Source organism: Kibdelosporangium persicum, assembly GCF_013280595.1.
GTDB lineage: Bacteria > Actinomycetota > Actinomycetes > Mycobacteriales > Pseudonocardiaceae > Kibdelosporangium > Kibdelosporangium persicum.
Genome location: NZ_JAAATY010000004.1, coordinates 111,872 through 225,257 on the forward strand (window position 1 = coordinate 111,872; position 113,386 = coordinate 225,257).

At 68.7% G+C, this 113,386-nt stretch carries 110 protein-coding genes and 1 pseudogene (2 of these 111 cut by a window edge); 64 read left to right on the top strand and 47 right to left on the bottom strand.

Annotation, left to right across the window (positions count from 1 at the left end; translation table 11 throughout):
• The 8 genes from sucC to GC106_RS47615 all read left to right on the top strand — a co-directional run.
• Window positions 1-927 carry the 3' portion of an ADP-forming succinate--CoA ligase subunit beta gene (gene sucC, locus GC106_RS09485; RefSeq protein WP_173127796.1) on the top strand. Its footprint begins 252 nt before the window's first position, so the window shows 927 of its 1,179 coding nt (coding positions 253-1,179); its start codon lies off the left edge, out of view; it ends in the stop codon at window positions 925-927.
• 5 nt (window positions 928-932) lie between these two features.
• Window positions 933-1,820: a succinate--CoA ligase subunit alpha gene (gene sucD, locus GC106_RS09490; RefSeq protein WP_173127027.1), complete on the top strand. Its 888-nt coding sequence runs from the start codon at window positions 933-935 to the stop codon at window positions 1,818-1,820.
• 520 nt (window positions 1,821-2,340) lie between these two features.
• Window positions 2,341-3,042 (top strand): DUF5336 domain-containing protein, encoded by a 702-nt coding sequence (locus tag GC106_RS09495; protein WP_173127030.1) that lies wholly within the window; start codon window positions 2,341-2,343, stop codon window positions 3,040-3,042.
• Window positions 3,043-3,195: 153 nt separating this feature from the next.
• On the top strand, window positions 3,196-4,455 hold the full coding sequence (locus GC106_RS09500) for a cell division protein PerM (protein ID WP_173127033.1): 1,260 nt from the start codon (window positions 3,196-3,198) through the stop codon (window positions 4,453-4,455).
• Between the two features lie 41 nt (window positions 4,456-4,496).
• Window positions 4,497-5,138: a phosphoribosylglycinamide formyltransferase gene (purN, locus tag GC106_RS09505; protein ID WP_173127799.1), complete on the top strand. Its 642-nt coding sequence runs from the start codon at window positions 4,497-4,499 to the stop codon at window positions 5,136-5,138.
• Window positions 5,135-6,700: a bifunctional phosphoribosylaminoimidazolecarboxamide formyltransferase/IMP cyclohydrolase gene (purH, locus tag GC106_RS09510; RefSeq protein WP_173127036.1), complete on the top strand. Its 1,566-nt coding sequence runs from the start codon at window positions 5,135-5,137 to the stop codon at window positions 6,698-6,700. Before purN ends, purH begins: the two co-directional genes overlap by 4 nt.
• Window positions 6,701-6,741: 41 nt before the next feature.
• Complete coding sequence (locus GC106_RS47610; RefSeq protein WP_246365306.1) at window positions 6,742-7,500, top strand: phytase; 759 nt, start codon at window positions 6,742-6,744, stop codon at window positions 7,498-7,500.
• A complete protein-coding gene (locus GC106_RS47615) occupies window positions 7,485-7,919 on the top strand; it encodes a phytase (protein WP_246365307.1) in 435 nt (144 codons plus the stop codon). Before GC106_RS47610 ends, GC106_RS47615 begins: the two co-directional genes overlap by 16 nt.
• Here GC106_RS47615 and GC106_RS09520 read toward each other — a convergent pair.
• Both GC106_RS09520 and GC106_RS09525 read right to left on the bottom strand, forming a co-directional pair.
• Window positions 7,904-8,671: a putative hydro-lyase gene (locus GC106_RS09520; RefSeq protein WP_173127039.1), complete on the bottom strand. Its 768-nt coding sequence runs from the start codon at window positions 8,669-8,671 to the stop codon at window positions 7,904-7,906. The two genes, GC106_RS47615 and GC106_RS09520, sit on opposite strands and share 16 nt — an antisense overlap.
• Complete coding sequence (locus GC106_RS09525; protein ID WP_173127042.1) at window positions 8,668-9,921, bottom strand: MFS transporter; 1,254 nt, start codon at window positions 9,919-9,921, stop codon at window positions 8,668-8,670. Before GC106_RS09525 ends, GC106_RS09520 begins: the two co-directional genes overlap by 4 nt.
• Before the next feature lie 76 nt (window positions 9,922-9,997).
• Here GC106_RS09525 and GC106_RS09530 point away from each other — a divergent pair, with 76 nt between their 5' ends.
• The 7 genes from GC106_RS09530 (at window position 9,998) to GC106_RS49690 (ending at window position 15,808) form a co-directional block, all read left to right on the top strand.
• Window positions 9,998-10,690, top strand: a complete 693-nt coding sequence (locus GC106_RS09530; protein WP_173127044.1) for a GntR family transcriptional regulator — start codon at window positions 9,998-10,000, stop codon at window positions 10,688-10,690.
• Window positions 10,691-10,802: 112 nt separating this feature from the next.
• Window positions 10,803-11,561, top strand: a complete 759-nt coding sequence (gene imuA' / locus GC106_RS09535; RefSeq protein WP_173127047.1) for a DnaE2-dependent mutagenesis accessory factor ImuA' — start codon at window positions 10,803-10,805, stop codon at window positions 11,559-11,561.
• Window positions 11,562-11,857: 296 nt separating this feature from the next.
• On the top strand, window positions 11,858-12,607 hold the full coding sequence (locus GC106_RS09540; protein WP_173127050.1) for a peptidase inhibitor family I36 protein: 750 nt from the start codon (window positions 11,858-11,860) through the stop codon (window positions 12,605-12,607).
• 210 nt (window positions 12,608-12,817) lie between these two features.
• On the top strand, window positions 12,818-13,207 hold the full coding sequence (locus tag GC106_RS09545; RefSeq protein ID WP_173127053.1) for an SH3 domain-containing protein: 390 nt from the start codon (window positions 12,818-12,820) through the stop codon (window positions 13,205-13,207).
• Between the two features lie 179 nt (window positions 13,208-13,386).
• A complete protein-coding gene (locus GC106_RS09550; protein ID WP_173127803.1) occupies window positions 13,387-14,931 on the top strand; it encodes a DNA polymerase Y family protein in 1,545 nt (514 codons plus the stop codon).
• A gap of 211 nt (window positions 14,932-15,142) precedes the next feature.
• Window positions 15,143-15,436, top strand: a complete 294-nt coding sequence (locus GC106_RS49685) for a tyrosine-type recombinase/integrase (RefSeq protein WP_217280284.1) — start codon at window positions 15,143-15,145, stop codon at window positions 15,434-15,436.
• Window positions 15,437-15,577: 141 nt separating this feature from the next.
• Entirely contained in the window at window positions 15,578-15,808 is a 231-nt protein-coding gene (locus GC106_RS49690; protein WP_376777721.1) for a tyrosine-type recombinase/integrase, read from the top strand.
• Between the two features lie 105 nt (window positions 15,809-15,913).
• On the opposite strand, the gene GC106_RS09560 is transcribed toward GC106_RS49690, so the two are convergent.
• The 5 genes from GC106_RS09560 to GC106_RS09580 form a co-directional block, all read right to left on the bottom strand.
• Window positions 15,914-16,537, bottom strand: a complete 624-nt coding sequence (locus tag GC106_RS09560) for a DedA family protein (protein ID WP_173127056.1) — start codon at window positions 16,535-16,537, stop codon at window positions 15,914-15,916.
• Between the two features lie 28 nt (window positions 16,538-16,565).
• Window positions 16,566-17,834: an alpha/beta hydrolase family protein gene (locus GC106_RS09565; protein WP_246365310.1), complete on the bottom strand. Its 1,269-nt coding sequence runs from the start codon at window positions 17,832-17,834 to the stop codon at window positions 16,566-16,568.
• A gap of 44 nt (window positions 17,835-17,878) precedes the next feature.
• Window positions 17,879-18,535, bottom strand: a complete 657-nt coding sequence (locus tag GC106_RS09570) for a response regulator (protein ID WP_173127059.1) — start codon at window positions 18,533-18,535, stop codon at window positions 17,879-17,881.
• A gap of 9 nt (window positions 18,536-18,544) precedes the next feature.
• A complete protein-coding gene (locus GC106_RS09575) occupies window positions 18,545-20,182 on the bottom strand; it encodes a sensor histidine kinase (RefSeq protein ID WP_173127062.1) in 1,638 nt (545 codons plus the stop codon).
• Window positions 20,183-20,512: 330 nt separating this feature from the next.
• Window positions 20,513-20,974, bottom strand: coding sequence for a MerR family transcriptional regulator (locus tag GC106_RS09580; protein WP_173127064.1), 462 nt, complete (start codon window positions 20,972-20,974; stop codon window positions 20,513-20,515).
• A gap of 68 nt (window positions 20,975-21,042) precedes the next feature.
• On the opposite strand from GC106_RS09580, the gene GC106_RS09585 reads away from it, so the two are divergent.
• On the top strand, window positions 21,043-23,001 hold the full coding sequence (locus tag GC106_RS09585) for a S9 family peptidase (RefSeq protein WP_173127067.1): 1,959 nt from the start codon (window positions 21,043-21,045) through the stop codon (window positions 22,999-23,001).
• 195 nt (window positions 23,002-23,196) lie between these two features.
• Here the strand turns inward: GC106_RS09585 and GC106_RS09590 are convergent, their stop codons facing one another.
• Window positions 23,197-23,871 carry a hypothetical protein gene (locus GC106_RS09590; protein WP_173127070.1) on the bottom strand — a complete coding sequence of 225 codons (675 nt, stop codon included), beginning with the start codon at window positions 23,869-23,871 and terminating at the stop codon, window positions 23,197-23,199.
• Between the two features lie 106 nt (window positions 23,872-23,977).
• On the opposite strand from GC106_RS09590, the gene GC106_RS09595 reads away from it, so the two are divergent.
• On the top strand, window positions 23,978-27,286 hold the full coding sequence (locus tag GC106_RS09595) for an error-prone DNA polymerase (protein ID WP_173127073.1): 3,309 nt from the start codon (window positions 23,978-23,980) through the stop codon (window positions 27,284-27,286).
• A 6-nt stretch (window positions 27,287-27,292) separates the two neighbouring features.
• Here GC106_RS09595 and GC106_RS09600 read toward each other — a convergent pair whose 3' ends face one another.
• A complete protein-coding gene (locus GC106_RS09600; protein ID WP_173127076.1) occupies window positions 27,293-27,886 on the bottom strand; it encodes a DinB family protein in 594 nt (197 codons plus the stop codon).
• A gap of 180 nt (window positions 27,887-28,066) precedes the next feature.
• Here GC106_RS09600 and GC106_RS09605 point away from each other — a divergent pair, with 180 nt between their 5' ends.
• On the top strand, window positions 28,067-29,296 hold the full coding sequence (locus GC106_RS09605; protein WP_312872566.1) for a reverse transcriptase family protein: 1,230 nt from the start codon (window positions 28,067-28,069) through the stop codon (window positions 29,294-29,296).
• Between the two features lie 17 nt (window positions 29,297-29,313).
• Window positions 29,314-29,766, top strand: coding sequence for a universal stress protein (locus tag GC106_RS09610; RefSeq protein WP_312872567.1), 453 nt, complete (start codon window positions 29,314-29,316; stop codon window positions 29,764-29,766).
• A 4-nt stretch (window positions 29,767-29,770) separates the two neighbouring features.
• Here GC106_RS09610 and GC106_RS09615 read toward each other — a convergent pair whose 3' ends face one another.
• Window positions 29,771-32,062, bottom strand: coding sequence for an NHL repeat-containing protein (locus GC106_RS09615; protein ID WP_173127082.1), 2,292 nt, complete (start codon window positions 32,060-32,062; stop codon window positions 29,771-29,773).
• A 213-nt stretch (window positions 32,063-32,275) separates the two neighbouring features.
• Window positions 32,276-34,192 carry a TNT domain-containing protein gene (locus GC106_RS09620; protein ID WP_312872568.1) on the bottom strand — a complete coding sequence of 639 codons (1,917 nt, stop codon included), beginning with the start codon at window positions 34,190-34,192 and terminating at the stop codon, window positions 32,276-32,278.
• A 125-nt stretch (window positions 34,193-34,317) separates the two neighbouring features.
• On the opposite strand from GC106_RS09620, the gene GC106_RS49245 reads away from it, so the two are divergent.
• The 6 genes from GC106_RS49245 (at window position 34,318) to GC106_RS09650 (ending at window position 39,428) form a co-directional block, all read left to right on the top strand.
• A complete protein-coding gene (locus GC106_RS49245; RefSeq protein WP_173127087.1) occupies window positions 34,318-35,541 on the top strand; it encodes an MFS transporter in 1,224 nt (407 codons plus the stop codon).
• Window positions 35,538-36,476: a DMT family transporter gene (locus GC106_RS09630; RefSeq protein WP_173127090.1), complete on the top strand. Its 939-nt coding sequence runs from the start codon at window positions 35,538-35,540 to the stop codon at window positions 36,474-36,476. Before GC106_RS49245 ends, GC106_RS09630 begins: the two co-directional genes overlap by 4 nt.
• Window positions 36,477-36,480: 4 nt before the next feature.
• Window positions 36,481-37,329 (top strand): bifunctional methylenetetrahydrofolate dehydrogenase/methenyltetrahydrofolate cyclohydrolase, encoded by an 849-nt coding sequence (locus GC106_RS09635; RefSeq protein ID WP_173127093.1) that lies wholly within the window; start codon window positions 36,481-36,483, stop codon window positions 37,327-37,329.
• Window positions 37,326-37,616 carry a DUF3017 domain-containing protein gene (locus tag GC106_RS09640; protein ID WP_173127096.1) on the top strand — a complete coding sequence of 97 codons (291 nt, stop codon included), beginning with the start codon at window positions 37,326-37,328 and terminating at the stop codon, window positions 37,614-37,616. The genes GC106_RS09635 and GC106_RS09640 overlap by 4 nt, the downstream gene beginning before the upstream one ends.
• Before the next feature lie 132 nt (window positions 37,617-37,748).
• Entirely contained in the window at window positions 37,749-38,303 is a 555-nt protein-coding gene (locus GC106_RS09645) for a VanZ family protein (protein WP_173127099.1), read from the top strand.
• A gap of 135 nt (window positions 38,304-38,438) precedes the next feature.
• Complete coding sequence (locus GC106_RS09650; protein ID WP_173127102.1) at window positions 38,439-39,428, top strand: malate dehydrogenase; 990 nt, start codon at window positions 38,439-38,441, stop codon at window positions 39,426-39,428.
• A 64-nt stretch (window positions 39,429-39,492) separates the two neighbouring features.
• Here GC106_RS09650 and GC106_RS09655 read toward each other — a convergent pair whose 3' ends face one another.
• From GC106_RS09655 to GC106_RS09665, 3 genes are read right to left on the bottom strand one after another with little or no spacing between them, the layout of a single operon-like run.
• Window positions 39,493-40,674 (bottom strand): cytochrome P450, encoded by a 1,182-nt coding sequence (locus tag GC106_RS09655; protein WP_173127105.1) that lies wholly within the window; start codon window positions 40,672-40,674, stop codon window positions 39,493-39,495.
• Window positions 40,675-40,733: 59 nt separating this feature from the next.
• Window positions 40,734-42,017 (bottom strand): sensor histidine kinase, encoded by a 1,284-nt coding sequence (locus tag GC106_RS09660; protein ID WP_173127108.1) that lies wholly within the window; start codon window positions 42,015-42,017, stop codon window positions 40,734-40,736.
• On the bottom strand, window positions 42,017-42,703 hold the full coding sequence (locus tag GC106_RS09665; protein WP_173127111.1) for a response regulator transcription factor: 687 nt from the start codon (window positions 42,701-42,703) through the stop codon (window positions 42,017-42,019). Before GC106_RS09665 ends, GC106_RS09660 begins: the two co-directional genes overlap by 1 nt.
• Window positions 42,704-42,769: 66 nt before the next feature.
• On the opposite strand from GC106_RS09665, the gene GC106_RS09670 reads away from it, so the two are divergent.
• Window positions 42,770-43,582 carry an inositol monophosphatase family protein gene (locus GC106_RS09670; RefSeq protein WP_173127114.1) on the top strand — a complete coding sequence of 271 codons (813 nt, stop codon included), beginning with the start codon at window positions 42,770-42,772 and terminating at the stop codon, window positions 43,580-43,582.
• A gap of 161 nt (window positions 43,583-43,743) precedes the next feature.
• Here GC106_RS09670 and GC106_RS09675 read toward each other — a convergent pair whose 3' ends face one another.
• Window positions 43,744-43,935, bottom strand: a complete 192-nt coding sequence (locus GC106_RS09675) for a DUF1918 domain-containing protein (protein WP_173127117.1) — start codon at window positions 43,933-43,935, stop codon at window positions 43,744-43,746.
• Between the two features lie 236 nt (window positions 43,936-44,171).
• Between GC106_RS09675 and GC106_RS09680 the strand changes: the two genes are divergently transcribed.
• Window positions 44,172-44,363 carry a hypothetical protein gene (locus GC106_RS09680; protein WP_173127120.1) on the top strand — a complete coding sequence of 64 codons (192 nt, stop codon included), beginning with the start codon at window positions 44,172-44,174 and terminating at the stop codon, window positions 44,361-44,363.
• A gap of 44 nt (window positions 44,364-44,407) precedes the next feature.
• Here the strand turns inward: GC106_RS09680 and GC106_RS09685 are convergent, their stop codons facing one another.
• The 3 genes from GC106_RS09685 to GC106_RS09695 all read right to left on the bottom strand — a co-directional run bounded on the left by GC106_RS09685 (window position 44,408) and on the right by GC106_RS09695 (window position 46,450).
• Window positions 44,408-44,977: an HhH-GPD-type base excision DNA repair protein gene (locus GC106_RS09685; RefSeq protein WP_173127123.1), complete on the bottom strand. Its 570-nt coding sequence runs from the start codon at window positions 44,975-44,977 to the stop codon at window positions 44,408-44,410.
• Window positions 44,978-45,040: 63 nt separating this feature from the next.
• Complete coding sequence (locus GC106_RS09690; protein ID WP_173127126.1) at window positions 45,041-45,634, bottom strand: class I SAM-dependent methyltransferase; 594 nt, start codon at window positions 45,632-45,634, stop codon at window positions 45,041-45,043.
• A 9-nt stretch (window positions 45,635-45,643) separates the two neighbouring features.
• Window positions 45,644-46,450, bottom strand: coding sequence for a metal-dependent hydrolase (locus GC106_RS09695; RefSeq protein WP_173127129.1), 807 nt, complete (start codon window positions 46,448-46,450; stop codon window positions 45,644-45,646).
• Between the two features lie 201 nt (window positions 46,451-46,651).
• Between GC106_RS09695 and GC106_RS09700 the strand changes: the two genes are divergently transcribed.
• From GC106_RS09700 to GC106_RS09720, 5 genes are all read left to right on the top strand, one after another.
• Complete coding sequence (locus GC106_RS09700) at window positions 46,652-47,317, top strand: hypothetical protein (protein WP_173127132.1); 666 nt, start codon at window positions 46,652-46,654, stop codon at window positions 47,315-47,317.
• A gap of 157 nt (window positions 47,318-47,474) precedes the next feature.
• Window positions 47,475-48,689 carry an NADP-dependent isocitrate dehydrogenase gene (locus GC106_RS09705; protein WP_173127136.1) on the top strand — a complete coding sequence of 405 codons (1,215 nt, stop codon included), beginning with the start codon at window positions 47,475-47,477 and terminating at the stop codon, window positions 48,687-48,689.
• Between the two features lie 142 nt (window positions 48,690-48,831).
• Entirely contained in the window at window positions 48,832-49,197 is a 366-nt protein-coding gene (locus GC106_RS09710) for an SH3 domain-containing protein (RefSeq protein ID WP_217280286.1), read from the top strand.
• A gap of 73 nt (window positions 49,198-49,270) precedes the next feature.
• Window positions 49,271-50,065 carry an exodeoxyribonuclease III gene (locus GC106_RS09715; RefSeq protein ID WP_173127139.1) on the top strand — a complete coding sequence of 265 codons (795 nt, stop codon included), beginning with the start codon at window positions 49,271-49,273 and terminating at the stop codon, window positions 50,063-50,065.
• 71 nt (window positions 50,066-50,136) lie between these two features.
• Window positions 50,137-51,171 carry a hypothetical protein gene (locus GC106_RS09720; RefSeq protein ID WP_173127142.1) on the top strand — a complete coding sequence of 345 codons (1,035 nt, stop codon included), beginning with the start codon at window positions 50,137-50,139 and terminating at the stop codon, window positions 51,169-51,171.
• A gap of 1 nt (window position 51,172) precedes the next feature.
• Here the strand turns inward: GC106_RS09720 and GC106_RS09725 are convergent, their stop codons facing one another.
• A complete protein-coding gene (locus GC106_RS09725) occupies window positions 51,173-51,610 on the bottom strand; it encodes an RDD family protein (RefSeq protein WP_173127145.1) in 438 nt (145 codons plus the stop codon).
• Window positions 51,607-52,998, bottom strand: coding sequence for a methionine--tRNA ligase (locus GC106_RS09730; protein ID WP_173127148.1), 1,392 nt, complete (start codon window positions 52,996-52,998; stop codon window positions 51,607-51,609). The genes GC106_RS09725 and GC106_RS09730 overlap by 4 nt, the downstream gene beginning before the upstream one ends.
• Before the next feature lie 189 nt (window positions 52,999-53,187).
• Here GC106_RS09730 and GC106_RS09735 point away from each other — a divergent pair, with 189 nt between their 5' ends.
• From GC106_RS09735 to yhjD, 4 genes are all read left to right on the top strand, one after another.
• On the top strand, window positions 53,188-55,704 hold the full coding sequence (locus tag GC106_RS09735) for a bifunctional FO biosynthesis protein CofGH (RefSeq protein ID WP_173127815.1): 2,517 nt from the start codon (window positions 53,188-53,190) through the stop codon (window positions 55,702-55,704).
• Between the two features lie 230 nt (window positions 55,705-55,934).
• On the top strand, window positions 55,935-56,246 hold the full coding sequence (locus GC106_RS09740; protein WP_173127150.1) for a hypothetical protein: 312 nt from the start codon (window positions 55,935-55,937) through the stop codon (window positions 56,244-56,246).
• 94 nt (window positions 56,247-56,340) lie between these two features.
• Window positions 56,341-57,348, top strand: coding sequence for a tryptophan--tRNA ligase (trpS, locus tag GC106_RS09745; protein WP_312872569.1), 1,008 nt, complete (start codon window positions 56,341-56,343; stop codon window positions 57,346-57,348).
• Between the two features lie 44 nt (window positions 57,349-57,392).
• Complete coding sequence (gene yhjD, locus GC106_RS47625) at window positions 57,393-58,370, top strand: inner membrane protein YhjD (protein ID WP_312872570.1); 978 nt, start codon at window positions 57,393-57,395, stop codon at window positions 58,368-58,370.
• A 256-nt stretch (window positions 58,371-58,626) separates the two neighbouring features.
• Here yhjD and GC106_RS47630 read toward each other — a convergent pair.
• Window positions 58,627-59,325, bottom strand: a pseudogene (locus tag GC106_RS47630) (D-alanyl-D-alanine carboxypeptidase family protein); the annotation flags it as partial.
• A 246-nt stretch (window positions 59,326-59,571) separates the two neighbouring features.
• Window positions 59,572-60,927: a D-alanyl-D-alanine carboxypeptidase family protein gene (locus tag GC106_RS09755; RefSeq protein ID WP_173127156.1), complete on the bottom strand. Its 1,356-nt coding sequence runs from the start codon at window positions 60,925-60,927 to the stop codon at window positions 59,572-59,574.
• A 148-nt stretch (window positions 60,928-61,075) separates the two neighbouring features.
• Here GC106_RS09755 and GC106_RS09760 point away from each other — a divergent pair, with 148 nt between their 5' ends.
• The 3 genes from GC106_RS09760 to GC106_RS09770 all read left to right on the top strand — a co-directional run bounded on the left by GC106_RS09760 (window position 61,076) and on the right by GC106_RS09770 (window position 65,172).
• Window positions 61,076-61,423 (top strand): hypothetical protein, encoded by a 348-nt coding sequence (locus GC106_RS09760; RefSeq protein ID WP_173127159.1) that lies wholly within the window; start codon window positions 61,076-61,078, stop codon window positions 61,421-61,423.
• 144 nt (window positions 61,424-61,567) lie between these two features.
• Complete coding sequence (locus tag GC106_RS09765; RefSeq protein WP_173127162.1) at window positions 61,568-63,952, top strand: immune inhibitor A domain-containing protein; 2,385 nt, start codon at window positions 61,568-61,570, stop codon at window positions 63,950-63,952.
• Between the two features lie 218 nt (window positions 63,953-64,170).
• Entirely contained in the window at window positions 64,171-65,172 is a 1,002-nt protein-coding gene (locus GC106_RS09770) for a serine hydrolase domain-containing protein (RefSeq protein ID WP_173127164.1), read from the top strand.
• Between the two features lie 73 nt (window positions 65,173-65,245).
• Here GC106_RS09770 and GC106_RS09775 read toward each other — a convergent pair whose 3' ends face one another.
• The 4 genes from GC106_RS09775 to sdhC are packed head-to-tail and all read right to left on the bottom strand — an operon-like array spanning window position 65,246 to window position 68,627.
• Window positions 65,246-66,019: a succinate dehydrogenase iron-sulfur subunit gene (locus tag GC106_RS09775; RefSeq protein WP_173127167.1), complete on the bottom strand. Its 774-nt coding sequence runs from the start codon at window positions 66,017-66,019 to the stop codon at window positions 65,246-65,248.
• Complete coding sequence (sdhA, locus tag GC106_RS09780; protein WP_173127170.1) at window positions 66,019-67,773, bottom strand: succinate dehydrogenase flavoprotein subunit; 1,755 nt, start codon at window positions 67,771-67,773, stop codon at window positions 66,019-66,021. Before sdhA ends, GC106_RS09775 begins: the two co-directional genes overlap by 1 nt.
• 30 nt (window positions 67,774-67,803) lie before the next feature.
• The gene (locus tag GC106_RS09785) at window positions 67,804-68,211 is read right to left on the bottom strand and encodes a succinate dehydrogenase hydrophobic membrane anchor subunit (protein WP_173127173.1); all 408 of its coding nucleotides are present in this window, start codon (window positions 68,209-68,211) and stop codon (window positions 67,804-67,806) included.
• Window positions 68,208-68,627, bottom strand: a complete 420-nt coding sequence (sdhC, locus tag GC106_RS09790) for a succinate dehydrogenase, cytochrome b556 subunit (RefSeq protein ID WP_173127176.1) — start codon at window positions 68,625-68,627, stop codon at window positions 68,208-68,210. The genes GC106_RS09785 and sdhC overlap by 4 nt, the downstream gene beginning before the upstream one ends.
• 208 nt (window positions 68,628-68,835) lie before the next feature.
• Between sdhC and GC106_RS09795 the strand changes: the two genes are divergently transcribed.
• The 8 genes from GC106_RS09795 (at window position 68,836) to GC106_RS09830 (ending at window position 76,948) form a co-directional block, all read left to right on the top strand.
• Entirely contained in the window at window positions 68,836-70,014 is a 1,179-nt protein-coding gene (locus GC106_RS09795; protein WP_173127179.1) for a hypothetical protein, read from the top strand.
• Complete coding sequence (locus GC106_RS09800; RefSeq protein WP_173127182.1) at window positions 70,011-70,922, top strand: hypothetical protein; 912 nt, start codon at window positions 70,011-70,013, stop codon at window positions 70,920-70,922. Before GC106_RS09795 ends, GC106_RS09800 begins: the two co-directional genes overlap by 4 nt.
• Window positions 70,919-71,236 carry a hypothetical protein gene (locus GC106_RS09805; protein WP_173127185.1) on the top strand — a complete coding sequence of 106 codons (318 nt, stop codon included), beginning with the start codon at window positions 70,919-70,921 and terminating at the stop codon, window positions 71,234-71,236. Before GC106_RS09800 ends, GC106_RS09805 begins: the two co-directional genes overlap by 4 nt.
• A 178-nt stretch (window positions 71,237-71,414) precedes the next feature.
• Window positions 71,415-72,560, top strand: a complete 1,146-nt coding sequence (locus GC106_RS09810; RefSeq protein ID WP_173127188.1) for a BMP family lipoprotein — start codon at window positions 71,415-71,417, stop codon at window positions 72,558-72,560.
• A 110-nt stretch (window positions 72,561-72,670) separates the two neighbouring features.
• Entirely contained in the window at window positions 72,671-74,194 is a 1,524-nt protein-coding gene (locus GC106_RS09815) for an ABC transporter ATP-binding protein (RefSeq protein WP_173127192.1), read from the top strand.
• On the top strand, window positions 74,191-75,285 hold the full coding sequence (locus GC106_RS09820; RefSeq protein WP_173127195.1) for an ABC transporter permease: 1,095 nt from the start codon (window positions 74,191-74,193) through the stop codon (window positions 75,283-75,285). Before GC106_RS09815 ends, GC106_RS09820 begins: the two co-directional genes overlap by 4 nt.
• Complete coding sequence (locus tag GC106_RS09825; RefSeq protein WP_173127198.1) at window positions 75,285-76,562, top strand: ABC transporter permease; 1,278 nt, start codon at window positions 75,285-75,287, stop codon at window positions 76,560-76,562. Before GC106_RS09820 ends, GC106_RS09825 begins: the two co-directional genes overlap by 1 nt.
• Window positions 76,559-76,948: a cytidine deaminase gene (locus tag GC106_RS09830; protein WP_173127201.1), complete on the top strand. Its 390-nt coding sequence runs from the start codon at window positions 76,559-76,561 to the stop codon at window positions 76,946-76,948. The genes GC106_RS09825 and GC106_RS09830 overlap by 4 nt, the downstream gene beginning before the upstream one ends.
• Here the strand turns inward: GC106_RS09830 and GC106_RS09835 are convergent.
• Window positions 76,937-77,524, bottom strand: coding sequence for a TetR/AcrR family transcriptional regulator C-terminal domain-containing protein (locus tag GC106_RS09835; RefSeq protein ID WP_312872571.1), 588 nt, complete (start codon window positions 77,522-77,524; stop codon window positions 76,937-76,939). The two genes, GC106_RS09830 and GC106_RS09835, sit on opposite strands and share 12 nt — an antisense overlap.
• 74 nt (window positions 77,525-77,598) lie before the next feature.
• On the opposite strand from GC106_RS09835, the gene GC106_RS09840 reads away from it, so the two are divergent.
• The 5 genes from GC106_RS09840 (at window position 77,599) to GC106_RS09860 (ending at window position 83,063) form a co-directional block, all read left to right on the top strand.
• Window positions 77,599-78,948, top strand: a complete 1,350-nt coding sequence (locus GC106_RS09840) for an FAD-dependent monooxygenase (protein WP_173127204.1) — start codon at window positions 77,599-77,601, stop codon at window positions 78,946-78,948.
• A gap of 94 nt (window positions 78,949-79,042) precedes the next feature.
• The gene (locus GC106_RS09845) at window positions 79,043-79,594 is read left to right on the top strand and encodes a phosphatase PAP2 family protein (protein ID WP_173127207.1); all 552 of its coding nucleotides are present in this window, start codon (window positions 79,043-79,045) and stop codon (window positions 79,592-79,594) included.
• 8 nt (window positions 79,595-79,602) lie between these two features.
• The gene (locus tag GC106_RS47635) at window positions 79,603-81,096 is read left to right on the top strand and encodes a sensor histidine kinase (RefSeq protein ID WP_173127210.1); all 1,494 of its coding nucleotides are present in this window, start codon (window positions 79,603-79,605) and stop codon (window positions 81,094-81,096) included.
• Between the two features lie 20 nt (window positions 81,097-81,116).
• Entirely contained in the window at window positions 81,117-81,770 is a 654-nt protein-coding gene (locus GC106_RS09855; protein WP_173127213.1) for a response regulator transcription factor, read from the top strand.
• A gap of 9 nt (window positions 81,771-81,779) precedes the next feature.
• Window positions 81,780-83,063, top strand: coding sequence for a thymidine phosphorylase (locus GC106_RS09860; protein WP_173127216.1), 1,284 nt, complete (start codon window positions 81,780-81,782; stop codon window positions 83,061-83,063).
• Between the two features lie 58 nt (window positions 83,064-83,121).
• Here the strand turns inward: GC106_RS09860 and GC106_RS09865 are convergent, their stop codons facing one another.
• A complete protein-coding gene (locus GC106_RS09865; protein ID WP_173127219.1) occupies window positions 83,122-84,393 on the bottom strand; it encodes an apolipoprotein A1/A4/E domain-containing protein in 1,272 nt (423 codons plus the stop codon).
• A 215-nt stretch (window positions 84,394-84,608) separates the two neighbouring features.
• Between GC106_RS09865 and GC106_RS09870 the strand changes: the two genes are divergently transcribed.
• On the top strand, window positions 84,609-85,721 hold the full coding sequence (locus tag GC106_RS09870) for an adenosine deaminase (protein WP_173127222.1): 1,113 nt from the start codon (window positions 84,609-84,611) through the stop codon (window positions 85,719-85,721).
• A 295-nt stretch (window positions 85,722-86,016) separates the two neighbouring features.
• On the opposite strand, the gene GC106_RS09875 is transcribed toward GC106_RS09870, so the two are convergent.
• The 5 genes from GC106_RS09875 to GC106_RS09895 all read right to left on the bottom strand — a co-directional run bounded on the left by GC106_RS09875 (window position 86,017) and on the right by GC106_RS09895 (window position 90,036).
• A complete protein-coding gene (locus GC106_RS09875; RefSeq protein ID WP_173127225.1) occupies window positions 86,017-87,279 on the bottom strand; it encodes a SatS C-terminal domain-containing protein in 1,263 nt (420 codons plus the stop codon).
• A gap of 103 nt (window positions 87,280-87,382) precedes the next feature.
• Window positions 87,383-87,853 carry a YbaB/EbfC family nucleoid-associated protein gene (locus GC106_RS09880; protein ID WP_173127227.1) on the bottom strand — a complete coding sequence of 157 codons (471 nt, stop codon included), beginning with the start codon at window positions 87,851-87,853 and terminating at the stop codon, window positions 87,383-87,385.
• Window positions 87,850-88,251: a YbaB/EbfC family nucleoid-associated protein gene (locus GC106_RS09885; RefSeq protein WP_173127230.1), complete on the bottom strand. Its 402-nt coding sequence runs from the start codon at window positions 88,249-88,251 to the stop codon at window positions 87,850-87,852. The genes GC106_RS09880 and GC106_RS09885 overlap by 4 nt, the downstream gene beginning before the upstream one ends.
• Before the next feature lie 9 nt (window positions 88,252-88,260).
• Window positions 88,261-88,782, bottom strand: a complete 522-nt coding sequence (locus GC106_RS09890; RefSeq protein WP_312872572.1) for an AAA family ATPase — start codon at window positions 88,780-88,782, stop codon at window positions 88,261-88,263.
• Window positions 88,783-89,115: 333 nt separating this feature from the next.
• Window positions 89,116-90,036, bottom strand: a complete 921-nt coding sequence (locus tag GC106_RS09895; protein ID WP_173127236.1) for a threonine ammonia-lyase — start codon at window positions 90,034-90,036, stop codon at window positions 89,116-89,118.
• Window positions 90,037-90,106: 70 nt separating this feature from the next.
• Between GC106_RS09895 and GC106_RS09900 the strand changes: the two genes are divergently transcribed.
• The gene (locus GC106_RS09900) at window positions 90,107-90,562 is read left to right on the top strand and encodes an Lrp/AsnC family transcriptional regulator (protein WP_312872573.1); all 456 of its coding nucleotides are present in this window, start codon (window positions 90,107-90,109) and stop codon (window positions 90,560-90,562) included.
• Here the strand turns inward: GC106_RS09900 and GC106_RS09905 are convergent.
• Window positions 90,534-90,947: a winged helix-turn-helix transcriptional regulator gene (locus tag GC106_RS09905; protein ID WP_173127239.1), complete on the bottom strand. Its 414-nt coding sequence runs from the start codon at window positions 90,945-90,947 to the stop codon at window positions 90,534-90,536. The two genes, GC106_RS09900 and GC106_RS09905, sit on opposite strands and share 29 nt — an antisense overlap.
• On the opposite strand from GC106_RS09905, the gene GC106_RS09910 reads away from it, so the two are divergent.
• Complete coding sequence (locus tag GC106_RS09910) at window positions 90,948-91,304, top strand: YybH family protein (RefSeq protein WP_173127242.1); 357 nt, start codon at window positions 90,948-90,950, stop codon at window positions 91,302-91,304.
• Here GC106_RS09910 and GC106_RS09915 read toward each other — a convergent pair.
• The 8 genes from GC106_RS09915 to GC106_RS09950 all read right to left on the bottom strand — a co-directional run bounded on the left by GC106_RS09915 (window position 91,286) and on the right by GC106_RS09950 (window position 98,298).
• A complete protein-coding gene (locus tag GC106_RS09915; RefSeq protein ID WP_173127245.1) occupies window positions 91,286-92,467 on the bottom strand; it encodes a C40 family peptidase in 1,182 nt (393 codons plus the stop codon). The two genes, GC106_RS09910 and GC106_RS09915, sit on opposite strands and share 19 nt — an antisense overlap.
• A complete protein-coding gene (locus tag GC106_RS09920; protein ID WP_173127248.1) occupies window positions 92,467-92,793 on the bottom strand; it encodes a type VII secretion target in 327 nt (108 codons plus the stop codon). Before GC106_RS09920 ends, GC106_RS09915 begins: the two co-directional genes overlap by 1 nt.
• Window positions 92,794-92,867: 74 nt before the next feature.
• Complete coding sequence (locus tag GC106_RS09925; RefSeq protein ID WP_173127251.1) at window positions 92,868-93,536, bottom strand: hypothetical protein; 669 nt, start codon at window positions 93,534-93,536, stop codon at window positions 92,868-92,870.
• Window positions 93,529-94,209 (bottom strand): hypothetical protein, encoded by a 681-nt coding sequence (locus tag GC106_RS09930; RefSeq protein ID WP_173127254.1) that lies wholly within the window; start codon window positions 94,207-94,209, stop codon window positions 93,529-93,531. Before GC106_RS09930 ends, GC106_RS09925 begins: the two co-directional genes overlap by 8 nt.
• Entirely contained in the window at window positions 94,206-95,075 is an 870-nt protein-coding gene (locus GC106_RS09935) for an aldehyde dehydrogenase family protein (RefSeq protein ID WP_173127257.1), read from the bottom strand. The genes GC106_RS09930 and GC106_RS09935 overlap by 4 nt, the downstream gene beginning before the upstream one ends.
• Complete coding sequence (locus GC106_RS09940) at window positions 95,068-96,501, bottom strand: aldehyde dehydrogenase family protein (RefSeq protein ID WP_173127260.1); 1,434 nt, start codon at window positions 96,499-96,501, stop codon at window positions 95,068-95,070. Before GC106_RS09940 ends, GC106_RS09935 begins: the two co-directional genes overlap by 8 nt.
• A 3-nt stretch (window positions 96,502-96,504) precedes the next feature.
• Window positions 96,505-97,479: a deoxyribose-phosphate aldolase gene (deoC, locus tag GC106_RS09945; RefSeq protein WP_173127263.1), complete on the bottom strand. Its 975-nt coding sequence runs from the start codon at window positions 97,477-97,479 to the stop codon at window positions 96,505-96,507.
• A gap of 147 nt (window positions 97,480-97,626) precedes the next feature.
• The gene (locus GC106_RS09950; protein WP_312872574.1) at window positions 97,627-98,298 is read right to left on the bottom strand and encodes a DUF1707 SHOCT-like domain-containing protein; all 672 of its coding nucleotides are present in this window, start codon (window positions 98,296-98,298) and stop codon (window positions 97,627-97,629) included.
• Between the two features lie 55 nt (window positions 98,299-98,353).
• Here GC106_RS09950 and upp point away from each other — a divergent pair, with 55 nt between their 5' ends.
• Window positions 98,354-98,977, top strand: coding sequence for a uracil phosphoribosyltransferase (upp, locus tag GC106_RS09955; protein WP_173127269.1), 624 nt, complete (start codon window positions 98,354-98,356; stop codon window positions 98,975-98,977).
• 93 nt (window positions 98,978-99,070) lie between these two features.
• On the opposite strand, the gene GC106_RS09960 is transcribed toward upp, so the two are convergent.
• Complete coding sequence (locus tag GC106_RS09960) at window positions 99,071-99,661, bottom strand: TetR/AcrR family transcriptional regulator (RefSeq protein ID WP_173127272.1); 591 nt, start codon at window positions 99,659-99,661, stop codon at window positions 99,071-99,073.
• A gap of 116 nt (window positions 99,662-99,777) precedes the next feature.
• Here GC106_RS09960 and GC106_RS09965 point away from each other — a divergent pair, with 116 nt between their 5' ends.
• From GC106_RS09965 to GC106_RS09980, 4 genes are read left to right on the top strand one after another with little or no spacing between them, the layout of a single operon-like run.
• Window positions 99,778-99,984: a ribbon-helix-helix protein, CopG family gene (locus tag GC106_RS09965; RefSeq protein ID WP_173127276.1), complete on the top strand. Its 207-nt coding sequence runs from the start codon at window positions 99,778-99,780 to the stop codon at window positions 99,982-99,984.
• Between the two features lie 15 nt (window positions 99,985-99,999).
• Window positions 100,000-100,380, top strand: a complete 381-nt coding sequence (locus GC106_RS09970; RefSeq protein ID WP_173127279.1) for a type II toxin-antitoxin system death-on-curing family toxin — start codon at window positions 100,000-100,002, stop codon at window positions 100,378-100,380.
• Window positions 100,381-100,429: 49 nt separating this feature from the next.
• Complete coding sequence (locus GC106_RS09975; protein WP_173127282.1) at window positions 100,430-100,801, top strand: MerR family transcriptional regulator; 372 nt, start codon at window positions 100,430-100,432, stop codon at window positions 100,799-100,801.
• Window positions 100,798-101,772 carry an aldo/keto reductase gene (locus GC106_RS09980; protein ID WP_173127285.1) on the top strand — a complete coding sequence of 325 codons (975 nt, stop codon included), beginning with the start codon at window positions 100,798-100,800 and terminating at the stop codon, window positions 101,770-101,772. Before GC106_RS09975 ends, GC106_RS09980 begins: the two co-directional genes overlap by 4 nt.
• On the opposite strand, the gene GC106_RS09985 is transcribed toward GC106_RS09980, so the two are convergent.
• Together GC106_RS09985 and GC106_RS09990 are read right to left on the bottom strand one after the other, a co-directional pair.
• Window positions 101,740-102,699: a sigma-70 family RNA polymerase sigma factor gene (locus GC106_RS09985; protein WP_173127288.1), complete on the bottom strand. Its 960-nt coding sequence runs from the start codon at window positions 102,697-102,699 to the stop codon at window positions 101,740-101,742. The two genes, GC106_RS09980 and GC106_RS09985, sit on opposite strands and share 33 nt — an antisense overlap.
• 7 nt (window positions 102,700-102,706) lie before the next feature.
• Window positions 102,707-103,273: a dihydrofolate reductase family protein gene (locus tag GC106_RS09990; RefSeq protein ID WP_173127290.1), complete on the bottom strand. Its 567-nt coding sequence runs from the start codon at window positions 103,271-103,273 to the stop codon at window positions 102,707-102,709.
• A 148-nt stretch (window positions 103,274-103,421) separates the two neighbouring features.
• Here GC106_RS09990 and GC106_RS09995 point away from each other — a divergent pair, with 148 nt between their 5' ends.
• Complete coding sequence (locus GC106_RS09995; RefSeq protein ID WP_173127293.1) at window positions 103,422-107,009, top strand: S8 family serine peptidase; 3,588 nt, start codon at window positions 103,422-103,424, stop codon at window positions 107,007-107,009.
• A 208-nt stretch (window positions 107,010-107,217) separates the two neighbouring features.
• Here GC106_RS09995 and GC106_RS10000 read toward each other — a convergent pair whose 3' ends face one another.
• Both GC106_RS10000 and GC106_RS10005 read right to left on the bottom strand, forming a co-directional pair.
• Window positions 107,218-108,183, bottom strand: a complete 966-nt coding sequence (locus GC106_RS10000) for a ParB/RepB/Spo0J family partition protein (protein WP_173127296.1) — start codon at window positions 108,181-108,183, stop codon at window positions 107,218-107,220.
• 460 nt (window positions 108,184-108,643) lie between these two features.
• A complete protein-coding gene (locus tag GC106_RS10005; protein ID WP_173127299.1) occupies window positions 108,644-109,789 on the bottom strand; it encodes a class I SAM-dependent methyltransferase in 1,146 nt (381 codons plus the stop codon).
• A gap of 316 nt (window positions 109,790-110,105) precedes the next feature.
• On the opposite strand from GC106_RS10005, the gene GC106_RS10010 reads away from it, so the two are divergent.
• The 3 genes in view from GC106_RS10010 to GC106_RS10020 are tightly spaced (at most 25 nt apart) and all read left to right on the top strand, a layout consistent with a single transcriptional unit that may run on beyond the window.
• On the top strand, window positions 110,106-111,122 hold the full coding sequence (locus GC106_RS10010) for a phytanoyl-CoA dioxygenase family protein (protein ID WP_173127302.1): 1,017 nt from the start codon (window positions 110,106-110,108) through the stop codon (window positions 111,120-111,122).
• Between the two features lie 25 nt (window positions 111,123-111,147).
• Window positions 111,148-112,455 (top strand): DUF6271 family protein, encoded by a 1,308-nt coding sequence (locus tag GC106_RS10015; protein ID WP_173127305.1) that lies wholly within the window; start codon window positions 111,148-111,150, stop codon window positions 112,453-112,455.
• A gap of 3 nt (window positions 112,456-112,458) precedes the next feature.
• Window positions 112,459-113,386, top strand: the 5' portion of a protein-coding gene (locus tag GC106_RS10020) for a type III PLP-dependent enzyme (RefSeq protein WP_173127308.1). 257 nt of this gene lie beyond the right edge of the window; 928 of the gene's 1,185 nt are visible here — the first part of the coding sequence; the start codon lies at window positions 112,459-112,461; the stop codon falls past the right edge of the window.

Genomic DNA, 113,386 nt, shown 5'->3' on the forward strand with positions numbered 1-113,386 from the left:
GTCCGCCGCGTGCTGGTGACCCCGGCGTCCGACATCGCCGAGGAGTACTACTTCTCGTTCCTGCTCGACCGTGCCAACCGCAAGTTCCTCGCGATGGCGTCCGTCGAGGGCGGCATGGACATCGAAGAGGTCGCCGCCACCAAGCCGGAGGCGCTGGCGAAGGTCCTGATCGACCCGATCGAGGGCGTGGACCTGGCCAAGGCCAACGAGATCGTGGCCCAGGCGAAGTTCCCCGAGGCGATCGCCGGTCAGGCCGCCGAGGTCGTCGTCAAGCTGTGGGAGACCTTCGTCTCCGAGGACGCCACGCTCGTCGAGGTGAACCCGCTGGTCCGCGACCCGCAGGACCAGATCATCGCGCTGGACGGCAAGGTCACGCTGGACGACAACGCCTCGTTCCGGCACCCGGCGCACGCGGACCTCGTCGACGTCGCCGCCGAGGACCCGCTCGAGGCGGCCGCGAAGGCCAAGGACCTCAACTACGTCAAGCTCGACGGCCAGGTCGGCATCATCGGCAACGGCGCGGGCCTCGTCATGTCCACTTTGGACGTCGTCGCCTACGCGGGCGAGCGGCACGGCGGCGTGAAGCCCGCCAACTTCCTGGACATCGGTGGTGGCGCGTCGGCCGAGGTGATGGCCAACGGGCTGGAGATCATCCTGTCCGACCCGGACGTGCGCAGCGTCTTCGTGAACGTCTTCGGCGGCATCACCGCGTGCGACGCGGTCGCCAACGGCATCGTGCAGGCCTTCAAGCTGCTGGAGTCCCGCGGCGAGGCGGTCACCCGCCCGATCGTGGTCCGGCTGGACGGCAACAACGCCGAGGAGGGCCGCCGCATCCTCACCGAGGCCGCGCTGCCCGGCCTCGAGCAGGTGGACACAATGGACAACGCGGCCGACAAGGCCGCCGCACTTGCTGCCGCGGGGGCGTGAACGAGATGGCCATTTTCCTCAACGAGAACTCCAAGGTCATCGTCCAGGGCATGACCGGCTCCGAGGGCACCAAGCACACCAAGCGGATGCTCAAGTCGGGCACGAACATCGTCGGTGGCGTGAACCCGCGCAAGGCGGGCACCGAGGCCGACATCGACGGCACGCTGGTCCCCGTGTTCGGGTCGGTGGCCGAGGCGATGGAGAAGACCGGCGCGGACGTGTCGGTGATCTTCGTGCCGCCGAAGTTCGCCAAGGACGCCGTGATCGAGGCGATCGACGCCGGGATCGGCCTGGCCGTCGTGATCACCGAGGGCATCCCGGTGCACGACTCGGCCTACTTCTGGGCGCACGCGGTCGCCAAGGGCAACAAGACCCGGATCATCGGCCCGAACTGCCCCGGCGTGATCTCGCCTGGCAAGTCGAACGCGGGCATCATCCCGGCGGACATCACCGGCCCCGGCAAGATCGGCCTGGTGTCGAAGTCCGGCACGCTGACCTACCAGCTCATGTACGAGCTGCGGGACATCGGCTTCTCCTCCGCGGTGGGCATCGGCGGTGACCCGGTCATCGGCACCACGCACATCGACGCGCTCGCGGCGTTCCAGGAGGACCCCGAGACCGAGCTGATCGTGATGATCGGTGAGATCGGCGGCGACGCCGAGGAGCGGGCCGCGGCCTACATCAAGGAGAACGTGACCAAGCCGGTCGTCGGCTACGTCGCGGGCTTCACCGCGCCGGAGGGCAAGACCATGGGCCACGCGGGCGCGATCGTGTCCGGCTCGGCCGGTACCGCCGCGGCGAAGAAGGAAGCCCTTGAGGCGGCCGGCGTGAAGGTCGGCAAGACCCCGAGTGAGACCGCGGCGCTGGCCCGGGCCATCGTCGAAGCGGGCTGAGGCGTACGAACGGTCCGTTCGCGCCGAGAGTTGTCCACAACTCCCCGGTAACCCCGCTGACCAGGCACTATCATCGGTAGACTGGCAGCGGGGTCGCCCCCCGGGTTGGGTGGGGGGCTGTCCTGCAGGTGGGGATTGGATCTTGAGGGCTTCGGTCAGGGCGGTTGGGGGCGTGTGACGCCCGTTGACCAGCAAGTTGGCGGCGCTGGGGTTGTTTTCGCACGGTGGTTTCGGTTGTGCAAGGCGTCGACCAGCATGTCCGCCGCCCGCGCGATGTGGTTGCCGCCAGAGGCTCCCGCTGACCTGCGGTTACGGTTCTCGGTGTGTGGGCGCCCAGTGGTCACGCGGCACACCGGGGGCAAGAGTCGTTCATCCTCAGGGCCGGGCGCTGGTGTAGCGTCCGGCCCTGCCATGTGCAGTAACCGGAACAATTCGGGAACCGAGTGGTGCCGGTCTGCGTCAAAGGTGGAAAAATTCGTCCGAACTATCGCGGCGAGCAGCAGCTGAGGAGAAGCACGCGATGACCTTCCCGAGCGGAGCGCCGGGCGGCTACCCGGGTCAAGGCCCGCACCAGCCCGGCCCACCTGGTTACGGTCCGCCGCCTGGCCACGGCGGCGGTACGAAGCTGAGCCTGCCGCAGATGCTCGCGCTCGGCGCGGGCGGCCTGGGCCTGCTCAACCTTTTCCTCGGCTTCGCGCCGCTGGTCACCGGCGGCAGCTTCTACGAGTCGAGCTTCGGCTGGATCCCCGCCCTGCTGGCGGCGGGCGGTGTGGCCACGCTGCCGGCGATCCTGCCGGGCGACAAGGACAAGCAGAAGGCCGGTGTCCTGCCCGCCGCGCTGAGCCTCGCCGGCATGCTGGGCTTCCTGTTCACCGTGTTCTCCATCTCCGGGAGCATGGCGGCGGGCGGCGTGATGGTGCTGATCTTCAGCATCCTCCAGGCCGGTGTCGCGGTCGCCGCGTTCCTGTTCGAGTCGGGCGTTCTCAAGCCGCCCGCGCCGAACCCGTACGGCTACCCGCAGCAGCCTGGCGCGTACCCGCCGAGCGGGGCGTTCCCGGCGCAGCAGCCGCAGGGTGGTCCGCAGGCGACGACGCAGCAGCCGCAGCCTGGGCAGCAGCCGTTCGGTGGCCCCGGCCAGCAGACGCAGTTCGCGCCGCAGCAGGGGCAGTTCGGCGCGCCGGGCACCCCGCCGGGTGGCTACCCGCAGCAGCCGTCGCAGTGACGTTTCTTCCCGCCGGGCGGGCCGTGATCTTCACGGCCCGCCCGGCGTCTTATGTAGACATTCTGTGACCAGCGTCGATGGTGTTCACTTGATCGGTTGACGGCCGGGCGCGCCGTCCGGCGGCCAGGCGGTGACGGCTGTCAGGGTGCGGGCATGTCCCTGTACCCACCTGATGTAGCGGAGGACGTCCAAGAGCCGGTCCGCGGCCGCGCGCGGGCGCTGATGGTCGCCGGGATCGCGCCTTTGATCGTCGGATACGCGTCCGTCGTGGTGGTGCTGGCGCTGGTGATCTCCGCCGCGAGCAACACGGACGTCTCCACCACAAGCGTGCTGAACGCCGCCATGCCGGGCTGGCTCGCGGTCTATCAGGTGCCGTTGTCCCTGGACGGGACCGATTTCGGCGCGTTGCCGCTGCTGCCGACGCTGTTGATCATGCTGCTGATCGGCCGCGCCGCCACGAAGGCCGCTGATCGCCTGGAGATCGGCTCCGCGTGGGGGACGTTGCTGATCGTGGTGACCATGTCCGTCACGCACGCCATCGCGGGCGTTGTCGTCGCGGAGGCCACGAAAACGGCGACCATGCTCAGTGGATCGCTTGTCCCGGCGGGAATCGCGGCGCTCGCCGCGCTCATCGCGCTGGCCAGGCGCGGGTACTTCGAGGGTCTGGCCGAGCGGTGGGACGAACTGCTGGTGCACGGTCTGCGCGCCGGGCTGATCGGGTTCGCCACGGTGATCGGCGTGGGCACGGCGACGTTCCTTTTCGGACTGTTGATGTCGTTCGGCAGGGCCGCTGCCCTGTTCCCGCCCGGGATCGGCGACAGCATCGGCGTGGCGCTGCTTTCCCTGGCGTACCTGCCGAACGCGGTGGTCGGCGGAATCTCCTTCGTGGCAGGCCCAGGTGTGACGATCGGGCAGCTCACCGCGACACCACTGCACTTCACCGGCGGTCCGCTGCCGGGAGTGCCGGTGCTGGCGGCCTTGCCGGAGATCGGGCAGGTGTGGTGGCCGCTGCTGTTCGTGCTGCCGCTGGGTGTCGGCGCGTTCGTCGGCTGGATTCTGCGTCACTCGAGTGACGACCCTATCGCGCGCCTCCGGGCGGTCGGCGCGGCCACGGTTGTCGTGGCGGGTGGGTGCGCGTTGCTCGGTGTGGGTGCGGGTGGACGGCTCGCGGAGGGCGTGTTCGATCCGCTGAGCGTGCATCCGTGGAGCCTTGGCATGGCGATGTTGTTGTGGGTCGCGCTGCCTGCCGCGACCGTGACCTGGTGGGCCGGGCCTCGTCTGCTGCTCGACGACGCGATCGACGTCGAGGCGGCGGAGGAAGAAGATGAGCGGGAAGAGCCGGCGGCGCCCGAGGAACCAGCCGACGACGATCCCGGCGACAAGCCGGACCTGCCGGACGAGATCGAGAAGTGAGCACTTAGGCTGGCCGTATCCGACCAGGCCAGGAGACCACGCTGAGCGCTCAACCCACTGACCGGCTCTCTCTGCCCACCCCTGCCAAGGTCGTTGTGCTCGTCTCCGGATCGGGCACCCTCCTGCAGGCGTTGCTGGACGAGACCCGCGACGAGTCGTATCCGATCACGGTCGTCGCGGTCGGTGCCGATCGCGCCGGGATCGAAGGGCTGGCCCGCGCCGAACGAGCCGGGGTGCCCACGTTCGTGGAGCGCGTGCGCGACCACGCCGACCGTGCCGCCTGGGACGAGGCGCTCACCAGGACGGTCGCGTCCTACCAGCCCGATCTGGTGGTCTCGGCCGGGTTCATGAAGATCCTCGGCTCGGCGTTCCTGACCCGGTTCGCCGGGCGCGTGATCAACACGCATCCCGCGTTGCTGCCCGCGTTCCCCGGCGCGCACGCGGTCGAAGAGGCCATCGAGTACGGCGTCACAGTGACCGGATGCACGGTGCACCTGGTGGACACCGGTGTGGACACCGGGCCGATCCTCACCCAGGAGGCGGTGCCGGTCGAGCCCGGCGACGACGTCGCCGGACTGCACGAACGGATCAAGACGGTGGAACGGCGGCTGCTGGTCGGCGTGCTCGCGCGAATGGTGCGCGAGGGCTACACCGTGGACGGACGAAAGGTGAGCATCCCGTGACATCAGAGACACGTCCGGTTCGGCGTGCGCTGATCGGCGTCTCGGACAAGGCCGGTGTGCTGGAGCTGGCGACCGGGCTGCACGCGGCCGGTGTGGAGATCGTCTCCACCGGCGGCACCGCGAAGGTGCTGGCCGACGCGGGTGTGCCGGTGACGCCGGTCGAGGAGGTCACCGGTTTTCCCGAGTCGCTCGACGGCCGGGTCAAGACGCTGCACCCGCGGGTGCACGCCGGTCTGCTGGCCGACATGCGCCGCCCTGAGCACGTGCGGCAGCTGGCCGACCTGGACATCAAGGCGTTCGACCTGCTGGTGGTGAACCTGTACCCGTTCGAGCGGACGGTCGCGTCCGGCGCGTCACCCGACGAGTGCGTGGAACAGATCGACATCGGCGGCCCGGCGATGCTGCGTGCGGCGGCGAAGAACCACGCCTCAGTCGCGGTCGTGATCGACCCGGCGCGGTACGGCTGGGTGCTGGAGAAGGTCAACGCGGGCGGGTTCACCCTGGAGGACCGCAGGCAGCTCGCACTGGAGACGTACCGGCACACCGCGTCCTACGACATCGCTGTGGCGTCGTGGATGGGCAGCGTGCTGGCGCCGGACGACGAAGGCAGCAACTTCCCCGGCTGGGTCGGTGCCAGCTGGAAGCGGGCCAACGTGCTGAGGTACGGCGAGAACCCGCACCAGAGCGCGGCTCTGTACGTCTCAAGCCACGGCGGATCCGGCCTGGCGACGGCAGAACAGTTGCACGGCAAGGAAATGTCGTACAACAACTACGTGGACGCCGACGCCGCCTACCGCGCCGCGTACGACCACGCCGAGCCGTGCGTCGCGATCATCAAGCACGCCAACCCCTGCGGCATCGCGGTGTCCACTGTGGATATCGCCGAGGCGCACCGCAAGGCGCACGCCTGCGACCCGGTCAGCGCGTACGGTGGCGTGATCGCGTCGAACCGCGAGGTCACGGTGGAGATGGCCGAGCAGGTCGCGGAGATCTTCACCGAGGTGATCCTCGCGCCTTCGTACGCCGACGGCGCGGTGGACGTGTTGACACGCAAGAAGAACATCCGCGTGCTGATCGCTCCGGAACCGCGGCGCGGCGGCCCGGAGATGCGCCCCGTCTCCGGCGGCCTGCTCCTGCAGGTCAAGGACACGTTCCAGGCCGAGGGCGACGACCCGGCGAAGTGGACGCTCGCGACCGGCGCGCCCGTCGACGAGGAGACGTTGGCGGACTTGGCCTTCGCGTGGCGCGCCTGCCGTGCGGTGAAGTCCAACGCGATCCTGCTGGCGTCCGGTGGCGCGACGGTCGGTGTCGGCATGGGGCAGGTCAACCGGGTCGACTCGTGCCGCCTGGCGGTGACGCGTGCCGGTGATCGGGCCAAGGGTTCGGTCGCCGCTTCCGACGCGTTCTTCCCGTTCCCCGACGGCCCGCAGGTGCTCATCGACGCGGGCGTGAAGGCGATCGTGCAGCCCGGCGGCTCGATCAGGGACCAGGAGACCATCGCCGCGGCCGAGGCCGCCGGTGTGGCCGTCTATCTGACCGGTACCCGCCACTTCGCCCACTGACGTTCTACCGCTGTTCACGGTTGCCCGGCAGGATCTCAGGAATGCGAAGAGTCCTGCTCGTAGTCTTCTTGGCGATGCTCGCCGGGCAACCCGCCTCAGCGGCCGGTTTTCCGCAGGTCAAGGCCCAGGTGGAGACGCCGGGCCTGTTCGACGATGAACAGGGCGGCAACGCCGACGCCGACGATCCCGCGATCTGGGTGAACCGGAGCGATCCCGGCCGCAGCGTTGTCGTCGCCACGGCGAAGGAAGGCGGGCTCTACTCGTACCGGCTGGACGGTACGCGGATCAAGCACGTGCCCGCGCCCGCCCGGCCGGGGCCCGAGCACGCGCCGGGCCGGTTCAACAACGTCGACATCGTCGGTGAGGTGGCCATCGTGTCCGACCGCGGTCGCGACCACATCCGGTTCTACCAGGTCAACGGCCTTGTCGACGTGACCGCGCCGGACGTGGAGTTCGTGTTCGGCACCAGTCAGTCCGAAGTGGACGAGCAGCGGACCGCCTACGGCCTCACCGCTTGGTACGACTGGACGGATCGCGCGACCTACGTGCTGGTCAGCCGCAGGTCGACGACCCGGGTGGCGCTGCTGAAGGTCGAGCCGCGCGGCGGGAAGTTCGGCTACCGCGTCGTCCGGACGCTGGACCTGCCGAGCGAGTTCACGTTGCCGAACGGCACCAAGTGGCAGCCGTGCGACGAACCCGGTGTCCTGCCTCAGGTCGAGGGCATGGTGGTGGACTACCGGACCGGGACGTTGTACGCCGGTCAGGAGACGTCGGCATCTGGCGGATGCCCGCCAAGCTGACCGGCGCACCGGTGTTGATCGACAAGGTCCGTGAGTTCGGCGTGCCCGGCACGTACGACCCGGAGACCGAGGAATGCGAGCCTGGAACGGATCCGGGCTTCGGCGGCAAGCACATCTCGGCTGACGTCGAGGGCCTGACAATCCACTATGGACGTAACCTGCTGCTCGCGTCGAGCCAGGGCGACAACACGTTCGCGGCCTACGACCTGCCCGGCGAGTACAGGACCTCCTTCCAGATCAGGTACGGCGACGACCTGGTGCAGGAGAGCGACGGTGCCGCAGTGGCCGGCACTGCTCTCGGTCACCGGTACCCGCACGGCATGCTCGCCGTGCAGGACGGTGACAACACCGGCGAACCGAGGGACAGCACCAACTTCAAGTTCGTCCGCTGGGAGGATGTGGCTCAGGCGATCCGGTAGGTCTCGTCCGGTACGTCCGTGATGAACATGTGGCCGGGCGAGTGCGTGATCGCGAACGGCGGGCACGAGGTCATCAACGCGGCCTGCGGGGTCACCCCGCAGGCCCAGTAGACCGGCACGTCACCGGGTTCCGGCTGGACCGCGTCGCCGAAGTCCGGTGTGGACAGGTCCTTGATGCCCAGCCCGCCCGGATCGCCGACGTGCACGGGAGCGCCGTGCACGTCCGGCATCCGGGCGCTGATCCGGCCGGCCAGTTCGACCATGTCGGCCGGGATCGGGCGCATGGACACCACCAACGGGCCGCGCATCCGCCCGGCGGGGCGGCAGTCGCGGTCGGTGATGTACATCGAGACGTTCCGGCCCTGCTGGACGTGCCGCAGTGGAATCCCGGCCGCGGTCAGCGCGTGTTCGAACGTGAAGCTGCAGCCGAGCAGGAACGCGACCAGGTCGGAGCGCCACATCCGGGTGGCGTCCCGCAGTTCGCACACCAGCTCGCCGTTCTCCCACACCCGGTAGCTCGGGATGTCGGTACGCAGATCGGCGTCGGGGGCCAGCGGAGTGGCCGGCACCCCGGGGTCCGTGACGTCGAGGACCGGGCACGGCTGCCGATTGCGGTGCGCGAACAGGAGGAAGTCGTACGCCCAGTCGCGCGGGACGGCGATCAGGTTGGCCTGGGTGTACCCGGGCGCCCAGCCGCTGGTCGGCGTGACTGTCCCGTCACGGAAGGCTTTCCGCGCTTGCTCCGGGGTCATGTCAGCTCCCTTCCCCGAGTTTCCGGCAGGCCGAGCAGCGCCAGCACCGCGATGCCGTACGCGACCGCTCCGAACACCATCGCACCACCGACACCCCAGCTCGTGGCCATGAAACCGACCAGAGTCGGGAACAGCGCGCCGACCGCGCGACCGAAGTTGTACGTGAATCCCTGGCCGGTGCCGCGCAACGCCGTCGGGTACAGCTCGGCGAGGAACGAGCCGAACCCGCTGAAGATGGCCGACGCGCAGAAGCCCAGCGGGAAGCCGAGCACCAGCACCAGCGAGTTGGCGCCTTCCGGGATGTTGATGTACGCGATGATCAGCGCGGCGGACAGCACGGCGAAGATCGTGAAGGTCTTCTTGCGCCCCAGCCGGTCGGAGAGATAGCCGCCGGTGACGTACCCGATGAACGCGCCCGTGATGAGGAACGCCAGGTACCCGCCGGTGCCGACGACGGTCAGATCCCGTTCCTTCTTGAGGAATGTGGGCAGCCACGTGGCCAAGGTGTAGTAGCCGCCCTGCACACCGGTCGCGAGCAGCGCGGCGAACAGCGTGGTCCTGGTGTACTCGCCCTTGAAGATCGCCGCGAACGAACCGCGTTGCTCATTGGCCTTGCGCTGTGCTTCAACATGCGGCGCGTCGGTGACGTTGCGGCGCACGTACCAGACCAGGACCGCGGGCAAAGCGCCTGTCCAGAACAGGATTCGCCACGCGATGTCGGGGTCGGCGAGGCTGAAGACCACGGTGTAGACGATCACCGACAGGCCCCAGCCGACCGCCCACGCGCTCTGGATGAACGCGACCGCGCGGCCGCGGTACTCGGGTTTGGCGTACTCGGCGATCAGGATGGCGCCCGCGGCCCACTCGCCGCCGAAGCCCAGACCCTGGAAGGCCCGCAGGACGAGCAAAGTCTCGTAGTTCGGGGCGAATCCGCACGCGACCGTGAAGACCGCGTACGTGATCACCGTCAGGATCAGCGTGCGAACCCGGCCGATCCGGTCGGCGAGGATGCCCGCGATCGCGCCGCCGACCGCGGAGACCACCAGGGTGACCGTGGTGAGCAGCCCCGCTTCCGCGTTGCTCAGGCTGAAGTACGCGGTGATGGCCACCATGCTGAGCGGCAGCACCTGGAAGTCGTAGGAGTCCAGGCCGTATCCGCCGAACGCGCCGACGAAGGCGCGCCGCCCTTTGCTGCCGAGCGACCGGAACCACTCGAACGGCCTGGTTCTGTCCTGGGTCGTCGTGCTCATCCGCACCTCCCGAGGATGACGTGTTCCGTTGACTGTAAGGATCGTTCAACAATCCTTCAAGAGGTAAGCTGAGTGAATGTCGGTCGAAACGTCAGGACTGATCGCCGATCGAGCGCTGCTCGGCCGGACGAGCACCGCCGAACGAGTTGCTGACGTGCTGCGGGCGCGCATCAGCGAAGGCTTCTTCACGCCGGGCACGCGCCTCGCCGAGGACGCGATCGCCGGCGCGCTCGCGGTGTCCCGCAACACCCTGCGTGAGGCCTTCCGGCTGTTGACGCACGAGCGCCTGTTGACCCACGAGCTCAACCGTGGCGTGTTCGTGCGGGTGCTGACCATCGACGACGTGATTGACATCTACCGGGTCCGCAAGCTGGTCGAATGCGCCGCCGTGCGTGATCTGACCGCCCCGCCGTCCGGGATGGACGACCTGCTCGCGGCGGTGTCGGACGGGTCGGCGGCGGCCGCGCAGTCCGACTGGCGCGGCCTCGGTACCGCCAACATCCGGTTCCACCAGGTGATCGCCTCGTTCGCCGGTAGTCCCCGGGTGGACGAGCTGATGCGCGGCATTCTCGCCGAACTGCGGCTGGTGTTCTACGTGATGCAGGACCCGAGGTGGTTCCACGAGCCTTATCTGGTGCGCAACGGCGAGATCGCCGCCCTGCTGCAGGAGGGTGACGGCGCGGGCGCGGCGGACATGCTGGCGGCCTATCTCGACGACGCGGAACGCCAGCTCGTGGGCGCTTATTCGGAGCACAACCCGGGAGAGTGACCCGCCTTGCGGTCGCCGCTGAACCACCGCTAAGCTAGCCTCAGCGCTCGAACACATGTTCGAGACGCGCCGGCTCCCCACGGCGGTCGTTCGGTGTGCGGGAGGTGTTCCGGTGTCAGGGTCAGCGGTGACGAGAGCGGCGTCGCTGAAGTCCGTGGCCATGCCCGACGGGGTGGGAGTGGCCAGCGGCCTGACCCTGACATCGGTCGACCGGGAACGAGTGCTGCCGGTGCCCCAGGTGCTGGCCGGGCTCTTCCCGTGGGGTGGCTTGCGGCGTGGTAGCACGGTGGCGGTACGCGGGTCCGTCACTGTGCTGCTCGCGTTGCTCGCCGAAGCCACGGCCGGCGGGTCGTGGGCTGGGGTGATCGGTATGCCACGACTGGGGGTCGTGGCCGCGGCGGAGCTTGGGGTCGCCGTGTCCCGATTGGCGCTGATCCCCCGTCCCGGGGCCGACCTGCCCGCCGTGGCCGGCGCCTTGCTCGACGGCGTGGATATCGTCGTGGTCTCGGCGGCCGGACGCCTCCAGGAGTCCCACGCCCGTCGCTTGTCGGCACGCGCCCGTCACCGTGGCGCCGTGCTGGTCCCGTTCGGTCCCTGGCCGGGCGCCGACCTCGAACTCAGCCACGTCCGCTCCCGCTGGGCAGGCCTGCAGGACGGCTACGGCCACCTCCACACCCGCGAACTCACCGTCTCCGCCCGCGGCCGCGGCTCCGCCGCCCGCCCGGCCACAACAACGCTTTACGTTGGCCCCCAAGGGATTTCCGACACGCCGACGCCCCTGCCCGCCGACGGCATGTGGCCACCCCAACGTTCGGCCCTCCGCGCGTGCCCAGGATTCCAGCACCACGAAACGCACGTTCCGGCACCATGAAATGCGCATAGCGGCACAGTGAGATGCGCTTTCCGGCACCGCCGCGGTGGGTTGTGGCTGTGTCGATGTGGCCTTCTCCTTGGTCCGATGCCCGGGTCGCCGCACGCCCCTACTCGGCATCCTGATGACTTTCCTTGCGCTCCTTGGGTTTCGTAGTCAGGGGCGTGTTGTCCGCAGCCGCCCGTGCGAGTGATGGACCCGCACTCTGCGCACGGCACACGGCACCGATCGGGGGAAAGCCTCATCGGGCCTCGGCTGGGATACTGCCGAAGTCGGACCGTCACGTGGGGGGAACCATGGGTAACGAGACGACCAGAGCCGGACGCAGAGGGCGGGTGGCCAAGGCTCCCCAGGGTGATGAACCGGCGGCGGCCTTCGCCCGGCAGCTGTGGGAGCTCAAGCAGCACGCGGGTGACCCTTCCTACGACGCCATGCGCCAGGATCACGGTGCGCTGGCCTCGAAGTCGGCGTTGTCGGCGGCGGCACGTGGCGCGCAGCTGCCTTCCTGGGACACGACCTGGGAGTTCGTCCGATCGCTGGCGGTCGGCGTGCTCGGTCAGGACGAGCAGCGGGTTCGCGCGCAGTGGCGACAGCGGTGGGATCAGGCGGCCGCCGCGGTCGTGGCCGAGGCCGCGCCCGTGGAACGCCCTCCGGCGTCACCATGGATCAGGCGGCGCGGCTGGTGGGTGCTGGGTGCGGTCGCCGCGGTCGGCGTGCTGCTGGTCGCCGCGCTGTGGCTGAGGCCGGAACGACCGGCGCCTGCCACGATCGCCGAGCCGTGCGAGGCGACGTGGCTGTGCCTGTACCGGAACATCGGCTTCGACGACATGAATTTCCGGACCCAGCGGCAGAACGCGTGCTGGCGCCTTGCCGACTACCATTTGCAGGACGCGGTCTTTTCGTACGACAACAATCTGCCGGTGACCGGTCATTTCTATGACTCGGCGAAAAACAGCGTCGGCGACATTCGCGCCGGTGACAGCAGTCAGGACAGTTCGGCGCTGCCCGGCGCTTACTGGTTCTGCACCGGCTCCGCCAGGCCGTGACTTGACCAGCCGACGCCCCAGGTCAAAGCTCTGAGCTGCGGATACGTCGTGATTTGGCTATGGCCAAAGCCGTGCCCGGAAGTGCCCTTCCCTCGTTGCCCGAGTGATTTTATGGTTGCCCGGTAACAAATCCCGGGACGAGATCTCCGGTATCAGGGACGAATTTCGGGTGCTTGAAAATCGACGGTCGCTCACCAGAGGAGACTGATTATGGCGTTCACATCGAAGCTGCGCCGATCCGCGGCGGCAGGCGCGGCAGTCGTGCTCGCGACAGCGGGCATGCTGGTCACCGCGGGGTCAGGAGCCGGCGCGACGCCGGAGGGCACCACAGTTCTCGCACCGGCGAAGTGCGCTGACTACGGCTGGGTGACGGTCACCGCCCAGGCGCTGAGCATGTTCTCCGGGCCAGGCTTGCACTACCCCACCGTAGGGCCGACGCTCTACCGCGGGCACCGGCTGTCCTGTTATGCGGTGGAGGCTCACGACCCCAGGTATGACCTTTGCGGGTACTCGAATGTCAACGGCTGGATCCCCATCGACCGTGATGGCAATGGTTGGTCGGACGCCTACGTCCCCAGTGTGTGCGTCGCGGACGAGTAGCCGCCGGCTCTTCGGCACCGTGAATTCGTGACACTGTGGGCCGTCCGCGAGAACGGCCCACAGTCATGATTGCTTTCCTTGCGTCCCTTGGGTTTCGTGGCCAGGATCGGGGTTGTCCACAGCTACCCGTGTGAGTGATTGACGCCCATTCGTCTCGAACCTATGTTCGAATCATGCGAATGCTCGTGGTCTGGTGCCCGGACTGGCCGGTGGTGGCGGCCGCTTCGGGTGCCGGGCTGCTGCTGGCGACGCCCATGGTGGTGGTGGCGGCCAACCGGGTGGTCGCCAGCTCGGCCGTGGCCAGGGCCGAGGGCATCCGGCGGGGCATGCGCCGCCGGGAGGCGCAGGGCCGCTGTCCTGAGCTGGTCGTGTTCGATGACGATCCGGTTCGGGACGCGCGGTTGTTCGAGGCGGTCGCGGCGGCGGTGGAGGAGCTGGCCGTCGGCGTCGAGATCGTCCGGCCGGGGTTGGTGGCCGTGCCCGCGCGGGGGCCGGCCGGCTACTTCGGCGGTGAGGAGGCGGCGGCCGAGCGGCTGATCGATCAGGTCGCCGGCCGGGCCGGGGTGGAGTGTCAGGTCGGTGTGGCCGACGGCCTGTTCGCCGCCACCCTGGCCGCGCACCGGGGGCTGGTGGTCAAGCCGGGACGCAGCGCGGAGTTCCTGGCGCCACTGGCCGTCAACGAGTTGCGGCAACCGGGCGGTCCGGACCGCACAGAGCTGATCGATCTGTTGCGGCGCCTGGGGTTGCGGACTCTCGGTGCGTTCGCCGAGATCACCGAACGCGATGTGGCGACCCGGTTCGACGCGGACGCGGTCCGGGCGCACCGGCTGGCCAGAGGCCTGGACGAACGGCCGCCGTCCAGACGCAGGCCACCGCCGGACCTCTCGATCAGCACCGAACTCGACCCACCGGTCGACCGGGTGGACGCGGCCGCGTTCGTGGCCAGGTCCCTCGCCGACCGGCTGCACACCGGGCTGGCCGCGCACGGCCTTGCCTGCACCCGCTTGGGAATCTACGCGCGCAGTGAGCGGGACGAAGAGCTCGGCCGGGTCTGGCGGTGCGCGGAACCGTTGACCCCCAACGGGATCGCCGACCGGGTGCGCTGGCAGCTGGACGGCTGGTTACGCGGCGGCGGCCCGACCGCCGGCATCCGGACACTGTGGCTCGAACCCGAGGAGGTCGTCGAAGGCAAAGCACTACAACTGGATCTGTGGCGAGGCGAAGGACACGCCGAGGCCGCGGAGAAGGCCGGGCGCGCCATGGTCCGCGTCCAAGGCCTGCTCGGTCCGGAAGCCGTGTGCACCCCGGTGCTCGGCGGTGGGCTGGATCCCCTCGACCGCGTGCGGCTGGTGCCGTGGGGTGAGGAACTCACCCCGGCGGCGGACCCGGACCTGCCGTGGCCAGGGCAACTGCCCGCGCCCTCACCCGCGGTCGTGTTCCCTGACCCGGTACCGGCGACGGTCTTCGGCGAGTCCGGCGAGCCGGTCCACGTCACCGACCGCGACATGTTGACCGACCCGCCCACCACGGTCGGCATCAACGGCGGCTCCCCACGGCCCGTCGCGGCCTGGGCGGGCCCGTGGGTGGCGAACGAGCGGTGGTGGAGTCAGGAACCTCGCTGCCAAGCCCGGCTCCAGGTCCTCCTCGGCGCCGAACCGGCCCAGACCGCCCTGCTGCTCGCGTACCACCAGGGAACGTGGACCGTCCGCGCCCACTACGACTGACCTAGGCCGTCCGCACGCAACCCGGGCTTCCGGATGGAGGTGGACCCGGCGCGCCGGCCATGCCGGTCAGGCAGATGGCCAGGTCCACCACCCTGCTGGACTGGTAACGCCGCAGCGAGGACGTGCCCGCCCTGCTGCCCACGCTGTCGACCTACCTGGGCCACGTCGACCCCAAGAGCACCTACTGGTACCTGTCGGCCGCGCCGGAACGGTGCTGTCGATCCCACCCAAACGGTTCGACCGCAGGATCGTCACCTACCTCACCGAGCCCGAGATCGACGCGTTGCTGCATGCCTCAGATCAGGGCACCTGGACCGGCCGTCGTGACCGAATCATGCTGGCCGTGGTGATCCAAACCGGGCGCCGCGCCTCTGAGTTGGCCGCGCTGACCATAGGCGACGTTCACATGGGCAGCGGGGCCCACGTCAGCTGTCAAGGTAAGGGCCGCATACAGCGCATCACACCGCTGACCAGCAGCACCGTGGCCATGTGCTCGCCTGGCTGACCGAGCGCGCAGCCCTGCCCGCCGACCCGGTGTTTCCGACCCGCCGTGGTCGTCGGCTCAGCCGCGATGCCCTGGAACGGCGCGTCGCCATAACACTCCCGTGCCGCGGCCCAATCGTGTCCCACGCTGGCCGGAAAGAGGATCAGCCCGCACGTGCTGCGGCACTCCACCGCCATGCGACTCCTGCACGCCGGCGTTGACACCATCGTTATTGCCCTCTGGCTCGGCCACGAAAGTGTTGTCACCACACAGATCTGCGTCCACGCCGACCTCGCGCTCAACGAACGCGCACTGGCCCGCACCCCGATCGACGCGACCCCAGGCCGCTACCAGCCCACCGACACGATCATGGCGTTCCTCGGCGACCTGTGACCTGCGCGCGTGAGTGTCACCCCGCGCCCGCCTGCCGTGTGACGAGCGCTCCATGATCGCGATCTGCTCGACAGGGGAGGTACTGGATTCTGGCGGGAAGGGGCGTCACCGGTTCCCGCTTCCGGCCGCAGCGCGCTTGCGTTTCACCACCACCGTCGCGGTGACGATCGCCATGAGCGCGGCGGCCGCGATCATGCTGCCTGTGCCGACGAGGTCCTCGATCCGCCGTGCGGCCTCACCGGCCGCGGCGCCGATTCCGATGTGCACTGCGCACCATCCGGTGGCGCCCACCAGCACCGCGGGGAGGAATGTCCGGTACGGCAGGCCGGCGGCACCCGCGGCGGCGGGCACGAGTGTCCGCAGCACGGGCAGGAAGATCGCGACGAGAACCGCGATCGCGCCGCGTCGGCGAAGGAACTCGGTGGCCCGGTCCCAGCCCTGCGCCCCGTGCCGTCGCACGATCTTCGTCTGCCGCAGCCGCGGCCCGTACCGCTTACCGATCACGTAGCCGACCGAGTCGCCTGCGACGGCGCACACAGTGGTGACCAGCCACATGATCAGGAAGGCTGGCAGGCTGGTCGCGGTGGAGCCGAGGATGAACAGGCCGGTCTCCCCAGGGGCGATGAACCCGAGGCCGAGCGTGCACTCTCCGAACACGAGCACGCCGGCACCGACCACCACCCACACCGGGGGCAGGTTCTGCAGCCAGTCGAGCAGGTCGGTCAGCATCCCGGCCCCCTGATCACGGATCGGGCGGTCACGGGACGAGCCGCACGTCGGGGTGCGCCGGGGAGTCGCTGTCGAACAGGTTCGTCTGCTGCCCGCGCAGGTGCAGTCCGAAGAACGCCGCGAGGTAGTCCCGCTGCGCGGCCAGGCTCCGCCCGGGGTCCACGGTTCCAATCGCCCCCGCCAACTTCTCGGCAGGCAACGATTCCTTCCGGTCGATCTGCGGCAGCAGCACCTGGGCGTCGGTGAAGCTCGCGTGCTCTGCGGCGGGCAGGTAGAGATCCCGCTTCCAGCCGGTGGAGTTAGCCCAGAACGAGGCCCAGTCCGGCGCATACTGGTGGTTGTGGGGCTGGTCGTCGCGGCCGCTGGTCCCGCCGCCCATGAGGAGGAACGGGCGGTCGGCACCGCGTGCCGACGCTTCGCCGGAGCGGGGGTCCATGCTGCCGTCAAGGTTGGCGCCCGCGTCGATCCGGCGGTCGGTCAGCATGGTCTCGGCGGTGGTGAAACCACCCATGGAGTGGCCGAACATGCCAATCCGCGACAAGTCGAGCGCGGCACCGATTCCGGTCGGGAGCGGCCGGCGCGCCGTGTCGGGGTTGCCGCCCGCGGCGATCACGCCGAGCTGGTCGAGCACGAAGCTGGTGTCCTGGGCCCGTTCCCGCATCATCTGTGCCATGTCGACGCCGCTTGCCGGGAGCTCCATCCGGTCGGGAAATTGCACCGGCCCGGCGAAGGTGTGATCGACGGTGACCACGACGAAGCCGCGGCTGGCGAGGTCCTCGACCAGCGTGGTGCCGAACGCCCGTGACTGCCCGCCGCCCGGCGAGTAGAGCACCACCGGCCGGTCACCGGGCCCCGCGGCAGCACGGGCCCTGGCGTGAGTCCGCGTGCCGGCGAAGTCGGCGACGCCGGGGTTCAGGCCGACCGATCCGGAGTTCTGGTCGTAGAACGCCGCCACCCCTGAGGTGAGGTGCCGGGTAGGTCGGTCGGGCGCCGGCCGTGCCGGGTACCACAGCGAGACCATCAGCTCGCGCGGCTGGCCCGGTGGTGATGCCCAGGGGTCGGTGCGGTCGTGGTCCACGAGGTGCAGGTCGGCCGTGCCCACCGAGTAGGGGCCGGTCGGCCGGGGCAGGCTCATCTTGATGGGCAGAGGGGACGGGTGTGCGGTCGGGCTTGCGGCGGCCGTGCTTATCAGGCCGGTCACGGCCAGCATTCCCACGCACAGTGCCGGGACGACGGCTTTGCGCCAGTTCTTCTTTGCCATGCGGGCCAGCATCGCGATCGCGTCGGCGCCGGACATCTGTCGAAGGCTGCCGACCGGACTAGCCGAAAGTCATAGCCGCCTCAGTCGCGCTCGACCAGGCCCGCCTCGTAGGCGATGATCGCGGCCTGCACCCGGTTCGGCACCTGCAGGCGGCGCAGGATCGCGCTGACGAACACCTTCACGGTGCCCTCGACCACGTGCAGCCGACGGCCGATCTCCGCGTTCGGCAGCCCGCTGCCGACCAGCGCCAGCACCTCCCGCTCGCGCGTGGTGAGGCCGTTGACCAGCTCGCGGGCCCGCACCGCGCTGGACATGCGGTCGCCGCCGAGCCGCCGGATGGCCCACTGCGCGATCTTCGGCGACAGGTACGCCGCACCGCCTGCCACGGCCCTGATGCCGGCGAACAGCTCCCGCGGATCACCGCTCTTGAGCAAGAACCCGCTGGCACCACCGTCGAACGCGCGCGCGATGTGCTCGTCCTCCGAGAACGTCGTCAACATGATCACGCCGGTGTCTGGCACGGTGCGGTGGATCTCGGCCGCCGCTGACAATCCGTCCAGCCTGGGCATCATGATGTCGAGCAGCACGACGTCGGGCCGGTGGGCCTGAACCAGCTCCACCGCCCCGTGCCCGTCGCCGGCCTCAGCCACCACGTCGAATTCCGGCTCCGCACCGAGCACGGTCCGGATGCCGGCCCTGGTCAGCGGCTCGTCGTCGGCCAGCACCACACGGATCACCGCGTCCCCTTACTCCGAGCCGGTTGAGATCGCCCTGCGCGGGACGACCTCCTTGACCACCAGCCGGTCGGCGACGAAGCACAGCCGGAAGAACAACTGCTCGTCGCTCTGCTCGCTCGACCAGTAGTGCCGACACTCCGCGTCCTCCGGCGGCGCGGGGAGCATACGTTCCGGATCACCCAGGATCTGGAACTGGGGCACCTGCGCCTCGACCTCCGCGCGGGCCGCGCCGACTGGAATCCGCTCGAACACCGCCGGGTCGAGGCTGTTGTTCGCACCGACCAGGGCGTAGAGCGCCATCGCGAGCACGGCGACCACGATGCCCGCCAACGCCGGCACCCGGATCGCGCTGGTGAGGCGGCGTCGTGCCTTACCGCGAGTGCGGGCACGCGCGCGGTCTGACTCGCTGTCGCCGCTCCCGTTCAGGTCCACGGGCAGATCAGCGGGGGGTGCGTCGTGTGGGAGTGTCACGACCAAGGCGAACTTGCCGTCTCGTGGACCGGCCTCCAACGTGCCGCCGAGCAGCCGGACGCGCTCGGCCAAGCCCACCAGCCCATAGCCACCACCCACGGCATCGCTCGCGGCATCACCCGGCTGCTCGGTCGCCAGTCCGTTCGCGACTGTCACCATCGTGCTGCCTGTCCCGTGTTCGAGCCGGACGGTGACCGCCGCGCCGGGCGCGTGCCTGGCCGCGTTGGTCAGGCCCTCCTGAACCACCCGATGCACCACCCGCTCCACGGCCACCGGCAACCCCACCGGCGGCTCCGACGGTTCCCACACGACGTCCATGCCCGCGCCAGTGGCGCGGGCGACCAGCCCGGCGATGTCGACCCGCTCGTCCGGCGCTGGCTCGCCGTCCGGCCGCAGCATCCCGATGATCTCCCGCAACCGCTCGGTCGCCTCCGCCACACCGGCACGAAGCTCACCAGCCGCGACACGCTGCCGCTCCGGCAGGTCTGCGCTCACCTCGAGCGCGGCCGCGCGCAGCGCGAGGAGCCCCCACTCGTGGCCGAGCGAGTCGTGCATGTCCCGCGCGATCCTGGCCCGCTCCCGCAGCCGCGCCTGGTCGACCTCCAGCCGCTGCTGACGTTCCAGCAGCGCGGCGCGCTCCCACCCGGCGGCGGCGAGTTCGGCCCGCTGCCGCCGGTACCGGCCGACGAGCCACGGCAGCACGACCACGACCAGCAGGATCAGCACCAGCACGAACCAGTCGTAGAGACCGAACAGCAGCCCGAAGCCACCTCGCGCCGAACTGTCCACCAGCACGCTGACCGGCAGCCCGGCCAGCCCTACCGCGGCCAGCGAGGACAACACCGGGCGTGTGTCGTCCAGCCGCCGCCCGGCGCGGAACCCGAAGACGGAGGCCGCGAGGAAGGGCCACCACCACGCCGGGTTCGTGACCGTCGGCGCCAGCACCAGCGCCGGCACCGCCGCAACGGCGACGAGCAGACACAGCGTCCCGACCGGGAACCGGTCGAAGAACACCACCGCCGCACCCAGCACCAAGCCGCCGCCAACCAACTCCAGCCAACGGACGACCCCATCGTCGACGGTCACTACCTCCAGTACGAGAGCAACCCCCAACGCCACCCACAGCACAGCCTCCTGCCAGCGTCCCCTCCAGCTGGACTGCAGCCGGTCAATCATCCGCAGCGTTCCCCCGCGCAACCACGTCCAGCATCGCTCCATGCTAACGCGCTGTGACATGCGCAGCAGGGACGTCATCCGGCTCTGCCAGTCGGCCCGCGGACAAGCGCGACATCCGGATCATGGCACGGTTATGCCGACCAACCAGGTAGGACCAAGACGAACGCACCAGACAAAACGATCAGTTCCCGCCACTGAGCGGCATAACAGGATTGGTCCGCATAAGACACTTCCAGGTGCGCCACGTCGGAGGCATCGATCGCGGCCATGATCCGGGTGACGATCGCGGCGGCCCGCGGCGATGCCGGATCTACCGAGAGATCGGCGTTGTCACGGACCACTGCCGCGGCATCGGGCCGCAACGGCCGACCTGCGTAACGGGCGGACATCTGGTGCAGGGCAGTCCGGAAGTCGTTGGCCCGCAACATCTCTGCCAGCTCCAGCCAGGCCGAGAGCTGGGCTGGTCGCAGCACCGCGTGCTGGTCGCCGCAGCGTCTCGATCTGGTCGGCAAGGGCGGCTGCCTGGGTTGCCGCTGCTTCGGCCGAGGGAGTCTCCTCGTTCAGGACCGTACGGACCGTGCGCAGGCCGAACCCGAGCGACCGGAGGGTCTGGACGAGTTCGAGGCGGGCTTCCGCCTCGGCCGAGTACCGGCGGTGACCGGCCGCGCTGCGGCCGGTCGGCGGAACGATGCCACGGTCGGCGTAGAACCGGATCGCCTTCACCGTCAGCCCTGTTCTGCGGACCAGTTGGCCGATCGTGTAACGCACGTCGTCACCCTGCTGCCTCCCCATGGGGGAGACTCAAGCACACAATTTCACTTAACCAAGTCAGACGCCGTTTCGAGTGGTAAGACGGCCTAATGATCAGCAGCCCGTTCGATGACCTCGACGACTACGTCCGGCTCCCGCGGATCACCGACCTGCGCCTGTCCCCGCACGGCGACCGTCTCGTGTACACCGTCGCCGTACCCGACTCGAAGAAGAACCGGTACGTCACCTCGCTGTGGGAGGTCGCCACCAGCGGGCAGACCCCCGCGAGACGGCTGACCTGGGGTGCTGAGGGCGAGTCGGGTTCGGCCTTCACCCCGGACGGCGACGTGCTGTTCGTGGCGAAGCGTGACGGCGACAAGGCATCCCTGTGGCTGCTGCCCGCGGCCGGTGGCGAGGCGAGACAGATCGCGGCGCCGTCCGGCGGCATCAGCAAGGTCCGGGTGAGCAGGAGCGGCACGATCGTCCTCACGTCCCCGCTGTTTCCCTCGGCCACCGATCCGGATCACGACAAGGAGATCCGCAAGCGCCGGGACGACGCCGGGGTCACGGCCATCCTGCACGAGGAGTACCCGGTGCGGTCGTGGGACCGGCATCTCGGACCGGACCAGCCCCGCCTGCTCGTCGTCGACGGTGATCGGCTGCGTGATCTCACCGGGCATGTCGGCCGGGCGCTGGACGGCGAGAACGCCGGTTGGGACATCTCACCGGACGGTACGACCATTGTCGCGGCGTGGTACGTCGCCGAGCCGTCCGGCACGCAGCGCAGGACTCTGGTGGCGATCGACGTCGCCACGGGTGAGCGCCGGGTCCTGGCCGACGATCCGGACTACGAGTACGCCTCGCCCGTGATCTCCCCGGACGGCACGCGGGTCGCCGTAACCGCCCTGCGCCGCAGCACACCGGACGACCTGGGGGACCACTGGCTCGCGGTCGTCCCGCTCGCCGGCGGCGAAGTCCGCCTGGTCGCCACGGACTGGGACCGGTGGCCTCGTGATCCACAGTGGACCGCGGATGGCGCGGCCGTGGTCGTGGCCGCCGACGACCACGGCCGGGTGCCGTTGTGGCGGGTGGACGTCGAAACCGGCGGCACCACCAGGCTGACGCCGGACGACGGCGCCTACACCGATGCGCTGATCTCGCCGGACGGGCGATGGGTCTACGCCCTTCGTGCCGCGGTCGACAGTCCGCCGGCTCCGGTACGTGTGTCGGTCGCCGACCTGACGATCGAGCCCCTGACCGAGCCGGAGTTCCGGATTCCCGGGCGGCTCGAGGAAGTCACGGCCACAGCCGAGGACGGCGCCCCGCTCCGGGCCTGGATCGCCTTGCCCGAGTCGGACCAGCCGGCTCCGATGCTGCTGTGGATCCACGGCGGGCCGTACATGTCCTGGAACGCGTGGTCGTGGCGCTGGAACCCGTGGCTCGCCGTCGCGAAGGGGTACGCGGTCCTCCTGCCCGATCCCGCGCTGTCGGTGGGCTACGGCAAGGGTTTCGTCCAGCGCGGATGGGGCCAGTGGGGCGGGGCGCCCTACACCGACCTGATGATGATCACCGACGCCGCGCTGGAACGGCCGGACATCGACGCCGGGCGGATCGCCGCGATGGGTGGGTCGTACGGCGGCTACATGGCGAACTGGGTGGCCGGGCACACCGACCGGTTCGCCGCGATCGTCACGCACGCCTCGCTGTGGTCGATGGGGCAGATGATGCGGACCACCGACCTCGCGTTCGACTTCCTGCGTGAGATGACCGCGGCCGCCGCCGAGGCGAACTCACCGGACCGGTTCGCCGACGACATCACCACGCCGATGCTCGTCATCCACGGCGAGAAGGACTACCGCGTGCCGATCGGCGAGGGACTGCGGCTCTGGTGGGATCTGTCGGTACGGGTCAACGGCACCGAGAGCCCGCACAAGTTCCTCTACTTCCCGGACGAGAACCACTGGATCCTCGCGCCGAACCACGCGAAAGTGTGGTACTCGACCGTCTTCGCCTTCCTGGCCCAGCACGTGCTCGGCGAGCCGTGGCAGCGACCGGAACAACTGGGCTGACCAGCTAAGACGTCCAGAACGCCACGAGGGGCGGCCGCGCTGGGCGCGGCCGCCCCTCGACTTGACCAAGGTGACTCGCAGGGACATACTCGAACACATGTTCGAGAACTTTTCCTCGTTGTCCCGCTCGGACCGGGACATGGCCCAGGACCTGCTCGCCGAGCTGATCCCGAGGCAGCGTCCGCCGGTGGACGATCAGCCGCCGAAGTTCCGGGGCCCCGGGCCCGGCGGAGGGTACCCCGGCCCGGCCGACGCGGACTTGAAGTAGGCGTTCGAGTCCGGCTGGAACAGGAAGTACAGCGTCGCGCCGAGCGCGGCCAGCTGCAGGATCAACACGATCAGCAGCAACGCGCCGAACCCGCCGAGCACGGTGAACAACACGCTGAGGCCGAACAGCGCGATCAGGCCGAACACCAGGCCGAGTCCGCTGAGGACCGCCAGCGTGATCCGCGCCCATTCCGCGCCGTTGCGCATCATCACCGCGATGGCGAACAGACCCGCGGCGATCAGGAGGCTGAAGACCACGGAGCCACCGTTGTAGAAAACACCGTAGTAACTGGAGAACGCGATCGCGGTGACGAGGTGGTAGAGCGCGCCGAAGACGGCGCCACCGGCCGCGAGCAGGAACGCCCAGACCACGCTCTTCGGCGTGGGCAGCGTCGGACGGCTGCCGCCGGAACCCCAGTTCGCGCCGATGGTCGTGAACTTCTGGGCGAAGCCGGGGATCTCGGGCGTCCTGGCGCCGCCGCCCGGCTGCTGGTAGCCGCCATAGGGCTGTTGTGGCTGGCCGTAAGGAGGTTGCGGCTGGCCGTACGGCGGCTGGCCTTGTCCTTGGCCCGGCTCGTACGGGCCTTGCGGGTGCTGAGTCACGGCTGGACGGTAACGCGCGGGACCTGCGGAACAAGAGGCGTGAATCCCGAGTGGACCAAAGTCTGCCCGCTCGGGCAGTTGCCGGATAACCGGAAAGGAGGGCGACATGGGGTGGAACAATCCGCCGGTCCGATGGTCGGACCTCGAGCGTGCGTTGTCCGGCAAGCCTTTCCAGACCGGCGACGGCGGCGACAGTCCAGCGTGGACAAACCATCGGCAGCCGTACGCGCCGCCGCCGGACATCGGTCTGCCCGGTGCGTCCGATCATCCCGGCGGTGCCGAACGGGTGCCGTACGCCGAACTGCACTGCCACTCCAACTTCAGTTTCCTCGACGGCGCCAGCCATCCCGAGGAACTGGTCGAGGCGGCCGCGTTGCAGGGCCTCGACGCGATCGCGATCACCGACCACGACGGCATGTACGGCGTGGTCAGGTTCGCCGAGGCGGCGAAGGAACTCGGTGTCCGCACGGTCTTCGGCACCGAACTGAGCCTGGGCCTGCCCGGGCCGCAGAACGGCGTCCCGGATCCGGCCGGTGAGCACCTGTTGCTGCTGGCCCGCAGGGTGGACGGCTACACCCGGCTCTGCCGGGCGATCAGCACGGGTCAGCTCAACGGCGCCGAGAAGGGGCGTCCGGTGTACGACATCGACCAGGTCGTCGAGGAGACCAAGGACCAGTGTGTCGTGCTCACCGGTTGCCGCAAGGGCGCGGTGCGTCGCGCGATGGAGGCCGGCGGCCCGGCCGCCGCGGCTGAGAAGCTGCGGCAACTCGTCGGCATGTTCGGCAAGGACAACGTTTTTGTCGAGCTGACCGACCACGGTTTGCCGCAGGACAGCTTCCGCAACGACGTTCTCGCGGGGATGGCCGCGGAGTTCGGGCTGCCGACGATCGCCACGAACGCGGTGCACTACGCGTATCCCGACCGTGCCCGGCTCGCCGCGGCGATGGCCGCCGTGCGCTCGCGCAGGAGTCTGGACGAGATGGCCGGCTGGCTTCCGCCGGGGACCGCGTACCTGCGGTCCGGGGCGGAGATGAAGGAGCGGTTCGACCGGCGTTATCCCGGTGCCGTGCAACGAGCCGCGGTGCTCGGCGTCGACCTGTCGTTCGACTTGCGGCTGGTGGCACCGAAACTGCCGCCGTTCGACGTGCCGCCGGGGCACACCGAGGACACGTACCTGCGTTATCTGACGTACACGGGCGCGGCACGAAGGTACGGCCGGCCGGATGAGAATCCCCAGGCGTACGCGCAGATCGACCACGAGCTGCGGGTGATCGAGGAGCTCGGGTTCCCCGGCTACTTCCTGGTGGTCTGGGACATCGCACGGTTCTGCCGGGAGAACGACATCCTGTGCCAGGGCCGGGGATCGGCCGCGAACTCGGCGGTCTGCTACGCGCTGGGCATCACCGGTGTCGACGCGGTGGCGCACGGGTTGTTGTTCGAACGGTTCCTCGCGCCCGCGCGCGACGGCCCGCCGGACATCGACCTGGACATCGAGTCCGATCGCCGCGAGGAGGCGATCCAGTACGTCTACAAGAAGCACAACCGGTGGTGTGCGGCACAGGTCGCGAACGTGATCACCTACCGCGCCAAGTCCTCGGTCCGGGACATGGCGCGTGCGCTGGGCTACTCGCCGGGACAACAGGACGCGTGGAGCAAGCAGATCGACCGCTGGGGCCCAGTGAAGTCCACAGTGGACGAGAACGACCACGACATCCCGGATGTCGTGCTGGACCTGGCGGCCCAGATCGAGGGGTTCCCCCGCCACCTGGGCATCCACTCCGGCGGCATGGTGATCTGCGACCGGCCGGTCGGCGAGGTCTGCCCGGTCGAGTGGGCGCGGATGGCCGACCGCTCGATCCTCCAGTGGGACAAGGACGACTGCGCGGCGATCGGGCTGGTCAAGTTCGACCTGCTCGGCCTCGGCATGCTCTCCGCGCTGCACTACGCGATCGACCTGGTGCGCGAGTTCGAGGACAAGGAGGTGGACATCGCCACCCTCGACCTCAAGGACGAACGGATCTACGAGATGTTGTGCCAGGCCGACTCGATCGGCGTCTTCCAGGTGGAGAGCCGGGCGCAGATGGCCACGCTGCCGAGGCTGAAACCACGCGAGTTCTACGACCTCGTGGTCGAGGTGGCGCTGATCCGGCCGGGCCCGATCCAGGGCGGCTCGGTGCACCCGTACATCCGGCGCCGCAACGGAATCGAACCGGAGACCTACGACCACCCCCTGTTGAAGCCCGCGCTGAAGAAGACGCTGGGGGTGCCGTTGTTCCAGGAACAGATGATGCAGCTGGCGGTGGACGTCGGCGGGTTCGACGCGGCCGAGGCGGACGAGCTGCGCCGGGCGATGGGCGCCAAGCGGTCCACCTACCGGATGGAGCGGCTACGGGACCGGTTCTACCAGGGCGCCGCGGCAAAGGGGATCACCGGCGACCTGGCCGAACGGATCTACACGAAAATGCTGGCGTTCGCCAACTTCGGCTTCCCGGAAAGCCACGCGCTGAGCTTCGCGCACCTGGTCTTCGCCAGCTCGTACTTCAAGTACTACCACCCGGCCGCGTTCTGCGCGGCGTTGTTACGCGCCCAGCCCATGGGTTTCTACTCGCCGCAGTCCCTCGTGGCCGACGCCCGGCGGCACGGCGTGCAGGTCCGTGGCCCGGACATCAACGCCAGCCTCGGGCAGGCGACGCTGGAACGGACCGAGGGGAAACCCGCGGTACGCCTGGGAATCGGCACGGTCCGGACCATCGGCCAGAAGCTGGCGGACATGATCGTCGCGGAACGGCAGGCGAACGGGCCGTTCACCGGCATGACCGACCTGACCAGGCGCATCCAGCTGACCACGGCCCAGGTCGAGGCGCTGTCGACGGCCGGGGCCTTCGGCTGCTTCAGGATCAGCCGGCGGGCGGCCCTGTGGTCCGCCGGTGCCGTCGCGGGTGACCGGCCGGACCGGCTGCCCGGGACGACCGCCAGTGCCGAGGCGCCCACCCTGCCGGGCATGGACGCGGTCGAGCTCGCGGTCGCCGACGTGTGGGCGAACGGCTTGTCACCGGACAGTTTCCCGACCCAGTTCGTCCGCGAACACCTCACCGGGCTCGGCGCGCTGCCCGCGGCCGAGCTGTCCAATGTGGAGTCGGGTACCCGGGTGCTGATCGGCGGTGCGGTCACCCACCGCCAGCGCCCGGCGACCGCGGGCGGCGTGACGTTCCTGAACATCGAGGACGAGACCGGCATGGTGAACGTGGTGTGCTCGCCCGGCTTGTGGGCCCGCTACCGCCGGGTGGCGCGAGGCAGTTCGGCCATGCTGGTGCGCGGAATCGTGCAGATCGCCGAGGGCGTGGTGAGCCTGCAGGCCGACCGCCTGCAGAACCTGGACTTGCGCATCCCTTCGAAGTCACGGGATTTCCGCTAGACCGGATCACGGACGGCGGCCGGTCAGCGCGAGGAACCTGTCCCGCCACGACGCGTCCTCGGCGACCGCGACCGGCGTGCGGAAGACCCCGAACGAATGCCACATGTCGGCGGACGGCGCCGTGCCTTCGTACATGCCGCGGGCCAGTTCCTCGGTGATCGGCGAGGGCACGCCGATGTGCCGGGCGAGGTCGTGCGCGGCGAGGCCGCGGGCGATGTTGAGTTGCCAGAAATAGTCCCACGCGGGCACGTCGCCGTAACCGCAGTGGACCATCCAGTCCCGGTCGTCGGCCTTGCGGGCGGCGGCCATGGCGGCGTCGGCGAACCGTTGGATGTTGCCGTGCGGGTCGTCGCCGAGCAGGTCGCCGTCGTAGCGGTCACGGCCGACCTCGTCCATGGTGCGGCCCGCCAGCATGTCCGGAATCCAGGCGTCGTCGTAGACGTGGTGGTTGACCACCTGGCGTACCGGCAGCGGTTTGTTCGCGCCCTCCATGTCGAAGATCGGCGGGAAGATCGTGTCCCAGTGCTCGTCGCGCAGCTGGGCGTAGACGCTGAGCAGGGCCGTTTCGGCCCGCAGGAAGACTTCGGCCTCAGGAATCATGAGGTCAGACTATGAGTCGTTCCGGTCAGTTCCCGGCCGCAATGAAAACCCGGTACATTCGATCTCGTGCGGCGACGCGGTGGTGAGCACGGTGGTGAACACCACCCCTCTGGGGTTACCCCAGGGAGCACGGCATTACCGGAGGATGGCGCCCCACGCGCGACGGCACACGCTGTGTACGTGCGTGCGCGCGGACATCGGGAGAACGAGTCACTCCGCGTCGCCGCATCCGCTCTGGACGGTCCATGGACGCAGGCGGAGATCGCCACCAGGCTGATGCCGCTGTACGTCGACCCGGCCGCCGCCGAAGTCATGGCCGATCGGCTGGTGTCGCACAGTCCGCGCGCGCCGTTCGGCGGCATCGCGGATCTGGCACGGCTGATCGCCGCGTTCCCGCCGATCACGCAGGCACCCGCGCCGCCGCCGAAACCCAAGCGCTCGCTGGACATCGCCGGACTGCTGGACGTCACACCGTCCGAATTGGACTGGCTGGCCGACGCCCGTGGCTGGAACAAGCGTGCGGGCAAGCCGTTGTGGCACTACCGATCGTGGTGGACCGGCACGTCCACCGGCGGTCTGCGGCTGATCGAGGCCCCGAAGCCCCGGCTGGCCGAGGCGCAACGCCGGCTGGTTCGGCACCTCGGCCTGCCGGTGCACGAAGCGGCCCACGGATTCCGGAAAGGACGGTCAGGGCTCACGTACGCCGCGCCGCACTCCGGAAAGCCGGTGGTGGTCAGGATGGACCTGGAAGGGTTCTTCGCCTCGGTCACCGGCGCCCGGGTCCGGGCCTTGCTGCACGAGTACGCGCAGGCGACCACGTTGGCCGGGCTGCTCACGACCAGAGCACCGCTGGCCGTCCTGCGGGATGCCCCGAAGACATCCGGTGATCCGGACGTACGCCGACGGTTGTTGGCACACCTGGCACATCAACACCTACCGCAGGGTGCGCCCTCGTCACCCGCCGTCGCGAACGCCGTGGCGTACCGGCTCGACCTCAGGCTCTCCGGCCTGGCACGGGCACTGGGTGCCCACTACACGCGATACGCCGACGACCTGGCGTTCTCCGGGCCGCAAACGCTTCCGTTGTACCGGCTGCTTCCCGGTGTCGCGAAGATCGCGCGGGAGGAGGGTTTCCGGGTCCGGCCGGACAAGACCTCGGTCACCGGGCAGCACCAACGGCAGAAGCTCGCCGGGCTTGTGGTCAACGCCTCCCCGGCCGCGCCGCGGGCGGCGTACGACGAGCTGAAAGCCTTGTTGCACAACTGCCGCAGGACCGGTCCGCAGGCGCAGAACCGCGCGGGCCACCCCGATTTCCAGGCCCACGTCCGCGGCCGGATCGACTGGGTCGCGGCCGGCCACCCGGCGAGGGGCGCGAAGTTACGCGCGCTGTTCGGCCAGATCGATTGGTAGTCGCCTACGATCCCGGTGTGGCCGAGGGCGCAGCCGAGTTCGAGATCGGCAAGGACGGCTTGACCGTGATCGTGGTGGGCGTCGACGGCAGCCCGCCGTCCTTGCACGCCGCCGCGTGGGCGGGCGGCCTCGCCCGGCGGGAACGGGCCAGACTCGTGCTCGTCTACGTCGAGCCGATCGCCAGCCCCGCGTACTGGACCGCGATGGGCATGGCGGGCGCGACCGAGGCCGCGACCGCGTTCGTCGACGAGATCCGCCACGAGGCCGCGGCCTATCTCGACCACGCCGGGATCGCCTGGGAACTCGTGCACTACCGCGGCGATCCCGCACACGGCCTGGAGAACGTCGCCGAGGAGCGGCGCGCCGACTGCATCGTCGTCGGCCGCTCCCGGCACGGCGGCGGACTGGTCGGCTCGGTGCCCAAAATGCTCGTCAAGGACGCCAAGCGACCGGTCGTCGTCGTTCCCTAGGCCCTCAAACGCGGCACGGCGTTCCGCCGGGGTTTCCGGCCGTCGCCTCCACGTTCGCCTTGGCCTCGCCGATCACCACGTCGGTGAGCAGCGTGTCGAGCACGACGGCCTGCTGCACCACGGTTGTCCCGGTTGTGGTGGTGCTGTTGAGCCGCAGTGAGCCGATCACCAACGGGATCGTCAGCGGCGCGCTGCCGACGGTCACCGAAACGCCGTTGATCTTCAGGCTGGCGATCTGCGACGAACCGCTGAACTGCGGCACCAGGCCGCCCGGCCCGTTCACACACGTGGCGCCGGCCGTCGAACGGATCACGCCGAGTTCGATGGTGACCAGGGCCGACGTGATCCTGGTGGACTCGACCTGCGCGGTCGATGTGGCGTTGTCCCCGGCCGCCGGTGGTGACGCGGTGAGGTTGTCCGGTGTCTGATCGGTCCGCGCGTCGAGCGCGTTCGCCCGCACCGTCAGGATTCCGGCCGACAGTTGCACGGTCGCCAGGTTCTCGTGATCGTCCACACAGGGCACGTCGGCCGGGTTGGCCTGGGTGGAGACCAGCGCGGCGATCTTGAGCACGGTCGCCTGGCAGGAGAAGACACCGGTCCGGTCGGACGTCTGGATCCGCAGGTCGGACAGGATCGGGCTGGTGCCGTCCGGGCCGGCCTTCAGGGTCGCGCGGACCTCGATGTACCGCCCGGTCATGGTGAACTGCGTGCCGTTGGCGACCGCCGCGAACGGCACACCGGCCAGGCCTGCCTCGGTGTCGGACGTGCGCGCTTCGACCGTGATGCTCGTGCCGGGCGGGACACTGCCCTGCGGTTCGGTGTTCCACGTGACCTTGCCCCACGTCTGGCCGTTCACGCCACCGTCCTGCACGACCGACCACGTGCCTTGCGGCGCGGTGATCTTGCCGAGCACGGACCCGGTCATGTCGGAGTAGTTGTACGGCCCGGCACCCGCGCCGAGGTCAACGGTGAGGTCGACCGCGCCGACCGGGAAGCCGCCGCCACCGATCGGCCCGGCGGCCGGGTCGATCCGCATCACGTTGCTGGTGTTGTAGTTGGTGACCCAGACCTTGCCGTTGGTGTCCACCGCGACGCCGGTCGGTCCGTTGCCGCCGGGCAGCGACACGTTGCCCACGTACGTGCCGTCAGTTCGGAGGTGTCCGACTGTCGTCGCGTTGTTCAGGGAGTGCGCGACCCACACGTTGTGGTTGCTGTCGACCGCGACGCCTTGGGCGGTGTTGTTGCCATGCGCGTACGACGCGATGACCGTGCCGCTCGGGTCGAGTTTCGTGACCCGGTTGCCGCCGAAGCTCGTGTGCCAGATCTCGCCGGTGTTCGGGTCCATGCCGAGGCCGTAGTCACCGTGGGTGGTGTCGAGGCATGTTCCGGTGCCGGTGCTGGGGACGTACCGCAGCAGGTTGGCGCCGAACCTCGCCGACCACAGCGTGCCTGCCTGGTCCACCAGGCCGCCATAGCCGCCGCACCCGAGGTTGAACTGCGTGCCCGCCACAGGCTGGCCGGTCGTGCCGTCGAGCTGCTCGTGGTCCCGGTCAGCACCGCCGGTCCACAGGTCGTTGTCGGCGTCCACGGCCACAGTGCGCGTGTTCGTGCCGGTGACACGGGTGTAGTTGATGATGCACTCGTCGGCAGCGGTGGTCACACCGCCGTTGTTGTCCGCGCCGCCCGCGTTGGTCCACGGCCGGATGTCGGTGGCGCCGCGGCTTGTGGCGATCAGGCCGTCATTGTCACGGTCGGCACAGGTGTTGTACGCGAACGGCCCCTGGAGGTAGGCGCCCGCAGGGTTGAGCGAGCCGTCGGAGTTCACGCGCGTACCGCCGAGCGTCACGCCGATCCTGGTGACCGAACCCCGGCCGCCCTCGGACTCGTCCCGGTTGGACAGCCAGGTGTTGCCGAACTTGTCGACGGTCGTCCGCGACGGGTTGCGGCCACGGCCGTCCGGGGCCGACCGCCATTCGCCGACAATCTCACCGGTATTGACGTCGATTCGCAACATCGTCCCGCGAACGGACGCCGCCACGTTGACGAACGGGAAGAACGCCGTTTCCTTGTTCAGCTGTAGCTGATTGTTGTTCGGCGCGTCGTGATTCACATCCTGAAGTACACCCTGGTCGAAATCGGCGTCCGTGGTGTAGAGAACATTCTTGCCGGCGACCGGCGCGGCGAACGCGGTGCCCGGCAGCAGTGCCGTCACGATCGCCGCCGGTAGTAACGCCGAGGTCACCAGCGCTGTGATCCGGGTAAATCTTCGCTGGGAAAGAGATCCGCGAATACGCATCTTCTGGTTCCTTCCATGGCCTGACAGATCGGTGTCATAACGTCCACCGACCTGACAGCACCCACATTTCGGTGCAGTGCCGTGGGTGTCGTGGCCAGAAAAGTCCCCGTTACCCGGCTGTGGATCCGGTTTTCTCCGTACCGCCGAACGGGCGACACGATAAAGGCGGCCGATGTGCTCGGCCGCCTTTGTCGGAGGTTGTCGAAATGCGAATCAGGTGAGCGGTGGCGGCTCCCGGCCCGGGATCTCGACCAGGTAGCCGTCCTCGATCAGGTCCTCGACGGCGTGCGGCAGCAGGAACGCGGTCCCGCCGCCCGGCTGCTCGAACCACGGGATCGCCACACCGGTCAGCGCCTCGAACGACTGCTGCACCCGGTACACGTGGTACTCCCGGTTCACCCATTCCGGTACGAGTGACCGCAGCGGGAACGGCGTCCCGACCGCGTAGGTCAGGTTGCCGTCGCCCTCGCCGAACCGGTCGATCTCGGTGCCGGGGTGCAGTTCGACCATCCGCTTGCCACGGAACAACGTCAGCGGTGGCTCGCCGTACAGCGGCTGGATCGGCCAGTCCTGCGGGCGGGTTTCCGTCATCGCGTTGTTGCCACCGCCACCGCGGTTGGGCGCGGGCATCATCGCCGTGGCGTTGGCGGAGTCCGGCGCACTGGGCGCCGAGGTCGGCACGGACACGGGCTCACGCTCGTCCGTGTCCTCCAACGCCGACAGCGGAGGCAACGACAGGACCGTCTTGGCCAGGTCGTCGTCCTCGGCGACCGGCGGTGCCGGTGGTGGGGGCGGCGGCGGCGGAGGAGGAGGCGGCGGCGCGGCAGCAGGCGGTGGTGGCGGAACGGGCGCGGGCTCGGCCAGCGCGGGACGGGGACCGTCCAGCAGCACCTTGCCCAGCAGGAACGCCGTGGCGTCCGCGACGTCGTCGAAGTCCGACGGCGACACGTACTGGTCCCGCTCGAACCAGCCGACCCGCCAGTGCTCGTCCACCCGCTCCAACGTCCACGTCCGCTCGACCGGCGGGCCGATCCGGTACACCGACTCCGGCACCCCCAGGTCAGCGAACTTGGCCCGGAGCTGGTTCAGCGCCGGTCCGGGCGACGTCGGCGCGGGCACGGCCGGCACCGCGGGCATGGTCGGCGGCTGCGGAACCGCCGACGCGACCGGTACCGGTGGTGCCGGCGGCGGCGGAGGAGGTGGCGGCGCCATCGGGCGGGCGGCAGGAGGTGGCGGCGGGGCGCCGCGGTTGACGAACGCGGCCGCGTCGGCCACGGTCGCCTCGTCCACCTCCGGCACCTCGAAGCCATGCCTGCGGATGTGCGTGACCAGGTCCGCTTCCGGGCTGACGCCGTACGTCCGCAGGTAGTAGTTCACCGAAGCGGGCCAGATCCACGTGCCGTCGGTGTGGAACGCGATCGGCACCGAGTTGCGGCCCTCGGGGTCCAGCCGGTCCACGTCGTAGCCGCGACCGGGCATCGCCAGCGGCGCGTCGTCCAGGTAGGCCAGGATCGCCTCGGTGTCCAGCTCGTCGAGCGGCGCCCGGTTGACGATCGGGCGGCCCTGCGGGCCCATCCCGTCGAACGTCCTGGCGATCCGGAACCGCTGCCGCTCGAAGCCGCCGGGCTCGAAACCACCGGGCGGGGTCGGCGGGGGTGACATCGGGGGCGCCATCGGCGGGGGTGGTGGCGGAGGCGGCTGCGTGGCCAGCCGGTGGCTCAGCCACTCCGGGATGTTTTCCTCCTCACGGGGGAACATCTGCAACTCGTCCGGGTACGCCGGAGGCGGCGGCGGGTTGTCCCACTCCGGCTCCTCGCGGTCGTACTCCAGGTTGTAACTCGACGGCCGGTCCAGCTGGTAGCGCGCGTTGAACCAGGTCCCGCGGCCTTCGCGGTACATGCCCGCGCGCAGCCGCGCGAACAGGCCGGCCATGTCCGGCGACACCTGCCAGGCCCTCGGGTCCTCGTTCTCGCAGGTCAGCTCGGCCGTCATCTCGTGATAACGGCCGACCGCCCGGTAGTGCACGACGACTTGCTGCCACTCGGGCGGGGCAGCCCGCAGCAGCGCCAAGCCGATCTGCTTGACCAGGGTGTCCTGCTCGGTCGGATCCAGCTGGGTCGGTTGCGTCACGTGCCCATCCTCCCTTGTGCGACCCGGTTCGGCACATGCGTCGTTCGCCATATGCCAACCCGGCCCGTGACCGCCTTGAGCGTAATCGTTCGTAGATTGTCGGTGCTGCCTGAGACAGTGGCCGGGTGCTCCAGCCCTACCGCGAACTCGCCGCCGTCCCACGCGTCCCGGCCCTGCTGATCTGGGCTTCTCTCGGCCGGCTGCACATGACCGGGACCCCGCTGGCGATGTCGTTCCTGATCGCGGGGTGGACCGGGTCATACACCCTGGCGGGTGTGATCGGCGCCGCTCTGCTGATTGGGATCGGCGTCTCCGGACCGGTGCGTGGCCGGGCGGCCGACCGCAGGGGAGCCGCGGGCCTGGTGATGGTGACCGGGGTCGGCTACGGCCTCGGCATGATCGTGCTGGCCTTCGTCCCGACGTGGTTACCCGGCTCGTGGTGGCCGGTGATGGCGGTCGGCGCGTTCGCGGTCGGCCTGTTCAACCCGCCGGTCATCCCGGTCAGCCGGGCGATCTGGCCGCGGATGCTGTCCGGATCGGCGCTGAACTCGGCGTACACCGTGGACGCGACGCTGACCGAGCTGATGTACGCGGTCGGCCCGCTGCTGGCGGCTGCGCTGGTCGCGGCGGTCAACCCGGAGATGTCCCTGGTCATCTCGGGTGCGCTGGCCATGCTCGGCGCGGCCGGGTTCGCCCGGATGCTGTCGGTCGCCGGGCAGTCCGGGCCGGTGGCCACCAGCGACCAGGCCAAGCCGAGACGAGCGGGACTGTTCACCGTGCCGGGCGTGTCCGCGTCGTTGCTGCTGTCGTTCTTCCTGGTCGCGGCGCTGCTGATGGTCGACATGACGATCGTGGCGTGGGCACGCAACGTCGGCGAGCCGATCCTGGCCGGTGTGCTCGGCGCGGTCTGGGCGGTCGGGTCCGGTATCGGCGGCCTGGTCGCGGGCGGCTTGCGGGGTGCTCCCCGGCTGACCCGGCGGGTGGTGCTTAACCTGCTGGGTGTGGCTGCCTTGGTGCCCGTCCTGCCGCCGGTGTTCGATCCGGCCTCGCCGTGGTTGATCGGCTTGGTGCTGCTGTTCGGCGGTGCCGCGATCGCGCCCGCCGTCGCGGCGGCGAACGCGAGGCTCGGTGAGCTCGCGCCGGCCGAACGCAGAACGGAGGCGTACGGCTGGTTGTCCTCGGCGTCCACCGCGGGCTTCGCGATCGCGTTGCCGACGTCCGGCTTCCTGCTGGACCACGGCGGCCCGTCGGTCGCCGCCGCGGGCGCGGTCGTGATGGTCACGCTGGGCGTCCTGCTGGCGGCGCGGATACCGGCCGCGAAACCCGAGCCGGAGCCGGTTCTGTCGTGAACCGATGGCCCTACGGCCTGCTGGCGGTGTTCGTCGGGGTTCTGCTCGCCTCACAGGGACGCGTGAACGGTCAGCTGGGCGCGGAGCTGCGGGACGGGGTGCTCGCCGCCATCATCTCCACCGGCTTCGGTTTTGTCGTGCTTGTCACCGCGGTGGTGTGCACGCCCGCGGGGCGGCGCGGGGCCGGCCGGCTGGCGGCGTCCCTGCGCGAACGCCGGTTGCGGTGGTGGGAGTGCCTCGGCGGGTGCGTCGGCGCGTACATGATCTTCACCCAGGGCGTCACGATCACCGCGCTGGGCGTGGCGGTGTTCACCGTCGCCACGGTCAGCGGACAGCTGGTGAGCAGCCTGTTCGTCGACCGCGCGGGCATCGGCCCGGCCGGTCCGCAGCCGATCACCGCCTGGCGGCTGCTCGGCGCGGGCATGGCCGTCGGCGCTGTCGTGCTCGCCGTGCAGGGGCAGTTCGCCCGGCCGGAGAACGTGTGGCTGTTCCTGCTGCCCGCTGTCGCCGGGTTCGGGCTGGCGTGGCAGAGCGCGGTGAACGGGCAAGTCCGTGACGCCTCCGGCAACGCCGTCGTCGCCGCGATGGTCAACTTCGGCGCCTCCATGGTGTTGCTCGTCGTCGCGACCGTCGTGGACCTGCTGCTGCGTGGCTGGCCCGTGGCTTTCCCGGACGAGTGGTGGCTGTACACCGGTGGTGCGTTCGGGATCTTCGTGATCGGGATTTCGGCCGTGGCCGTCCGCGCCGTCGGAGTGCTGCTGCGGAGCCTGTGCGTGGTCGCCGGGCAGCTGCTCGGCGCGATCGTGCTGGACGTGTTCGTGCCCGCGCGGGGCGCCGAGCTGAGGCTGACCGAGGTCCTCGGCACCGTGATCACCCTGTTCGCGGTCGCCGTGGCCGCCGTTCCGACCCGGCGGAAATCGGCTCTGCGAAGATGAGGGCGTGAGCGCGACGATCCTGGATGGCAAGGCGACCCGAGACGCGATCTACGAGGACCTGAAGGTGCGCGTGGCCGCACTGCGGGCGAAGGGCATCGCGCCCGGCCTCGGCACGGTGCTGATCGGTGACGACCCGGGCTCGGCGATGTACGTGCGCGGCAAGCACTCCGACTGCGCCAAGGTCGGCATCACGTCGATCCGCAAGGACCTGCCCGCGGACATCTCCCAGGAAGATGCCGAGGCGGTGCTGGACGAGCTGAACGCCGACCCGGCGTGCACCGGTTACATCGTCCAGCTGCCGGTACCCAGGCACCTGGACACCGGCAGGCTGCTGGAGCGCGTCGACCCGGCCAAGGACGCCGACGGCCTGCACCCGGTGAACCTCGGCAGGCTCGTGCTGATGGAGCCCGCGCCGCTGCCGTGCACCCCGCGCGGGATCGTCGAGCTGCTCAACCGCTACCAGGTCCCGATCGCGGGCCAGAACATCACGGTCGTCGGCCGTGGCGTGACGGTCGGTCGCCCGCTCGGCCTGCTGCTCACCCGCCGCTCCGAGAACGCGACGGTCACCTTGTGCCACACCGGAACCAAGGATCTGGCCGGCGAAATCCGCCGCGGCGACATCGTGGTGGCGGGCGCGGGCGTGCCGCACCTGATCACGCCCGAGATGGTCAAGCCCGGCGCGGCCGTGCTGGATGTCGGCGTGAGCCGCACCGAGTCCGGAATGGCCGGTGACGTGCATCCCGACGTCCGCTCGGTCGCGGGTTTCCTGTCGCCGAACCCGGGCGGGATCGGCCCGATGACCAGGGCGATGCTGCTGACGAATGTGGTCGAGGCCGCCGAGGCGCAGGCGTGACCGTCGTGTCGTCCAAGTCCAAGCTCCGTGACCAGTGGCCGTTCGGCGTGGTGCTGCTGATCGTGGTGATCGGCATCGTGCTGATCGGCATGTACTACTGGCGGCGCGGCACGTCCCTGATCGGCGGCGCCCTGCTGGTGGCCGCGGCGCTTCGGCTGCTGTTGCCGGACAGCCGGGCCGGTCTGCTGGCCGTGCGGAAAAGGCGCGTGGACATCCTGCTCTACGGCGGTTTCGGCCTGATGATCCTGTACATTTCCGCGTCGATCATCGGTGGTCCCCTCAACTGAGGGCGTAGGACGCCACCACTGGCACATCGGGAGGGCAAGCCGATCGGCTGAGGGGCCGGTCGGTCAGGTGGCTGACCAAACCGGGCTCTTCGACCGAAGTTCCGGCGGCGGGGCGTCCATAACGTCGTCACCATGACCGCGACGCAGTTCACCGCCATCCACTTCGGACTCATCGGTTTCGCCGTGGTCTGGCCCATTGTCCTGCTGGTGCTGCGTGGCAGGGTTCGTCCACTGGTCAGCGGCGCGGTGACGCTCTACGCGATGCCGGCTCTCGCGGTCGTCTTCCTCCCGCTGCCCACCGCGACCACGCCCCGCCTGCAACAGACCATCCAGCTGCTGCCGTTCCAGTGGGTCCTGGACGCCGTCGGCGGCGACATCATGGCGGTCAAGCAGGTCTTCCTGAACGTCCTGTTGTTCGTTCCGCTGGGAATCCTCGCCCGGGTGATGTGGCAGCGGACCGCGCGGCAGGCCGTCACGCTCGGGTTCGTGGCGTCGCTCACGATCGAGGTCACTCAGTTGAGCGGCAACTTCGGCACCGCGCCGTTCGTGTACCGGATCTTCGACGTGGACGACCTGATGACGAACACCTTCGGGTCGTTGATCGGGTGGATGTTCGTCAACGCGATCATGCGGATCCGGGTGCCGGAGCGGATGAGTGCTCTGTCACTGCCCGAGCGGGCCATCTGAGAGGCCTGTCACCGCCGACTGACTCTCCGCTGCCGGGTTGATAACCTGCCGGGGCTGGTCCCGGCGCCGAGACCGTGCCTCTCGTAGCTGGTCGCGCCCGAGACCCCCATACACGCTTGAGTGGATCGGAAGGCAATGACCCGCACCCCCGTCAACGTCACCGTAACCGGCGCGGCCGGCCAGATCGGCTACTCGCTGCTGTTCCGCATCGCGTCCGGCCAGCTGCTGGGCCAGGACACCCCGGTGCGGCTGAAGCTGCTGGAGATCACCCCGGCGCTCAAGGCCGCCGAGGGCACCGCGATGGAGCTGGACGACTGCGCGTTCCCGCTGCTGTCCGGCATCGACATCACCGACGACCCGAACGTGGCGTTCGACGGCGTCAACGTCGCCCTGCTGGTCGGCGCGCGGCCGCGGACCAAGGGCATGGAGCGCGGTGACCTGCTTGAGGCCAACGGCGGCATCTTCAAGCCGCAGGGCGAGGCCATCAACGCGCACGCCGCGGACGACGTGCGCGTGCTCGTGGTCGGCAACCCGGCCAACACCAACGCCCTGATCGCCCAGCAGCACGCGCCGGACGTGCCGGCCGACCGCTTCACCGCGATGACGCGGCTCGACCAGAACCGCGCGTACACGCAGCTGGCCAAGAAGCTGGGCGTGACCGTCAACGACATCAAGAAGCTGGTCATCTGGGGCAACCACTCGGCCACCCAGTACCCGGACCTCTTCCACGCCGAGGTCAACGGCAAGAACGCCGCCGAGGCCGTGAACGACCAGGCCTGGATCGAGAACGAGTTCATCCCGACGGTCGCCAAGCGGGGCGCCGCGATCATCGAGGCGCGGGGCGCGTCGTCGGCCGCGTCGGCCGCGAACGCGGCGATCGACCACGTCCACGACTGGGTGAACGGCACCCCCGAGGGCCAGTGGATCTCCGCCGGTGTCGTCTCCGACGGCTCCTACGGCACCCCGGAGGGCCTGATCACGTCGTTCCCGGTGGTCGCGAAGGACGGCAGGTTCGAGATCGTCCAGGGCCTGGAGATCGACGACTTCTCCCGTGCCAGGATCGACGCCTCCAACGCCGAGCTCGCCGAAGAGCGGGACGCCGTCCGGTCCCTCGGCCTGATCTGAACCCCCAGCTCCCCCCTCGTGAGTGGTTATCAGGGCTAGAACCCTGATAACCACTCACGAGGGTTTACCAGGCTACTTGCAGTTCGTGGACGCCGAAGATCGCCATCTGCTCGCGCAGCCGGACGTCCTGCGGTGCCGTCGCCAGGCGCAGCGTCGGGAACTCCCGCAGCAGGGTGCCGAAGCCGATCCGCATCTCGATGCGGGCGAGCTGCTGGCCCAGGCACTGGTGGATACCGTGCCCGAACGCCACGTGTCCGGCCGGATTCCCGTTGAGCGACAACCGGTCCGGGTTGACGAACCGCATCGGGTCACGGTTGGCCGCCGGTAGGTGGATCGACACCGGCTCGCCTGCCTTGATGACCTGGCCGCCCAGTTCGACGTCCTCGAGCGTGGCCCTGGTCGTTCCGAAGTGGATGATCGTGAGATAGCGCAGGAGCTCCTCGACCGCGTTGTCCACCAGGCTCGGGTCGTCGCGCAGCAACGCGAGCTGGTCGGGGTTGGTCAGCAGCGTGAAAGTGCCGAGCCCCAACATGTTCGCGGTCGTCTCGTGGCCGGCGACGAGCAGCAGGAAACCCATGTTGGCGATTTCCTCGTCGGTCAGCCCCTCCTCGGCGATCAGACCGCTGAGCATGTCGTCACTGGGCTGCCGCCGCTTGGTCCTGACCAGGTTGAGCAGGTAGTCCTCGATGCGCTCGAGCGCGGCCCTGATCTCCTCCTGCGTCCTGGTCAGGTCGAGCACGATGTGGGTGTCGCGCTGGAAGCCCTCCCGCTCGTCGTACGGCACCCCGAGGATCTCGCAGATCACCAGCGACGGGATCGGCAACGCGAACGCCTGCACGAGGTCGACCGGCGGGCCGTGCCTGCGCATGCCCTCGATGTGCTCGTCGGTGATCTCCTGGATCCGCGGGATCAGCTGGTTCATCCGGCGCACGGTGAACTGGCCGGTCAGCAGCCGCCGGTAACGGGTGTGGTCCGGCGGGTCCTGGGCGAGGAACATCCCCGGCTTCGCCGGGTCGGTCCGCAGATCCGCGCGGACGGGCGACTTCCGGAGCTCGTTGCGGACGCTGAACCGGTTGTCCGCGAGCACCGCTCTGGCCAGCTCGTGACTGGTGACCAACCAGCCGACCGTGCCGTCGGCGAAGGTCAGCCTGCTCAACGGACCCCGCGTTCGCAGTTCCGCCGGTGGATCAAGGGGGGTGTCCCGGTCGACGGGCAACCGGGGGACCTCGGGCAGAGTCTCCGTCATGGTTTCTCCTTGTGGGCTTGTCCCTGTCGACGTTTCCGCGTGAACCTGACCTGTCCCTGTCACTTTCCTGACGAAGAGCTGACGGTGGGCAGCGTGACCGTGAAGGTGCTGCCTTCACCCGGCCGGGTGGTCACGCTGACTTCACCGCCGTGCTCCTGCACGATCCGTTGCACGATGGACAGGCCCAACCCGGCGCCGTTGTCCGAAGTCCGTTTCTCCGCACGGTAGAACCGCTCGAAGACCCGAGCCGCGATCTCGGGCGACATGCCTGGCCCCTGGTCGGCGACGGACAGCCGGTCGCCGTGCACGCTGACCGTGATCGGCGTGTGTTCAGGGGTGTGTTGCAACGCGTTGCCCACCAGGTTGAGCAGGACGCGCCGCAGCATGGTCTCGTCGCCCTCGACGATCACCTCAGCGGGCGCGTCCAGGCTGATCGGCCGGTTCGGTGCGATGACGGAGGTGTCCGCCACGATCTCGGCGGCGATCCCGCGCAGGTCCACGTGTTCCCGGCGCAGTGCCGCGTTCAGGTCGAGACGGCTCAGTTGGAGCAGTTGGTCCACCACCGAGTTCATCCGGTCGGCCTCCTGCTCGATCCGGCTGAGCGCCTTGGCTGCCAGTTCAGGTTGGCCCGACACGCGTTGCAGCTCCGCCCAGCCGCGGATCGTGGTCAGCGGCGTGCGCAGTTCGTGGGACGCCGCCGCGACGAAGCCGAGCAGCCGCGTTTCCATGTCCCGCTGTTCCCGCAGCGACCGGTTGAGCACGTGCACGCCGAACACGGTCACCGCGACCACCGCCGCACCGGTCGCGATCAGCTCGAACACCAGCAGCTGGGTGACCGCTTCCTCACCTGGCCCGAGGCTGCCGCCGACGATCACGTGTTGGAACGACACCGGTTGGGTGGTGCCCGGCAGCAGGATCGCGGCGTTCGGGCCGAGGTCGAAGTTCTGCACCCGCCATCGAGTGTCCGAAGAGGACAAAGTGATCGGCTGCGCGGCCCAGCCCGTGGGCACCGGGTCGGGAATCGGCGGCGCGGTGATGTCCTCGCCGGACAGCAGATACGGCTTCGTCGTGGTGATCACGCGCCCGTCGTGGGCGATGATCGTCACGACGAATCCTTCGGGCACTTGCTGTTCCAGCGTCAGACCGTCCACATTGATCGTCCGGTTGCCGAGGATCGGCAGTGACCGCTGCACTTCGGTCAACGTGCGTTCCACCCGGTTGAGCGCGTAGAGGTCGACCACGAACAGCGCGGCGATGTCGATGATGGCCATCGCCAGCAGTGTCAACGAGATCAGGCCGAGCAGCAGCCTGCCCTTGACCGCGCGGATCCCCCTGCGCCGCATCAGTTCTCGGCTATCCGGTAGCCGAAGCCGCGGACCGTGTGGATCAACGGGCGACGGCCGGCGTCGACCTTGTGCCGCAGCCGCGACACCAGCTTCTCCACCACACCCTCACCGAAGTCGTGCTGCCACACGTGCTGCAGGATCTGCTCCTTGGTCATCACCTGGCCGGCGTTGACCATCAGGTAGCGCAGCAGCTTGTACTCCGTCGGCGTCAGATCCAGCGCCTCGCCCGCGCGCACGGCCTGGAACTTCGCCTCGTCGAGGACCAGGTCGGCGCTGCGCAGCACGTGCTCCTCGGGGACGCGACCGGACCTGCGCAGCAGCGCGTGCACCCGGGCCAGTAGTTCGAGTACGTGAAAGGGCTTGGTGACGTAGTCGTCGCCACCGATCCGTAGCCCGGTCACGGTGTCCTCGATCGAGCCGCGCGCGGTCAGGAACAGCACAGGCGGGGCGTTGCCGCGCTCGGCCAGCTTGCGGCAGACAGTGAACCCGTCCATGTCCGGCAGCATCACGTCCAGGATCACCATGTCCGGGCGCTCGGACTCGACGGCCGTCAACGCCGCGTGCCCGGAGCCGACGGCCGACACGCGGTAGCCCGCCAGGTTGAGGGTGGTGGACAAAAGTTCGGTGATTCCGGGCTCGTCGTCGACCACCAGCAGGTGCTGACCGTCCCCCGTGTGTTGCACAACGCCTCCTTATGGTTACGCAACGTTCAGGCGACCATTGGCGTTCCCGCTTGTACCGTTCTTCTCATGTCGATGATCACGTGGCCGGTCCCTGTTCCCAGCCTGCCGGAAGGTGTGTACGCCCCGCTTGCCGACGCCGCTCGGGCCGCCGCGGCGGCGTACGGCGCGGCGCGGCAGCGTTACCCGCGCCAGCAGCTCGCCGAAGAGGTCGCGACCGGCGCGGACGGTACGCCGACCATGCTGGTCGACGCGTTGGTGGAGGCCGCGATCGTCGACGTCATCGACCAGGCACAAGTCAACCTGTTGAGTGAGGAGGCCGGGTTCATCGACCACGGCTCGGCGGTGACCCTGGTGATCGACCCGATGGACGGCTCCGCCAACGCCGCGATGGGTGTGCCGCTGTCGTGTTTCGCGGGCGCGGTCTTCCGCGACGGCGTCGCCACCGAGGCGTTGACGGTCTGGCTGGACACCGGCCGGGCGTGGTGGGCCGTGGCGGGCGAGCCGACGCCGTACCGGACCTCCGGCCGTACCACAATGGACGGTTCCTCGATCGCCATGTTGCGGCCCAAGGACAACAGCCGGGAAGCCTGGCTCAGAGTCGCGTCCCGGGTCGACCGGGTCCGGGTGCTGTCCACGACGTGCCTGGAGACCGCGTTGGTGGCCGAGGGGTCGATGGACGCGTTCGTCGACCCGGGCTCGGACACCCACCGGATCATGGACCTCGCCGCGGCCATGGTCACGTTGCCCGCCGCGGGCGGCGTGGTGATGGACGTGCGCGGCCGTCCGCTCGAATTCGACCTGGACCTGTCCCGCCGCTGGTCAGGCATCGCGGCGGCGACCCAGCGGATGGCCGACGAGCTGGCGGAGGCCGTCGGCTGATGCCTGCTCGCCACAGGGGACGTTCGCGTCGGGGACGAGTGCCCAGGTGATTCCTTTCCGGCGTGACCGGTGGACTCGTGCCGGCGTTTTCGGGCACGCTCGCGCTCGGACCGGTGGCCGCCGTGATCGCGTTGGCGGCCCTCGCGGTGTTCCGTGACCGCTCAGCCCTCGCTCATGTGCTCCACAACGCAGTCCGGACCTGGGAAGACCAGTCCTTCGTGACCGTCGGCGAACCGCACGAGATAGGGCGGCGCGCCGTTGTCGCCGCGAACTTCGATGATCTCGCCATGCCTGTCGGCAAGGCCCACGTTCTTGCCGTGGACGAGAAGCCGGTCACCCACCGTTGCCTGCATGGTTCTCACCTCCGGTAGTCCAGGGTAAAACCGGACACAAGGGGTGGCACGTTCTGGCGGCTCCGGCCGCCCGGCGCCGGGCCGGAAAACGGTATGCTGGCAGGCGCGAACACAATTCCAGAGCGCTGCACGACAAGTGCCACTTGTGACTTCCCGATGGGGGACGAGGCCGAGCGGGCTGGTGAGGGATCCGCCCGCTCGGCCTCGCCAAACGTCTCGGAGAAGGGAGTCACGAGATGGGAACCGAGATCGTGCAGCTCAGCGGGATTGTGGGAGCAACGGCGACGGCGGTGGTCGTACTGCGGTACCTGATCCAGTTGATCGTGGTCGTCTGGTCGTTGCGGGCGGACGAAGCTGGTCGCAGACATGCGATCCGCTTGCTCGAACTGCTTCGCAACGGGCGGCGTCAGCGTCGTAGGCCGCCATAAGGGGCGCCGGCTCACGAGCCGGCGCCCCTTAACTGACTTGGCGGTCACTTCGCGGCGGCTTTGGCGGCTTTCTTGAACGCTCGGACCTCCTGCAGTGAGGTCTCGTCGGTGACGTCGGCGATCGAGCGGCGCGAACCTTCCTCGCCGTACGCGCCCGCGGCCTCCCGCCAGCCCTCCGCCTTGAGGTTGAACTGCTTGCCGAGCAGAGCGAGGAAGATCTTGGCCTTCTGCTCGCCGTACCCCGGCAACGCCTTGAGCCGCTTGAGGATCTCCGGGCCGTCGGGCTTGCCCTTCTTCCAGATCCGGTCCGCCTTGCCGTCGTACGTCTCGACGATGTACTGGCACAACGCCTGCACGCGCTTGGCCATCGACCCGCCGTAGCGGTGGATCGCCGGTGGCGTGGTGGCGAGCGTCGCGAACTCCTCGGGGTCGTACTCCGCGATCTCGTGCACGTCCAGCTTGCCGAGCCGGTCCACGAGTTTCTGCGGGCCCTTGAACGCCACCTCCATGGCGATCTGCTGGTCGAGCAGCATGCCGATCAACAACGCGAGCGGCTCCTTGGCCAGCAGCGCGTCGGCTTCCGGGTCCCCAGCGAGGTGCAGCTTGCGCGTCATGGCCACATCTTGGCACGCAGCCGACGCCGTGTCTCAGCTGAGCAGGACCAGGCGGCTGGTGGGTCAGCTGGAGGCGTAGACCAGGAACACGGCCTTCGACGACACCTCAAGCTTGTGCGCGACCGCGTCCGTGTAGCCGGCGTTCAGTGCGATCGCCGCTGCTTCCTCGGCTGACGCGGGCAGGGGGATGTCGGCGGCGACCAACGAGGCGAAACCGGGGGACGGGGCGAACGTGCCGGCGAGCGGGATGCTGAACGCCAGCCTGCCGGACGGCCGCAACACCCGCAGCCAGTCCTTCAACGCTTCCACGCCCAGGAAATGCAGCGAAGACGAACACACCACCAAGTCCGTGCCCAACGCCGGCACGGGGGCGGGCACCGCGGGCCCGACGTGCCAGGTGATCTTGCCGGACGGGTCCTGGACCACGGCTTTCGCCTTCGCCCGCTCGATCATGCGAGCGGAGAGGTCGATCGCCACGACCTCGCGGGCGCCGAGGTGTTGCAGGGCCGCGAACGCCGCCGCGCCCGTTCCCGTCGCGACGTCGAGGACGAGGCCGGGCTGCGGTGCGTCGGCCACGCCGGTCACCAGTTTCTCGGCGACCACCTGGTGGTACAGGTTGTCGTCGTATCCGGCCGCGATCTCGTCGAACACGTTCACCTGCGGATTCTACCGAGGCAGGAACGTGAAACCCCACAACGAAGGGATCGCCCCGGTTTGTTGCAACGCCGCCAGTGACAACCAGATCGACGCCACCGTGATCAACGGGCCGATGACCGCCATCTCCACCTTGCCGCCGGTCTGCATCCGCAGGATCTTCGGCGGCGCCACCGGGTACCAGGTCTTGCCGCCCAGCGGGATCGGCCACAGCATCGGGCAGCCCTGCTCGGTGATCGCGTCGCCGATGAAGTGCGCGATGCAGCCGATGCCCACGGCCACACCGCATGCGGCGGCGTTGGCCGACGTCTGCTCAGTCCACAACAGACATAACGCCGTCACGCCCGCCGACGTCAGCGTGATGATCAGAGCGTCCTTGCGGGGATGCCACTTGTGCAGGATGCCGCGCACGGCCAAGCCGGCGAACACGAACATCAGCACCGGCAGCGCCCATTTCTGGCTGGTCTGCACGACCGCCGTCGTGATGATCGCGGCGATCACCGCGAACACGAGCGTGTGCGTCAGCCCCCGGTGCCCGCCGTCGCGGTTGGAGTCGCGTTTGGTCCGGGTCAGCCGGTAGACGCCGTGGCTCAACGCGTTGACACCGCTGGAGAAGCCCTGGCTGATCGCCCCGAACGTCCTGGAGACCGTGGACGACGGGTGGTCCAGGTCGGGTAACAGCGCCGCACCGGTCGCCAGTACCGCCCCCACCACCCACGCGCGCGGGCTCAGTTGCCCGATCGCGTGGTCGGTCGCCAACGCGCTGGTCGCCGACCATGCCAACAAGCCACTCATCGCATGCGTAGGCCCGGTTGCCATCTGTTGGAAGCCCCCTCATGATCACCTTTCCGCAGGATAGCGGTTTTTCCGGCGCGACCTGCGGATCCCGTGTGGACGGTGGCGCGGCGATGATCACGGATCGCTAACGGGCCGGTCACTAGTCGGTGCGGAGTAGTTGCTTGCACCGATTGGGTGACCATGATCGCTTCGCCCCCCTATGGTCCCCAAGGAGACATACACATGAGACGCGACGTTCGTCGTGTGCTGACCGCACTCGCCCTTTCCCTCGGCGTGTCGCTCGGTAGCGCCGCAATCGCGACAGCGACCCCCGACGGCCCGCCCCAGTCCGGCGACTCGCGGGCGACTGCCGTCGCGGGCAACGTCACGACCTGCCGCGCGGCGGGGATTCCCGGCGAGACCATCGAGGTGACCTCGAACATCACCGGGAACACGGACATCGACATCACCGCGATCCCGAGTGGCTACCAGGTCACGGGCGTGGTGGTGAAGGGCGGCCCGGCGTACAACAAGTACCCGAACCTCGGTGAGCTGCCGTGGAACGACCTGCACGCACCGCTGGTCTCCAGCGGCAAGCCGGCGGAGATCAGCCACTGGTTCGTCTGCGGCAAGCCGAGGACGACCACGACCAAGACCACGACGAACACGACCACCAAGACCACGGCGACGAGCGCCGGCACGAGCACGGGCGCCGGTTCGAGCAGCTCCACTCCGGCCGGGACCTCGTCGAGCGCTCCCGTCGTCGTCGGCGCGTCCGATGACACGTCCGGCACGTCCGGCCTGGCGCGGACCGGTTTCAGCGGCGGCCCGTACGTCCTGATCGGCGGCCTGCTGCTGATCGGCGGGATCGCGGCACTGGTGCTCGCGCGGATGCGCCGCCGGGCCTGAACCGACCCGTAATCCGAGGTCCTCTCCCGGACGGTCATACGATCGGGCCTAGTGACCGCCGCGACACGGCCAGGACAAGCTACCAGTATGCTTGTACTGTTAACGCGGCTGACCAAGACTCGAAGACGAGATCATCCCGGGAGAGGAACCCAGGCAGATGGCCAAGATCAAGGTCCAGGGGACGGTCGTCGAACTCGACGGCGACGAGATGACCCGCATCATCTGGCAGTTCATCAAGGACAAGCTGATCCACCCGTACCTGGACATCAACCTGGACTACTACGACCTGGGCATCGAACACCGGGACGCGACCGACGACCAGGTCACCGTGGACGCGGCCAACGCGATCGCCCGGCACGGCGTGGGCGTCAAGTGCGCCACCATCACCCCGGACGAGGCGCGGGTCGAGGAGTTCGGCCTCAAGAAGATGTGGCGCAGCCCGAACGGGACCATCCGCAACATCCTCGGCGGCGTGATCTTCCGTGAGCCGATCGTCATCTCCAACATCCCGCGGCTGGTGCCCGGCTGGACCAAGCCGATCATCATCGGCCGTCACGCCCACGGCGACCAGTACAAGGCCACCGACTTCAAGGTCCCCGGCCCGGGCACGCTGACGATCACGTACACGCCGGAGGACGGCTCCGAGCCGATGCAGTTCGACGTCGCGAACTTCCCGGAGGGCGGCGGCGTCGCGGTCGGCATGTACAACTACCGCAAGTCGATCGAGGACTTCGCGCGCGCCTCGCTGCGCTACGGCCTCGAGCGCCAGTACCCGGTCTACATGTCGACCAAGAACACGATCCTCAAGGCCTACGACGGCATGTTCAAGGACGTGTTCCAGGAGATCTACGAGAACGAGTTCAAGGCGGACTTCGACGCCAAGGGCCTGACCTACGAGCACCGGCTGATCGACGACATGGTCGCGGCCGCGCTGAAGTGGGAGGGCGGCTACGTCTGGGCCTGCAAGAACTACGACGGTGACGTGCAGTCCGACACCGTGGCGCAGGGCTTCGGCTCGCTGGGCCTGATGACCTCGGTGCTGATGACTCCGGACGGCAAGGTCGAGGCCGAGGCCGCGCACGGCACGGTCACCCGGCACTACCGCCAGCACCAGGCGGGCAAGCCGACGTCGACCAACCCGATCGCGTCGATCTTCGCCTGGACCCGTGGCCTGGAGGCCCGTGGCAAGCAGGACAACACGCCCGAGGTGATCGGGTTCGCCAACACCCTGGAGCAGGTCATCATCGAGACCGTCGAGAGCGGCAAGATGACCAAGGACCTGGCCCTGCTCGTCGGCCCGGACCAGCAGTGGCAGACCACCGAGGAGTTCCTCGCCACCCTGGACGAGAACCTGCAGAAGAAGATGGCCTAAGGTCAGACCAGAAAGACACCCCCATGGCTCTGCCCATGGGGGTGTCCTCGGGGCATAATCACGGACAGTGGTCGGTCGCTGACTCGGGTGGTCTTCCGGCGCAGCGGTTCTGCCTGGCTGTGAGCTGCGTTATACGTGTCTCATGGTGACGAAACTGTGGGCCAGGGCGAGAGAGGTGATCGTGTTGGCACCGAAGCGGACACTGATCGTGGTCGCGGTGCTGGTCGGGATCGTCATCCTGTACGTCCTTGGCAACGAGAAACAGCAGCAGAACAGCGGTACCAACAACGCCAACGCGCCCGCGTCGACGGCGTGCCGGGTCGCGGTGACGGCCGACGTGCTCAACGTGCGGGCCGCCCCGGACGTGAAGTCCCAGATCGTCGGCAAGTTCAAGCTCAACGCCGAGGCCGACGCGGAGAAAGTCGTACAGAACGGCTTCCGCAAGCTGTCCGAAGGCCGCTGGGTGTCCACCGACTTCATCAAGCCACTGCAGGGCCGCGACTGCTGACTCGCGCGGGCCACACCGAAGGTGTCGGCTCCGGTGACCGAGTCCGCCGAGCGGAGCGAGGCAGTCAGACACAGTGATCGTTTCCTCGACAAACGTCAACGGGCTGCGGGCCGCCGCCCGCAAGGGTTTCTCCGAGTGGCTGGCCGCCACTGAGGCGGACGTGGTGTGCCTGCAGGAAGTCCGCGCCACCATGGACCAGTTGCCGCCCGAGGTCCGTGCCCCGCACGGCTGGTTCGCCACACATGCGCCCGCGGCTGTGAAAGGCCGTGCGGGTGTGGCCGTGTACAGCCGTCTTGAGCCCGAGTCGGTCCGGATCGGCTTCGGCGCCGCGGAGTTCGAGGACAGCGGCCGTTACGTCGAGGTCACGCTGCCCGGCATCGTCGTCGGCAGCGTGTACGTGCCCAGCGGCGACGTCGGAACCGAGCGGCAGTTGGAGAAGGAACGCTTCATGGACGCGTTCCTGCCGTACCTGGCCGAACTGCGCGACAAGGCCTCCGCCGCGGGCGACGAGGTGCTGGTCGCGGGCGACTGGAACATCGCGCACCAGCAGGCGGACCTGAAGAACTGGAAGGGCAACCAGAAGTCGTCCGGCTTCCTGCCCGAGGAACGCGCCTGGCTCAGCCGGATCTTCGACGAGGTCGGCTATGTCGATGTGGTCCGTGCGCTGCATCCCGAAGGCCCCGGCCCGTACACGTGGTGGAGCTACCGCGGCAAGGCGTTCGACAACGACTCAGGCTGGCGCATCGACCTGCAGATCACCACTCCGGGCTTGGCCGCCCGCGCCACGAGCGCGGTGGTCGAGCGGGCCGCGACTTACGACGAGCGCTGGTCGGACCACGCGCCGGTGACGGTCACCTTCACGGACTGATCGTTTGTAGTACGCTGCCCGGGGCTCTGGGCAGGACACGGCAACGGCGACCATGAAGTGGAGGCCCGCTCTTGACTGCCAAGGCGGACAGTCGGTCCACGCAGAAGCACAAGGCGGCACTGGAGTCCTTACGCTCCCAGGCCGACAAGATCCGCTACGCGTGCGAACAGGTTCCTGAGCCGACCACTTCCGCGGTCCGCGAATGGCTGGCCGGCTACCGGGTTCGGCCCGATCGGTCGCACTTATCCGGTGTGGTCAGGGAATGGCGGCGGCAGAACGGCATCGGGTCCACCGGCGAGCTGGTGAAGATGACTCCGGAACTGATGGCCGAGCTGGACGCCATCGCCACCGACCGAGCCGACCGAGCCGACCGATCTGTCAGAGCCGACAGCGTTGCCACTGTCGAGGAGAACGAAGCATCACCACCGCAGAAGCGGTTCAGCACTTGGGTTTTTGTCCTCGGTGCGCTGGTCGGCCTGGTCGTGTCGATCGACACCAGCTGGCGGTTCTTCGGCGACAAACTCGGTGTCACCAACATTCCCGAGCGGATCGCCATGTTCGCGGGCATGGAGATCGTCCTGATCGCCTGCGGTATCTCGATGTTCGAGGGTGTCCGCCGCCGTGGCGGAACTCCCGGCCCCGCGCGTTGGCTGGCTTGGGCGCTGTGTGGCGCATCCGCCTATGCGGCCCTGGTTCTGTCCGGCCCGTTCCTCGGCGCCGCCCGCGTGATCTTCGGCCCTGTCCTTTCGGTTGTCGCGCTGCACTTCGCGCTCGGCGTGGAGCTACGGGCCCGCGGCTACCAGCGGAGCGGCACGTTGGCCCGGATCGGCCGCGAACTGCGTGAACGGTTCCTGTCCCGCTTCGGTCTCGCCGACGACGAGCGGGACGCTTTGACGCGTACCCGCGACCGCGCCGCACGCCGTGTCGCCCGGCTGGCGATGGCGCCGAAGTGGACGCCGTTCCGGCAGTCCCGGCTCGACCGCAACCTGCGCAAGTCCAACGCCGCCCACGATCCCGAAGCCCGTGCGCGGATGCTCGCCGAGCTGGCCGCGATCCGGCACGCGAAGGACCTCAGGAACCTGGTCCAGGAATCGCCCTGGGCCTAGGCTAGCCCAGCGAGGCGAAGATCCCGAACACGCCGATGAGCCACGCCCACACGAGCATCCCGAGCGTGGGCTTGCCGCCGGTGTCGTCGCGGATCACCCGAAGTGCCGTGACAGCTTTGCCGATCGTCGCCTGAGTGGCCCACTGCAGGAAGATCCGGTCGAGGATCGACATCGTGACGAACCCGGCCGCGCAGATGATCAGGAACTGGGTGGTGGTGATCCCCGGCTCGCGCGTGTCCAGCGCGTAGGCCACGGCGAACGGCACACCCACGTGCACGACAAGATCGATTACGAACGACAGCACCTGCCGCACGCCGGTCGGCGACGGGTAGCGGGGATCCGAGCGGGCGCCGTGCCTGCCGGGCGACCATGCGCCAACCGGCGTGGGTTGGCGCAGGTCACGGCGTCGCACGGAGACTACGTCGGCGGTCGAACTCATGGGGCCGATGATGCCTGAGCGGTTCGCGTCCTGTCCGCCAATCGCGGAAACGCACGCGCTTCGCCGAGCACGCGCGCGGCCCCGGATGGCAGGAAGGGCGACAGCTCGTGGGCGATCGTCCGGCATGCCCCGCCCAGCCTGGTCAACACCTCTTCCCGTTCACCACCGGACAGCTCCCACGGCCGAGTGGTCTCGATGAGACGGTTCGTCTCGTCGACGGCCGCGACGATCGCGCCGGTCGCCGCCCGGAAGTCGAAGTCACGCAGTGCCTCGTCCACTGTGGACGCAAGCTCGATGCCCGGTCCGTCCGGGATCGAGCCGCCCGCCAGGCCGCGGACGCGGTTGAACAGGTTGCCCACGCCGTTGGCCAGTTCGCTGTCCGCACGGTCGACCAGCCGCTCCTCGGTGAAGTCGGTGTCGCCCAGTTTGGCCGGTTCCCGCAACAACCACCAGCGCAGCGCGTCGACGCCGTACTTGCCGACGATGTCCAAAGGGGACACCCGGAGGCCTGAGCTCTTCGAGATCTTGGCGCCGTGCGACGTCAGGTACTCGTGCACGAAGATGGTCTTCGGCAACGGCAATCCGGCCGACAGCAGCAAAGCGGGCCAGTAGACCGCGTGGAACCGGATGATTCCCTTGCCGATCACGTGCACCTGCTCGCCGTCGCGCCACCACTGGCCGAACGAGTCCGCCAGTGTCGTGACGTAGTTGGCCAGCGCGTCCCACCACACGTAGATCACCTGAGACGGGTCGTCCGGCACCGGGATGCCCCAGCCGTTCGACCGGGCGGCGGGCCGGGACACGCTGATGTCCGACAGCCCTGACCGCACGAACGACAGCACCTCGTTGCGCCGCGCCTCCGGCTCGATCCGGATGTCGTTCTCCAGCGCGTGCAGGACCTGGTCGGCGTACTTCGACAACCGGAAGAACCAGTTCTCCTCCGTGACGACCTCGGCCTTGGTGCCGTGCTCGGGGCAGTACGGCTCGGTCACGAACGCCTCGCAGCCCGCGCAGTAATACCCGGTGTAGGACTTGCGGTAGAAGTCGCCGCGCTCGGCCGAGGCACGCCACAGCTTCTCGACGCCCGCGAGGTGCCGGGGGTCGGAGCTGGTGCTGACGAAGTCGTCGTACGACAGGTCCAGCGGCTCTCGTAAGGCCGCGAACCGTGCCGCGTTGCCCCGGACGAACTCGCTCACCTCGACACCGGCCGCCTTCGCGGCTGTGACGTTCTTGAAGGCGTTGTCGTCCGTGCCGGTCTGGAACCTGACCTGCTCGCCGCGTAGTCGGCGATGCCTCGCGAGCACATCCGCCTGGACCAACTCCAGTGCGTACCCGATGTGGGGCTCGGCGTTGACGTACGCGATGGATGTGGCTACGTAGAAGCTCACTGCTGTCCCTCCTGACGACTGGACCGGCCGCCGGCGGGGACGTGGCGCGTACCCGGTGACGACCGGGTACCTGGCGCGAATCAGTGCACGCTGACGGACCCCGGAAGGGGCCACATCATGAGCGCCACACTCTTACGCATGTCGCCATTGTACTGGTTCGCCTAGGCTAGTTCGGTGGCTATCGAATTGATGATGACCCCGCCGGAGCCGCGTCCCAGTGACGCGGCGATGCGGCGGGCGTTGCGCAGGGCGAGCGACGGCTCCACGTTGGACCTCACCGAGGCCACGGTGTTGCTGCACGCCAGGGGCGAACAGCTCGACGAGCTGATGGCCGCCGCGTCCCGGGTCCGGGACGCGCACCTGCGAGCCGAAGGTCGCGAGGGCATCGTCACCTACAGCGGCAGCGTCTTCATCCCACTGACCCGACTTTGTCGTGATCGTTGTCACTACTGCACGTTCGCGACCGTCCCGCACCGGCTCCCGGCAGCCTATCTGGAGCGTGACGAAGTTCTCGAAATCGCCCGCGCGGGAGCCGCGGCCGGCTGCAAGGAAGCCCTCTTCACGCTCGGCGACCGGCCGGAGGAGCGTTGGCCCGCGGCCAGGAAATGGCTGGAAGAGCGTGGTTTCGACTCCACTTTGGACTATGTGCGGGCCTCCGCGATCGCGGTGCTCGAGGAGACCGGTCTGCTGCCGCACCTCAACCCCGGCGTGCTGTCCTGGGAAGAGCTGTCCCGGTTGCGACCGGTCGCGGCGAGTATGGGCATGATGTTGGAAACCACGGCCCACAGGCTGTGGAGTGAACCGGGTGGCCCGCACTATGGCAGCCCGGACAAAGAGCCGGCGGTCCGGCTGCGCGTGCTCACAGACGCGGGTCGGGTCGCCGTGCCGTTCACCACCGGCATCCTGGTCGGCATCGGCGAGACGCTCACCGAGCGCGCCGAGTCGCTGCTCGCCATCCGCGGCATCGCCCGGCAGTACGGGCACATCCAGGAGATCATCGTTCAGAACTTCCGCGCCAAGCCGGACACGGCGATGCGCGGCATGCCGGACGCCGACCTGCACGAGCTGGCCGCGACCGTCGCCGTCGGCCGGTTGCTGATGCCGCCGGGCGTGAGCGTCCAAGCCCCGCCGAACCTGGTCGGCGACGAGTTCCAGCTGCTGCTGCGCGCGGGCATCGACGACTGGGGCGGCGTCTCCCCGGTCACCCCGGACCACGTGAACCCGGAGCGGCCTTGGCCCGCACTGGACTCGTTGACGGAGCAGACCTCGCAGGCCGGGTTCACCCTGCGCGAGCGTCTGCCGGTGTACCCGCGGTTCCTCAGGGGGGCGCCCGGACAGTGGACGGATATCCGGATCGCGGACCACATCGCGGCCGTGTCGACGCCGGAAGGCCTCGCGTCGAACGTGAAACCGGCGGGCCTGCCGTGGCAGGAGCCGGACGGTGGCCTGGAGACCGTGGGCCGGGCCGATCTGCACAGCACGATCGACACCACGGGCCGCACGGGCGACCGGCGCGGCGACTTCGACTCCGTCTACGGCGACTGGGAGGAGCTGCGCAAGCAGTTGCCCAAGGCGCCCGAACGGCTCGCTGCGGACGTGAAAACCGGGTTGGCGCTGGCCGAGTCCAACCCGGGCGCGCTGCTCGCCGAGGAGAACGCTGACGTCGCGTTGGCGTTGATGACGGCCGACGGTGAGGCGTTGGAGACGTTAGTGCGGCTCGCGGACGACGCACGCCGTGAAGCCGTGGGCGACGACATCACGTACGTCGTGAACCGCAACATCAACTTCTCGAACGTGTGTTACGTCGGCTGCAGGTTCTGCGCGTTCGCCCAGCGTGAGCGGGACGCGGACGCGTTCCGCCTGTCGGTCGAGGAGGCCGCGGACCGTGCCGAGGAGGCGTGGAACGACGGCGCCACCGAGGTGTGCATGCAGGGCGGCATCGACCCCAAGCTGCCCGTGACGTACTACGCGGATCTCGTGCGGGCGATCAAGGCACGGGTGCCCGGCATGCATGTGCACGCCTTCAGCCCGATGGAGATCGTCAGCGCCGCGTCCAAGGCGGGCGTGAGCGTGCGGGAGTGGCTGACGGACCTGCGTGACGCCGGTCTGGACACGATTCCCGGCACGGCCGCGGAGATCCTCGACGACGACGTGCGGTGGGTGCTCACGAAGGGCAAGCTCCCCGCGTCGACCTGGATCGAGGTCGTCACGACCGCGCACTCGCTGGGCATCCGGTCCTCGTCGACGATGATGTACGGCCACGTCGACCACCCTGGGCACTGGCTGGCACACCTGCGCACGCTCGCTCGCGTGCAGGACGAGACGGGCGGTTTCACCGAGTTCGTGGCGTTGCCGTTCGTGCACCGCAACGCGCCCATCTACCTGGCGGGCGTCGCGCGCTCCGGCCCGTCTCGCCGGGACAACCGCGCGGTGCACGCGATGGCCAGGCTCGGACTGCACGGCCGGATTCCGAACATCCAGTGTTCGTGGGTCAAGCTGGGCGAGGAAGGCACGGCGGAGATCCTTCGCGGCGGCGCCAACGACGTCGGCGGCACGCTGATGGAGGAGACCATCAGCCGGATGGCGGGTTCGGAGCACGGTTCGGCCCGGACAGTCCGGCAGCTTGAGGAATTGGCCGCTCTGGCCGGTCGTCCCGCACGTCAGCGCACGACGACGTACGGCGCGGTGCCGACAGCGGCACGTTAGCCCAGGTACCCGCCGCGCTCCCGGGCGCGGCGGGTCTTGATCGACACCCCGGGCCGGGTCCGTGCCCGAACGGGCGATAGCCTCCCAAACCGGTGAGTGCGGTCGTGCTTGACACACTCGGTAGCTTTTTCTTGGCTCGTTGGACAACCGTGTCCCTCGTCCGGGGGATTTGTGTCGCAGGAGGCGAACCAGTGCGTGACCGGGTGGCAAGGACCCGTTCCCTGGTGACTGTGTCTTTCGTGGCTCTGTTCATGGTCGCGTCCGCCGGGGCGGCATTCGCCCAGGACGGCGCCGGGGCCGGCGTCCCGTTCAACTTCGGCGGCCCGCTGGGCATCGGCGTCGCCGCGGTCGGCCTGACCGGCATGGTGCTCGGCATCTGGCGCTTCTTCCGCAAGCTGGCGAAGGACAAGGCCGCGGCGGCCGAAGCACCCACCGCCGTGCAGCCCGTCGCCATGGCCGACCCGGAGCCCGCCCCAGCCTCAGCGTCCACCCCGGCCCCCGCCCCCGCACCGGCCCCAGCGCCTCAGCCCGCGACTCCCTGACGTTTCCCCAGCGTGCGCCTCGTGAGTGTTTATCCGGGTTAGAACACCGATAACCACTCACGAGGGGGGAGCTGGGGGTGAATAGGATTTGGGTGTGTCCACCGAGCAGAACCGCCCCCGGGTGTTGTCCGGCATCCAGCCGACCGCAGATTCCTTCCACCTCGGCAACTACCTCGGTGCGATCCGCCAGTGGGTGGCCATGCAGGAGACCCACGACACGTTCTACTGCGTGGTCGACCTGCATGCGATCACGGTCGAGCACGATCCCGAGCTGCTCAGGCAGCGCACGCGGGTTTCCGCCGCGCAGTTGCTCGCGCTCGGCATCGACCCGGATCGGGCGACCCTGTTCGTGCAGAGCCAGGTTCCGGAGCATCCTCAGCTGTCCTGGGTGATGGAGTGCATGGCCGGGTTCGGTGAGGCCGGCCGGATGACGCAGTTCAAGGACAAGTCCGCGCGCCAGGCCCTCGACCGGGTCAGCGTCGGCCTGTTCACGTACCCGATCCTGCAGGCCGCCGACATCCTGCTGTACCAGGCGAACTTCGTTCCCGTCGGCGAGGACCAGCGGCAGCACCTCGAACTGACCCGCGATCTCGCGCAGCGGTTCAACTCGCGGTTCGGCACGACGTTCACGATCCCCGAGGCGTACATCGTCAAGGACACCGCGAAGATCTTCGACCTGCAGGACCCGACCGCCAAGATGAGCAAGTCGGTTCCGGCCGGTGTGGTCGAGCTGCTCGAGGACCCCAAGAAGGCCGCCAAGAAGATCCGTTCGGCCGTGACCGACACCGGCCGGGAGATCATCTACGACGCCGAGAACAAGCCCGGCGTCAGCAACCTGCTGACCATCTACTCGGCGCTCACCGGCCGGACCATCGAGGACCTGGAGAAGGCCTACGACGGCAAGGGCTACGGCGACCTGAAGAAGGACCTCGGTGAGGTCGTCGTCGAGTTCGTCACGCCGGTCCAGTCCGCTGTCCATGCGTACCTCGACGACCCGGCCGAGCTGGACAGACTGCTGGCCAAGGGCGCCGAGCGGGCCCGTGCGGTCGCGGCCCGGACGCTGGCGGAAACCTACGAAAGGGTGGGTTTTCTCGCCGGGTGACGTTTCGTCATGCGGATGCCCGCGTGCCGACCTAGCGTCGACACGTGGGCAAACTGGACGACTACCGAGCCAGGTGGCGGTGGCTCGACCACCTGGTCCGGGCGAAAGATGCCTTCTCCGAGCGCTACGGCAACCAGTTCGCCGCGGCCATCACCTACTTCAGCGTGCTGTCGCTGTTCCCGCTGCTGATGATCGCGTTCGCGGTGGCCGGGTTCATCCTCGCCGCCCAGCCGGAGCTGCTCCAGCAGCTCAAGGACGGCATCAGCAAGGCCGTCCCCGGCAACCTCGGCGGCACGATCAACGAAGTGGTCACGACCGCGCTCGCGTCCAAGGGCACGGTCGGGATCCTCGGCCTGCTGGCCGCGTTGTACTCCGGCATCGGCTGGATGACCAACCTGCGGGACGCGCTGACCGCGCAGTGGGGGCACGAACGCAGGCAGTTGCCGCTGGTGTCCACCACCCTCAAGGACTTCGTCGCCCTGCTCGGCCTCGGCCTCGCCCTGGTCGTCTCGTTCGGCCTCACCGCGGCGGGCACCGGCCTGGGCAACGTGTTGCTGCGGCTCGTCGGCCTCGAAGACGTGGGCTGGGCCCGTTTCCTGCTGTTCCTGGCCGCTCTGGTGCTGTCGGTGGTCGCGAACTGGCTGGTGTTCATCTGGGTGCTCACCCGGCTGCCGCGCGAGAAGGTCGACGTCCGCAGCGCGGTCAAGGGCGCGCTGGCCGCCGCGATCGGCTTCGAGATCCTCAAGCAGCTCGGCGCGATCTACCTGACCGCGGTCACCAGCTCACCGACCGGCGCGCTGTTCGGGCCGGTGATCGGTCTGCTCGTGTTCGCCAACCTGGTGGCGCGCTTCCTGCTGTTCATCACCGCGTGGACGGCGACGGCTAGTCCTCCCGGAACAACGGGTCGATCCGGTCAAGCTGAACCGTCTGCTCAGGATCTGTCTCCCGTCGAGGCCCGGCGGGTAGAGCCGGACGGGCGTAGCGCCGCCGAATCCGCCAGACCAGGAAACCGAGGATCGTGACACCGGAGATCGACATCGCGGCCGTGGGCAGCACCCCTGACGTGTTGTCGATCGGACCGGCGCTGGTGCCCGTGCCCGACACTCCGCCGTTCGCCAGTGCACCTTCCGACTCGGCCGGGCTCGGCGTCCGCTGAGGCGGCGTGTTCAGCGTGCCGACGGGCTCGGCATTCCTGCCCACCGCGGCAAAGCCCCACGTCAGCAGTTTTGATGCCTGGTCGGTGATGCGGACCGGCTGCTGCTCGCCGCGCAGCAGCACGACCACGAGCCTGCGGCCCTTCTGCTCGGCGCCGCCGAGGTACGTGTGGCGTGCGTCGTCGGTGAAACCCGTTTTGCCGCCGAGGAATCCCTGGTACCTGCCGAGCAGGCGGTTGTCGTTGTTGACTTTGAAGCCCGCCTTGGTGCCGTAGCCCGGCCAGTCGATCTGCTTGGTGGCGACCGCCTTGCCGAACTCCGGGTTCTTCATCGCCTCGCGGTAGAACAGCGCCATGTCGTAGGCCGACGTCATCATCCCCGGCCCGTCCAGGCCGGACGGCGTGGCGACCTGGGTGTCCTGGGCACCCAGTTTCCTGGCGATGGCGTTCATCTTCCGCACCGTCTGCTCGACACCGCCGAGCTGCACGGCCAACGCGTGCGCGGCGTCGTTGGCGGAATGCATCAGCAGCGCCAGGAACAGCTGGTTGACGGTGTACTGCCCGCCCGGGCCCATGCCGACCTTGGTGCCCTGCTGGTTGGCGTCCTGCTGGGTGCCGGTGACGACCTTCGACATGTCCAACTCGTCCAGCACCGCCATGGCGAGCAGCACCTTGACCAGCGAGGCCGGCCGCTGCCGCCCGTGCGGGTCCTTCGCTCCGACCACGTCACCGGTCGTCAGGTCGGCCACGATCCACGACGCGGTGGTCACGTCCGCGGGCGGTGCGGCGGCCCCGGACGGCACCACGACGCCGCATTCGCCCATCCGCGGCCCGCCGGACGGCTTCTCCGGCACCGGAACCGGGCTCGGCGAAGGCTGGCCCGGCGGCGGGTTCTCCGAGGTGTCCACCGGAGGCGGCGGAGCAGTCTTGTTCGGGCACGAGTCGTTCGGCTGCGCCGCCGCCGTCAGGCTCGCGGACGCGAACAGGCACAGCGCGGCGAGCAGAACGGCGACCAGTCGCCGGGACGTCAGGACCACAGCCTCAGGTTAGGGCGTGACACCGACGTCAAGTCACCGGCCCTGTGCCCGTAACCGCTTGGCACGAGCCATCTTGCGCTTGGCGGTCATCAGCAGGGCGATCAGCACGACCACACCGGCGAGGATGGTGATCGGCAGGCCGAACGTGCCGAACGCGGAGCGGTGCACCGAGTTGGAGCCGGCCAGGCTGGTCGTTTCCTTCTCGTCGCTGGTCGGGGTGCCCGCGTCGCGGTTGGGTCGCGTCGGCTGGTCGGTCGCGCCCGCGAGTTTCCCGATCGGCTGGACACGGGCCCCGGCGAGCTTGAAACCGTAGTCCAGCAACGATTCCGCCTGCTCGAACGGCTGCCGGTCGGAGCGCATGACCGTGACGATCAGGTGCCTGCCGTCCCGTTCGGCGCTGCCGACGAAGACGTTCTTGGCCGCGTTGGTGGTGCCTGCCTTGCCACCCGTCGTGCCCTTGTACGTGTTCAGCAGCGCGTTGTCGTTGTTCCGGGTGATCGTGGTGTTCCGGTTGCCCTGCGGCTTGATCTGCACCCGCTTCGACCCGGTCGCCTCGGCGAACTCGGGCAGCCGCATCGCCTCGCGGTAGATCAGCGCGGTGTCGAACGCCGAGGTGCTCTGCCCGGGCACGTCGTTTCCGTTCGGGTTGACCACCCGGGTGTCGAGCGCCTTGAGCTCACGGGCCAGCGCGTTCATCTTCTGGGCCGCTTCGTCGGTGCCGCCGAGTTCACGGGCCAGCGCGTTGGCCGCGTCGGCCGCGGGCATCACGATCAGCGCGCGGATCAGGTCGCCGGCCAGGTACTTGCCGTCGGCGATGATGCCGACCTTGGTGCCCAGCTGCCGGGTGTCCTCCCGGGTGCCGACGATGACCTTGTCCAGCGGGATTTCCTTGAGCGCGACCATGGCCAGCAGGATCTTGACCGTGCCGGCCGGGCGCTGCCGGGCATGCGGTGCATAACTGGCGAGCACGTCACCGCTCGCCTGGTCGGCGATCAGCCACGAATCGGCCGTCAGCCCGTCCGGCGGCAGGGTGGCGTTCGGCGGCAGGACGACACCGCAGTCGCCCATCCGCGGGCCGCCGACCGGCTCCTCCGGCAGGTCCAGCGGCGGCAGCTGGTCGCCGTTGCCCTCGTTGGCGGGCGGCGGCACGGCCTTCGCCGTGCAGCCCGCGGCCGCGGCGCCGTCGGACGGCCTGCTCGAGGTCGTGCTGGACCCCGGCGTCTTGGCGGACGTCGAGTTCTTGGGGGAGGTGGCCGTCGAACCTCGCGACGGGCTGCTCGGCGAGGTCGGTTGGGCGTTCGCCACCGGCAGGGCGGCGAACGTGACGGCAGCGGCGATGCTGAGACTCAGGTTCAGTACGCGGGCCAGTTGCCGAGCTCGTTCAGGCACACCTGCAGGCTAGTCACTCGATCGTGATGTCGGTTGACGGGGCCGTGGTTCCGGTCCGGTTCCAGGCCCCGCGCTGTCGCGTTCGGCGATGGGCGAATAATGCCGTTCCGGCTGTTTCGCACCGCTTTCCACCGCGAGGGAGAAGTCCGTGGAGTTCGTCAGGCACCTGCTCGTGTTCCTGCACCTGCTCGGTATGGCGATGTTGGTCGGCACGCTGATGCTGCAGCTCAAGGCCGGCAAGGAGGCGCCGGTGAACAAGGGCTGGCTGCACGGTGCCGGCGTGCAGCTCGTCACCGGTCTGGCGTTGATGCTGCTCGCGCCGCTGACCAACCAGGACTACAACCACATGAAGCTGGGCATCAAGCTGCTCGTGCTCGTGGTGATCGGCGTGCTGGCGGTGCTCTACGTGACCAAGGACAAGGCGCCGAAGTGGTTCAGCCCGACGCTCGGTGGCCTGGTCGTGTTGAACGTGGGACTGGCGGTGTTCTGGGCCTGATCGGGTGGGACCAGGCCATATGAACTCATAGCGTTAACCCTACGTATGGCGTATTTCACTCAAATGAGTTAGTTCGTACTGTCGGCCCGGTCATCTGTGGCCGGAGAGCGTGCACTCTCCGGCGTTCAGTGCACGGGAGGGCAAGTGCATCGAAGAACTTCCACCGGCCTGGCGCTGCTGGCGCTGGCCGGCCTGGGCGTCAGCTCCTTATCCGCGCCGGCGGTCGCCGCGCCCATCGCGGCGGCGCCTGGCGTCGAGTACAGGTCAGGCGACGGCCACGACCTACCGAACAAGTACGAGGAGAAGCGCCGCGCGCTGCGCCAGGAGGCACTCGCCGAAGTGCTGTCCGGCGAGGCCACGGTGGAGAAGCGGGGCGCGAGCACGGTCGCCAAGGTCGGCGACAAGCCCGCCGACGCCAGCCGTGGCGGCGGCCGGGACCAGCGCGTCGACCAGTACGTCGAGCTCGGCAGGGAGAAGACCGACAAGATCTTCGTGGTCCTCGCCGAGTTCGGCAACCAGCGCGACCCGCGCTACCCCGACGTCGACACCGCGCCGGCGATCCCCGGCCCGACCAAGTTCGACGGCCCGCTGCACAACGAGATCCCGGCGCCCAACCGCGCCGTCGACAACAGCACGATCTGGCAGCCGGACTACTCCCGTGAGCACTTCCAGCAGCTGTACTTCGGCGAGGGGCCCGGCGTCGAGTCGCTGAAGACCTTCTACGAGAAGCAGTCCTCCGGCCGGTACTCGGTCGACGGCATGGTGACCGACTGGGTCAAGGTCGACCACAACGAGGCCAGGTACGGCCGGTCCAACGGCTTCCCCTGCGCGGGCAACGTCTGCAACAACACCTGGGACCTGATCCGTGACTCGGTGAACCGGTGGGTCGAGAACCGGGTCGCGGCCGGGGCGACGGTCGAGCAGATCCGTGAGGAGCTCAAGCCGTACGACACGTGGGACCGCTACGACCACGACAGCGACGGCGACTTCAACGAGCCGGACGGCTACCTCGACCACTTCCAGATCGTGCACTCGGGCGGCGACCAGGCCGACGGTGACCCGATCCAGGGTGAGGACGCGATCTGGAGCCACCGCTGGTACGCGTACGACAACTCGCCGGAAGGCCCCGCGGGCAACAAGCGCGGCGGTACCCAGATCGGCTCGACCGGCCTGTGGGTCGGCGACTACACGATCCAGCCGGAGAACGGCGGCCTCGGCGTGTTCGCGCACGAGTACGGCCATGACCTCGGCCTGCCCGACCACTACGACACCGAGGGGCCCGGTGGCGCGCAGGAGAACGGCGTCAACTGGTGGTCGCTGATGGGTCAGAGCCGCGTGTCGGCGCCGGGTGAGGCGATCGGTACACGTGCGGCCGACCTGTCCGCGTGGGACAAGTTGCAGCTGGGCTGGCTGGACTACGAAGTCGTTGTGGCGGGCCAGGACCGGCGGCTTGAACTCGGTCCGCACGAGTACAACACGGACAAGGCGCAAGGCGTTGTCGTCGTGTTGCCGGACAAGCAGAAGACGTTCGAGTACGGCAAGCCCTTCGCCGGTACGAAGATGTACTGGAGCGGCAAGGGCGACGACCTCGACCACTCCCTCGTCCGGGATGTCGACCTGACGGGCAAGACGTCGGCTTCGCTGAACCTCAAGGCGCGCTACGCCATCGAGGCGGACTTCGACTACCTGTACGTGCAGGCGTCGACCGACGGCGGCACGACGTGGACCTCGTTGGACGGCACCGTCAACGGCGCCGCGTTCCCGAAGGACGGCGCCAACGCCCCGGCGCTGACCGGCACGCAGGCCGACTGGGCCGACGTGGCCGTGCCGCTGAACTCGTTGGCAGGCAAGCAGGCCAAGCTCCGGTTCCGCTACGTGACTGACGGTGGCGTGGCACCGAACGGCTTCTTCGCCGACGACATCCGGATCACCGCGGACGGCGCGGTCGTGGCTGAGGACGGCGCCGAAGGCACGCCCGCGGGCTGGACTCCCAACGGGTTCAAGACCACCACCGGCACGGAAACGGCGGCGTACGACCACTTCTACATCGCCACCAACCGCACGTACGCGTCCTTTGACCAGTACATGCGGACCGGGCCGTACAACTTCGGCTTCCCGGACCGGCCGGACTACGTGGAGCACTTCCCGTACCAGGACGGCCTGTTGGTGTCCTATTGGGACACTTCGCAGCCGGACAACAACACCAGCGTCCACCCGGGCGAGGGCCTGATCCTGCCGGTCGACGCGAACCCCGAGCCGATCTACAACCTGCAGGGCCAGCCGTGGCGGCCGCGCATCGCCGGCTACGACGCGCCGTTCTCGCTGCAGAAGTCGGACTCGTTCACGCTGCACGCGGCGGGCAGGCCGAGCTACGTCCGTGGCAAGGCCGCACAACCGCTGTTCGACGACACCAAGCCGTACTGGTCGGCAGACCAGCCGACCGCGGGCGTGAAGCTGCCCGCGGCCGGGGTGAAGATCCGCGTGCTGAAGCAGGAGGGCACGGCGATGACGGTGCACGTCTCCAAGTAAGCCCACGTGCGGTGAACGGGGTGGCCGGGTTTCCGGCCACCCCGTTCGTATGTCTACGAATCCTGGTCGGCGAGCGCGGGGAGCAGGTGCGCCGGGCCGGCCGGCTTCGGAGTGACTTTCCGCAGCTGCGCGGCCGGGCCAACTGGAAGGACCCGCGCACGGCTCTCCGGGGCGCGGATTTCCGTACGATGGTATTGGCGCCTGAAGGGGGAAAGATCATGCTCCGACGACGAACCATCCTCGTGGGGACGGCAGCCGGGCTCGCGGTGACTGCCACACCCGCCTTCGCCTCCAGCGACCTCAAGTCCCTTGTAGACAGTAAGGTCGCCGCGCTCGCCGAGTACGACACGGTCGCGGTCGGTGCGTTCCGCGGCCGTGAGCAGTACTCGGTGCGCGGCGACCGGATCTTCCAGATCGGCTCGATCACGAAGACCTTCACCGCGGTGGCCCTGGCCCTGACCGACCACGTCGACGACCCGCTCGCCCGCCACCTCCCGCGCAGGTTCCCTGCCCCAGAGGGCGTGACGATGGGGCAGTTGTCCGCGCACACCTCGGGCCTGCCGCGGCTCCCACCCGGCCTGATCGAGCATCCCGACTTCGACCTGCGTGACCCGTACGCCCATATCACCGAGGAATTCCTGATCACGGCGCTGAAACAGACCACGCTGCTCACCCCACCGGGAACGGCGTACCTGTACTCCAACTACGGCGCCGGACTACTGGGCCTCGCGCTGAGCCGCAACTACGAGGCCCTGATCCGTCATCGGATCAGCATTCCCTTGCGGCTCAAGGACACCACGCTGACGCTGACCGGCGAACAGCGTCGCCGAAAGGTCCAGGGCTACGACTCGAACGGCGCGGCGACACCGGACTGGCGACTGCCGCTGATCGCCGGAGCGGGCGGGCTGTACGGCACGGTTGACGACCTGCTGAGGTACATGCGCGCACATCTGGGCGACGCGCCGGGTTTCCTGAAGCCGGCGCTGAACCTGGTGCAGCAGCCGAGATTCGAGATCAGCGCGGGCTACGAGGTCGGTCTGGCGTGGCACATGTACACCTTGCCCAGTGGCCGGACGGTGACGTTCCACGACGGCGGCACGGGCGGCTTCACCAGCATCGCCATGTTCTCGCCGAAGGACAACACAGGCGTCGCGATCATCGTGAACAAGTTCAACTCGGAGATGTTCAGCCACGGGACGGAACTGCTCGAAGCCCTCTGAGAAGCAACCCTGAGGGCAAGCACAACGAAGGCGGGGTGCGGGTCTGACACCCGCACCCCGCCTTCGTGCACGGTCAGCGGCGGAAGAGCAGCGCTCGCTTCACTTCCTGGATCGCCTTTGTCACCTGGATGCCGCGAGGACACGCGTCGGTGCAGTTGAACGTCGTCCGGCAACGCCAGACGCCCTCGGTGTCGTTGAGGATGTCCAGGCGGTCGCCTGCCCCTTCATCCCGGCTGTCGAAGATGAAGCGGTGGGCGTTGACGATCGCGGCAGGCCCGAAGTAGGACCCGTCGCTCCAGTACACCGGGCATGAGGTCGTGCAGCAGGCGCACAGGATGCACTTCGTCGTGTCGTCGAAGCGCTCGCGGTCGGCCTGGGACTGGATCCGCTCACGGGTCGGCTCGTTCCCGTAGGTGATCAGGTACGGCTTCACCGCACGGAATGCCTCGAAGAACGGTTCCATGTCGACGAGGAGGTCCTTGCGGGCCTCCAGGCCCTTGATCGGGGCGACCGTGATGGTCGTCGTCTTTCCCTTGCGCGCCAGCAGGTCCTTCACCAGGACCTTGCAGGCCAGCCGGTTCATGCCGTTGATCTGCATCGCGTCGGAGCCGCAGATGCCGTGCGCGCAGGAGCGGCGGAACGTCAGCGTGCCGTCGAGGTACCACTTCACGTAGTGCAGCAGGTTCAGCACACGGTCGGTCGGCAGCGCCGGGACGTCGTAGGTCTCCCAGTGCGGCTCGTCGTCGATTTCCGGGTTGTAGCGCAGGATCTTCAGTGCGACCGTCACCGCGCCGTCCGGCACCGGCGGAGCCTCACCGCGAATACCCGATTCCACTGTGGCAGTCATCAGTACTTGCGCTCCATCGGCTTGTACCGGGTAAAGGTGACGGGCTTGTAGTCCAGGCGGATGTCCGCCGTCAGCGACTCGCCCTGCTTGTACGCCATGGTGTGGCGCATGTAGTTCGTGTCGTCCCGGTTCGGGTAGTCCTCGCGGGCGTGACCGCCGCGGGATTCCTTGCGGTTCAGGGCACCCACGACCAGGACCTCGGCCAACTCCAGGAGGAAGCCGAGCTCGATCGCCTCCAGCAGGTCGGTGTTGTAGCGCTTGCCCTTGTCCTGCACGGTGATGTGCGCGTACCGGGCCTTGAGCGCCTGCACGTCGTGCAGCGCCTGCTTCAGCGTGTCCTCGGTGCGGTACACCGACGCGTTGGCATCCATTGTGGCCTGAAGCTCGGTACGGATGTCCGCGACGCGCTCCCGGCCGTGCTCCGACAGGATCAACGCCAGCTGGTCCTCGACGAACTGGGCCGGGTTCTCCGGCAGGTCGACGTGTTCGCGGCCGACCGCGTACTCGGCGGCGGCGATCCCGGCACGGCGGCCGAAGACGTTGATGTCCAGCAACGAGTTCGTGCCCAGGCGGTTGGCGCCGTGCACCGAGACGCACGCGCATTCGCCCGCCGCGTACAGGCCGGGGATCACGTGGTCGTTGTCCCGCAGCACTTCCGCGTGGATGTTGGTCGGGATGCCGCCCATCGCGTAGTGCGCGGTCGGGTACACCGGCACCGGTTCCTTCACCGGGTCGACCGCCAGGTAGGTCCGGGCGAACTCGGTGATGTCCGGCAGCTTGGTCTCCAGGACCTCCGCGCCCAGGTGCGTGCAGTCCAGCAGCACGTAGTCCTTGTTCGGCCCGGCGCCACGGCCCTCCAGCACCTCCAGGGCCATCGACCGGGCCACGATGTCACGTGGCGCCAGGTCCTTGATGGTCGGGGCGTAGCGCTCCATGAACCGCTCACCCGAGGCGTTGCGCAGGATCGCGCCCTCACCACGGGCGCCCTCGGTGAGCAGGATCCCCAGTCCGGCCAGGCCCGTCGGGTGGAACTGGTAGAACTCCATGTCCTCCAGCGGCAGGCCCTTGCGGAAGACGATGCCCATGCCGTCCCCGGTCAGGGTGTGCGCGTTCGACGTGGTCTTGAAGACCTTGCCGAAACCGCCGGTCGCGAACACCACGGACTTGGCCTGGAACACGTGGATCTCGCCGGTCGCCAGCTCGTAGGCGATCGCGCCGGTGCACACCGGGTCGCCGTTCGCGTCCGGCGTCAGGCAGATGTCCAGCACGTAGAACTCGTTGAAGAACTCGATGCCGTGCTTGACGCAGTTCTGGTACAGCGTCTGGAGGATCATGTGGCCGGTGCGGTCCGCGGCGTAGCAGGCCCGGCGCACGGCGGCCTCACCGTGGTTGCGGGTGTGCCCGCCGAAGCGCCGCTGGTCGATCTTGCCTTCCGGCGTGCGGTTGAACGGCAGGCCCATCTTCTCCAGGTCCAGCACCGCGTCGATGGCCTCCTTGGCCATGATCTCCGCGGCGTCCTGGTCCACCAGGTAGTCGCCACCCTTGATGGTGTCGAAGGTGTGCCACTCCCAGTTGTCCTCCTCGACGTTGGCCAGCGCGGCGCACATGCCGCCCTGGGCCGCGCCGGTGTGCGAACGCGTGGGGTAGAGCTTGGTGAGCACCGCGGTGCGTGCCCGCTGGCCCGCCTCGATCGCGGCGCGCATGCCGGCGCCGCCCGCGCCGACGATCACCACGTCGTACTTGTGGAACTGCATTGGTTCATCCGGCCTTCGTGGTGGGGTGGATCAGGCGTCCATGTTCGGGTCGAAGGTGAAGATCACGAACGTGCCGAGCGCGAGGATCAGCACCATCGAGACGTACAGCAGGACCTTCAGCCAGAACCGGGTGGCGTCCTTGCGGGCGTAGTCGTTGATGATCGTGCGCAGCCCGTTGCCGCCGTGGATCTCCGCCAGCCACAGCATCGCCAGGTCCCAGAACTGCCAGAACGGCGAGGACCAGCGGCCGGCCACGAACCCCCAGTTGATCCGGTGCACGCCGCCGTCGAGGATGTTCATGATCAGCAGGTGGCCGAGCACGAGCACCAGCAGCGCGACACCGGACACCCGCATGAAGACCCAGCTGGCCAGCTCCCAGTTGCTGCGCCGGACGGACGGGCGGAGTGGGGCGCGGGGGCTGTCGAGTCCGAGCGTCATGACGCCCCTCCGAACATCTCGGTGACCGTGCGGACCAGCATGAAGTACGCGCCGGGGATCATCACCAGCAGCCAGACCACGAGGATGCCCCAGAGCATCTGCTTCTGGTAGCGCGGGCCCTTCTCCCAGAAGTCCACCAGCATCACACGGACGCCGTTGAGCGCGTGGTACAGCACCGCGCCGACCAGGCCGACCTCAAGCAGGTTGACGAGCGGGGTCTTGTACGTCTCGATGATCTCGTTGTACGCCTGCGGCGACACCCGCACCAAAGCGGTGTCCAGCACGTGCGCGAACAGGAAGAAGAACGTGAGCACACCCGTGATCCGGTGCGCCACCCATGACCACATACCCGGGTCACCGCGGTACAGCGTCCCGCGTCGGCTGGGCCGCGACGCCTCAGCGGCTTCGGCGGACATCGGTTTTCAGGCCTCCAACATCGCTGATCACTCGGCTAGATGGGACTGGGAGTCCAACCGGGACGAATACCCACCGGGCCTTGACCTCAGGGATGCTAGTCCGGTCGCCTGCGGCTGACCCAACCAGCGGTTGGCGTCTGTGACACACAGAACACCCGGGCCGCGTGAAAGCGCCGCCCGAACGGGCGATCGGTGCCAGGCTGTCGGCGTGGTCCCCCTGATCGGCCTTGTCGTCGGCCTCGCCGTGCTGCAGCCCTCTGACGTGCCCAAGCTCGATGTCCCGGCGGCGACCGGCGCACTGGAGACCCAGCAGGTCTACCAGGCTCCGGGCGTCGTGACGCACATCGATCTGCCCGTGGTCACCAAGGAGATGGCGCCGGACACGAAGCTGCTCATCGCCCCGTTCAGCTCGTACAAGGACGACGAGCGGCACGACAAGGTTTACGAGCCGCTCAGGAAATGGGCCGAGAGCAGGAAGGTGCGACTGATCACAGTGGAGGGCCTGTACACCCGACGGGGTCCTTCGAACGTGACGGAGCTGCGCCAGCAGACGGCGTACATGGACATCACCGGCCCCGCTTTGGCTTCGGTGCGGGAGGTCAACAAGGTCCCGGCCGGCCAGGTCTACCCGGCGTACGAGGTGCGTACGCCGACCCCGGCGCAACTGGCCGACCTGGCGGGAAAGCTGCGGCAGAACCGGATCCACAACGCGCCGGACCGGGCGGACAAGTTCACCCTGTCGCCTTCGGCGATCCAGGAGAAGACCGGCTTCACCGTCCGGGTGGCGGCGCTGCCCGCGCTCAAACCGGGCGAGCCGTTCGTGGACTACGCGCCCGCACTGGCCAGAGAATTCCCTGACGACATCGTGTTGGTAGCCCAAGGCTATTGGATCGAGGTCGCCGGCAAGGACCGGGAACGCCTTGAGTCGGCGCGGAACTACGCCTTCGGCCGGTACGAGATCGGAACGTTCCTGAAGGGCGGCACGGTCGACGGCCGGGTCGCCACGATCCTGACCCGGCTAGACGAACTGAGCCGCCGCAAGCCTTTCGGCCGTCCGCAGCCGGAGACCTACGACCCGGCCGCCACCATCACGCGCTACACGCCGCTGGCGTGGGGCGGATCGGCTGTAGTCCTCGGTGGTGGCGCGCTCGCCGGGTTCGCCGTGCGCGGGCGCAAGCGCCGGCAGCGGGAAGAGGCCGAGCTGTGGAAGGCGAAAGCCAAGGCGTACGCGAAGATCAGCGCTCTGGGAACGGCCCTGATGGACAGTGGGGATCTGGCGGCCGCCGAACGGTATACCACCGCGCGGGACCTGTTCGAGCAGGCGCGCACCGCCGAGGCGATGGCCGAAGTGGAGCGGATCGCCGACGAAGGGCTGGAACTGCTGTGAAGAAGCTGCCTCCGGTCGAGCGGTTGCTGTGGCGGGAGAAGTACTTCGGCGTGCCGCGCTGGATCGTCGGCGGCGTGCTGGTCGGCGTGATCGCGTGCCTCGCGTTGCTGCGCAACCAGGTGACGACGTCCGACCGGGTACGGGCGATCGTCGAGGGATTCCGGCACAGCTCGGTGTACGTCGAACCCGGCGCGCCGGGCACGGTGAACGCGGACCGTGTCCGTCAGGTGCTCGGAGATCGCCCGATCGTGGTGGCGATCCTGTCGGACGACCCGTACCCGGCCACCGACGCGGCCGGCGGCCCGGGCCAGCAGTTCTGCGCCGACGTGGCGAGACTGGTACCGACCAACATCGTCATCGTCTACGGCAACGAACCGGAGGACGGTTACAACCCGTCGTTCTGCGTCGGCCCCAGGTTCACCAACGAGGAACACCCGGTGACGGGCGCGAACTTCGACTTCGTGCTGATCGCCAAGGCTGAGACGGCGTGGAAGTACCGAGCCTCGCCCACCGACCTGACGCCGCAGGTGGAGGAGTACGTGCTGGCCTTCGACGCGCAGGCGGCCAAGGACTACCCGGACACCGTGCCGCGCCGTGGCGCCGTGCCCGACGAACTGGCGACCGGCGAGGTCGTGCTGGCCCTCGGCGGGATCGTCGCGGCCTGTGTCGCGGTGTTCTTCCTGCTGCATGTCGTCGCACTCGGGATCGGCCGCCGCACGCCGCGGACGCGCACACGGCTGGCGACGGGTGCCCGGCTGAGCAGGATCGGCGAGTACGTGATGTCCGCCGATCCGCGGCGGGCCAAGCAGGCCGAGGTGGCCAGGAAGTACGTGCTGGCGTTGCAGGACCACGAGTCCGGCGCGAACGTGGAACGCCAGGTCGACGAGCTGGAAAGGCTGATCCGATGACGTGGATCTGGATCGTCGGCGCCGTGCTGCTGCTGGGCGCGGGCGCGCTCGTCCCGGCGTTGCTGAGCAGGCCGGGACACAGCAGCGACGACGAGGCCATCGCGGCACGCGCCAAGCACAACCAGTTGGGCCTGCACGTCGAGGTCCTGCCGCCGTCCGGCGACGAGCGCGTGGCCGCCTTGCTGAACCGGGCCCGTGAACGCTGGATAACCGCGGGCGGGGTGCTGGCCCAGGCCCGTACCGAGGAGGAATACCGGCTGGCGGAGCGGATCTGCGCGGAAGGTCTCGCTCTGGTGAAGGAAGCGCGGACGTGATCACCCTGCGTGTCCGCGCGGGATCGCGAGCGGTATCGCCGGCAAACGATTAGGTTACGCCCTGCCAGTGGTGTACTGGCCCGCTCAACGGGCCAGGTACGGTTCGCCAATTCGCAAGTTCCCGGCGAGTAGGGCCGGGGTTCGTCGCCGCTCACCCGAGCGGGGAGGGAGACACGTCGTGCGTCGATCGCGCGTTACCACGTTGGCGGCCGTCGCCCTGACCGGTGCTCTCGCACTGGCCGGCTGCGCCAAGGACACCGGGGGCGGGTCGACCCCGCCCGCCGGCGGCAACCAGGCGGAGAGCTGCAAGAAGAACCCGGTTCCGACCGGCGGCAGCGGCAGCGCCGCCGGCAGCACCAGCGCCGGCCCGAAGGTGGACGCCAGTGCGTTGAAGGTCGGCCTCGCCTACGACATCGGCGGCCGTGGCGACGCGTCGTTCAACGACTCCGCCGCCGCCGGTCTGGACAAGGCCAAGGCTGACATGGGTCTCAAGGAGACCAAGGAGCTCACCGCCGCGCCGAACGAGCCGGAGGACGCCAAGCAGAGCCGGCTGCGCCAGCTCGCGCAGGAGGGCTTCAACCCGATCATCGCGGTCGGCTTCGCGTACGCCAAGTCGGTCGAGGCCGTCGCCACGCAGTTCCCGAACACCAAGTTCGCCGTCGTCGACGACGACACCGTGAAGCTGCCGAACGTCACCGGCCTGGTTTTCGCCGAGGAGCAGGGCTCGTTCCTGGTCGGCGTCGCCGCCGTGTACAAGAGCAAGAACTGCCACGTGGGCTTCGTCGGCGGCGTGAACGTGCCGCTGATCCAGAAGTTCCAGGCGGGCTTCGAGCAGGGTGTGAAGGCCGCGTCGAACGACGCCAAGATCGAGGCCGAGTACATCACCCCGGCCGGTGACTTCACCGGTTTCCAGGACCCGGCCAAGGGCAACGTGGTCGCCGCCGGTGAGATCAGCCGCGGCGCCGACGTGATCTACCAGGCCGCGGGCGCGTCCGGCAAGGGCGTGTTCGAGGCGGCGAAGTCCAAGAACGCGCTGGCCATCGGCGTGGACTCGGACCAGTACAACCAGAAGACGGTGGAGAACTCGCGTGACGTGATCATCACGTCGATGCTCAAGCGGGTCGACGTCGCGGTGTACGACTACGTCCGCGCGGTCGCGGGCAACACGCTGGCCTCGTTGCCCAAGCGGTTCGACCTGAAGGCCGACGGCGTCGGCTACGCGACCTCCGGCGGCAAGATCGACGACATCAAGGCCACGCTGGACGCGTACAAGCAGCAGATCATCGACGGCAAGATCACGGTTTCGGACAAGCCAAGCAACTAAGCCCTCATGCGCTGGTAGCGCCTCGTGAGTGGTTGTCAGGGTTCTAACCCGGATAACCACTCACGAGGCTTTTTCTGGGCTTGGGCTTGTGTTTCCTAAGAAGGGCGAAGATGGCTGACGACCTGGCTGTCGAGCTTGAGGGGATCACCAAGCGGTTCCCCGGGGTGGTCGCCAACAGCGACATCCATCTCACAGTGCGCACCGGTGAGGTGCACGCGGTCTGTGGCGAGAACGGCGCGGGCAAGTCCACCTTGATGAAGATCCTGTACGGGATGCTGCAGCCGGACGAGGGCACCATCAAGGTGAACGGCCGTCCGGTGCGGTTGCGCAACCCGTCGGACGCCATCAAGGTGGGCGTCGGCATGGTGCACCAGCACTTCATGCTCGCCGACAACCTGAGCGTGCTCGAGAACATCGTGCTCGGCGCGGAGGGGCTGCACGGCATCGGCGCCAAGGCGCGCAAGGAGGTCGCCGAGCTGGCCAGGAGAACCGGCCTGACCGCCGACCTGGACATCGCGCTGGAGTACCTCGGTGTCGCCGACCGCCAGCGGGTGGAGATCGTCAAGGTCCTCTACCGCGGCGCGCGGATCGTGATCCTGGACGAGCCGACGGCCGTGCTCGTGCCGCAGGAGGTCGACGACCTGTTCGAGACCGTCCGGCAGATGCGCGACGACGGGTTCACGTTCATCTTCATCTCGCACAAGCTCGACGAGGTCCGTGCGATCGCCGACACCATCACGGTCATCCGCCGTGGCACCACGGTCGGCACCGCGGACCCGAAGACCACCAGCTCACGCCAGCTGGCCGAGATGATGGTCGGCAGCGAGCTGCCGAGCCCGGAGACCCGCGAGTCGACCGTCACGGACACCGCCGTGCTGACGGTTTCCGGTCTGCGGCTGGCGGAACCCGGCTCGGCGCGTGCCGTGCTCGACGACATCGACCTGGTCGTGCACTCCGGCGAGGTGCTGGGCATCGCCGGCGTCGAGGGCAACGGGCAGACCGAGCTGGTCGAGACGATCATGGGTATGCGCCGGGCCACTGCGGGCTCGATCACGTTGAGCGGCAAGGACATCACCAAGCTGGGCACGCTCGCCCGGCGGGAGGCGGGGATCGGCTACATCGCCGAGGATCGCACCCGGCACGGCCTGCTGCTGACCCAGCCGTTGTGGGCCAACCGGATGCTCGGCTACCAGACCCGTGAGCCCGTCTCCCGAGGACAGTGGCTGGACATCGCGGGTGCCAAGCGGGACACGCAGCGCATCGTCGAGGCGTACGACGTCCGCACGCCGGGCATCGACGTGGCCGCGGCCGCGCTGTCCGGTGGCAACCAGCAGAAACTGGTGGTCGGCCGCGAGCTGTCCGGCGACCCGAAGCTGCTGATCGCCTCGCACCCGACCCGCGGTGTCGACGTCGGGGCGCAGGCGTTGATCTGGGACCATATCCGCCAGGCGCGGGCCGCGGGCCTGGCGGTGCTGCTGATCTCCGCCGACCTCGACGAGCTGATCGGCCTGTCCGACCGGATCGTGGTGATGCTGCGCGGCCGTCTGGTGTCCGAAGAGGACCCGGCGACGGTCACCGCCGAGGATCTGGGCTGTGCCATGACCGGCACCGCGCCAAGGGAGGCCACGAAGTGAGGACCACGTTGCGCGGCAAGCTGTTGCCGCCCGTGCTGGCGATCGTGTTCTCGGTGCTGCTGTGCACGATCGCGCTGGTGATCTCGGGCGACAACCCGCTCGACGCGTTCGGCGCGATGATCGGCCAGCTGTTCCGCGGCACCACCGCGGTCGACACCCTCAACAGCGGCGCGGTCTACTACCTCGCCGGGCTGGCGGTCGCCATCGGCTTCCAGATGAACCTGTTCAACATCGGTGTCGAGGGCCAGTACCGGTTCGCCGCGGTGATCGCGGCGATCATCGGCGGCGAGATCGTGCTGCCGCCGGGCATCCACACCCTGGTGATCATCATCGTCGCGGTGGTGGCGGGCTCGTTCTACGCGCTGATCCCCGCGCTGCTGAAGGTCTACCGCGGGGTGTCCGAGGTCATCTCGACGATCATGCTGAACGCCATCGCGATCGGCCTGATCGCGTACCTGGTCAGCACGGACGCGTTCGGTGTGCAGGTGGGCAACAACATCGGCACCCGGCCGATCGAGGAGTCCGGCTGGATGCCGGGGATCCCGTTCGGCGACAACGGGACGCTGTTCGGGTTCGTGTTCGTCGCCGCCCTCGTCGGCTTCGGCTACTGGGTGCTGCTCAACCGGACCCGGTTCGGCTTCGAGCTCAAGGCCAGCGGCGAGTCGCCGACCGCGGCGACCGCGGGTGGCGTCGACGCCCGCAAGATGATCATGACGGCGATGCTGCTGTCCGGCGGTGTCGCCGGCCTGACGGCGCTGCCCGAACTGCTCGGCCGTGACCACGAGTACCTGCAGACGTCGCCCGCGGGTTACGGGTTCGCCGGTATCGCGGTCGCGCTGCTGGGCCGCAACCACCCAGGCGGTATCGCGCTGGGTGCCGTGCTGTGGGCGTTCCTCGACAAGTCCGCGGTGTCGCTGGACAACGTCGGTGTGCCGCAGGAGATCACGACGATCATGCAGGGAGCGATCGTGCTGTCCGTGGTCATCGCGTACGAGATCGTGCGCCGGATGGAACTCGCTGCTGAACAGCGCCGCGTGGGCCGTCAGCTTGGCCGGGATACCAGCGATGTCGCAGCCGGAGGGAGTGTCTGATGGCCACCGGTATCGCGGACAGCCCGATCGCCGGGCCGGTCACCATGGCGGTGCCGCCGAAGCGGCGCAAACTGCCCGGCTGGCTGATGGGTGTGCTGTGGGCGGTGGGTGCGATCGCCGTGCTGTCAACGGCTTCGTACCTGACCGGCAACACGGATCTGACGTCGTCCACGACGACCCAGACCGCGTTGCGGCTGGCGTTGCCGATCCTGCTCGCGGCCCTCGGTGGTCTGTGGGCCGAGCGCGCGGGCGTGGTGAACATCGGTCTCGAGGGCATGATGATCCTCGGAACCTGGGGCGCCGCCTGGGGTTCGTACTACGGCGGTGTCTGGGTCGGCCTGTTGGTCGCCGTGCTGTTCGGCGCGGTCGGTGGTCTGCTGCACGCGATCGCGACCGTGACGTTCGGCGTCAACCACATCGTGTCCGGTGTGGCGATCAACCTGCTGGGCCTCGGTGTGACGAAGTACCTGGCGCATCTGGTGTTCCAGCCGCTGTCCGGCAACCCCCGGCAGTCACCGGTGGTGCCGAAGTTCGACACGTACTCGGCGACCGGGATCACCGGCTGGCTGGCGGATCTGGAGGCCGAGCAGCGGGTGGTGATCTCCGACGTGGCCGGCATCCTGCGTGGTCTGCTGACCCAGGTGGCGCCGCTGACGATGATCGCGATCCTGCTGGTGCCGATCAGCTACATCCTGTTGTGGCGCACGCGGTTCGGCCTGCGGCTCCGGTCGTGTGGTGAGAACCCGGTGGCCGCGGAGTCGTTGGGCGTCAACGTCTACGCGTTCAAGTACACCGCGGTGCTGATCTCCGGTGCGCTGGCCGGGATGGGTGGCGCGTCGTTGGTGCTGTTGAAGGACGGCGCCGACTACCTGGAGAACCAGACGAACGGCCGTGGGTACATCGGTCTGGCCGCGATGATCTTCGGCAACTGGCGGCCGGGTGGTCTGCTGGGTGGCTCGGCCTTGTTCGGCTACACCGACGGTCTGCAGCTCTCCGGCCGTGGACCCGCTGTGCTGGCCCTGCTTTACGCGGCGGTGCTGCTGCTTGTGGTCGTGGTCGTCGTGCAACTGTTCCGCCGCAAGTGGTTCGCGGCCGGTGCCGCGGTGCTCGCCGCCGGTCTGCTGTACGCGATCTACTACTCGGTCGACGAGTTGCCGCGTGACCTGACACCGTACGCACCGCACTTCGTGACGCTGATCGTGCTTGCCGTGGCGTCGCAGCGGTTGCGGATGCCGCAGGCCGACGGCTTCATCTACCGGCGAGGACAGGGTTCATGACGCCCGACTGGGACGCGTTGCGGGCGGCGGCGATCGAGGCCGCCGCCCAGGCGTACTGCCCGTACTCCGGTTTGCAGGTCGGCGCGGCCGCTTTGGTCTCCGACGGCCGCGTGGTGACCGGCTGCAATGTCGAGAACGCGTCGTACGGCCTGGGTCTGTGTGCCGAGTGCACGATGGCCGGGCAGTTGCGGATGACCGGCGGCGGCCGCTTCGTCGCGGTGGCCTGCCGTAGCGGCACAGGCGAGTTGCTGATGCCGTGCGGCCGATGCCGTCAGATCATCTACGAGTTCGGCGGCCCGGAGTGCCTTGTGGACACTCCGCGCGGGATTCTGCCGATGAGCGAGGTCCTTCCGGACGCCTTCGGCCCTGAGCACCTACCCGCGTAGGCCTTTCAGGATCAGGTCGAGCCCGAAGCGGTAGCGGTCTTCGAAACTGCCGCCCATGTGGCGCAGGACGCGTGCCATGGCCGGGAACCGCCCGGCCGTGACCGCTTCGGCGAGGCGTTCGCCGACCGCTTGCGGCTCGCCCTGCTCCTCCTGGACGAGGCCGAGGGTGAAGTAGTCGATCGTCCACATCGTCCACGCCGATTCCGCTTCGCCGCAGCCGGCGTCGAGCAGGGCCTGGATGAACGCGTTGCCGACGCCGAGCGTGTTCGGCCTGGCCGGGTACGTCCCGACCACCACCGCGGCGCCGTCACGGTGGTTGAGCAGTGCCTCGCGATAGCGCTTCGCCAACTCCCGTACCCGCGGCTCCCCTTCCTCGGGCAGCCTGGTCAGGCTCACCTCGCCGACGATCGCGTCCGCCATCAGTTCGAGCAGCCCGGCCTTGGACTTGACGTGCCAGGTGACGGTGTTGAGCCGGACGCCGAGCCGATCGGCGACCGCGCGCAGGCTCACGCCGTCCTTCCCGGCTTCCTCAAGCAGTTCCAGTGCCGCCTCGGCGATCTCGTTCTGCCTGCTCACGGGGTGATCCTAACCCGCTCTAGGTCACTGACCAAGAGTTGGACTACCTTGGTCAGTGACCAAGAGGAGGAATCGTGGACCAGGTTGTCATCGCCGGTGCGGGCCCAGTCGGCCTCTGGCTGGCGGCGGAGCTGCGGCTCGGCGGGATACCGGTGACCGTGCTGGAGTCCAGGCTGTCCCGTAACCCGCACTCGAAGGCGTTGGGCATGCAACCCCGCACGATCGAGGTGCTGGCCATGCGCGGGCTGGACGGCTTGTTCACCGCCGAGGCGAGGCGGATTCCCAACGGGCACTTCGGCATGCTGGACACCCGGCTGGACTTCCGAGCGCTCGACACGGACTTCCCGTACCAGCTGGTGATCCCGCAAGCCCGGACCGAGGAACTGCTCGAAGAACGTGCGGCCGGACTCGGCGCGACGATCCGCAGAGGACATCAGGTTACCTCCGTCGAGGACACCGGTTCCGCTGTCGTCGTGCACGCTTCCGGCCCGGACGGCCCGTATTCGCTCGAAGCCGCGTACGTCGTGGGCTGCGATGGCGTGCACAGCACGGTCCGGCAGTCGGTGGGCATCGACTTTCCGGGCACGGCAGCGAACGCCTGGGGATGGCTCGCCGACGTGACGCTGGACGCCCCGCCCGCGGTGCAGGGGTACAACCGGAGCACAGCGGACGGTGCCGTGTTGGTGGCTCCGCTTCCCGACGGCCGTCATCGCGTTGTCGGCATGAGCCCGTCCGACCTGCGCGCTTCGCGGCCTGATGACCTGACGATGGACGAGGTGCGTGCCAAGATTATCGCGGCCACAGGCACGGATTTCGGTGCGCATTCACCGGTGTGGCTGTCGCGGTTCGGCAACGCCGCCAACCTGGCGGCGGAGTACCGGCGTGGCCGGGTGTTCCTCGCCGGTGACGCGGCACATCGGCACATGCCTGCCGGGGGCGTCGGCATGAACGTCGGTATCCAGGACGCCATGAACCTCGGCTGGAAACTGGCGGCGGTGCTGAACGGCTCCGCGCCGGCAAGCCTGCTCGACACGTACCACGCCGAGCGGCACCCGGTCGGCGTCGAACTGCTGGAGAGCACGCAGGCACAGACGGCGTTGATCTGCTCCTTCACACCGGACGGACTGCAGTTGCGTTCGCTGATGTCCCGTCAGATAGCGCAGTCGCCGGAGTTCTCCCGGCAGTTGGCCGAACAGATATCCGGGTTGTCCGTGCGGTATCCGGCCAGTGAGCCGCTGGCCGGAACCCGTGCGCCGAACCTCAAGTTCCGCGACGGCACAACGCTTTTCGAACGGCTGACGCCCGGGCGTCCGGTCCGGATCGACCACTCGGAGCTGGCCGAGGACTGGGCAGGGGTCCGGTCCGCGCTCATCCGCCCGGACGGCTACGTGGCCTCGCCGACGATGTCCATGCCGGACCACTGAACCGGGACCAGCACCCGTTACCTGTCGAAGGACAGGGCGGACCGGTTGCTTTCGGCAGAGGTGCGGCGAAGACGATCTCCATAACGTCGAGTCCATGGTGGATCAGTGGTATCTCGACATCGCCGGCCTTGGTGCGCGGAGCCCGGAGTTCGTGCGGTGGTTCAGTGCCTTCGCGACTGACGCGATCATCGGTGTGTTCCCGGTGATGTTCGTTGTGGTGTGGTGGCGTGCACGGCACCGTCAGGCAGCGGCGATGGCGCGAGCGATCGCCGCGCCTGTGCTGGCTGTGGTCGCGTATGTGGTCAGTGAGGTGGTCAAGAACATCTGGCAGGAAGACCGGCCGTGCCGCGTGCTCGGTGACGTCGCCACGATCGTGACGTGCCCGGAGTTCGGCGACTGGTCGTTCCCGAGCAATCACGCGACGGTCGCGGGTGCCGCCGCGGCCGGCATTCTGTGGTCGAGCCGGAACCTCGGCATCGTTGCCGCCGGACTGGCGGTTCTGGCTGCCCTGTCACGGGTCTTCGTTGGTGCGCACTACCCCCACGACGTCCTGGCGGGACTGTTGTTGGGCGTGGCTCTCGCTGCGTTCGTGCCGCCGCTGGCACGGGCGATGACTCCCGTCGTCGCCCGTGTGCGTACGAGATGATGCCGTTTGTGCGCGCGACAACCCTCTGGGCCTTGACCGCCCTGCCCGTCGTGTGGGCCGCGCTGACGGCGCGGCCCACACGGCTGGCTGTGTGGGAGGCAGCGGCGTATCTCGCTGTGCTTGCCGTGACGGTGGCGTTGGTCCGTCGTCGGCCTGTCACAGCGCTTGCGCTTGCCATCGCAGCGTGGCAGGTCTGTTTCTTCTCCCGGGCAACAGTGGACACCACCTTGGGTGCGATCGCGCTCGCCGCCGGAATCGTCGCCATCGGCTTTCTGGCCGGCAGACACGCAACGACGGGTCACCAGGGCGTCGTCGTGCTGGTTGTCGCGATGGGCAGCGCGATCATCGGAGGGCTCGTTACGACTGGCGGTGCGGACACGGCACTCGCGGCCGTCACGGGCAGTGCTGTGCTCGCGGTCGTGCCATGGTCGATTGGCCGTTACCGTCGCCAGTACGCGGAAATGATTCAAGCCGGGTGGGATCGCGCCGAGCTGTGGGAGCGGGAAGCGGAGCAGGCTCGGACACGGGAACGAGCGCGACTCGCGGCGGAGATGCACGACCTCGTCGGGCACGAACTGGCGCAGGCCGCGCTGTCCGTTGGCGTGCTTGAGGTCACGGCCACCCTCCCGGCGGAACACCGCGAGGCCGCCCGTGCCGCGCGAGCCGGTGTCACCGCGGCTGCGGAACGTCTGGCCGACGCGGTCCGTTTGCTCCGCGCCGAGCAGGAGGAAACTGTCGAGTCCGTTCAGGACATCGTCGACCGCGCACGACGGTCCGGTCTGCACGTGGACTTGGTCGCCGACGACACAGGGCAACCCGATGCCGTGATCGCGCGCACGATCCACCGCGTCATCGCCGAGTCGATCACCAACGCGATCAAGCACGCGCCCGGCGCACCGGTCGCTGTCCGCCTTGAGCGGGCCGCCGACGGCTTCGAGTTGCACGTCGTCAACGGGCCTGCGCATCGAACACCCACCGAAGCGGCAGGGAGCGGGCACGGACTGCTGGGACTCTCCGAGCGCGTCACGCTCGTCGGCGGCCGGTTCGACGCCGGTCCACGCCCTGGCGGCGGGTTCGAGGTCAGCGCTTACCTGCCGGACAAGCCGATCACGACGGTCGCTCCCGGCTCGTATCGCAAACACGTGGAACAACGAGTCCGGCACAGTGCCCGGCGCACTGTGCTGCTCGCCGCGGGGATATCCGCAGGCGTCGTGATCAGCGTGCTCGGCTACCTCGTTTTCGACGCGGCGACTTCGGTGCTGGAGCCCGCCGACTACCACCGTCTGCGGATCGGCCAGACGGAATCCGAGGTCACCACGGTGCTCCCGGCGCGGACTCGCGTCGACAACCCGGACAGCCGTCCAGCGCCGCCTGACGGGTCGAGCTGCCGGTACTACAGCACGCACGCGAACCCGTTCGACGAGCGGCGCCATGACCTCTACCGGCTGTGCTTCCGGGACGGTGTCCTTGTCGGCAAGGACCTGCTCACGGCTGTCCCGTGAGCGGCGGCGAGGATGCGGACATGATCCGAGTTGTGCTTGCCGACGACGAGCCTGTCGTGCGGATGGGGGTGCGTGCGATCCTCGCCGCGGCGGACGACATCGAGGTCGTCGCCGAGGCGGACACCGGCCGCGCTGCCGTTGATCTGGTCCTGGCCCACCGCCCGCACGTGGCCATGCTCGACATTCGCATGCCTGGACTCAACGGACTGGACGCGGCCGCGGAGATCCGCAGACTGGACACCGCGACGGCGGTGCTGATCCTCACCACGTTCGCCGACGACTCGTACGTTTCCCGTGCGCTCACTGAAGGTGCGAGCGGGTTCGTGCTGAAAACCGGTGACCCGCACGACATCATCGCCGGTGTGCGGGCGGTCGCGGCCGGTGCCGCGTACCTTTCACCCGTTGTGGCCAAGCGCGTGGTCGACCACCTCTCCGGCAGCGGTCCACGCCTGCGCATGACCGAACGGCTGACCGGACTGACCGACCGGGAACGGGAAGTGCTCGGGCTGATCGGCACGGGCATGTCCAATGCCGAGATCGCCGAGCGGATCCACGTCGTGGAAGGCACCGTCAAGGTGTACGTGAGCACGATCCTCAAGCAGCTCGACGTCCGCAACCGGGTACAGGCCGCGATCATCGCCCACGAGGCCGGACTGATCCCGCCCGCCGTCTAGGGTGGTCCCATGACCCGAGAACGACTGTCCGCTGTGGACGTGATCCGGACCAAGCGGGATGGTCACCGCCTGACCGACGACCAGATCGACTGGGTGGTGGACGCGTACACCCGTGGTGTCGTCGCGGACGAGCAGATGTCCGCACTCGCCATGGCGATCTTCCTGAACGGGATGGACACCGCCGAGGCCGCCCGGCTGACCCAGGCGATGATCGACTCCGGCGAGACGCTCGACCTGCGGGTCGACCGGCCGACCGTGGACAAGCACTCGACCGGCGGGGTGGGCGACAAGATCACGCTTCCGTTGGCGCCCTTGGTCGCCGCGTGTGGCGCGGCCGTGCCCCAGCTGTCCGGGCGCGGGCTCGGCCACACCGGCGGGACGCTCGACAAGCTGGAGTCGATCCCGGGCTGGCGGGCGCGGCTGTCCATCGACGAGATCACCAAGCAGCTCGCCGACGTGGGCGCGGTCGTCTGCGCGGCAACGGAAGGGCTCGCGCCCGCGGACAAGAAGCTTTACGCCCTCAGGGATGTCACGTCGACCGTCGAGTCGATCCCGTTGATCGCCAGCTCGATCATGAGCAAGAAGATCGCCGAGGGTGCCGAGGCGCTCGTGCTCGACGTCAAGGTCGGCTCCGGCGCGTTCATGAAGAACCTGGCCGATGCCCGTGCCCTCGCCGAAGCCCTTGTGGGGATCGGCAAGCAGCACGGCCGTAAGGTCACCGCGCTGCTGACCGACATGTCCGTTCCGCTCGGTCGCGCGGTCGGTAACGCCGTCGAAGTCGAGGAGTCCGTCGAAGTCCTCAAGGGCGGCGGGCCGCGGGACGTCATCGACCTGACGGTCGCGCTGGCCCGGGAAATGCTTGGCCTGGCGGGGATCTCGACCGATCCAGCCGAGGTGCTCGCCGGCGGTGGGGCGTACGAGACCTGGTGCCGCATGATCACCGCCCAGGGCGGCGACCCGGAGGCACCGTTGCCGAAGGCCTCACACGTGCACGTGGTCACCGCCGAGGAGACCGGTGTCCTGTCGACGCTTGACGCCTACGGCGTCGGCGTCGGGGCTTGGCGGCTGGGCGCGGGCCGGGCCCGGAAGGAGGACGCCGTACAGCACGCTGCCGGCGTCATGTGCCTCGCCAAGCCCGGTGACCGGGTCTCGGCCGGGGATCCGCTCCTGGAGCTGCGTACGGACACGCCAGACGCCGTTCCGGCGGCACTGGAAGCCCTGCGGGGCGCGTACACCATCGGAGACGCACCCGCCGACCGCAAACTCCTCATCGACACAGTTCAGCCCTCGTGAGTGGTTATCCGGGTTTTAACCCTGATTTTCACTCACGAGGGCTGAGCTGGGGGTTTGCTTAGTTGTCGTCGCCGGGCTCGGCTTCTTCCAGCTCTTCGACGCGCGGCTTCTCGCCGTTGACCTTCTTGCCGCCGCGGGCCCGCCGCTGCTGGCGCGGGAGGGTCGACGGCGGGGCCGCAGGCATCGCCGGGCCGCCGCCCATCATCAGCTCGGCGAACGTGGCCATGGCCTCGTCGAGGTGGCCGCCGATGCGCCGCTCGGTCTCCTCGTTGCTCTTCTTCACCAGCGAGGTCACCACGGTGGTGTCCGGCTGGCTGGCCAGGGTGCCCTGGACCTTGGTGAGGCTCTGCTCGATCGTGCCGCCCAGCTCACCGAGGCGGGCAGCTAAGCCGTCCTCCACGGTGTCCAGCCTGGTCGCCATGTCGTCGAGCCGGCCGAGGGCCTGCTCGAGCCGCTGCGCGAGGGCTTCGAGCCGGTCGCTGGCGTCCATCGTCTCCTTGGTCTCGTCCAGCGCCGCGTTGAGCGCGTTGCGGGCCTCGTCCAGGGAGTGCGTGATGCCGTCGCGGGCGTCGTTCAGCGAGCCGTTCAGCGCCTCACGCGAGTCGGCCACGGCGGAGGCGACCACCTCACGCGAGTCGGCGACCGCGGAGCTGATCGAGTCACGCGTCGAGTTGACGGTGTCGCGGGTCTCGTCGAGCTTGTGCGCGAGGCCGTCGTTGACCTCGGTGACGTGCCGGTGCAGCGAGTCCTTGGTGCCGTCGAGGTGCTCGTGCACGCCCTCGTCGACCTCGTCGAGCCGGCCGCGCAGCGCGGTCTCGAGGGTGTCGAGGCGCTCCCTGACCGGCACGTGGACCTGGCCCGGCAGGGTGTCGATCCGGACGTCCTGCTTGTCGAGGTGGGAGTCGAGGGAGTCGATGCGCCGGTGGATGTTCGCCAGCTTGTCCTCCAGACCGTCCATCCGGCCGACGACGCCCTCCATCTTGCCCACGACGCCGTCGAGACGGCCGTCGAGCTGGGCGAAGGGGGTGGCCAGCTTGTCGACGATCGACTCGACCGCACGCGCAAGGCCGGCGATGGCCGTGTCCTGGGACTCGAGCTTCGCCATCGCCTCGTCCAGGCGCTCGGCGATCACGCCGACCTCGGTGCGGTCCGGGAGCTCGGACAGCCGCTTGCGCACCGAACCGAGCGAGTCCAGCGGGCTCAGCCGCGCGTGGATCTCGTCCAGTGCGTCGAACACCTGCTGCTGTTCGCTTTCACGGATCTCGGCCGCGCGCGTCAGCATGTTGCGCATTCGGTCGAACGACACCGTGGCGTTGTTGTTCTCGTTCACGGAGGTGACCTTCGTCCTGGGGAGGGGAGACGCAGGGGAGCCTAGCCAGTCCCAAAACGCGTCCATACACCACCCGTTAGTTTCGTGTGAGTTGATCACGGCTAATTAGGCCGTTCGGCGGTAATGCGCTCGTCGCGAGCGATGACCGAGTGGACACTCTACGTGGGCACGATCGGACACGATCGGGTGACGGCAGGGGCGGGTAACGTACTGGCATGTCGAACCCGAACCCGGTGACTCACGAGGCGATCCGGCGTGCCCCCAAAGTGTTGCTGCACGACCATCTGGACGGCGGCCTGCGACCCGGCACGGTGATCGAACTCGCCGACGCCTCAGGCTATCCCGATCTTCCCACAACGGACGAGGCCGAGCTCGGCCGGTGGTTCACCGAAGCGGCGAACGCGGGCACGCTCGAGCGTTACCTGGAGACCTTCGCGCACACGTGCGGGGTGATGCAGAGTGAGGATGCCCTCGTTCGGGTCGCATCCGAATGTGCACAGGACCTGGCGGACGACGGGGTGGTCTACGCCGAGGTGCGTTACGCACCGGAGCTGTTCACGGAGAAGGGCATGAGCCTCGACGCGGTGATCGAGGCGGTCGAAGCGGGCTTCCGTGAAGGCGAGAAGGCGACCGGTGGCAAGATCAGGATCGGCACGCTGCTCTGCGCGATGCGGCAGAACGCGCGCTCGGCGGAGATCGCGGAAATGGCGGTGCGCTACCGCGACCACGGCGTGGTCGGCTTCGACATCGCAGGCCCGGAGGCGGGCTTCCCACCCACCCGTAACCTCGACGCCTTCGAATATTTGCGGCAACAGAACGCACATTTCACGATCCACGCGGGCGAGTCCTTCGGCCTGCCCTCGATCTGGGAGGCGATCCAGCACTGCGGCGCGGAGCGGCTGGGGCACGGCGTCCGGATCGTGGACGACATCAAGATCGACCCGGACGGCACGGCCCACCTGGGCAGGCTGGCCAGCTACGTGCGCGACCGCCGGATCCCGCTGGAGATGTGCCCGTCCTCGAACATCCAGACGGGCGCGGCCCCGTCGATCGCCGAGCACCCGATCGGCCTGCTGACCAAGCTGCGGTTCCGCGTGACAGTGAACACGGACAACAGGTTGATGAGCGGCTGCACGGTGTCCAGCGAGATGGCCGCCCTGGCCGACACCTTCGGGTACGGCTGGCCGGACCTGCGCTGGTTCACGGTGAACGCGATGAAGTCGGCCTTCATCGGCTTCGACGAGCGCCTCGACCTGATCAACAAGGTGATCAAGCCGGGCTACGCGGCCCTGTTGGCCGAGGACGGGCAAGACGCGTCCGAGCGCTGAACCCGCGTGTCCACCTTTCCGGCACCCCGTGTCGCACGTTCCGGCACCCCGTGTCGCACGTTCCGGCACCCCGTGTCGCACGTTCCGGCACCCCGTGTCGCACGTTCCGGCACCCCGTGTCGCACGTTCCGGCACCCCGTGTCGTACGTTCCGGCACCCCGTGTCGCACGTTCCGGCACCCCGTGTCGTACGTTCCGGCACGGTGAAATCCACTTTCCGGCACCGCTGAGGGAATTTCGGGGTGCCGGAACGGTGGACACACCGTGCCGGAAAGGTGGACACGCGGGTGGGAGCCTCAGTGGGTCTCGAGGCGGTCCTCGAAGGCGTTGACGACCTTCTGCCACGCCTCGACTTCCGCGTCGAACGGCGCGCTGGGCACCAGCCGGGTCGGGTCCGGGCGCAGCACGAACGAGATGAGCCAGCCGAGCGGCTCGGACTCCGACAGGGCCTCGGCCACGGTGTCGTCGTTCGCCCACTCCGCCGTGTCGGTCAGCAGTTCCACGGCGAGGTCGAGCTGGGTCGGGTCGATCGCGTTCGGGCCGTCCGCCAGGTCCTCGGTCAGGCCCTGCAGCACGTAGGTGTTGTCCTCGTCGACCTCGATCTCCAGGGTGCCGTCGGTCGCCTTGGTGACGACCTCGTCCCACGTGGAGACCTCGGCCAAGTCGTTGTCGCCGAGTTCACCGGACGCGATGTGCCGGCTCAGCGCGCGCGGCGAGGAGAAGACGTCGATCTTGCCGTCGTGGCCGAGGAAGACCGGGGCGTCGTCGAGGTAGCACCGGAGCGTGTAGTACTCCGACCCGTCGGTGATGATCTTGATCGGGTCGATGCCGACCTCGCCCCAGAAGCCGACCGGCGCGGGCTCGGCGTCCTCGTCCTCGTCGGAATCCGAGTCCGCCGCCGACTCGGCGTCTTCGTCTTCGTCTTCGTCGTCCGCGTTTTCGGCCGCTTCGCTCTCGGCCTGGAACTTGGCCAGCTCCTCGGCCGCGACGGTCAGCGCGGCCTCGTCGACCTCGGGGACGGCGACGACCTCGTCGATCGCGTCGAGCACCTCGTCCCAGCGCTCCACGATCGTCTCGGCGAGTTCGGTCCAGCGGCGCTCGCCGTCGCGGCCGGTGAAGGCGAGGGTGCCCTGGTCGAGCAGGTCGAAGCCTTCGGCGGCGGCCAGCACGTCGTTCACCGCGTCCAGTTCGCACACGTCCGCCAGCGACCGGACGATGGCCACGATCGCGGCCAGCTCGTCCAGCGTCCAGGTGTCCGGTTCCTGTGCCGCGAGTTCGGGCACGCCCACCAGGTCGTACTGGTGCTCCTCGTCGGGCAGCAGCTCTTCGACGGTCAGCTTCGGCACGACCGGCCACGCGGGGTGGTCCGCCAGGTCGTGTTCGTCGACTGTCCGGACGAACGCCGCCAGGTGGGCTGCGTCTGGGAACCCGTACAGGTCTTCCTCGTCACCGAGGAACGCCTCCCAGTCCTCGCCTTCCTCCCGCCAGCGAGGCGCCCAGAGGGTGACGACGTCGCCCTGGGGCAGCCCGAGCTCGATCGGGACGATGTCCTGAGCCATTGGCCCTCCGCCTTCTCCTGCACGATCCCAGTCGATCCCACGGCCGGTGCGATTGTGGGCACACCGGACGCGGGCAGCCTACGGGTTTTGCCAATACCGTCGATCACCGGTCGCTACGCAGCGACGAAGGATCGAACGAGAACACATCATCGTCCTCTTCCTCCGGCGCTGGAGCGGGAGCCGAGGCCGGCGTGGCCGACGGCGTGCGGTCGCCGACGACGTCCCAGCCGGCCGCGCGGGCAGGGGCGATCCCCATCGCCCCTTCAAGCTGCGCGGTCGCGTCGTCACCCAGCACCAGCGCGAGCTGGTTGAGGCTGCGTTGCCGGGCGAACTCGGCGGCCTGGTGCGCCGTCGCCATGATCGTTTCGGACAGCCAGCGCACGCCGCGGTGCAGTGCGGCCGGTTGCAGCCGGAGTGACTTCAACTCGCCGCTGGCCGTGGTGGTCGCCTCGACGAGGCCTTCGGGATCACGGGCGACGGCGTGGATCGACGCGACCCGGCGCCGCAGGTCCTCGCTCGCCTTGCGGCGCTGTTCGGCCTGCTGGACGAGTTCGTCGACGGGTGGTTCGGTCACGTCAGCACACCACCGAACTCGTCGTCATCGCGTTCCCTGGGCAGCGGTTCGTCCGGCATGCCGAGATCGGTCAGGCTCTTGGCCGCGCTCGCGCTCATCACCTGCCGCAGCGAGGAGTGCATCCGGCTGTTGGCGATCTTGGTGGCCTGCGCGGCGAGCCGCACCACCTCGCGGGCGACCTCGTCCGGATGGCGGCCGAGCACCGCCGGGTTGATGTCGACGGCACGCAGCATCCCGCCGGGGCTCACCGACACGCTGATCGCGTTGTCGCCGGACGCCGCCTGGCCGATGATCGGGCCGGTGCGGCCGACGACCGCGGCGACCTGTTCCCCCGTCTCCGCGACGTTCCGGCCGAGCCGGTCCAGCTCGTCCTGAACGTGATCCTCATTCCCCACCACGGGAGAAGTCTATGACCCGCTGTGTTCCGCGCGCACGCAAAGCCCTGTTCTGCGGCCCACCACCGTGATGCTGCGCCAGCCGCGGGGCGGCCTGGACAAGTCGAGGCGTTCGGCGCGGTCGACGTGTCGCGCGAACGACGTGCGCCGCAGCATCCGGCCGCGTGCGCGTTGCCCGGCCAGTGCTTCCACCGGAGTGGTGTCGACCCAGACGAAGTGCGGTGCCCGCCGGGTGATCAGCCCGATCAGCACGAGCGTGAGCCGGGTGCCCACGCCCGTGGCCGGATCGTGCACCGCGATGGGGCCCGACGCAAAGATGGCGGTCAGTGCGATTCGCACGCGGTGCACGATGTGCACGAGTGGCCGGTACCGCGAGTACGGCGTGCCTGCCGGCAGCACCTCGGCGAGCCAGGTCCTGATCTGGTCGGAGTCCAGCACGGTCACCCCGGGGCCGACGTCCCGCAGCAGCGTGCTCTTGCCCGCGCCGGGCAGGCCCGCGACGACCACGAGCGACCTGTGCTGCACTGGTGTCACAAGTCGTTCCATACCCGGAAAACGCCCGCGGGCCACCTGCTCGTTCCCGTTTCCCGTGATTCACAGGTGTTCGACAGGAACGGAAGAGTCCATAAGGGACGGTCGCGGTTGCGGCCCGCCGGACCGCGCTGTTATCATGGCGCAAGCGCAACGACCGCCGCGCGGGGGGAGCGATCCGGCGAACTCAGGCGGTCAAAGGAATCCGAAGTGGCGACTCTGTTCACGTTGCTCGCGCTTGTTCTCCTCCTGAAGCAGATCCTCGCTGTGCCCGGCAGGCGGTTCCAGTTCCGGGTGACGGTGCTGCCGGTGCCGTCGATCGAGATCAGCGGCTCGTCATGCGGCCATGACTGCCTCCAGCTGTCCGGGACGCGGGTTTCCGCCGGTCAGCACGACAGCGACGCGGTCACCGGGCACCTGGCCGAGGGCGGCGAGGCCGGCGGCGCCCGCGGGTTCGAGGCGAACGCCGACGCCGCGTAGTGCCGTGCCCATCGCAGCCAACAGCGCGGAATCGTCGACGAGCACGATGTCGTCGACGAGCTTTCGCATCCACCGCACGGACTCCGGCAGTGGACTGCCGATCGCGATCCCGTCGGCGATCGTCGTGACCGGGCGTCGTACGGGTTCGCCCGCGCGCCAGCTGTGCAGCATCGCCTGCGCGCCGGTCGAACCCACGCCGACGACCCGGGTGGATGGTGAATGGGCCTTGATCCAGCGGGCGATCCCGTTGATCAGGGCGCCATCGCCGACCGGAACGACCACTGTGTCCAGTGGCCCGGCGCGGAGCAGTTCGACGCCGATGGTTCCCGCGCCTTCCGCGATGAGCGACTCGTCACCGTCGCGGACCAGCAACCGGTCGGACCGTTCTGCCGCATAAGCGGAAGCGTGCTGTTTGGCCGCGTCACCATCCACTCCGGACACGTGCACCCCCGCGCCGAAGGATCGGATCGCGGCGAGCTTGGCCGGGTTGACGTTCTCCGGCAGGAACACTTCGATGGCGATTTCCTTTCGGTTGCAGGCGTAAGCCATCGCCTGGCCGAAGTTCCCGCTGGATGCGACGACCACGGTCACCCCGGGAGCGAGTCCGGCCGTGAAGGCGGTGGCGCCCCGGCCTTTGAAGCAGTGCAAGGGGTTCATCGTTTCGATCTTGACGAGCACCGGCCGCCCGGCCAGTTCGGCGGTGAACTGTGGACTGTCGCGGAACGTCGGATCGAGGGTGTGTGAGAGACGCTCGATCTGGTCGAGTCGGAGATCCATGGCCATCACGCTAACCAGATGCGACGTGATGGCGATTGAAAGTTTTCGCGCCGGGGCGCAAAATTCTTGCGTGACCCTCGACGAGATCGACCGCCACCTGCTCGGCCTGCTGCAACGCGATTCCACCAGGACACTGCACGATCTGGGCGCGGACGTCGGGTTGTCGCCGAGTGCGGTGCAACGGCGGATCGCCCGCTACCGCAGCGAAGGGTTGATCACGCGGCAGGTCGAGGTGCTGGCCCAGGAGAAGGTCGGCGGCATGCTGGCGGTGGTCCTGGTCACGATCGACCGCGAGTCCGTCGAACACCACACCGAGCTGCGTGGACGCATGATGAAGAACCCGAACGTGCAGCAGTGCTACGCGATCGCCGGCGAGTGGGACTACCTGGTCGTGCTGGCCTGCCAGAACATCGCGCACTGCCGTGACCTGGTGCGCGGGATGTTCCTGGCGGACCCGAACGTCAAACGGTTCGACACCATGCCGGTCTTCGACGCCGTCAAGGTCGGCTTGGAGCTGCCGGTGTGAGCAGTTCGCTGCCGACCTCGTAGAGCGCGATCAGCAACGGCCGCAAGGCGAGTCCGCGATCGGTGAGCCGGTACGCGGTCCGCGGCGGAAAGCCCGCGGTGCGCACACAGTCGGCCAGGCCACGGGAAGTCAGCCCGTGCAGCCGTTCGCTGAGCACCTTCGCGGACACCGAAGGCAGCCGGGACCGCAGTTCGCTGAACGACAGCGGCCCGTGCATCAGCTCCCGCAGCACCAACGTCGTCCACCGGCCGGAGATCGCGTCGAGCGCGACCTCGACCGGGCAGCCCGGTGACGGCCGGTCGGTCCGGCCCCGGGAGTCCGGGACGAGCGACGAGTCCCAGGTTTCCGTTTGGTGACCTGCGTGCGCGTCGACTTCGCTGTGCATATGACCAGTGTGCAACACGCCGCCGACATGCCCCACGCCTTCGCGCGTGCCTTCAACACCTTCGATCCCGCCGAGGTCGAGCGCCTCTACGAGCCCGAAGGCCTGCTGGCGCTGGACCCGGACAACCCGGTGACGGGCGCCGATCGTGCCAAGGCCAACGCCGAGCTGCAGGCCGCGCGCCAGCCGATCACCGTCAAGCCGAGGCACGTCTACGTCAACGGCGACATCGCGCTGCTGATCGTGGACTGGGAGATCCCGGACGCGGGCATCTCCGGAACCGCGACGGACGTGGCCCGGCGCGGCCCGGACGGGCTCTGGCGTTACGTGATCGACAACCCTCAGCCGGTCGGCCGGTAGAAGCCCATGAACGGCATGCCGATGTTGGACGTGCGGATCGGGTTGATCTGCACCGGGTCGCCGGCCTCGATCATCTGCCCGTCGCCGATCACCATCGCCACGTGGCCCTTCCAGACCACCAAGTCACCGGGCAGCAACTGGCTCTGATCCGGCACCGAGGCGCCGATCGCCTGTGCCGACGAGTGCCGCGGGATCTCCATGCCCGCACCGGCGTAGGCCCACGAGGTCAGGCCACTGCAGTCCGTGCCGGAAGGCGGGTTCGACGCGCCCCACACGTACGGCGTGCCCAGAGCGGTCAACGCGTTGCGGACGGCTGCCGCGGCGATCTCGTTCGGCGCCTCCACGGAGGCGCCGCCTGGCAGGTTGATGCCCACGCCACTGCCTGGCTGCGGCGGGACCGCGACGGGCAGATTCGGGCCGACAGCGGTGCCGCCGCCCCCACCGCCACCGCCGCCTCCTGCACCGCCCCCGCCTCCGCCGCCTCCACCACCGGAGCCGGAGCCGCCGTGGCTGCCGCTCTGCGCGGAGTCGATGCCACTGCGGCCGTCGACGGTGGCGCTGGCCGTGGAGGTCCCGGTGCTGGGCGGGCCCATCTGGCCGCCGAGCGAGCCCATCGCGCCGGCGTCCACCTTGGGCAGCCCGGTCAGCTTGCCGACCAACGGGGTCAGCTCGTCACGGACCTTCTGCAGTTCCTGCGCGGTCTTGGTGGCGTAGTCGTCGGCCTTCGCCTTGCAGTCGGCGGCCGCCTGGCCCCACGCGGCCTCGTTGCCGCTCTGCTTGGCCGCCTCGGCGGCCTGCATGATCGGCGTGGCCCAGCCGACGAACTCGTCGATCAGGCCCTGGATCTTGGTGCGGCCGCCGGTCACCGCGGTCGCCGCCGTGCTCGCGACCTGTTGCGCGGTGGTGCAGTTGCCGGCCAGCGTGGTCATCGCGTTGGTGAACGACGCGGACTTGCCCTGGAAGACGTTGGCCTGCTCGCCGTACCAGCCCTGCAGGGCCGACTTCGCCTGCGACTCCTGACGGTCCTTCATCTCGGTCAACGCGGTCGCGCCGCGGCCGAACGTCTCCCCGGCCCGGCTGCCCGCGCCGGTGTCACCGTCCAGTTTGGCCAGGTGCTGCCGCATCGGCTCGACCAGGCTGCCGACGAACCCCGCCGCGCTCATCAGACGTTCTCCGCGCGCTTGATCGAGCTCGCCGTCTCACCCTGCTGGTGCTGGTAGGCGACCAGCGCGTCACCCACCGCCTTGGCCAAGTCGGCCAGCCCGGTGGACGCGGCCTTGACCCCGTCCAGCTGGGCCTGCGCGGCCTGCTGGAACGCCGCGTTCAGGCCGATCTCGGCGCCGATCTTGCCGAAGCAGTCGCCGGGCAGCGCGGTGACACCGCTCAACGTGCCCGAACCGACCGTGCCGATCTCACCGGCCAGCGCGGTCATCGTGCTCTTGTAGGCCTCGAGCGCCTCAGGCTCGACTCTGAAGCCGCCTTCCGGCATTTCCGTTTCCCCCCGTGGAGACAGTGCTAGCCCTACTCTGCCCTACGACGCGCGTGCACGGTGCCAGGTTCCCCCTAATTGCGGTAGTCGGACGGCCTGTGCAGCACCGCCCACGACTTGACCGTGCCGCTGCCGTCGCCCCAGTCCAGGTCGTCGGAGAAACCCGCGAAGTGCTCGGTCATCAGCGCGTTGTTCACGGTCACCTCCTCCGCCTCGACCCCGGAGACGCGGCTGCACGTGGTGTACAGCCAGGTCGGCCGGTCCGGCAGCTGCCCGCCGGTGGCCAGCCAGCCCGCGACGACCATGGTCGGCGGGTTGGCGGCGACCTTCTCCTCGAAGTCCGCGGGTAAGTCGTGGAAGTTTCGGGTCACCACCGGCCCGGCCAGGATCTCGCCGCCCGGCACGGCCTGCCGGTACACCACACCGGTCAACGGGTGGTCCGGCTTGCGTAAGGCGATGAACAACGGCAGCACGTAGTGCGTCCACGTGAGCACGGCCTCGCCGATCGGATGGCTGCCGTCGCGGCTCACGCCGACGGATCGGTCCCACGCGTAGCCGCCCCACTCGGGGTCACCGACGCCGATCAGGACCTCGACGAACGACTCGTCGTGCTCCATCACGCCGCCGACCTCGATGCGGTACCCGAGTTCGGGCAGCACCAACACGTTGCCGTCCCGCACGTGTTCGGTGTCCACCATGCTCGCGATGAACTGCGCGATCTGCGCCGGCTCGAACTCAGCCATGCCCGTGCAGCACCACCCACGACTTGACCGTTCCGCTGGCGGCACCCCAGTCCAGCGCCGCGTCGAAACCCGGGAAGTCGTCCGTGGCGGCGGTGTTGTTGACGGTGACCTCCCGGACCGCCTCACCGCCCGCCATGCCCGACAACGTGGAGAGCCAGAGTGGCTGGCCGGCCAGCCGGACCTCGCCGAGCAGCCGTTCGGCGACCAGCAGGCTGGGCGGGTCGTCCGCGAGCACCTGCTGGAACGACGGGCCAGGTTCGCCGAACATGCGCATCATCACCGGTGCGGCGAGCAGCTCCGCCGGGTTTCCGGCCGCGTCCGTGGCTCCCATCCGGTACACCGCGCCTGCCAACGGGTTGTCCGGATCGCGCAACGCGATGAACAACGGCAGCACGTGGTGCACCCAGGCCATCAGGGCCTGGGCGAGCGGGTGCGCGTCCTCGCCCGCGACGCCGACGGCCTGGTCCCACGCGAGCGCCGACCAGGACGGGTCGCCGATCGCGACGGGCAACTGCACGAGCCGGCCGTCCTGGTGCCAGATCGGCGGGTCGACCTTGACCCGCAGTGCCAGGTCGGGCAGGTCAACGACGTCATCGCGCTGAACCGCCGCGATGCCATGGCTTTCGCTCAGCATCGCGGCGATCAGCCCGGTGATCTTGTCGGCGTCGGTCATACCCCGAGAGGGTGCCAGACCGTCTTGGATTCTAGGTAGGCACGCAGCCGGGAAATGTCGGGCTGCTTGGTCCAGTCCGGCTCGGCGGACGGTGCGCGCAGCACGCGTTTCACCGTGCCCGCCGCGGCTCTCTCCAGTTCGGCGCGCAGGATCGTGGGAGCGCCGGTCAGGTCGAGCGCGTTGACGTCGGCGTGTGACGCCAGCCATGGCGCCAGCTCCACCGCGCTGCCGGTCAGGATGTTGACAACGCCGCCGGGCACGTCCGAGGTCGCCAGCACCTCGGAGAGCGTGATGGACGGCAGCGGGCGCTCCTTGCTCGTCACGACAACCGCCGTGTTGCCCGAGGCGATCACCGGTGCCACCACACTGACCAGGCCGAGCAACGACGACTCCTGCGGCGCGAACACCGCGACCACGCCGGTCGGTTCGGGCACCGTGAAGGAGAAGTACGGACCAGCGACCGGGTTCGCGGCGCCCAGCACGGTCGCGATCTTGTCCGTCCAGCCCGCGTACCAGACCCAGCGGTCGATCGCGCTGTCCACAAGGGACTGTGCGCGCCTGGTCTGAACGCCTTCACTGGCGGCGACTTCGGTGACGAACTGCTCGCGACGGCCTTCCATCAGCTCCGCGACCCGGTAGAGCACCTGGCCGCGGTTGTACGCCGTCGCGCCGGACCACTTCGGGAAAGCCTTGCGCGCGGCGACGACCGCTTCCCGAGCGTCCTTCCGGGACGCCTGCGCCGCGTTGGCCAGGAACTTGCCCTTGCTGTCGTTCACCGGGTACGAACGCCCGGACTCCGATCGCGGGAAGGCGCCGCCGACGTAGAGCTTGTAGGTCTTGGCAATGCCCAAACGGTTCTCAGACATCGAGGTACGCCTCCAGCCCGGCCCGTCCGCCCTCGCGGCCGAAGCCCGACTCCTGGTAGCCACCGAACGGCGCGGTGGGATCGAAGCGGTTGAACGTGTTGGCCCAGACCACACCGGCCCGCATCCGGTCGGCCATGTACAGGATCCGGGAGCCCTTCTCGGTCCAGATTCCGGCCGACAGCCCGTACGGCGTGTTGTTCGCCTTGGCCACGGCCTCTTCCGGGGTGCGGAACGTCAGCACCGACAGCACCGGCCCGAAGATCTCCTCGCGGGCGATCCGCATCGCCTGGCTGACGTTCGAGAACACCGTCGGGGCGAAGAAGAAACCCTTGTCCGGCAACGAGCACGGGCTCGTCCACCGCTCGGCGCCCTCGTCCTCGCCCGCCTGGGTCAGCTCACGGATCTTGGCCAGCTGCTCGCTGGAGTTGATCGCGCCGACGTCGGTGTTCTTGTCCAACGGATCGCCGACCCGCAGCGTCGACACGCGCGTGCGCAGCTTCTCCAGCAGTTCGTCCGCGATGGACTCCTGCACCAGCAGCCGCGACCCGGCGCAGCAGACGTGCCCCTGGTTGAAGAAGATCCCGTTGACGATGCCCTCGACGGCCTGGTCGAGCGGTGCGTCGTCGAACACGATGTTCGCGGCCTTGCCGCCCAGTTCCAGGGTGAGCTTCTTGCCGGTGCCTGCCAGCGAGCCCTGGATGAGCTTGCCGACCTCGGTGGACCCGGTGAACGCCACCTTGTCGACCTGCGGGTGGTTGACCAGTTCGGCGCCGATGCCGCCCGCGCCCGGAATGATGTTCACGACACCCGGCGGCAGATCGGCCTGCTGGATGATCTCGGCCAGCACCAGCGCGGTCAGCGGCGTGGTCTCCGCGGGCTTGAGCACGACCGTGTTGCCGCAGGCCAACGCGGGCGCGATCTTCCACGCGGCCATCAGCAGCGGGAAGTTCCACGGGATCACCTGGCCCGTGACGCCCAGCGGCCGCGGCGACGGGCCGTAACCCGCGTAGTCGAGCTTGTCGGCCCAGCCCGCGTGGTAGAAGAAGTGCGCGGACGCGGTCGGGATGTCGGTGTCCCTGGACTCCTTGATCGGCTTGCCGTTGTCCAGGCTCTCCAGCACGGCGAGCTCACGGCCGCGCTCGGCGATCATCCGTGCGATCCGGAAGATGTACTTGGCCCGCTCGGCGCCGGGCATCCGGCCCCACACCTTGTCGTACGCCCGCCGTGCCGCCTTGACCGCGGTGTCCACATCGGACGGCGACGCGGTCGAGACCTCGGCGAGGACCTCCTCGGTGGCCGGGTTGACCGACTTCAGCGGCTCGCCGGTGCCCTCGACGAACTTGCCGTCGACGAACATCCGGTAACTCGGTTTGAGGTTGGCGATGTCCCGTGACTCCGGCGCGGGTGCGTAGTCCCAAGTGGTCATGTGTCAGTCCACCGTCACATAGTCCGGGCCGCTGTAGTGGCCCTCGAGTTGGGTCCTGCGTTGCATCAGCAGGTCGTTGAGCAGGCTGGAGGCGCCGAACCGGAACAGCTTCGGGTCCAGCCACCGCGGCCCGGCGACCTCGTTCACCGCGACCAGGTAGCGGACCGCCGTCTTGGTGTCCCGGATGCCGCCCGCGGGCTTCACCCCGCGCAGCTGGCCGGTGGCCTTGTGCCAGTCGTGCACGGCCTGCAGCATCACGTGCGTGACCGGAAGCGTGGCCGCGGGGGAGACCTTGCCGGTCGAGGTCTTGATGAAGTCGCCGCCGGCCAGCAGCGCCAGCCAGGACGCGCGGCGGACGTTGTCGTACGTGACCAGCTCGCCGGTCTCCAGGATGACCTTGAGGTGCGCGTCGCCGCAGGCCGCCTTGACCGCCTGGATCTCGTCGAAGAGGAGACCGTACCGGCCGGAGAGGAAGGCACCGCGGTCGATCACCATGTCCACTTCGGACGCGCCCGCGGCCACGGCCTGCTTGACGTCGGCCAGTTTGACCTCACGCGCCGCACGCCCGGACGGGAACGCGGTCGCGACACTGGCCACCCCGATCGGCGTGCCCCGCAGGGCCTCGACCGCGGTCGCCACCAGGTCGGGGTAGACACAGACCGCCGCGACCTGCGGCACGTCCGGCCGTTCGGGATCGGGACGGCGGGCCTTGGCGCACAGCGACCGCACCTTGCCGGGCGTGTCCGCGCCTTCGAGGGTGGTCAGGTCGACCATCGCGATGGCCATGTCGATGGCCTGGAGTTTCGACGCCTTCTTGATGCTCCGCGTGGCCAGGCCCGCGGCTCGCTGTTCGACGCCGACCTGGTCGACACCGGGCAGCCCGTGCAGGAACCTGCGCAGGGTCGTCTCGTCGCGGGTCGCGTCGGCGAGTTCGGGCGGTAGCCCTTCGCCCGACCTCGCTGTCGTGGGTGTGGCCATGCCGACGAGTCTATGTCCTCGCAGGTAGGCCGCTGATTGACCCGCTTGTCGCAGTGAGCGGTGTTTCCGCAGGTCACCCCTCGTGAGTGGTTATCGGTGTCCTAACCCTGATAAACACTCACGAGGGGGCGGTCGGGGTGCCGCTGGTCAGTCCTCGATCTGGCCGCGGTGGTCGTCGTCCGCCCTGAGGTGCTTCTTCTTGGGCGGCTTCACTTCGACCGCGCCCATCATGGCGAAACCGGTGATCCGGACGATCGGGCGGCCGGGAGCCTGCACGCCCATCGACTTGTCCTCGAAGGCGCCCATGAAGCCGATGCCGTCCACCACTACATGGATGTCGTCGGGCACGTAGATCTCGACGGCGCCCCAGAAGGCGAAGCACTGGATCACGGTCTCCGGCGCGGTGAACCGCGCGTACGTCAGGTTGATCTCCACGCCGCCCATCACGGCGACGGCGCTGTGGTGCGGCGGCACGATCCAGTCGCCCCGGCGCTCGACGCCGGACATGACGGCGATCGAGTTGCTCGGGCCCGCGGTCGCGCCGGGCACGATCCGGCCACCTTGCTGCACGGGCGCCGCCGGTGCCGGCATCCGCGGCGGCTGCGGGACTGGGCTGGTCGACTGCACGGGCAGGTCACGGGTGACCGGTTCGAGGTCGGCGAACGTCTTCGCGGCGTAGACCGCGTCCAGCCGTTCCTCCAGCTCCGAGAGGTCTATCCGGCCCTCGGCCATCGCGTTGTGCAGTATCTGCGCCACCCGCTCACGGTCCGCGTTGGAGATCCGGATGCTCAGGTGGTCCCCCGGCTGGTCTTGGCTCACGTGCCGAGGGTAGTACCGCGCGCCGCGGGGCGGACAGGAAAGTACGGTGTGCCGCATGGACGTCGTCGAGGTGGACCACCCGCTGGCGAAAGCACGCCTCACCACCATGCGGGATGCCCGCACCGACAGCGCCGCCTTCCGGGCCGCGCTGCAGGAACTGACCGTGATGCTGATCTACGAGGCGTTGCGGGAAGCGCCCGTGCGCACCGAGCGCATCCACACGCCGGTGGCGCGCACGGACGGGTACTGGCTGGCCAACCCGCCGCTGCTGGTGCCCGTGCTGCGAGCCGGTCTCGGCATGGCCGACCAGGCGCACAAGCTGATCCCGGACGCCCAGATGGGCTTCGTCGGGATGAGCCGGGACGAGGAGACGCTGCTGCCGACTCCCTACATGGAGTCGCTGCCCGACGACCTGTCCGGGCGCCCGGTGTTCGTGCTCGACCCGATGCTGGCGACCGGCGGCTCGATGAAGCACACGATCGACCTGCTGACCACGCGTGGCGCGACGGACGTCACGGCGGTGTGCGTGCTCGCGGCGCCCGAGGGCATCCAGGCCCTCGCCGACTCCGGCCTGCCGGTCCGGTTGGTCACGGCGAGCATCGACGAACGGCTCAACGACTCCGGTTTCATCGTGCCCGGTCTCGGCGACGCGGGCGACCGCCAGTACGGAGCTGTCTGAAAGGCGACCAACCTGCATCACCTGTTCGCGTGCCCGCACGCGAACAGGTGGAGTGTCCGTGCTCAGCCGTGATGTCCCCAGCCGACATGGCGGCTATGCGTACGGACTGGTTGTCGCCCTTGGTTCGGCCACTGATACGCCGAAGCCGGCGAGACCGGCGCGCAGAACGCGCTCGACCTGGCCGGCATCGGTGAGGTTCCCGTTGAGTTCCAGCGAGACCAATCCGTGTACGAGCCCCCAGACCGTCATCGCGGCGGTCTCGGGGTCGGATAAGCCCGCCAGCCTGCCGACCTCGACCATCGGCCCGAGCACGTGCGCCGCCGTCTCACGGTCGGGCTCGAACCCGGCGACCGCCTTGGTGAACATGATCAGGTACAGGTGCGGCTCGGCCAGCGCCGCACTGCGGTAGGCCAGACCGAGCCGCACCAGGTCCTCGGCGGCGTCGCCGGTCAGGCTCACCTCGGTGAGCCGGTTGCCGAACCGGTGGAACGCATCGACGTACAGCTCTCGCACGAGCGCGGGTTTCCCCCCGAACAGCGAGTAGACAGCGGTGGTCGATGTTCCGACGTCGGCTGCGAGTCTGCGTAAGCTCAGCGCGTCCGGTCCTTCACCGGACAACAGCTCTCCGGCACGAGCCAGCAAGCGGACGCGCAGAGCCTCGTCATGTGTCTTTGGGCGCGGCACTTGTCGAGATTAGCCCGGTTTTCCGTGGTCGGAACCGACTGTGCACAAAGGGGCAAACTGGAGGGCAGCGCAAACCGGGGCTCTGCTTTCCGAGATCCAACCGTTAAGATGCCGCAATGGCCATGACCTTGCGCCTGGGTGACGAGGAGAGCGAGCAGCTCGCGGCGCTGGCGGAGGCCGAGGGGCGCTCCACCGAGGACGTCCTGCGGCTCGCGCTCGCCGAACGATGGTCGAAGCTGCACAAACAGCAGCAGATCGGGGATGTGCTCGAACGTGTTCTGCCCCGTTACCAGGGGCTGCTGGAGCGGCTCGGGACCGGCTGACGATATAAGTCCGCAGTGATCACCTACCTGGACGCCAGCGACCTGCTGGTGCTCGCGGCGGCGGTGACCGGGGGAGATCTGGTGGTTCGCGACCTCGGCCTGCTCGACTCAGCCGCGCATCGGCCACAGGCGACCGTGCTCGGCGTCGAGGCCTACGGCACGCTCTGGCTGAAATCCGCGGCCCTGATGGAGTCCATCATCCGCAACCGGCCACTCGCCGAGGGCAACTGGCGGCTGGGCTGGGTCGCCGCCGTGACGTTGTGCGACATCAACGGCTACTGGATCGACGCCGACGAGGACGCCGCGCTCGACCTGGTCAGAGAGGTCGACCGGGGCAGCATCGAGATCGCCACGATCGCCGGGCGGCTCGAATCGTGGGGCGTCCCCCGTCAATAGTCGTAAGGGGCTTGACCTGGAGCGCACTCCAGGTTCTAGCGTCGAAGGCGTGAGTTACGCGATCGCCCAAGCTGCCGAACGCAGTGGGTTGTCCATCGACACCCTGCGTTACTACGAACGGATCGGCCTGGTCGAGCCGCCCGCCCGAGACTCCGGCGGCAGGCGCAGCTACAGCGACGAGGACCTGGCCTGGCTGGAGTTCCTCACCAAGCTGCGCACGACCGGGATGCCGATCAGGATGATGCGCGAGTACGCGCAACTGCGGATGCGCGGGGTGGGGACCGAGACCCGCCGCCAGCAGATCCTCATCGACCACCGCAAGGACGTGCTCGACCGGATCGCCGAACTGCAGGGCTGCCTCGCCGCCCTGAACTACAAGATCGATCGCTACCGGACCACCATCCAGGAGGCCACCGCATGACGCTGCCCACCCGCTTTCTGGGAGACCTGGAGGTCAGCGCGCAGGGCCTCGGCTGCATGGGGATGAGCCAGAGCTACGGGCCCGCGGACCGCGACGAGTCGATCGCCACCATCCACGCGGCGCTCGACGCGGGCGTGACCCTGCTGGACACGGCGGACGTCTACGGCCTCGGCCACAACGAGCAACTGGTCGGCGAGGCCATCAGGTCCCGTCGTGACGAGGTCGTGCTGGCCACCAAGTTCGGGTTCAAGCGTGTTCTCGACCCGTCCGACGACGGCGTTCGCGGCGACGCGGACTACGTGCGGTCCGCGTGTGACGCTTCGCTGAAACGTCTCGGCGTCGACCACATCGACCTGTACTACGCGCACCGCGTCGACCCCAACGTGCCGGTCGAGGAGACCGTCGGCGCGATGGCGTCACTCGTCGAAGCCGGGAAGGTCCGGTACATCGGCCTGTCCGAGGCCGGCGCGGACTCGATCCGGCGGGCCTGCGCGGTGCACCCGGTCGCCGCGCTGCAGAGCGAATGGTCACTGTGGACTCGCGACATCGAGGGCGAGATCCTCGACACCTGCCGTGAACTGGGCGTCGGCGTCGTGCCGTTCTCCCCGCTCGGCCGCGGTTTCCTGACCGGGCGCCTGTCCCAGGACCTCGCCGAGGACGACGCTCGCCGCGCCATGCCGCGGTTCACGGGCGAGAACTACGACCGCAACTCCGCGATCGTCGAGTCCCTCAAGGCGCTGGCCGCCAAGCTGGACCTCACGCCGGGCCAGGTGGCGTTGGCCTGGGTGCAGAACCAGGGCGCGGACGTCGTGCCGATCCCCGGCACCAAGCGCCGGACGTACCTGGCCGAGAACGTGGCCGCCGCGAGTGTGGTGCTGTCCGCCGAGGACCTGGCGGAGATTTCGGCGGTGGGGCGTGAGGTGGCGGGTGACCGTTATTCACCCGAGGCCCTGAAGCTGGTCAACGGATAGGTCGAATGTGGCGACCAGGCTGGGATCGCCGAAAGCGTTCACCCGTGCCACTCCTGTCGGCGTGACGGTGAGCACCAGAACGCCGTACGGCCGGTCAAGGTGATGCACGACTGCGGCTGGTTGGCCGTTCGCGGAGGTCGCGGACAGCCGCCAGTCGCCTGGCGAGCCCATGACCTGGTCGACCAGGAACGGCAGGCACGTGTCCCGGCCGGCGAACCAGGTCGTGAACGGCACCGCTTCGAGCGTCGCGTCCTGCCGTAGCACCCGCTCCAGCGCCGCCGGATCGGAGTTCTCGAACGCGGCGATGTACTCCTGGAGCAGTGCGCGGGCTTGGGGATTCGTGGGTTCGACGAGGTCAGCGCCCTCGTCCACCCGGTCAAGCGTGGCGCGGGCACGTTGCAGCGCGCTTTTCACCGCCGCGGGCGTGGTTTGCAGCATGACGGCGACGTCGTTGGCCGGGAACGCCAGGACCTCGCGCAGGATCAGCACGGCCCGCTGCCGGGGTGGCAGGTACTGCAGGCTCGCGATCAGCGCCAGCCGGATGCTTTCCCGCACGGCGACGATCGCGGCCGGATCGTCCGTCTCGGGCGTCACCAGGGCGTCGGGAATCGGTTGCAGCCAGGCGACTTCCGGTCCTGCCGGTTCGGGTGCGGCGTGCGGATCGGCCGACGGACCGGCCAGACCGGACGGCAACTCCCGCCGTTGCCGCCGGTCAAGCGCGGTGAGGCACGCGTTCGTCGCGATCCGGTACAGCCACGACCGCAGCGACGCCCGGCCTTCGAAGCCGTCGTACGACCGCCAGGCGCGCAGGTACGTCTCCTGGACCAGGTCCTCCGCGTCGTGCACCGAACCGAGCATGCGGTAGCAGTAGGCCAGCAGCTCACGCCGGAACGGTTCGGTGCCGCGGACGAAATCGCCCTCACCCATGGCGGCACTATGCCTTGGCCGGCCGGTAGCTGAGCGTCGCCACACCAGTGGGCGTGATCTTCTGATCGGCCAGCCGCAGCCGCGTGCCCGCGATGCCGTCGTCGAAGAGCCGCTTGCCGGTGCCCAGCACGAGCGGGAACACCCAGACCTCGAACTCGTCGACCAGGCAGTGCCGCAGCAGTGCCGCTGCGAGGTTCCCGGCGCCGTAGACGATGATGTCCTTGCCGGGCCGCTGCTTGAGCTTGCCGACCTCCTCGACGGCGTCGCCCTTGAGCAGGCTCGCGTTCCAGGTCAGCGGTTCGGTCAGGGTGTTCGAGGCGACCAGCTTCGGCATCTTGTTGAGGTGGTCGGCGTACGGACCGGTGCCGGTCGGCCAGTACTTCGAGAAGAACTCGTAGGTCACTCGGCCGCACAGGAACAGATCGCAGTCCTGGAGTTTGCGCAACGCGTGCTCGGCGCCGTGGTCGCCGAAGTACGGCGGCGCCCAGCCGCCGTGGTGGAACTCGCTGAACCCGCCTGGGTCCTCGATCACGCCGTCGAGCGTCGACAGCGTGGAAACGATCAGCCTGCGCATCCGGTCCTCCCAGGTAGTGCCTTGTCACCTGTACTGACCCGGCAGGAACCGGAAAGGAATCGGCCGCCGTGCAACCTCGCCGGGCTACGGGGCGTAAGCAGGTGTGAGCCGGCGGTGGGCGCCGGCCACACCTACCCGAGGGAACCAAGTGGGCAGAAAGCAGTGCGCGGTCCTGACAGCCGCGCTGATCGGCGCCGGGCTGGTGGTGACACCGGCCGGGGCGGTCGAGCTCAAGCCGATGAACGCCGAGCAGGGGCTGGGGACGGTCACCCTGATCACCGGTGACCAGGTGCGGATCCGGGGTGAGCGGGTCGCCGGTGTGCGGATGGCGAAGGGCCGCGAGCACGTCCGGTATTGGCGGTACCAGCTGAACGGCCACGACTACGTGGTGCCCGACGACGCGATGCGCCAGGTCAGCGCGAACAAGCTGGACAAGCGCTTGTTCGACATCACGGGGCTGGTGCGGCAGGGCTATGACGACGCGCACGAACCGAACGTGCCGACGATCGTCACAGCAGGTGCGACCAGGCGCGGAACTCCGAGCCACCAGGCCGTCGACATCCCCAAGGCCGAGGCGGTCAAGCACTGGCTGTCGGACCAGGCCAAGGCTGCGGACGCCCGGAAGGTCTGGCTGAACGGCAAGGTGCACGCCACCCTCGACCAGAGCGTCAAGCAGGTCGGTGCGCCCCAGGCGTGGGAGAAGGGTTTACGGGCGGACGGTGTGAAAGTCGCGGTCCTGGACACCGGGTACGACCCGGGCCACCCCGACTTGAAGTCCAAAGTAGACGCAATGCGGAACTTCACCGACGAGGGTGACGGCGACACCGTCGGCCACGGAACCCATGTGGCCGGCACGATCGCGGGCACCGGCGCCGCGTCGAACGGGAAGTACGCCGGCGTCGCGCCCGGCGCGCGGCTGCTGATCGGCAAGGTTCTCGGCGAGTACGGCGGCCGTGAGGACTGGATCATCAACGGCATGCAGTGGGCCGTCGACAACGGCGCCAAGGTCGTCAACATGAGCCTCGGTGGCGGCGTGACCGACGGCACGGACCTGATGTCGCAAATGGTGAACCAGCTCTCGGAGTCCACCGGTGCGTTGTTCGTGATCGCCGCGGGCAACTCAGGCGTACCGGAGTCCGTGGGTTCGCCCGGAGCCGCGGACCGCGCGCTCACGGTGGCCAACGTGACCAAGTCCGACACGCTGAGCGTGACCTCGAGCCAGGGCCCGCGGGCCGGGGACTACGGCCTCAAGCCGGAGATCGCCGCGCCAGGCACGGACATCGTCGCCGCGCGGGCCGCGGGCACCCTGGCCCCGGTCTCGATCAACGAGCACTACGCCAAGATCTCCGGCACCTCGATGGCCGCGCCGCACGTCGCCGGGGCGGCCGCGATCCTGGCCGGACAGCATCCGCAGTGGACCGGCGAGCAGCTGAAGAACGCGCTGATCAGCTCGGCCAAGCGCTTGCCCGGGATCAACACGTTCGCGCAGGGCGCGGGCAGACTGGACATCGCGCGTGGAGTGGCGCAGCAGGTGCGGGCGGAGGGCGTGATCGCGTTCGGCAACCTGTGGGGCAAGCAGGACGCCGTCCGCAAGATCACGTACGTCAACGACGGCCCGGACCCGGTGCGGTTGGCGCTCACGTTGGACGTCCAGCAGAAGCACGGCGGACCGACGAACCTGTTCAGCACGGACAAGACCGTCACAGTCCCGGCCAAGTCGAGTGCTTCGGTGACGGTCACCGCGCACGCAGGTGACCAGCCTGCCGGTGAGTTCCACGGAGTGCTGCGTGCGCAGGCCGGTGACGTCGTGCTGACCACGCCGTTGACCGCGAACCTCAAAGGCAGCAAGAACACCCTGACGGTCAAGGTGCCGTCCCGGGAGGGCGACCCGTACCGCGCGCTCGTGATCGTGCAGAACGAGGAGACCGGCGTCGCGGACGGATACGTCACCGAGTCCGGCGAGGCGACGTTCGAGGTGCCCGTGGGCAAGTACCGTGCGCTCGGCCAGATCCTCGACCCGTCGTTCGCCACGACCATGTTCGCGTTGCCCGTACAGGTCTCCGGGAACACCGAGCTGACCGTGGACAGCAAGCAGGCCAAGAAGGTCACGGTCGGCATCGACGACCCGGACGCCCGGGTGCAGAGCGGTGGCGGGATCGGCATCCTGTCCGATGTGGACGAACTGGGCCCGCGGCTCGGTGCGGCGGTGCTCGCCGGCGGCCCCGCGACGAACCTGTACACCCTTGGCGGTCATCGGATGCGCGGCCTGAGCCTGAACTCGTCCAGCTACTGGACGCATCCATGGGCGGTGATCACGGCGGACGGTCCCGGGGGATTCGAGTTCCGCAACGTCTACGCGCCGCTCGACGTCGACTTCGGCAAGCTGACCGCCCGGGTCGTCGACGTCGGGCCCGCCGACACCGAGTCCATCGAGAAAGCGGGCGACGTCACCGGCGCGATCGCGATGATCAGGCCGCAGGACTGGTCCAGCCCCGGCTATCCGCCGGAGGAGCAGTTGCGAAGCGGGATCGAACTGTTGAAGGCCAAGGGTGCCCGTGCTGTGATCTCGTACTTCCACCCGGCCCTTCACGACCAGACACCGCCCGCGCTGAGCACGCTCCTGACGTACGACCAGACCGATCTGATCGGTGTCCAGGAGTTGCTGAAGCAGCGCCAGGTCGAGCTGACGCTCACCGTGCGGCCCGACAGCCCGGTGGCGTACTTCCTGGCCGACGCGGTGCGGGGCGTGGTGCCGACCGGGCACGACTTCCAGTTCCGCACGGACTCGCTCGGCCGGATCGACCGGCAGTTCAACAACACCCTGCCGAAGGGGACGTACCGCTACCAGGTCGCGGTGCTGACCGCGGGCGGCCTGATCGCCAACGCCGAGGTGGAGACGAAGTGGCCGCAACGCCGGACCGACTACGTCTCCGCGGGTGCGGAACTGCTGCTGTACTCGGCGGCGGGTTTCTGGGAGAAGGGCGACTTCGGTGCCGAGGTCTCGCTTCCGGTGCGGCTCAAGCCCGGTGAGCGGCGGGCCACGAAGGTGTTCGCCGCGCCGTTCGGTCCTGAGCTGACGCAGCCCCCGGTCAGTCGCCAGGACGGCAAGCCGGTGCCGGCGGCGTACCGGCTGGGCGACCGGATCACCTTGGCGATTCCCATGTTCGCCGACAGCGACCCCGGCAATGCCGGTGAGTTCGACGAGACCAACGTGGGCAGCACGGTGTTGGTGAAGGACGGCAAGCCGATCGGCCGTCGCGACGACCGTCCCGGACTGGGCGAGTTCCCGGTCCCGGCCGGTCCGGGCCGGTTCCAGCTGACCGCGGACGCCACCCGGCCGCAGTCGGAGACCCAGGCGCCGCCACTGTCCACAAAGACTCGTGCCGAGTGGACGTTCAAGGCGCCAGCCGGGAGTGACCAGCGAACCGCGTTGCCGTTGCTGGACGTCCGGTTCGACCTGCCACTCGACGAGCAGAACACCGCGGCTGCCGGAAAGCCGTTGTCCGGCAAGGTGACCGCGGCGCACCAGCCCGGTGCGAGGCCGTCATGGATCGTCGAGCTCTCCGTCGAGATCTCCTTCGACGAGGGCAAGACGTGGCAGCGGGCAAAGGTCCGTGGCGACCGGGTCGAACTACCGGCCGGACAAGCCGGATTCGCCTCGCTCAAGGCCACGGCTCGGGACAGCGCGGGGAACTCGGTGACGGAGACCGTCATCCGGGCGTACGCGATCCAGTAGTACCAGGATATTCCGCGGACAGGGCGGGGACCGGCGTGCCGGCCCTCGCCCTCTCCGCCGCCTGCACCGCGCAGCAGCCGGAACTGACAGTTGCACAATGTGGCACTTCGAACTGGCGACAATCCCGGACGAGGAAAGCCACCACAAGTGAGCGACGCCGTGGAAGGTTTGAGACGAAGTCTTTTTCCGTGCTCGCGAGCGCTTGTCGTTATCCGCGGGGGACCTTTCGAACCAGATCAGGGCGCCGGTTTCGTACGTGTTCGGCGAACTGGCGCCAGGCTTGCGAGCAGTCGTTGGCCACCTCGGCGACGGCCTCGACCCAGTGCGACGGCACTGTGTCGATGAGTTCCGGCCAGCTCCTGGCGACCACCGCGTGCGAGTCGAGGAGGCGCAACAGGACACGCCCTTTCTCGGAGAATCGCAGGATCGGGTCCTGGCGCAGCACTTTCAACAACGCTTCCAGGTCGAAGGCGTCATCCGGTCTGCTTTCGGTGAGTCTGGCGCGGCGTTGGGTGGGTAACAGTGGGTCGTCGCCGCGGTGGACGCGGTTGCGCACGTCACGCGCTGTGTTCAGGGATACGCCCGCACCCTCGGAGATCTCACGCAGGGTCGCGTCCGGCTTGCCTGCCAGGATGTCCGCGGCGCGTTCCCGGCTTGCCGCGCCGTCGACCGGACGGGTCCGGCCGTCCCGGCCGATTCTGGTGGTCACCGGCAGGACTTCGTGGGCCAGTTCTCGCCGCATCGCCGCCACGGTGCCGGCCGCCAGGCCCACCGCCGACGCGATCGCCCGGTCGGACCAGTGTGGATGGGACTCGAAGATCCGTTCGGCGGCGGCCTTGCGGTCGGCGAGCGACAGTGGCAGTCCGTGGCTGACGTTCATCTTCACGGCGAGCACGAAGGCGTCGTCCGCGGTGCCGTCGAAATACCGGACCTTGATCGTTCGTTCGCCCCGCAGCACCGCCGCTTTCAGCCGGTGCGCGCCGTCGATCACCCGCATCGTCTGCCGGTGCACGACGATCGCGGGGAGTTCGTCGCCGATTCCGGCGAGAACGTGCGCGTGTTCCTCGTTTCGCCCATTGATCCGAGGAGAGTCGCTGACCGACAACGCGTCGATCGGCACGATCTCGGTGCGGTCATCGACCACGTCGAATGAAGCGCATTCCTTCGCATCCATGGAAAATCCCCACTGTGATTTCCGCGTGCCGGCCGCATGGCCGTTCGTCGAAACGTTCCCCTCGGTGGACTTGGTCGCGCGAACCGGACACCGGTTCTGTGGAAGGGCGCGGCGGCACCACGGTTCATCGGCTTCGACGAACCGCACTCCAGCCGGACGCGCCCAGTCCTAGGTGGACCCACCAGGTCTGGTCTTGTGATTTCCCACCGTGCTCATCCCCTCGCGGCCAGCGTCCCGGGCGGCGACGCCGCCCGCACGACCCTCCCAACGGGTCACTTCCCCGGCGTACAGCCGTTTGGAAGCCCTTAGGAGGCCACGCTACCGCGAGACCGATTGAGGTGTTCGGCCTGAAAGTGGCGATTTGGTAACGGCGGCCGTGCCGTCCCGGTTGCCCGAGTGGACACTCAAAACAGGTCGGCCAGGCATCTTCGCAGGTGAGAGCGGTTCACACCGCAGTGGTCTAGACCGTTGGACAGCGTGGGACGCCGCCTTCGGTGTTCCGGCCCTTTTCGATGAAGGCGATGTTGTGGTACACGTGCAGGCCGGTCACGTTGGCCGCGGCGTACCCGCCGATACCCGCCACCGGCAGCTCCTCGTGGTGTAGACCATCCGTCAGCGTCTTCAGCAGGCCGAGTGACGTGCCGCCGCAGTCGGCCGGATCCTCGCTGCCGCCATAGCTTGGCCGGTACGAGGTCCACAAGTCCTCGATGACGTAATACCCGCCAGTTCGCACGTATGGCAAAAGAGCGGCGAAGGACGAGCGGACGTGCTCGTTGATGTGACTGCCGTCGTCGATGACGACGTCGAACGGGCCGTATTGCCCGGCAATCCGCACCAGGGCGTCAGTGTCGCTCTGGTCGGCCCGCAGCGTGGTGATCCGCTGCTCGTCCAGGTGTGACTGGTCAGAAATGTCTAGACCAAAGATCCAGGACCGCGGAAAGTAGTGTTTCCACATCCGCAACGAGCCGCCGTCGAACGCGGAGTCGTATCCGCCGAAGCCGATTTCCAGGACGCGCAACGATTCCCGGCGCAATGGGCGCAAATGCCGTTCGTACCGCGGCCCGAACCGATGGACTAGACCATTTTTGGCCGACCGGTGACGCACCGCGAGTTTCGCCAGATCCGGCGCTTTCGACGTGCATCCTTCGAGCACCGCGTGCACCGCTTGGGCGGCCGCACCGAGATAAGCGAGTTGTTCCGGACTGGTCGAACTGCCCGGACCGGCCTTGGTCGCCCGTGGCAGCGGAGTCGTCGCGCGCGCCGCGGATTCGAGGTTGTCGCGTGACCCGAACAGTTCCCTGGCCAGTTCGGCGACGTCGTAGTCGATCCGCATGGCCACCCGCTTGTCCGGCGACGGCTGCGGGATCAGGTCGACCGGAACGCCTTTCGCCGCGCGGATGAAGTACGGGATGGTCAGGCCCTTGGTCATGATGCGCACCTCGATCACGACGGGCCAGTCGTTGTCGGGGATGCCTGCACGGAACAGGACCTCGTCGATCAGGATCGACGCCACCTGCTCCGGCCGCATCGCGGCGGTCACCGCGTCGAGCTCGGCGGCACCGGAACCGGCCGCTCGAACCAGCTGCTCGACTGCCTTGTGCGTCATCGAATCGTGCCTTCCCCTGGGATGATCGCTGTCCGCACGGTATCCGGTTGTGGTGCGGTGTTTCCTCAGTCCACAGCCGGAAGCCCGGCCTCCGCCTGTGGTCTGACCGGACCGGCGGCGACCACATCCGGCCCGGTTCGCTGATCCGGACACGATCCTGTTATCTGGTGGTAAGTTCACGTCACCCGTTGTGTCCGAGATGTCACCGGATCGCTTCAACCTGGTGGATGAGGCCAGATTCCAGTCCGGCGACTGACGACAACCCCTCCTCGCGCTGGAAAAGTAGCTCGCAAGATCGTTCAGCAGAGGTGATGACATGATCGATTCTGATCGGTATACGCACCGAGCTTCCTCCGCTCTTCCCTACTACAGCGCCGACGGCGAGAGTTACCGCGCCGAGACGGCCTTGCGGGACCTCGAGAAAACCCTGCCACTGCGCGTTCTGTCCGAATCGGACTTCGAGTTCTGGCAGACCTACGGGTACGTCGTGGTGAAGGAGGCGATTCCGCGCGAGCATGCCCGGCGGTTGCACGACTTCGCCTGGGAGTTCCAGGGTCTGGACCCGGACCGGCCGGAGACCTGGTACCCGGAGCGGCATTTCGCGTCCGACCTGGAACGCGACCTGTACGTCTACGGCCTGGTTGAGGCGTACCACCATCAGTTGATGTGGGACAGCCGCCAGACCCAACGGGTCTACGACGCCTTCGTCGACGTGTGGGACTGCGAAGAGCTGTGGGTCACGTTGGACCGGCTCAACCTGAACCCGCCGAACGTCCGCAACCGGGACTGGAGCGTCATTCCGCGCACCGACCGGGGCTTCGACATGGACCTGCACTGGGACGTCGACACCACGCTCGGCATGCCGCCGCAGCGTGTCCAGGGCATCATCGCCCTGAACGACACGTCACCGGACCGTGGCGGTTTCCAGTGCAATCCCGAGCTGTTCCGGCGCTTCACCGAATGGAAGCGCACGCAGCCGGCGGACCGTGATCCCATCCGCCCGGACGTCGACCGGTCGGCGTACCCGGTCATCAAGCCGCAGCTCGAAGCCGGTGACCTGCTGATCTGGAACGGGTTGCTGGCACACGGCGCGGCACCGAACCAGTCCGCGTCCGGTGTGCGGGTCGCGCAGTACCTGGCGATGATGCCCGCGCTGGAATCACACGACGAGCTCCGGCAGTCGAGGGTCGACTCCTGGCGTCATCTCCGGACGCCGGAGTGGAACGCGACGCTCATCGGCGACAAGGACCAGCACGAGTCACAGCGGTACTCGGCCGCGAAACTGTCCGGCCTGGGCGAGAGATTGCTGGGCCTGCGGTCATGGCACGAGTGACCCGTCGGCGACACGGAGCAACAGCATGCAGAAGATATGCCTGAGCCTGCCCACTAACCGGGCGTGCGCCGCCACGGTGTCCGCCCTGATCGAGGAGGCGGGGTACGCGGCGGACACCTTCGCGGTGGAAGTCCACGTCCTGATCCTGGATTCCTCTGACGAAGCCACGTTCGCCCGGCACGCGGAAGCCGCCTCCGGAGCACGCCCCGATGTGATCGTCCACCACCTGAACGAATCGGCTCAGCGTGACCTGCTGTCCCGGACCGTGCGCGGTGCGGACGTGAGCGACCCGGATCGCTTGCTGGACTTGATGCTTCCGGACGGGGTGGCATACGGAGCCTGCACCAACCGCGCGTTCCTGTTCAGCTCGGCGCTGGGCTGTGCGTCGATCCACCGCAGGGACTCCGACAGCCGCTACCAGGAGCTGGGCGGCAGAAAGATCTTCCCGATCCAGCACGAACTGGGCACGCTGGGCAAGCGTGCGATCGACGCGGCCGACGCCGTGTCCGAGACAGACCTTGACCTGTCGCACGCACATCAGCCCGTGGTTCTGGCAGGCGCGTCCTTCGTCGGTGAGATGTCCGTGGACATCGACGAGATCCGTCAGCTGGATCCGGAGGTCTACTACGACGTCGTCGGCCTGTGGGCGCCGAGCCGGGCGTCGGCCGCGGAACGGCGTGCCTTGGTCGACGAATCGTTCCTGGGCGCCGAGAACGCCACCTTCACCAAAGATCGCGCCACTTTGACGGTCGTCGACCCGATGCACGTCGACATGTGCAACATCGCCTTCCACTCGGTGCACGAGCAGCTCCCGCTGCCCCCGGCGAAGCAGACCATCGGCAGTGACTACTTCCTGTTCCACGTGATCCGGCACGCGGCATTGCCTGGCGTGCACCACAACCGGCACATCGTCAACTACTACACGCCGGAGCGCCGGACGCCGGACGGGTTCGTCGACTACCAGACCCGGCTGGTCAAGTTTTTCCTGTCCATGCCGTACCTGCATCACGTCTACGACGCCATGGCCAAGGCAGGCAAGGAATTGGTGCGGGACAGGGCTTCCCTGGACGTCGCGCGGATCGCGGGTTTCGTCCGGGAGAGCATGCTGCTTTCCACGGAGGAGAACGCGGGGAAGCTGGACGAGATCGACCGCGCGTACCGCAAACTCGGCGGCAAGTACGAGCGGCTCGCCGACCTGCTCAGCGGGCAACGGCGGCAGTTGATCGACGCCGCCGTGCGGGACATGGACGACTTCGCGTTCCTGATCGACAACTGGCGGTCGCTCGTCCGGTCGGCCAGGTCCGCGGGCGTGCTCCAGCCCGCCGGTACGTGAGACATGGTCGAGTACGACTCGGTTCTCGCCGCACTGGCATCGGTCGGCGGGGACCAGCTGGTCTTCGACCTCGCCGGCATCCGGCAGCGGTACGACTCCCTGGTCCGGGAACTGCCCGGCGCGGCCGTCCGGTTCGCGATCAAGTCGTGTCCGGCGCCTGAACTGCTGGATTTCCTGACCGAGTGGAACAGCGGCTTCGACGCGGCCAGCCCCAGGGAACTGGCGCTGGCGATCGAGGCGGGCGCGCCGATCGACCGGATCCACTACGGCAACACGGTCAAGTCCGATGAGGACATTCTGGCCGCGTACCGCCTCGGGGTTCGGGACTTCGCCACCGACAGCGTGGAAGACGTCGTGTCGATCGCCGCCCATGCGCCTGGTTCACGGGTGTTCTGCCGGATCGCCACCTCGGGTGAGGGAGCGTTCTGGGGCCTCAGCCGCAAGTACGGGTGCTCGACGGTCGAGGCGGTCCGGGTGCTGGTCACGGCCAACTCGTTGGGGCTGAAGCCATCGGGCCTGTCGTTCCATGTCGGATCGCAGCAAATGACCGCCACGGCATGGACACGTGCCTTCGCCGATGTCGCCGAAGTGATCGTGGCGTTGCGTGCGCACGGGATTGCGCCCGATCACGTCAACGTCGGCGGCGGTTTGCCCGCGCTCGGCTACCTGGACACGAACGGCACGCCGTTGGTACCGCCCATCGGCGAGATGTTCGCGTCCATCAGGGCGGGCATGGCCGAGGTCCGGCGGGTGGCCGGGGCACCGATCGGCTTCAGGCTGGAGCCGGGGCGGCATCTTGTCGCCGACAGCGGGGCGATCAAGGCCCGGGTGTCGCGCTTTGCCGTGCGGGAGCTGCGCGACGGTGAACGGGAGCACTGGCTCTACCTCAGTTGCGGGAAGTTCAACGGCCTGTACGAGCTGGATCAGGTCG

What these genes read in the sequence shown, in the direction of transcription:
- sdhA (WP_173127170.1), bottom strand. Translation starts at nt 67,773, where the DNA reads ATGCAGTTCCACAAGTACGACGTGGTGATCGTCGGCGCGGGCGGCGCC.
- GC106_RS09615 (WP_173127082.1), bottom strand. Translation starts at nt 32,062, where the DNA reads ATGCGTATTCGCGGATCTCTTTCCCAGCGAAGATTTACCCGGATCACA.
- GC106_RS09550 (WP_173127803.1), top strand. Translation starts at nt 13,387, where the DNA reads ATGCTCGTGGTCTGGTGCCCGGACTGGCCGGTGGTGGCGGCCGCTTCG.
- sdhC (WP_173127176.1), bottom strand. Translation starts at nt 68,627, where the DNA reads ATGTCCGCCGAAGCCGCTGAGGCGTCGCGGCCCAGCCGACGCGGGACG.
- GC106_RS09845 (WP_173127207.1), top strand. Translation starts at nt 79,043, where the DNA reads ATGGTGGATCAGTGGTATCTCGACATCGCCGGCCTTGGTGCGCGGAGC.
- GC106_RS09675 (WP_173127117.1), bottom strand. Translation starts at nt 43,935, where the DNA reads ATGCAGGCAACGGTGGGTGACCGGCTTCTCGTCCACGGCAAGAACGTG.
- GC106_RS09645 (WP_173127099.1), top strand. Translation starts at nt 37,749, where the DNA reads ATGACCGCGACGCAGTTCACCGCCATCCACTTCGGACTCATCGGTTTC.
- GC106_RS09860 (WP_173127216.1), top strand. Translation starts at nt 81,780, where the DNA reads ATGACCCGAGAACGACTGTCCGCTGTGGACGTGATCCGGACCAAGCGG.
- GC106_RS09600 (WP_173127076.1), bottom strand. Translation starts at nt 27,886, where the DNA reads ATGATTCCTGAGGCCGAAGTCTTCCTGCGGGCCGAAACGGCCCTGCTC.
- GC106_RS10010 (WP_173127302.1), top strand. Translation starts at nt 110,106, where the DNA reads ATGATCGATTCTGATCGGTATACGCACCGAGCTTCCTCCGCTCTTCCC.
- upp (WP_173127269.1), top strand. Translation starts at nt 98,354, where the DNA reads ATGGACGTCGTCGAGGTGGACCACCCGCTGGCGAAAGCACGCCTCACC.
- GC106_RS09575 (WP_173127062.1), bottom strand. Translation starts at nt 20,182, where the DNA reads ATGATTGACCGGCTGCAGTCCAGCTGGAGGGGACGCTGGCAGGAGGCT.
- GC106_RS09655 (WP_173127105.1), bottom strand. Translation starts at nt 40,674, where the DNA reads ATGACGGAGACTCTGCCCGAGGTCCCCCGGTTGCCCGTCGACCGGGAC.
- GC106_RS10000 (WP_173127296.1), bottom strand. Translation starts at nt 108,183, where the DNA reads ATGGATGCGAAGGAATGCGCTTCATTCGACGTGGTCGATGACCGCACC.
- GC106_RS10015 (WP_173127305.1), top strand. Translation starts at nt 111,148, where the DNA reads ATGCAGAAGATATGCCTGAGCCTGCCCACTAACCGGGCGTGCGCCGCC.
- GC106_RS09660 (WP_173127108.1), bottom strand. Translation starts at nt 42,017, where the DNA reads ATGCGGCGCAGGGGGATCCGCGCGGTCAAGGGCAGGCTGCTGCTCGGC.
- GC106_RS09925 (WP_173127251.1), bottom strand. Translation starts at nt 93,536, where the DNA reads ATGGCTGAGTTCGAGCCGGCGCAGATCGCGCAGTTCATCGCGAGCATG.
- GC106_RS09705 (WP_173127136.1), top strand. Translation starts at nt 47,475, where the DNA reads ATGGCCAAGATCAAGGTCCAGGGGACGGTCGTCGAACTCGACGGCGAC.
- GC106_RS09805 (WP_173127185.1), top strand. Translation starts at nt 70,919, where the DNA reads ATGACGTGGATCTGGATCGTCGGCGCCGTGCTGCTGCTGGGCGCGGGC.
- GC106_RS09695 (WP_173127129.1), bottom strand. Translation starts at nt 46,450, where the DNA reads ATGGCAACCGGGCCTACGCATGCGATGAGTGGCTTGTTGGCATGGTCG.
- GC106_RS09500 (WP_173127033.1), top strand. Translation starts at nt 3,196, where the DNA reads ATGTCCCTGTACCCACCTGATGTAGCGGAGGACGTCCAAGAGCCGGTC.
- GC106_RS09585 (WP_173127067.1), top strand. Translation starts at nt 21,043, where the DNA reads ATGATCAGCAGCCCGTTCGATGACCTCGACGACTACGTCCGGCTCCCG.
- GC106_RS09905 (WP_173127239.1), bottom strand. Translation starts at nt 90,947, where the DNA reads ATGCACAGCGAAGTCGACGCGCACGCAGGTCACCAAACGGAAACCTGG.
- GC106_RS09540 (WP_173127050.1), top strand. Translation starts at nt 11,858, where the DNA reads ATGGGTAACGAGACGACCAGAGCCGGACGCAGAGGGCGGGTGGCCAAG.
- GC106_RS09650 (WP_173127102.1), top strand. Translation starts at nt 38,439, where the DNA reads ATGACCCGCACCCCCGTCAACGTCACCGTAACCGGCGCGGCCGGCCAG.
- GC106_RS09935 (WP_173127257.1), bottom strand. Translation starts at nt 95,075, where the DNA reads ATGTCTGAGAACCGTTTGGGCATTGCCAAGACCTACAAGCTCTACGTC.
- GC106_RS09530 (WP_173127044.1), top strand. Translation starts at nt 9,998, where the DNA reads ATGTCGGTCGAAACGTCAGGACTGATCGCCGATCGAGCGCTGCTCGGC.
- GC106_RS09785 (WP_173127173.1), bottom strand. Translation starts at nt 68,211, where the DNA reads ATGACGCTCGGACTCGACAGCCCCCGCGCCCCACTCCGCCCGTCCGTC.
- GC106_RS09710 (WP_217280286.1), top strand. Translation starts at nt 48,832, where the DNA reads ATGGTGACGAAACTGTGGGCCAGGGCGAGAGAGGTGATCGTGTTGGCA.
- sucD (WP_173127027.1), top strand. Translation starts at nt 933, where the DNA reads ATGGCCATTTTCCTCAACGAGAACTCCAAGGTCATCGTCCAGGGCATG.
- GC106_RS09595 (WP_173127073.1), top strand. Translation starts at nt 23,978, where the DNA reads ATGGGGTGGAACAATCCGCCGGTCCGATGGTCGGACCTCGAGCGTGCG.
- GC106_RS09495 (WP_173127030.1), top strand. Translation starts at nt 2,341, where the DNA reads ATGACCTTCCCGAGCGGAGCGCCGGGCGGCTACCCGGGTCAAGGCCCG.
- GC106_RS09825 (WP_173127198.1), top strand. Translation starts at nt 75,285, where the DNA reads ATGGCCACCGGTATCGCGGACAGCCCGATCGCCGGGCCGGTCACCATG.
- GC106_RS09685 (WP_173127123.1), bottom strand. Translation starts at nt 44,977, where the DNA reads ATGACGCGCAAGCTGCACCTCGCTGGGGACCCGGAAGCCGACGCGCTG.
- GC106_RS09770 (WP_173127164.1), top strand. Translation starts at nt 64,171, where the DNA reads ATGCTCCGACGACGAACCATCCTCGTGGGGACGGCAGCCGGGCTCGCG.
- GC106_RS09700 (WP_173127132.1), top strand. Translation starts at nt 46,652, where the DNA reads ATGAGACGCGACGTTCGTCGTGTGCTGACCGCACTCGCCCTTTCCCTC.
- GC106_RS09875 (WP_173127225.1), bottom strand. Translation starts at nt 87,279, where the DNA reads ATGGCTCAGGACATCGTCCCGATCGAGCTCGGGCTGCCCCAGGGCGAC.
- GC106_RS09855 (WP_173127213.1), top strand. Translation starts at nt 81,117, where the DNA reads ATGATCCGAGTTGTGCTTGCCGACGACGAGCCTGTCGTGCGGATGGGG.
- GC106_RS47615 (WP_246365307.1), top strand. Translation starts at nt 7,485, where the DNA reads ATGCCCGCCAAGCTGACCGGCGCACCGGTGTTGATCGACAAGGTCCGT.
- GC106_RS09735 (WP_173127815.1), top strand. Translation starts at nt 53,188, where the DNA reads ATGATGACCCCGCCGGAGCCGCGTCCCAGTGACGCGGCGATGCGGCGG.
- GC106_RS09545 (WP_173127053.1), top strand. Translation starts at nt 12,818, where the DNA reads ATGGCGTTCACATCGAAGCTGCGCCGATCCGCGGCGGCAGGCGCGGCA.
- GC106_RS09965 (WP_173127276.1), top strand. Translation starts at nt 99,778, where the DNA reads ATGGCCATGACCTTGCGCCTGGGTGACGAGGAGAGCGAGCAGCTCGCG.
- GC106_RS09580 (WP_173127064.1), bottom strand. Translation starts at nt 20,974, where the DNA reads ATGGGGAGGCAGCAGGGTGACGACGTGCGTTACACGATCGGCCAACTG.
- GC106_RS09920 (WP_173127248.1), bottom strand. Translation starts at nt 92,793, where the DNA reads ATGCCGGAAGGCGGCTTCAGAGTCGAGCCTGAGGCGCTCGAGGCCTAC.
- GC106_RS09775 (WP_173127167.1), bottom strand. Translation starts at nt 66,019, where the DNA reads ATGACTGCCACAGTGGAATCGGGTATTCGCGGTGAGGCTCCGCCGGTG.
- GC106_RS09830 (WP_173127201.1), top strand. Translation starts at nt 76,559, where the DNA reads ATGACGCCCGACTGGGACGCGTTGCGGGCGGCGGCGATCGAGGCCGCC.
- deoC (WP_173127263.1), bottom strand. Translation starts at nt 97,479, where the DNA reads ATGGCCACACCCACGACAGCGAGGTCGGGCGAAGGGCTACCGCCCGAA.
- GC106_RS47610 (WP_246365306.1), top strand. Translation starts at nt 6,742, where the DNA reads ATGCGAAGAGTCCTGCTCGTAGTCTTCTTGGCGATGCTCGCCGGGCAA.
- GC106_RS09870 (WP_173127222.1), top strand. Translation starts at nt 84,609, where the DNA reads ATGTCGAACCCGAACCCGGTGACTCACGAGGCGATCCGGCGTGCCCCC.
- GC106_RS09725 (WP_173127145.1), bottom strand. Translation starts at nt 51,610, where the DNA reads ATGAGTTCGACCGCCGACGTAGTCTCCGTGCGACGCCGTGACCTGCGC.
- GC106_RS09980 (WP_173127285.1), top strand. Translation starts at nt 100,798, where the DNA reads ATGACGCTGCCCACCCGCTTTCTGGGAGACCTGGAGGTCAGCGCGCAG.
- GC106_RS09910 (WP_173127242.1), top strand. Translation starts at nt 90,948, where the DNA reads ATGACCAGTGTGCAACACGCCGCCGACATGCCCCACGCCTTCGCGCGT.
- GC106_RS09815 (WP_173127192.1), top strand. Translation starts at nt 72,671, where the DNA reads ATGGCTGACGACCTGGCTGTCGAGCTTGAGGGGATCACCAAGCGGTTC.
- GC106_RS10005 (WP_173127299.1), bottom strand. Translation starts at nt 109,789, where the DNA reads ATGACGCACAAGGCAGTCGAGCAGCTGGTTCGAGCGGCCGGTTCCGGT.
- GC106_RS09525 (WP_173127042.1), bottom strand. Translation starts at nt 9,921, where the DNA reads ATGAGCACGACGACCCAGGACAGAACCAGGCCGTTCGAGTGGTTCCGG.
- GC106_RS09985 (WP_173127288.1), bottom strand. Translation starts at nt 102,699, where the DNA reads ATGGGTGAGGGCGATTTCGTCCGCGGCACCGAACCGTTCCGGCGTGAG.
- GC106_RS09680 (WP_173127120.1), top strand. Translation starts at nt 44,172, where the DNA reads ATGGGAACCGAGATCGTGCAGCTCAGCGGGATTGTGGGAGCAACGGCG.
- GC106_RS09915 (WP_173127245.1), bottom strand. Translation starts at nt 92,467, where the DNA reads ATGAGCGCGGCGGGGTTCGTCGGCAGCCTGGTCGAGCCGATGCGGCAG.
- GC106_RS09670 (WP_173127114.1), top strand. Translation starts at nt 42,770, where the DNA reads ATGTCGATGATCACGTGGCCGGTCCCTGTTCCCAGCCTGCCGGAAGGT.
- GC106_RS09565 (WP_246365310.1), bottom strand. Translation starts at nt 17,834, where the DNA reads ATGTCCGGCGCCGACGCGATCGCGATGCTGGCCCGCATGGCAAAGAAG.
- GC106_RS09940 (WP_173127260.1), bottom strand. Translation starts at nt 96,501, where the DNA reads ATGACCACTTGGGACTACGCACCCGCGCCGGAGTCACGGGACATCGCC.
- GC106_RS09520 (WP_173127039.1), bottom strand. Translation starts at nt 8,671, where the DNA reads ATGACCCCGGAGCAAGCGCGGAAAGCCTTCCGTGACGGGACAGTCACG.
- GC106_RS09895 (WP_173127236.1), bottom strand. Translation starts at nt 90,036, where the DNA reads ATGGATCTCCGACTCGACCAGATCGAGCGTCTCTCACACACCCTCGAT.
- GC106_RS09990 (WP_173127290.1), bottom strand. Translation starts at nt 103,273, where the DNA reads ATGCGCAGGCTGATCGTTTCCACGCTGTCGACGCTCGACGGCGTGATC.
- GC106_RS09560 (WP_173127056.1), bottom strand. Translation starts at nt 16,537, where the DNA reads ATGCTGACCGACCTGCTCGACTGGCTGCAGAACCTGCCCCCGGTGTGG.
- GC106_RS09930 (WP_173127254.1), bottom strand. Translation starts at nt 94,209, where the DNA reads ATGACCGACGCCGACAAGATCACCGGGCTGATCGCCGCGATGCTGAGC.